Origin of the sequence: Clostridium sp., from assembly GCF_034179595.1 — a bacterium.
GTDB lineage: Bacteria > Bacillota > Clostridia > Clostridiales > Clostridiaceae > Clostridium.
Genome location: NZ_JAXFPT010000067.1, coordinates 57672 through 150285, shown reverse-complemented (window position 1 = coordinate 150285; position 92614 = coordinate 57672). Strand labels below are relative to the sequence as shown.

Here is a 92614-nt window from a genome sequence, read left to right as displayed (position 1 = left end):
ATAAATATCGGATAATCAGACATGGATTTTCTTATATTTATAATTATTCTTTCTATAATGCTGTTCTTTTTTTAGAACCTCCATAGGATTTTTCATACCAATTAATCACCTCTTATATTTTTAAAAAATCATTTAATGCGGTTGTTTATCAGTTATTATATTAATTTTATCCTATAAATAGTAAAATTAAAACAAATTTTACTATTTATTGCATATATTTATATTTTAATATTAAAATCCTTTATTAAAGATATCGAGTATATTATTTTTTACACTTATCATTTACGAGTATTTTATTTAGGAATATATATCTTAAATTTTATAATAAAAAAACAAGCAATACATTATTTTGCATTGCTTGTTTTTTTTGTTTTTGTGAATTTATCCATAAAGATAAATGATGTCATAATATATAATATTATTAAACAAATTGCTTGTATTGTTACTTTAACTGTATCTGAAGCAAACATACCAGTAGATATTCTATCTGTATTTAATGCTATTACAATCATTATTATTGATATTACAATCATAATAAGTTTCATACCTACATTATTTATAGATTTTTTTGAAATTAATTTTTCATATAATTTGCTTCCTCTCCATAATAAATCGAAAAGATAAAAGCACCCTGCTATTACCACTACATTTATTACGTTATTTATCATACTATCCATGTTAATTATTTAAGGATTCCTCCTTAACTTCCTCCTCTTTGTTTTTAAATAATTCAAGAATCTTTTCTGTATCTACATTTTCTTCAAGAATCTTGCATAATTTATCGTATTGATTTAATTTGTATTGTTTGTAATTTTCTTTTTCTTCTTTGCTATTTTCAATAACAACATTATATTTTTCTTTTAGATGATTTATAAGTTTTTTTCTAAACTCTTCTATTTCAAATATACCATGTAGATAAGTTCCAAATACATCTCCATTTTTATTGCAAAGGCCTGTTATGTTATTATCTTTATCTATCATAAAGACTTCTCCATCACCTTCTAGTATTTCATTATAACCATTTTGAACTTCATATCCATAAACTCTTATATTTGAAAGATCTTTTAATTCATTTTGTAGTGAACATATAATACCTTTTGAAATAACTGTTTTTCTTTCAAATGATATTTTAGTATCTATTGGAAGCATTTCAAATCCTGTTATACATTTTTCACTATTTGAATATATATCATTTACTATATTTCTACCTAACATCTGGAATCCTGCACAAATACCCATAATAGTTACACCTTGTTTTTGTAGCTCTATTATTTTATCATAAATTCCATTTGCTTTTATTTCATTTAAATCTTCCATTATGCTTTTGCTGCCTGGAAGGATTATTAAATTTGCACCATCTAATTCATTTGGTGATTTTACATATCTTATGTTAACATTCTTTTCAAGCTCTAATGGATAAAAGTCTGTGATATTAGCCATATGTGATAATTTTATTATACCTATATTTAATCCACTTCTTTTATTGTTTCTAAACTTTTCATTGATAACACTTTCATCTTCTATATTTAATTCTTCATAAGGAATTACACCTAGAACTGGAATATTTAATCTTTCTTCTAATTCTTTTATTCCATTTTCTAATTCTTCTCTATCGCCTTTGAATTTATTTATTATAATACCTTTTATAAGCTTTCTATCTTCTTCATTAAGAAGCATTACAGTTCCATAAAGTGATGCAAATACTCCACCTTTTTCGCTATCTCCAACTAATATAACATCTGAATTTGTAAGCTTTGCAGTATAAAGGTTAGCTAAATTTTCACTTTTAGCTCCTAATTCCATGCAGCTTCCTTCACCTTCTATAATAATATTTTCATGCTGATTTTCTAGCTTTTCAAAATCTTCTTTTATAAAGTCTCTTAAATCCTTATGTAGATCTTCAAATGAACAGTTTTCTTTATGACAATATGATCTTCCATTTACTATAATCATTGTCTTTTTATTTGCTGTAGGTTTTATTAAAATAGGATTCATTATACTCTCTGGCTTTAATTCACAGGCTTCTGCTTGTACTATTTGAGAATACCCAATCTCTTCATCATTTTCTACTTTTCCTGTTTTGCTAGTTGTATTTATTGCTTTAAAAGGTGCAACATCAAAACCTTTCTTTTTTAAAAATCTACATAAAGCTATTGCAATGGTACTTTTTCCAACTGAAGATGCAGTACCTAAAATCATTACATTCTTTTTCATAACCTTTCACCCCATAATATTATTTCTCAATTTTCACATGATTATAATTATTAACCTTAAATTTTTCACCTAATTTAAAGTTTATTTTATCTTTAAATATAGGTCCTCCATAAACAAAAGTATGATATTCTCCATTTTCTCCACATGGGTCTGCTCCTGCATTTTTTATCTTTGATACTATTTCTCTTGTTAAATCTTTACCTAAATATGTATCATCTAATTCAATATTATTACAGCACTTTATTAAAGCATTAAATCCAGCATCTATAAATTCATATGTTAAGCTTTCTCTATCCTCTTGCCATAATGGAAATTCTGCATCTATTGAAACATTTTTGCATCTATCTGTGCACCACTTTCTATGTGCTTCTATATCTATATCACCAAATGCACAAACCTTTGCACCTAGTTCTTTTGCTTTCTTAAGTGCCTCTTCAAATAATTTTTCATATTCTTCTCCATGGCAAATAACTTTTATTAAAGGAATATCTAATGATTTTGAAATTTCATCTAACATATCCTCTGGTATCTTATGAAACCATGATTCATTTTCGTCTTTATTTATTGTTACTATTAAGCAAGCAGGCTTTAAACCTTTTTTTATTAATCTATATAATGCTAAAGTGCTATCTTTTCCACAACTATATGATAAAACAAAATTTTTTTCCATAAAAACTTCTCCTTAATTTCATTTTTTGATACTTTATCCATAAATTATATATATTCAATAATAATTTTATCATTTTTTTCTTAAGTAGTAAAAGAAAAAGTATTTAATAACCCATTTTAAAACAAATAAGTATAAAAAAGTACCTTTAGAATATTCTAAAGATACTTTTTATGCTTATATTATCTAATAAGATATGCTATTTTATTTATGAAATATTATTTTATTCCTAAAAGATCTTTTGTATGCTTTTCTACCATTTCTGGAGTTATATCATCTCTCTTTGCAACTTTTGTTTCTATTGCAGCCTTTGCAACAAATGCTGCAACTTTCGGCGCTATTTTAAGATCTGTTGCATTTGGAATTACATAGTCTGGATTTAATTCGTCTTCACTAATTAGATTTGCTATTCCATAAGCTGCTGCTATTTTCATCTCTTCATTTATATCGGTTGCTCTAACGTCTAAAGCACCTCTAAATATTCCTGGGAATGCTAGAAGGTTATTAACTTGATTTGGATAGTCAGAACGCCCTGTTCCTGCAACTAATGCTCCACCTTCTTTAGCTTCATCTGGGAATATTTCAGGAATTGGATTTGCCATTGCAAATACTATAGAATCTTTAGCCATAGTAGATACCATTTCTTTTGTTAAAACCTTTGGCGCTGATACTCCAATAAACATATCAGCTCCTTTTATAGCATCTTCTAGCGTTCCTTTTAAGTGAGCTTTATTTGTTACTTTAGCCATTTCTCTTTGAGCATCATTCATCCAGTCTTCACTTTCTTCAAGTATTCCAAAACGATCTACCATAGTTATATTTCTTATTCCAGCACTCATAAGTAGTTTTGCTACTGATATTCCAGCCGAACCTGCTCCATTTACAACAACTTTTACATTTTCCATAGTTCTTTTAGTTAACTTTAAAGCGTTTATAACTGCCGCTAAAACAACTATAGCAGTACCATGTTGATCATCATGAAATACTGGAATATTCATCTCTTCTTTTAATCTTTTCTCTATTTCAAAGCATTCTGGTGCTTTTATATCTTCTAAGTTTATTCCACCAAAGCTTGGTTCCATTATCTTTACTGTATTTACTATTTCATCAACATTTTTGCTGTTTAAACATATTGGGAAAGCATCAACTCCTGCAAAAGCTTTAAATAAAACTGCTTTACCTTCCATAACTGGAAGCCCAGCTCCTGCTCCTATATCTCCAAGTCCAAGTACTGCTGTTCCGTTTGTTACAACTGCTACCATGTTTCCTTTTGAAGTATATTCATATATATCATCATAATTTTCTTTTATTTTTAAACAAGGTTCTGCAACCCCTGGTGTATAAGCTAAAGATAAATCTTCTTTAGTCTTTACAGGTACTTTAGATACTATTTCTAATTTCCCATGATTTTCTCTATGCAATTTTAATGCTTTTTCTTTTGTTGATAAATTTACACTCATAGTTTAAACCTCCTATACAAATAATTAATTATTCTATCTTTTGTATACTATTTATATTAATTATATCATCTTCTAATATTATTTCTAATAAATATCCTCTTCCGCAACTAGGTTGCCAATAAAACATATCTTTTTCATCATCATAAAATTGTTCTAAAATAGTTCCTATAGTTCCTCCATGACAAATTAATGCTACATCTTTTTTGTTTTCTTTTGATAATTTTCTTATAAACTTTTTAAATGTATCTTTAATTCTCTCTCTATATTCATTTTTTGATTCCCCATTTTTGATAATATAGGTTCCAGAAGTATCTTCTAACCAATCTATGTATTCTTTTTTGTGCTTTAATTCATCATATCCCTTCATTTCAAAGTCACCAAAGTTATATTCTTTAAACCCATCTTCAATTAAATAGAAATCAGAATCAAACAATATATTTAGTGTTTCATTTGTTCTTTTAAGCCCTGTTGTATAATAAAAGTCACATTTATTATATAAACCTTTTAATTTTTTAAGTTCTTCTACTCCAAGACTTGATAATGATAAATCAGTATGTCCACAATATAACTTTTTTTCATTGGCTTCTGTTTTTCCATGTCTTATTAAATATAAATTAATCTTCTTCATTTTTTAAAACCTTTTCTATTCCAAAAAATATTCTTATAACCTTTATGCAATTTAAAGATATGTACTGAATGCATTTTCCATGTATATCTCTCCATATTCTATCTCTCTTTTCAATTGGAACTATCCCCATTCCAATATCATCAGTTATAATTATTTTTCCTTCTAATTTTTCTATATTATTTTTTATGTACTCTAAAGGATCCTTATCATTTAAAATCATTTCTCTAACAAATATATGAAGACCACATATAACTTTTTTATCTAAATCTAAGTTATCTAAAGTGCAATAAAATATATCCTCTTCATCTATGTTATATTTTTCTTTAACATAAGATAATTTTCCATTATAAGCTCCACCAAAAACTAAAATCATATCAAATTCTCCTTAAAATAATGCTAAAACTAAAAGACCAATACATTCTCCAACTATTAGTCCATAACCTGCTACATCTCCATTTATTCCACCAAGTTCTTTTATATTAATATTTGTCTTATAAAGCATAAATAAGCACATAATAGCCATAAATACAGCATATATTGCTCCTAACTTTAAAAATAAACTTAGAAAAATTATTATAAGTATAATTATTTGTAATACTCTATCTATTAAGCTAGTACCATCTTTAAATATCTTTACTAAAGTGCTTTCTTTTATTTCAGGCTTTATTAATATCATAAGTGCCATAAAGCTTCTACTTATTATTGGTATAAATAATAAAAATAATATGTTTTTCTTATATTCTACTATTGAATAAATAGAGGCATATTCAATTATCATTAAAACACCAAAACAAATAACTGAAAATGCACCACTACATGAATCTTTAAGTATTTTTAATTTTGTTTCTCTATCTCTTCTTGAAAACACTGCATCACATATGTCCATAAAACCATCTAAATGAAGCATTCCAGTAATAAATATAGGAAAAACTAATAGTATTGCACTAATTAATATATTATTTACCTTAAGTAAATTTAATATATTATAAACTAACACCCATAATGCTCCTATTATTAACCCAACCACAGGATAAAATTTAAGAATATTTTTTGTATTTTCTTTTTCCCATTTGTAGTTTGGTGTAGGTATAATTGAAAACATAGATAATGCCATAAAAAAGCTTCTAATATATCTCATTTATCAATTTTCTCCCTTCTTCTTCTCCTTTAAAAAATTCAATATTATTATAATTACACTCAATCACAACATCAAAATCGTTTGCTAAAAGTCTATTTAAATATGCTAATTCTTTTCTATATTCATCTGTAAAATTATCATATATAATTGAGTCGCTAAAGATATAATCGGTTACAACCACTATATTTTTGCAATTATTACTTACCTTAATAATGTTTTCTGCTATCTTTTTATATACATTTTTATTTATTTTATCTTTATCAAACATTTCATTATTTAATAACATAGTAGCGCTATCTAAAAGTACAGTATCTAGCTTATTTAGTTTATCTATAACATTATCCACATCTTTAAATGCATCTAAAGTTACAAATTTTGTATTTTTTCTTCTTTCTAAATGGCCTTCTATTCTCTTTAAATTTTCCTCACAATCTGGCTTCATAGTAGCTAAATACTTTATATTATCTAAAATATTTATCCTTTTAGAAATCTCTTCTGCAATAAAAGATTTACTGCTTCTTGTTCCTCCTATTACTATTATCTTCATACTTTAACTCCTAAATCTATAAAATCTATTTATAACACTCTTCATCTCGTATTTTATCTAAATATTCACAGTCTATTCCTGATTCTTCAAAAGTTGCCATATCTCTTAATATAGCATTTGCTGTATCTATTATAGTAAATGCTATAGGACATCCACTTCCTTCTCCAAGTCTCATATCTAAATTAAGCATAGGATCAAGACCTAATTTTTTTATAGCAACTCTATATCCAATCTCTTGTGATAGATGAGATGAAAATAAATAATCTTTTACATCTTCATTTAATTTTGTTGCAACTAAAGCTGCTACAACTGATATAAATCCATCTATAACTATTGGAATTTTATAAAAACTTGCACCTAAAAACGCCCCTGTCATAGCTGCAATATCAAATCCGCCAACCTTTGTAAGTACATCTATAGGATCATTTTTATCTGGCTTATTTATCTCTAATGCTTGTCTTATTATATCCTTCTTTTTATTAAATGCATCATTAGTTAAACCTGCACCTTTTCCAACTGCTTCTTCTATACTGCAATCTAATAAAGATATTAAAACAGCACTGCTTGTAGTAGTATTTGCTATTCCCATTTCTCCAACACCTAAGATTTCATATCCATTTTCTACAGCTTCTTTAACAGATTCTATTCCTATTAAAATAGCATCTATACATTCTTCTTTTGTCATAGCAGGGCCTTTTAAAATATTAGAAGTTGATTTTCTTATTTTCTTATCTATCACTCCAGGAATTTTTAAACTGCTATTTATACCAACATCAATTACCATAAGGTCGCTTCCATTTTGTTTTGCTATTACTCCAACCCCTGATAGACCTTTAGTAAAGTTAATTGTTTGAGCAATTGTAACATATTGTGGTGTGCTTGCTATGCCTTCTTTATACACTCCATTATCTGAACAAAAAATCAATACACATTTCTTTTTAAAAGAATTTTTTATATTTCCTGTTATCCCTGTAACTTTAATTGCAATATCTTCAAGTTTCCCAAGGCTTCCTAAAGGTTTTGCTAAAGAATCAATTCTTTTTTTTGCTTTTCTTTGAATTTCTTTATCTGCATAACTTATATTATCTATTATATTATAAAGCTTTAAATTTTTATTTTTCATATATATCGCCCCTTAAGATATCAGTATTTTTATAATTATATTCTATCATAAATTAGCTGAATACATATTATATGCATTCAGCTAATTTATTTTATTCCTTTGTAACTTTACTTATAAGACATAAGAACATAAATGTTAAAAGTATAGCTATTGGTATTATAAATATTGCATATCTTATACCAAAGTTATCAGACATAACCCCTACTAATAAATTTGTGCTAGTATTTACAATACTTGCAAATGCTATTACTATTCCTGTGATATAAGAAGTATTTTTCTTAAATGTATTACTTACAATAAGAATAACTGTTGGGAACATTATTGAAAAGAAAAATCCTGAAACTGATATTAAATATAAACCTTTTTCTCCAAGTACAAGCCCAATTATAAATAAGCATCCACCAATTAATGAGAATAATTTTACAGATCTCATAGCTCCAATTTTTTCAACTATAAATCCACCAACTAATCTACCTATAGTAAGTAATAAGAAGAATATTGATAAATATGATGCTATTTGTGATTCTGTAATATTTTGATAAGTTGATTTTATGTATGTTGGAAGCCATCTTCCTGTTCCTTGTTCTGCTATTATATAAAATCCTAATCCTATAAAGAAGAACCAAATTAATTTATCCTTTAATACTATAGATAAAGATAGTTTCTCTTCTTTTTCCTCTTCTTTTGCTTCTGGAAGTTTTATAAATAAAAATATTATTAATACTATAAATGTAATTATAGCAGAACCTACATAGATGCTTCTCCAATTAAATCCATCAGTCATAAGCATACCTGAAACTTTCTGTGATGCTGAAAGACCTACTCCATAAGCAAAATGAGTTAGATTCATAGCTATAGCTTGCCCTGTTATCCAAATCACAGGTATTATTGTGTTTGCTGAAATAGATATTAAACCTGTAAAAGCTTGAATCAATGCAAATCCAATAATAAAAATTATAAAATTTGGAGACCATGCTTGAATTAAATTAGTTAATCCAGCACCTAGTATACCTATTAAAAATAATTTTTTTTGCCCTATCTTTTCGCATAAAGCACCACCTAAATAATTACATATTAAATATGCTATTGTACCACATGTAAACATAAGTGATAATTTTGTATCATTAATTGAAAAATCTCTTTTTACAGGTACTGAAAATATATTTATAAGACCTTCTGCTATAGCAGTTACTGCCATAACTAAATATATCAAAGCAGTTGATATTATCCTTTGTTTTTTCTCCATACTTTTCCTCCTTAATTTATTTATACAAAACAAAAGTTATTATAGCATATTTTTTAAATATTGATAAAGTAAAAACTAGAAGTTACTTAATAACCTCTAGTTTTTGAATTTTAAACATTAATTTCAGTTTTAATTTCTATTGCTTCTTTATTTTTATCTATAATAGGATTTACATATTCATCAATAAATTCAACTACTTGACTTGGTGCTCTTCCAACGAATTTATTTGGATCTATTATATCTTTAATCTCTTCTTCTGAAAGATTAAAACTAGAATCATCTATTATTCTCTTTATTAAATCATTATCAAGGCCTTCTCCCTTAACTCTTTGAGCTGCTGCCATTGAATGAAGTCTTATCTTTTCGTGAAGTTCTTGTCTATCTCCACCTTTTTTAACTGATTCCATCATTATATTTTCTGTTGCCATAAATGGTAATTCACTATCTACATGAGCTTTTATTACTTTATCATATACAACCATATTTTCAGCTATATTTATATATAAATTTAAAACTCCATCTAAAGCTAAGAAGCCTTCTGCAATTGAAAGTCTTTTATTTGCTGAATCATCTAATGTTCTTTCAAACCATTGAGTAGAAGCTGTTATAGCTGGATTTAATGAGTCTACAATTACATATCTTGCAAGTGCACTCATTCTTTCACTTCTCATAGGATTTCTCTTATATGCCATAGCTGATGATCCTATTTGATTTTTTTCAAATGGTTCTTCTACTTCTTTCATGCTTTGAAGTAATCTTAAGTCATTACTAAACTTATAGCAACTTTGTGCTACTTCTGATAATGTATTTAAAACTATTGAATCTAATTTTCTTGGATATGTTTGTCCTGTAACTCCATAGCTTTTTTCAAAGCCCATCTTTTCTGCAACCTTTTTATCTAATGATTTTACCTTTTCTTCGTCATTTTCAAAAAGATTCATAAAACTTGCTTGTGTTCCAGTTGTTCCTTTAACTCCTCTTAGTTTTAAAGTGCTTAAAACAAAATCTATATTTTCTATATCCATAACTAAATCTTGCATCCATAAAGTAGCTCTCTTACCTACTGTCGTAAGTTGTGCAGGTTGAAAATGAGTAAAACCTAATGTTGGCATATCTTTATAATCTAATGCAAACTTGCTTAATCTATGTAATACAGTAACTATTTTTTTCTTTATAAGCATTAATGCATCTCTCATGATTATTATGTCTGTATTATCTCCTACATAACAACTAGTTGCACCAAGGTGTATTATACCCTTTGCATTTTTGCATTGCAGACCATATGCATATACATGGCTCATAACATCATGTCTTACTTCTTTTTCTCTTCTTATAGCATCATCATAATTTATATCATTTACATGTTCTCTTAATTCTTCTATTTGTTCTTCTGTTATATTTAAACCTAATTCCTTTTCACTCTCTGCAAGCGCAAGCCATAACTTTCTCCAAGTTGTAAACTTCATATCATCTGAAAAAATAAAGCTCATCTCTTTTGATGCATATCTTGAATTTAATGGTGTACTATATAAATCTCTCATGAATTACCTCCATACGAATATATTTTTATTTCTTATTAATATAGTTCGTATTATATCATACTTTTTTATATTTTTCATCTGTTTACAGAAAATTTTTACAGTCATTATTAATATTTTTCCTTCATATACATTATATATACTTAAAAAATTTTAAAAGGAGATTTTATATGTGTAAATTAAACTTATTAGATAAGTTATCTTTTCTATTAGTTATAATAGGCGCTATTAATTGGGGATTAATTGGATTATTAAACTTTAATCTAGTTACATTATTTAGTTTTGGAACTACATTAATTCCTAGATTAATTTATGTTATTATAGCTATTTCAGGAATTAACTTAATAACATTACTATTTAGATGCAAGATAATATCATTTAAGTAATAAGAATATGTAACTCTTATTTTATATACATAAATTCTTATTAAAAGAAAAAGGTTCCTAGAAAATCTAGGAACCTTTAATATTAATTAATCTTCTAAGTTTTCGATTAATTTTGAAATTTCTTCTACAGCTAAAGCTTCGTCATCTCCTGAAGCAATAACGTTTACTACTGAGTTAGCAGTAACAGCTAATGAAAGAACTCCGATTAAGCTTTTAGCGTTAGCCTTCTTTCCATTGAATTCTAGGCTTATGTCTGACTTAAATGATGAAGCCTTCTTAACTAATAAAGTTGCTGGTCTAGCGTGTAAACCAGTTGCATTTTTAACTAAAACCTCTTTAGATACCATGAAATACACCTCTTTACTTTACTTAATTTAATATTTAATAAACTAATATTTCTATTAATGATTTAATTATAAATTGTTTTTCTGAAAATTTCAACTATTACATAACTTAATTTACAAAAAAAATTACCTTTACTTACAAAATAATTATGTTTTTTATAAATAATACATATTTGTTCTATTTATTTTGGTTGTACTATAAATTTAATAGCTGTTCTTTCTTCTCCATTTATAACTATATCTGTAAATGCTGGTATGCATATTATATCTTTACCACTTGGTGCTAAAAATCCTCTTGCTATAGCAATAGCTTTAACTCCTTGATTTATAGCACCTGCTCCTACAGCTTGTACTTCCACTATATTTTTTTCTTTTATTATTGCAGCTAATGCCCCTGCTACTGAATTTGGGTTTGATTTTGTTGAAACTTTTAATATTTCCACTTTTATTTCTCCTCCTATACCATTTATTAATCGTTTACATAAGTGATGTAAAACTATTAAATTTATATACATATTTTATATATTCTATATTTATTTTAAAATACCTTTATTTTATATAAATATATAAAAAATACATTTTGCTTTAGGCAAAATGTATTTTTTTATTAAAAGCTTATTTAGCAAAATCAATTGCTCTAGTTTCCCTAATAACACTGATTTTTATTTGACCTGGATATTCTAATTGTTCTTCTATATCTTTTGCAAGATTTCTCGCAAGTTCAACTGATCCAGCATCATCAATTTGATCTGGTTTAACCATAATTCTAATCTCTCTACCAGCTTGAATGGCATATGATTTTTCTACACCTTCATATGAATTAGAAATTTCTTCTAATTTCTCTAATCTCTTTATATATGCCTCCAATGTTTCTCTTCTTGCTCCTGGTCTTGCTGCTGATATTGCATCTGCTGCTTGAACCAATACTGCTTCTAAAGATTGCATTTCAACATCTCCATGATGGGCTCCTATAGCATTTACTACTAATTTAGATTCGCCATATTTCTTAGCAAGATCTGCTCCAATCATTGCATGTGGTCCTTCTTGCTCTTGGTCTACAGCTTTTCCTATATCATGTAATAAACCGGCTCTTCTAGCTAGAGCAACATCTAAACCTAATTCTGAAGCCATCAAACCAGCTAAGTATGAAACTTCTATGGAATGCTTTAATACATTTTGACCATAACTTGTTCTATACTTTAATCTACCAAGCAATCTTGTAAGCTCTGGGTGAAGTCCATGAACAGCTGTTTCTAATGTTGCTTGTTCTCCTTCTTCCTTGATGTCATTTTCAACATCTTTACGAGCTTTTTCTACCATCTCTTCGATTCTTGCTGGATGTATTCTACCATCCACTATTAACTTTTCTAGTGCTATTCTAGCAACTTCTCTCCTAATTGGATCGAAGCTTGATAAAATTACTGCCTCTGGAGTATCATCTATAATTAAGTCAACTCCTGTTAATGTTTCTAGGGTTCTAATGTTTCTTCCTTCTCTACCTATTATTCTACCCTTCATCTCATCATTAGGTAACGTAACAACATGAACGGTTGTTTCTGAAACATGATCTGCAGCACATCTTTGTATTGCAGTTGTAACAATTTCTCTCGCCTTTTTGTCGGCTTCTTCTTTGGCCTTACTTTCGATTTCTTTAACCATTATAGCAGACTCATGAGAAACTTCCTTCTTAACTTCATCTAAAATTAATTGACGAGCTTCTTCACTAGATAAGTTAGCAACTCTTTCAAGTTCCTCTCTTCTCTTTTCATGAAGATCATTAGCTTCTTTTTCTAACTGTTTAATGTCGTTCATTCTACCATTAATAGTTTCTTCTTTCTTTTCAAGAAAATCACTCTTTTTATCAAGAGATTCTTCTCTTTGTAAAACTCTTCTTTCAAGCCTTTGGATTTCATTTCTTCTCTCACGAGAATCTTTTTCTAAATCATTTCTTAATTTATGAACCTCTTCTTTTGCTTCAAGTATAGCTTCCTTCTTCATAGCTTCTGCATCTTTTTTTGCATCTTCTACAAGCTTTTCAGCTTCTCTTTCAAGAGACTCTATCTTATTTTTTGATGTACTTTGTATCGTTTTATAAAGTACTATTCCTAATATTAACAGCACAATTATATCAATTATAACCATTGTTATAATATGTGTCATATCAACACCCCCTCGCTTATTTTAAGTGAAAGCGTAGTGATATCATACTGTTTTCTCACTGTTATCTTTGGAATATGATAAACCAGTATTTGTTATTATTGTATAGTAAAAATAAAATTATGTCAAGTTAGCTATAATACAGTATTATTAACTTACTTTCCTTTAATTTTCTCTAAAATTCACTTATTTTCTATATAATCTTTATACTTTATAAGTATAAAAAGTAAATATTTAACTAGTATTTTTTACATTAAAAATGGTAAGATACATCACTAGATTATCTTACCATAAAGTTTTAGAAATTATTCTAATTAACTATTATTTTTCTTTATCAGTTTTAGCTTCTTCTTTAACACCTTTGTTAAGTGGAAGATTATGTTTTTCTCTGATTTTATTTTCTATCTCTAAAGCTACTTCTGGGTTTTCTTTTAAATAAGCTTTTGCATTTTCTCTACCTTGACCTAATCTTATATCTCCGTATGAGAACCAAGCACCGCTTTTTTGAACTATTTCTTCTTTAACCCCAACATCAATGATATTTCCTTCTCTTGAAATACCTTCATTATACATTATGTCAAATTCTGCTTGTCTAAATGGTGGTGCAACTTTATTTTTTATTATCTTAATTCTTGTTCTATTACCTACTATATTTTCACCTTGTTTTATTGAGTCAATTCTTCTAACATCCATTCTAACTGATGCGTAGAATTTTAATGCTCTTCCTCCTGGAGTTGTTTCAGGATTACCAAACATTACACCAACTTTTTCTCTAAGTTGGTTTATAAATATAGCTACACAGTTTGTTTTATTTATTGTACCTGCAAGCTTTCTTAATGCTTGAGACATAAGTCTTGCTTGAAGACCAACGTGAGAATCTCCCATTTCTCCTTCAATTTCTGCTCTTGGAACAAGTGCTGCAACTGAGTCTACAACTATAACATCAATAGCTCCTGAACGTACTAAAGCTTCTGCTATTTCAAGACCTTGTTCTCCTGTATCTGGTTGAGAAACTATTAAGTTTTCAGTATCTACTCCGATTTTTCTAGCATATGCAGGATCTAAGGCATGTTCTGCGTCTATAAATCCAACCGCTCCACCTAATTTTTGTGCTTCTGCAACAATATGAAGTGCAACTGTAGTTTTACCAGAACTTTCTGGCCCATATATTTCAACAATTCTTCCCTTTGGTACTCCACCGATTCCAAGCCCTATATCTAAATCTAAACATCCTGTTGGAATTGAATCAACATCTAAAACTGATTCTTCTCCAAGCTTCATAACTGAACCTTTACCAAATTGCTTTTCTATTTGACCCATTGCAGCTTCAATTGCTTTTAATTTATTTACATCTATATTACTCATTAATACACCATCCTCTCACCGAACTTATGTTCTATACATAATTATATAGAACTACTTAAGCATAGTCAACTATAAATATAAATAAAAGTCCCAACTTATTTAGTAGGAACTTTTATTATTATTTACATATTTTATATTTTATAAACCTATTATTTATTAACTGTTATTATACCCTTATTTTTTCTAAAATAGTCATATCCTGATATTATAGTTATAACAACTGATATATCTAGCATTATACCTGGGACATATTTAAAGAAATTAGTTAAAAAACTACTATTTATAACTACGCTATATAAGCTTGCAGTTTCGCTTATATTTACTTGTATTAATAATAATATTATAGCTATTATTTGTATAACAGTTTTAATTTTGCCCCACCAACTAGCTGCAATAACCTTTCCTTCAGATGCAGCTAATGTTCTAAGGCCTGAAACTGCAAATTCTCTTGCAATAATTATTATAGCAGCCCAACTTGGAACAATACTATATTCTACAAGAGTAATTAATGCAGTTGTAACTAATAGCTTATCTGCTAAAGGATCCATGAACTTCCCAAAATTAGTAATCTGATTTCTACTTCTTGCAATATATCCATCAAGTTTATCTGTTATTGATGCTATAATAAATATGAATGTTGCAATAAAAGTGCCATAAGGTATCTCCTTAACAACTATAAATATTAAAAAAATTGGTACTAACAGTATTCTAAGTAATGTTAGTTTATTTGCAAGATTCACACATACCAACTCCTATTAAATCATACTCTGTGTTTTCTTCTATCTTAACTTTAACTATCTCTCCATTATAAGAACCACAATGTTTTTTCTTAAAGAATACATTACCATCTATTTCAGGAGCCATTTCATAGTTTCTTCCATAATAGTATTCACCATTAAATCCTTCAACAAGAACATCATATGTTTTACCTATCTTTAGGCTATTTATTTCATTTGAGATCTCACTTTGAAGTAGCATAAGTTCTTTTTCTCTTGCTTCTTTTGTCTCTTCATCTATTTGTCCACCCATTATAGCAGCTGGTGTACCTTCTTCTCTTGAATATTTAAATACTCCAACCTTTTCAAGCTTATATTCTTTTAAGAATTCTTTAAGTTCATTAAAATCTTCTTCTGTCTCATTTGGGAAACCTACTATTAATGAAGTTCTAAGTGCTATTTCTGGTATTTCTCTTCTTAATTTTTCTATTTTGTTTATTATATCTTCTTTTGTTGTTTTTCTTCCCATAAGCTTTAATATCTTGCTGCTTATATGTTGTATTGGTAAATCTAAATATTTTAATACTTTGTCATTTGTAGCCATTTCACTTATAAGCTCATCATATATTTCTTCTGGGTAGCAGTATAATACCCTAATCCACTCAATGCCTTCAATCTTTGATAACTTATTTAAAAGCACATGAAGACTTTTCTTGCCATATAGATCGCTTCCATAAAGAGTAGTATCTTGTGCTATTAGTATTAATTCTTTAACACCCTTTTTAGCTAAGCCTTCTGCTTCTTTTAATATGCTTTCCATTTCTCTACTTCTAAATTTACCTCTTATCTTAGGGATTATACAATAAGTACAGAAATTATTACAACCTTCTGCAATTCTTAAATATGCAGTACTATTATCCGTTGTAAGTACTCTTTCACCTTCATTTATATTTTCATCTGAATAGTTTACTTCTGCAAACTTATCTTGCATATTTTCTTTTAATATAAATTCTCTAATTAACTTATCTATTTTAGTATAGTCATTTACTCCAAGCATTATATCTATTTCAGGCATTAATTCTTGAAGTTCTTTTCCATATCTTTGAGTTAAACAACCTGTTGCAATTAATAATTTGCAATTATGTTTAGTTTTATAGTTTGCCATTTCTAATATAGTATCAATTGATTCTTGCTTTGCCTTTTCAATAAATCCACAAGTATTAACTATAATTATATCTGCTTCTTTTGGGTTATTAGTTATTTCATATTCTTTATTCATAACTCCAAGCATTATTTCTGAATCTACTCTATTTTTATCGCAACCTAAGCTAACCATTCCTACCTTATATTTTGCCAAAACTTTTTCCTCCTACGTTTTAAAAAAATATTTTATACTTAACTATTTTATAACTGTTTTTATCCTATTACAAGATAAAAATTGGCTATAGTCTACAAATCTTACTCATCTTCACACTTTGCTTCTACTAAATCAGTTTTAGATACTAGAACTTGTCTTGGTCTGCTTCCATCTTTAGGAGATATTATTTTTCTAGCTTCTAACTCATCCATTATTCTAGATGCTCTATTAAAACCAATTCTAAGCCTTCTTTGTAAAAATGATGTTGAAGCTTGTCCATAATCAACAACTATATCTATAGCATCTTTTAATAATTCATCTTCCTCTTCTTCTTGAACATTTGTATTTGACGATTTTGCTTCATTATTTATATGCTCTATTATTTCTTCTTTATAGACAACATCATTTTCAGATCCCTTTACAAAATCAACTACCTTTTCAACTTCTTCTTCTGATATAAAGCATCCTTGTACTCTAAGTGGTTTACTTTCTCCAACTGGATAATAAAGCATATCCCCTCTTCCTAAAAGTTTTTCTGCTCCACCGCTATCTAATATTGTTCTTGAATCTATTTGTGATGAAACAGCAAATGAAATTCTAGATGGTATATTAGCTTTAATTACACCAGTTATTACATCTACTGATGGTCTTTGAGTTGCTATTACTAAATGCATACCTGCAGCTCTTGCCATTTGTGCTAATCTTCCAATATAATCTTCAACATCATTTGGACATACCATCATAAGGTCTGCAAGTTCATCTACTATTATAACTATATAAGGAAGCTTTTCTTCAATTATTCCTTTATCATAAAGTGCATTGTAAGAATCAATATTTCTTGCTCCTGAATCTGCAAATAATTTGTATCTTCTAGTCATTTCATTTACAGCCCAATTTAATGCTCCAGCTGCTTTTTTAGGATCTGTAACAACTGGTATTAATAAATGAGGTATACCATTATATACACTTAATTCAACAACCTTTGGGTCAACCATTAGAAGTTTAACTTCATCTGGAGAATATTTATAAAGCAAGCTTATTATTAATGTATTTATACATACACTTTTCCCTGAACCTGTTGCCCCTGCAATTAGAGTATGCGGCATTTTGCTTAAATCTCCAACTACACATTGTCCTCCTATGTCTTTACCTAATGAAAATGCTAACTTTTTATTTGTATTTAAGAATTCTTCTGATTCTAATACTTCTCTTAAAAATACTGGTGTTTGCTCTTTATTTGGAACTTCTATTCCAATTGCTGATTTTCCTGGAATAGGAGCTTCTATTCTAACTCCAGATGCTGCAAGACCTAATGCTATATCATCTGCTAGGTTTACAATTTTACTTACCTTTACCCCCGGACTTGGCTGAAGCTCAAATCTAGTAACAGAAGGTCCCTTTGTTACTTGAGTTACTTTAGCATCAACTCCAAAGCTACCTAATATTTCAGATAATTTATTTGCACTTTCAATAAGTTCTTGCTTATCATTACTATTTAATTTAGTAGCATTATTTATATTAAGTAAGCTTGTGCTTGGGCAAATATATTCTTCTTTTTCCCCATCAACTTTATTAAGGCTTGTCTCAATTTCATCATGCATTACATTTTTAACTTCATTATCTAACTTGCCTTTTTTATAGCTATTATCTGTCTTGTTTGAATTTTTTAGAAAATCATCTATCTTTTCTTCATGATTTTTAGAATCTAATCTTTTTTCTACTTCTTTTTTATTCATATATGTAGTGTTTTCATATAATGGATCTTCATCCTCTTTAAAAGACGAATTTTTCATAAAATCTAATATCTTAATTTTATTTCCTATACCATCTAATAAATCTTTTTTATCTTTAATTTTTTCTTCATCTTCTAAACTTCTATCAACTATATTTATAAATGTATCATCTATAACATCTTCAGATTTATTTTTAGAAGATTTATTTCTAGGATTCTTTTCATTTATAATATTAGCATTTTTAATAGCCTTGCTCTTACTTTTTAAAGTTGTTATAACATCATATAATGTAATATCAAATATAAGTATAGTTGCTATTATAACAAGTGCTGTATATATGATATATGATCCTAAAGTTCCTACAAATTTAAATAAAGGATATGATATTAAAAATCCTAAAACTCCTCCATTTAAAATAGAATTAGTGTATATTACTCTTTCTATACCTTCTCCAAAGGAGCTTATATAATCTGAATTTTGAAGATATACAGTTGAAAATATCAATATAAGTATAATCACGTAAATAGTTATCCCATAGAAATTTTTATTAAGCTTTATATTTCCTTTAGACCTTATATATTCAAATCCTAAATATAATAAATAAATAGGTATTATATATGATCCAATTCCAACTAAAAAATGAAATAGACTTTGAGATATTGACGATAGTATACCTATAAGGTCTGTATATATTGCAATAGATAAAAGTATTCCTATAGAAATATATATTATTCCAAGTATATCTGTATTTTTGCTATTTTTCTTGCTACTTTTATTATTTCTACTTGTTTTTTTAGTTTTGCCCAAAAATAATCACCTCGCTTTATTATTTTTCTACATATATAATAAAATTCCTTTTACAAACATAATAAAATCAGCTATAAAATATTTACAGCTGATATTTAATAATTTACTCATTTTCATCTATCAATGCATTTAACTTAGAAATAGCTTCTTTTAATCCACCAACTTCATTTATCAAACCACATTCAACTGCTTGATTACCGATTAATATAGTTCCTACATCATTTAATAAATCACCTTGTTGTCTTAGAAGGTTTTCTAATTGTGCTTTATCTATATTAGATGTTCTAACTATAAAATCATTAATTCTTTCTTGCATCTTCTTTAGATATTCAAACGTTTGAGATATTCCAATTATAAATCCGTTCATTCTAATAGGGTGTACTATCATTGTTGCAGATGGTGTTATAAATGAATGTTGTGCTGATGTTGCAAGTGGTACTCCTATAGAATGGCCACCTCCTATAACTATAGAAACAGTTGGCTTTGATAAAGAATTTATCATCTCTGCAATTCCAAGTCCAGCTTCTACATCTCCTCCAACAGTATTTAATACAATTAAAACACCTTTAACATTTTCATTTTGCTCAATTTCAATAAGCTGAGGTATAATATGTTCATACTTTGTCGCCTTATTTTGAGCAGGAGAAACTATATGTCCTTCTACTTGCCCAATGATTGGTAATACCCTTATTCTTTCATTAGGATTTACTGTACCTGTATTTCCAAACTCTTTTATAGCTTCGCTGTTTTTATCTAATTTTTCTTTTTCATTATTATTATCATCTTCACTTTTTAAAAAATCCATATTCATAAACATTCCTCCTATACATTTTTATTTTGTACAAGAGGAAAGTTTTTATACTTAATATTGTTTTTTAAAATTTATTATGATAATTCAAATGATTTATGTAGTGCATTTATAGCTTCAGATACATTATCAGAATGTATTAAGCACCATATAGTCATATGAGAATCTGCAGTCTGTAAAACTTCAATATTATTTTCATTTAATGATTTAACTATTTTTGCAATAACTCCAGGTATTCCTGTCATTCTTGAACCAACTATAGCTAATTGACTACAATTTTCTGTTAATGAATATTTTATGTTTATAGCATTTAATATATTTTCAAGTTCTTGTTTCTTTTCTTCTCCAATTGTAAAGACTTGTTGTTCTGGGAATATATTTATTAAATCTAAGCTTATCTTATTTGCTGCAAGTAAGCTTAATAAATCTTTATATTTTGGATTATTTATATTTTCTTTTGCTTTTATTTTAACCTGAATTCTATTATTTTGATGAGTAATACCTGTTATTATTTTATTATTTGTAAGGTCTCCATTATTATTTATTAATGTTCCTTTTGCATCACTCATTGTATTTTTAATAAATAATGGTACATTGCTCTTCATAGCTATATCAACAGCTCTTGGATGAATAACTTTAGCTCCTTGTTCTGCAAGTTGGAATACTTCATTATAACTTATAACATTTATTAATGATGCATCTTTTACTATTCTTGGATCAGCCGTCATTATTCCATCTACATCAGTATAAATTTCTATTTGTTCAGCTTGTAATGCAACTCCTAATATAGCGGCACTAGTATCACTTCCACCTCTACCTAAAGTTGTAAAGAATCCATCTTCAGTCATTCCTTGGAATCCAGTAATAACTGGCACTCTTCCTTTTGCTACAAAATCTAATATTTGTTTTGGATCAACATTTAAATGCTTTGCATTAGTAAATACATTATCTGTTTTAATTCCTGCCTGTCCTCCAGTTAATGGCACAGCATCAATTCCAGCATCAAATAATTCATTGCTCATAACTACAGAACTTATAATTTCTCCACAACACATTAAAAGGTCTGTTGCTAATTTATTTGAATTTTTAAATTTATCTCCAACTAATGATAAAAGTGTATCAGTTGCATAAGGATCTCCACTTCTTCCCATAGCTGAAACAACAACTATAGGTGAAAAACCTTCATCAATAGCATTTTTAATCTTTTTAACTACTTTTTCTCTTCTTTCCTTTGTAGATACGGATGTGCCACCAAACTTTTGTACTACAATCTTCATATTTATCCCCCTTAAGTTATATCTTTGCTCGCTTTATACTGTTTTCATCAGCATCTAATATTATTGTTTTAGCTCCAACTTTTTGTACTGAGCTCCAATCAATTTCTAATATCTCTCTAGAGCCACCAAAAATACTAAATTTAGAAGAAGATGCATCTATTAAAAGATATTTTATATTACCTTCATCATCAATAACTAAGTCATTATTTTGAAGATAATCATATTTTTCTCCATCATTAATATTTATAAGCTCATATTTTTCAAGTTCACTAAGATATCTTATATTTTTATCACCTTGTACATACATATATGTAAGTCCCTCCCTAACATTTATAAATAAATATATGAGTCAGGGAAGAAATATATTACCTATAATATTATAGCTCACTTTTAGTTGATTTACTAGAATTATCATAAGCTTCTTTTGATTTATATATAAAAGAATCTAAGTAATCTTTATCTATTTCACTTCCTACATAAGCAGTATTTACAATGCCTTTTCCAAAACAATTCTTTAAAACATAATCTATATCTTCTTTACTTATATTATCTATTTTTTCAATAACTTCTTCTTCTGTTCTTATACTATTTCTAAGTAATAATGATTTAGCATTTGAGAACATCTTTGAACTTGTGCTTTCTAAACCTAATATATAGTTTGCTTTTATCTTTTCTTTATTAATTTTTAGCTGTTCTTCAGTTATTCCTTCTTCTACAAACTTTTCAAGTTCTCTTTTTATAACCTGTAATGCTTTATCTGCATACTCTTTACTTAGTCCTACATATATATTTATTAAACCAGCTTCTTGGAATTGTTGTGTATAAGAATATATAACATAACAAAGGCCTAACTCTTCACGCACCTTTTGGAATAAAATAGATGATGCTCCTCCACCTAATATATTGTTAAGAAGAACTAAAGCATAGCTTCTATCATCTCCAAATGGTAATCCTTGAAGTCCTAAATCAATATGAAGCTGTTCAATTTCTTTTTTTAAGTATACTGAATCTTTCTTAATTTCAGTTCCTTCATAAACAGGTTTATATACTTTTTTACTTTCCCATTGTCCAAAGAATTTTTCTATTAAATTTATAACTTCATCTTCATCAAATTTACCACAGATAGATATAACGGAATTATAAGGAGTATATTTTTCATCTATAAATTTTATTATATCTTCTCTTTTTAAATTTCTAATCTTTTCTATGGTTCCAAGTATAGGATAAGAAAGAGAATTGTCTCCATATGAAGCTTTTGAATGAATATTATCTAGAACATCTTCTGGGTTATCTTCACTCATATTTATTTCTTCTATTACTACGCCTTTTTCTTTTTCGATTTCTTCTTCATCAAATTTTGAATTTAAAAGCATATCTGATAAAACATCTAGTGAAAGATCTAAATGAGTACTTAAAGTTTTTATATAGTAACAAGTAGTTTCTTTGCTAGTAAATGCGTTTATCTGTCCACCAACATTTTCGATTTCTTCAGCTATTTGTTTAGCAGTTCTTTTATTTGTTCCTTTAAAGAACATATGTTCTATAAAATGTGATATACCATTTAGCTCTTCACTTTCATTTCTTGAACCATTTTGAATCATTACTCCAACACTAACTGAATTAACCCCGTCTAACTTTTCAGTTACAACTCTAAGACCGTTTTTTAATGTAAAAATCTTATGCATAAAAACCTCCTTGTAGTAAAAAAAAGGCAATACCATTGCCCTTTTAGTCTTGTTTATCTTATTTATCTTCTTTTTGTTCTTCGTTATCTTGTAGTGCATCTTTTCTTGAAAGATTTATTCTACCTTGATTATCGATTTCTGTTACTTTAACAAGAATTTCGTCTCCAACTGAAACTACATCTTCAACCTTATTAACTCTATTCTTATCAAGCTTTGAAATATGAACTAATCCTTCTTTATTAGGAAGAATTTCTACAAATGCTCCAAATGCAGCAATCTTAGTTACTTTTCCTAAATAAACTTCACCAGTCTTAACTTCTTTTGTTAACCCTTCGATTATCTTTAATGCTTGATTAACACCATCATGATCTACAGAAGATACAAATACAGTTCCATCTTCTTTTATATCTATCTTAACACCAGTATCTTCGATTATTTTATTAATAACCTTTCCACCTGCTCCTATAACATCTCTAATCTTTTCTGGATCAATTTTAATTATTGATGTCTTTGGTGCATATTTTGAAACATCTTTTCTTGCTTCTGGTATGCATTCATGTATCTTTTCTAAGATAACCATTCTAGCTTTTCTTGCATTTTTTATTGCAGTATTAACAACATTAAAGCTTAATCCTTTAAGTTTTGTATCAACTTGTATTGAAGTTATACCTTTTTCAGTACCTGCAACCTTAAAGTCCATATCTCCAAAGAAATCTTCTATTCCTTGAATATCTGTTAATACTTCTTCTTCAGTTAAGTCTTCTGAAGTTATAAGTCCCATTGCAATACCTGCAGCTGGTCTTTTTATTGGAACCCCTGCATCTAATAATGCTAAAGTTGATCCACAAACTGAAGCTTGTGATGTTGATCCATTTGAACTTAAAACTTCTGATACTAATCTAATAGTATATGGGAATTCTTCTTCTGAAGGTATTAATGGTTCAAGTGCTCTTTCTGCAAGTGCACCGTGACCTATTTCTCTTCTTCCTGGACCTCTAAGTGGTCTAACTTCACCAACGCTATATGCTGGGAAGTTATAATGATGCATATATCTCTTTGATTGTGCTTCGTCTATTCCATCTAATATTTGAATATCTCCAACTGAACCTAAAGTTGCAACAGTCATTACTTGAGTTAATCCTCTTGTAAATATTCCTGTACCATGAGTTCTTGGAAGTATTCCAACTTCACATGAAAGTGGTCTTATTTCATCAAATGCTCTTCCATCAGGTCTTCTCTTATCTTTTAAAAGCATATGTCTTACAACTGATTTTTGCATTGCGTAAAGAACTTCTTTTATGTCGCCTTCTTTACCTTCGTATTTTTCTTCAAATTCAGCAAATACTTTTTTATTCACTTCATCCATAGCAATGTTTCTTTCATCTTTATCCATGATATACATTGCTTCTTTTACCATTTCACTTGCAAAGTCTTTAACATCTTTTTCTAGTTCTTCATCAACTTTGAATAAAACAGGTTCTTCTTTAACTTTACCAAACTTTTTCATAGCTTCTTCTTGGAATGCTATTATTTGTTTACATGAATTAAATCCAAATTCAATGGCAGATATCATAGTATCTTCTGGTATTTCATTACCACCAGCTTCAATCATCATAACCTTTTCGTTTGTAGCACAAACTGTAAGATCTAATGTACTCTTTTCTCTTTGTTCTGAAGTTGGATTTAAGATAAATTCTCCATCTATTAATCCTATTTTAACTCCTGCAACCGGAATAGTGTAAGGTATGCTTGATAAACATAATGCCATTGAAGCTGCATTTATTGCTAATATTTCTGGTAAATTATCTTTTTCAACTGAAACAACTGTACAAACAACTTGAACATCATTTCTATATCCTTTTGGGAATAATGGTCTTATTGTTCTATCAACAGCTCTTCCATGAAGAATTGCATTTTCTGATGGTCTTCCTTCTCTTTTTATGAATCCTCCTGGTATCTTACCAACAGCATATAATCTTTCTTCGTATTCTACGCTTAAAGGGAAGAAGTCAATCCCATCTCTTGGTTCTTCTGATCTATTTACATTAGTTAGTATTACAGTATCTCCATAGCTCATTAATACAGCTGCATTTGATAACATACCAAAGCCACCAAATTCAACTTTCATTTCTCTTCCAGCTACTACTGTACTAAGTGTGTTCCTCATAAAGGGACCTCCCTTCGTTTTCTTTTACAAATTTTTCTTATAATTTTAAAATAATAGAGCGGCTAAAACCGCTCTAACCTATCTTCTTAAACCTAATTTTTTAACTATAGCTCTGTATCTTTCGATATCTTGCTTTGCTAAGTAATTTAAAAGACCTCTTCTTTGTCCAACCATCATTAATAGTCCTCTTCTTGAGTGGTGGTCTTTCTTGTGAACTTTTAAGTGTTCAGTTAATTCATTGATTCTTTCGCTTAATAATGCTACTTGAACTTCTGCTGATCCTGTATCATGTTCACTTCTTCCAAATTCTTTAATTATTTCTTGCTTTCTTGCCTTATCCATAAGTGCACCTCCATAAAATATCCCCTTAGTTCCATGTAATAAGATGGCACCTTATAACATAGGACTAGGTTTCCGCTATCATTATAACAAAACAATTTAATATTGTAAACAACAATTATATAATAACAGCTAATTCTTTTAATTTTGCATATTCTTCATCTTTATTTAATTGTTTTTTTAAACAATCAATAGAATCAAATCTTTTTTCATCTCTAATCTTTTCTATGAAATAAACTACTATATCATCACCATAAATATCATGATTAAAATCTAATATAAATGTTTCAATAGTTAATTTTGTTCCATTTACAGTTGGGTTGCTTCCAACAGAAGTTATTCCTTTATAAATATTATTTTTCCATTTAACGTTTGTGTAATAAACACCTTTAGCTGGAATAACTTTATCTTCTTCAAATTTTAAATTTGCAGTTGGAAATCCAATAGTTCTTCCAATTTGTTTTCCATGTTCAACAATTCCACTTAATCTATACTCTCTAGTTAACATCTTATTAGCTTCAACTATTTCTCCATGTTTTATAGCATTTCTAATTCTTGTGCTGCTTATAATTTCATCTTTATATAATAAAGGCTCTATTATTTCTAGTCTAAAATTATATTTTTTTGATAATTTCTTTAAAAGATCAGTATCTCCTAAATTTTTATATCCAAATTTATAATTAAATCCTACAACTATACCTTTAATATTATAATCACTACAAAGCCTTTCTATAAATCCTTCTGGTGATAGCTCCATAAATTCCTTATTAAATTTTTTAAGAACAACTTTGTCTATCCCCACTTTTTGTAAAATATCTACTTTCTCTATATTATTCATCAAATATTCGATTTTTATACTAGGATTTATAATTGTTCTTGGATGATTACTAAATGTAAATACCATACTTTTACATCTATCCTTTTCTGCAAGCTCTATACATTTATTAATAAGTGATAAATGTCCCATATGTAGTCCATCAAAACTTCCAAGTGCTACATAATATCCATCATCTTTTTTATTAGTTATTTGTCCATTAGCCACCTTCATCGTTTTAGTCTTCTCCTAAGCTACATTAATAACTTTTCTAACTTAAATCCATTTTCATCTTTAATTCCAAGACCAATGAAAATGTCATCTTCATCATAAACTCTATATAATACGTTTTTTTCAATATTATCTTTTAATAATCTTCTATCATAAACTTTTGCTCCATTTATAAGAAGATTTCTAAATCTATTATTAATAACTGTTTTAGGATAGCCTTCTAAAGCTTTTTCAATAGGTATTAAATAATCACTAATATTTTCTTCAGTTAGTAAATCTATATTTACACTATCTTCTTCCTTAAAAATTGAAGTAGCTGTTCTTCTAAGCTTTACCATAGTTCCATATACATTAAGCTTTTCTCCAATGTCATAACATAAACTTCTTATATATGTTCCTTTTGAGCAAGTAACTGTCATCGTAATTTCTGGAAGATTAATATCTATATCTTTTATATCAAATATAGTTATATCTCTTCCTTCTCTTTCAACTTCAATTCCTTGTCTTGCTAGATCATAAAGCCTAACGCCATCTTTTTTTAATGCTGAATACATAGGTGGTATCTGATTATATGTACCCTTAAATGAATTTATAGCATCTAAAATTTCTTCTTCTTTAAGATGAGAAATATCTTTTCTATCTAATACTTCCCCTTCTAAATCATATGTGGTAGTTTTAAATCCTAATGAAAATACAACTTTATAAGTTTTAGGTGCTATCATTATATAATCTATTATTTTAGTTGCTTTTCCTAGACATACCGGAAGCACTCCAAATGCTTCCGGATCTAGTGTTCCAGTATGCCCAACCTTTTTTTCATGAGCAATTTTTTTAACTTTTCTAACTACATCAAAAGATGTCATTCCAGAGTTTTTAAAAATATTTATTACTCCTTGCATAAATCTATCTCTCTTTCAATAGCTTTTAAAATATTATCTTTTGCAATTTGAAGCATTACTCCTTTTTGCATAAGACCTGAGGCCTTTGTGTGTCCACCTCCACCAAACATTTCAGCAATTTTTCTAACATCAAAATCATATTTTGATCTAAGACTTGCCTTAACGCCTTCTTCAACCTCTTTTAAAAGAACTGCAACTTCAACTGTTTTTATGCTTAAAAGATTTCCGATAATATCAGATGTATCTTCTTTTTCAGCATTAAACTTACTAAGAGAATCGCTATCTAATACCGTAACTACAACTTTACCATCAAAATATAGCTTAGCATTTTGGAAAGCATATCCCATAAGATTTAACTTATTTATACTTCTATTATCAAACAGTTTATTATATATCATTGAATTGTTTACTCCAACACCAATTAATATACCTGCAATTTCATGTGTTCTTTTTGTAACATTAGAATGTCTAAAAGATCCAGTATCTGTAACTAGTGAAGTGTATAAACATCTTCCTATTCTTTCTAATATTTCTTCCTTAACTGAAAATTCATATCCGATTTCCTTTAATAGTAGAAATACTATCTCAGCTGTAGCAGCAGCTTCTGTATCAACGTAATTTATAAACCCATAATTATCATTTGATAAATGGTGATCTATATTTATCACCATTCCAGAATAATCTAAAAGATTTGCTGAAATTCTTTCAACATTACCACAATCTAGTACTATTACTAAATCAGTACCTTCTTTAGGTTCTGTTGTTTCTCCATTTATTTCTTCTGAATATGGCAAAAACATAAGATTTTCTGGAATACTATCTTTTGAAATTATATATACATCTTTTCCAACTTCTCTTAATCCATTTAAAAGTCCTAATGCACTTCCTATTGCATCCCCATCTGGTGATGTATGAAATGTAATTCCAATTTTGTTGGCCTCAATGATAATTTTCTTTATATCTTTAAGTGCCATTTTATTGCTCCTTAGCTTTCTTGATTAAACCATCAATCTTCATTCCATAATCGATTGATTCATCTAATTCAAATATTATTTGAGGAGTAACTCTTAATTTAACTTTACGTCCTACTTCTCTTCTAATAAAGCCACTTGCACTTTTTAATGCTTTTAAATTATTTTCTTTTTCTTCTTCATTACTTGCAAATATACTTACAAATACTTTTGCATAACTTAAATCTCTAGTAACTTCAACCCCTGTTACAGAAATCATAGCAGTTAATCTTGGGTCTTTTATTTCATTTTGAATTAAAGTGCTAACTACTTTTTTAACTTCTTCGTTTATTCTTCCACCTCTATAATTAGCCATATATTTATCACCTCTTAAAAATTAAAGTTCTTTTCTTACAATGGCTTCCATAGTGTATGCTTCTATGATATCTCCTTCTTTAAGGTCGTTAAACTTCTCAACGCTTAATCCACATTCATATCCGCTTCTAACTTCTTTAGCATCATCTTTAAATCTCTTTAATGAACCTAAAGTTGATTCAAATACTACAATACCATCTCTAATTACTCTTATGTCTGCATTTCTTGTAATCTTTCCATCTAATACATAACATCCAGCTATTGTTCCTACGTTTGAAATCTTATAAGTTTCTCTAACTTCAGCCTTACCTAAAACAACTTCTTTATATTCAGGTTCAAGCATTCCTATCATAGCTGATTTAACATCTTCTATTGCATCGTAGATTATTCTATAAGTTTTAACATCTACTCCATCTCTTTCAGCAGCTGATACCGCATTTGAGTCAGGTCTTACATTAAATCCTATTACTATAGCATTTGATGCAGTTGCAAGTGATATATCTGTTTCTGTTATAGCACCAACAGCACCATGTATTACTCTTACTTTAACATCATCTGTTGATAATTTTTCAAGTGATTGTCTTATAGCTTCAACTGATCCTTGAACGTCTGCTTTTACAACAATATCAAGTTCTTTTACAGAACCTTCTTTTATTTGACTATATAAGTCTTCAAGAGAAACTCTATGTCTAGCATTTAAGCTATCATTTTTAAGTTTTTCTTTTCTAACTTCAGCCATATTTCTTGCAGTTTTTTCATCTTTAACTTGATTGAATCTATCACCTGCAGCTGGAACTTCTGAAAGTCCTAATATTTCAACTGGTATTGATGGACCAGCTGATTTTATCTTTTTACCTGTATCATCAAACATAGCTCTTATTCTTCCATATGTTGATCCAACTAATATTGAATCTCCAACATGTAATGTACCATTTTGAACAAGTAAACTTGCAACTGAACCTCTACCTTTATCAAGCTTAGCTTCTATTACTGTTCCTTTTGCTTTTCTGTTAGGGTTAGCTTTTAATTCTAACATTTCTGCTGTTAAAAGAACCATTTCAAGTAATGTGTCTATTCCTTGACCTTGTTTTGCTGAAACTGGAACACATACAGTATCTCCACCCCAGTCTTCTGCAATTAGTCCATGTTCTGTTAATTCTTGTTTAACTCTATCTACATTTGCATTTGGTCTATCAATCTTGTTTATTGCAACAACCATAGGAACTCCTGCAGCTTTACAGTGGCTTATAGCTTCTTTTGTTTGTGGCATTATACCATCATCTGCAGCAACTACTAATATAACTACGTCTGTTATTTGTGCTCCTCTAGCTCTCATAGCTGTGAAAGCTTCGTGTCCTGGAGTATCTAAGAAAGTAATTTCTTCTCCATTTACATCAACAGTATAAGCACCTATATGTTGAGTTATACCACCAGCTTCAGTTGCAGTAACCTTAGCTTTTCTTATAGCATCTAATAAAGACGTCTTACCATGGTCAACGTGTCCCATTACAGTTATAATTGGTGGTCTCTTTTGAAGGTTTTCTTCGCTATCTTCTTCAATTTCAATTGCATCAAGTTCAGCTGTTTCTTCTTTCTTTTCTATTAAAACTTCATACTTTTCACAAACTTTTTCAGCAGTTTCAAAATCTATTTCTTGGTTTATACCTGCCATAACACCTGTAAATATAAGAGTTTTAATAACTTCAGCTGTTGGCTTATTTAACTTTTCTGCAAGCTCTTTAACTGTTATTGTATCACCAATTTCAATTAACTTTGTTTCTTCTTCTGTTTCTTCTTTTTTAGCCTTATCTTCTTTTTTAACTTTTTTCTTTTTCTTAGGTCCCTTATTAACTTCTTCGTCTGCAATCTTTTCATATTCTTCTACTACATTTCCTGCAGGTGCTACATTACCTAGAAGTTCTTTTATAAGTTCAGCATCTTCATCTTCTATTACGCTCATATGATTTTTAACTTCTATATTAAATTCATCCATTAATAAATCTATTAATTCCTTTGAACTTATGCCTAATTCTTTTGCTAATTCATGTACTCTAATTTTTGACATACAGTCACCCCCGATTAATTTTTACATATATTTTCCTCCTCATAAAGAGACAATAATTTTTTAGCCATATTTTTATCTAAAACAGCTAAAATTTTGATTTCATCTTTTCCAATACTTATTCCTAAATCTTCTTTAGAGAAATCTTCAATATATGCTATTTGTTTTTCATTACAATGCTTTATAAATTTATTTTTTGTTGATTCTGATGCATCTTTTGAAATAATAAATAAGTGCATTCTTTTTTTATTTCTTAATTCATCACATTTACTATAACCTTCAACTAGGTTACCTGATCTTTTTGCTAAGCCTAGAAAATTGAAAAATTTATTGTTCATCATCCATCTCTTCCCTTAGTCTATCATATATTTCTTCGCTTATTTGAACATCAAGATTTCTGCTTAATCTTTTTGTTTTAAAAGATTTTTCTAAACAATCTTTTGATTTACAAACATAAGCTCCTCTTCCTGATTTTTTCCCTGTTAAATCAACAGATACATCTCCTTCTTTTGATCTAACAACTCTTATAAGCTCTTTTTTTGGCTTCATCTCCATGCATCCAGTACACATTCTTAAAGGTATCTTTTTAGTTTTCATAAAAACACCTCTCTTATTCTGATACTTCTTGTGAATCTACATTTTCTACTATTTCTTCTTTTGATATAGCTTCTTCCTCTTCTTGTAATGCTTGTGATTTACTCTTTATATCAATTTTCCAATTAGTAAGCTTTGCTGCTAATCTAACATTTTGTCCTTCTTTACCTATTGCAAGTGATAATTGATTGTCATCTACAACAACTTTAGCTGACTTTTCTTCTTCATTAACTGTAACACTTAAAACTCTTGCAGGACTTAAAGAATTTGCTATAAATTCAGCTGGGTCTTTGCTCCATTTTATTATATCTATCTTTTCATTTTTAAGTTCATTTACTATGTTTTGAACTCTTACACCCTTAGGACCTACGCAAGCACCCATAGCATCTACAGATTCATCATTTGAGTAAACTGCTATTTTACTTCTTGAACCTGCTTCTCTTGAAATGCTCTTTATTTCAACTACTCCTTCATATATTTCAGGAACTTCAAGTTCAAATAATCTCTTAACTAATCCTGGATGTGTTCTTGAAACATGAATTTGAGCTCCCTTTGAAGCATTTTTAACTTCAACTATATATAATTTTAACTTTTCATTGAAGTTATATTCTTCACCTTTTATTTGTTCATTAGGTCCTATAACACCTTCTAGTTTTCCAAGGTTAACAAAAACTAATCCTTTATCTTTTCTAAGAACTGTACCAGTTATTATATCAAATTCTTTTTCCTTATATTCATTATAAACTATGTTTCTTTCAGCTTCTTTAATTCTTTGTGTAACTACTTGTTTTGCAAGTTGTGCTGCTACTCTTCCAAAGTTTTTAGGTGTAACTTCCATATCAACAACATCGTCTACTTCATACTTAGGATTTATTTCCTTAGCTTCTTCTAAACTTATTTCTGTTACGTCATCATAAACTTCATCTACAACAACTTTTTGTGCATATACTCCAATTTCTCCACTTTCTCTGTTAATTGTAACTTTAACATTTTGTGCAGTAGTATATTGGTTTGCATAATTTTTCTTATATGCTGCAACCATTGCATCTTCAATTGTTGTAAATATTAAATCTTCACTTATTCCTTTTTCTTTTACTATCTCTTTAAGAGCACCTATAAACTCTTGGTTCATATCTTTATCCTCCCTCTTTGAAACCTTTATTCTAAGTTTGCCTTTTTTATTTTTTCTACTGGTACTTTAACTAATTCTTCATCTTCAGTTTCAACTTCTATAAATCCATCTTCATAAGATTTTAATATACCTTTTACGTTTTTACGTCCATTTAATGAACCTGTAAATCTTACAAATATTTCTTTTCCTATTACTTTCTTAAAGTGATCTTCTTTAAATAGACCTCTGTTTATTCCTGGTGAAGATACTTCTAAGTAGTATGATACAGAAATTGGATCTTCTTCATCTAACATTTCACTAACTCTTCTTGAAACCTTTTCGCAATCATCAAGTGAAATTCCTTCTTCATTATCTATATATATTCTTAAATAATTTTCCCCATCTTCTTTTACAAATTCTACATGATATAATTCGTAATCTAATTCATCAGTAATTGGCATAACTAATTTTTCTAGTCTTTCTATTAATGCATCTTTTTTCATATGTTTACCTCCTTTAATATTCAATTTTTATAGATTTATTACCTAAATATAACTAAAAACTTTTTTAATTAAAAACGCAACTAAGAAGTTGCGCTTTAAACAGAAAGAGCGGGCAAAAATTTTTCCCACTCCTTTAATCTAGCTATTAGTAATAATCATCAATTTAAATTCTAGCATATAAGATATTTTTTTTCAAGTACATTTAAATAAATTAGATATCTATGCATTATTTTTAAAATAATGATAATTGATTAGTTTCAGACATTCCTTCTAAGCATCCATGATTATTTAATGTTTCAATTGCTGTTTTTGTAACTTTAGCTCTAAGTCTTAAATCTTCCTTTGATATAAATTCTCCATCTTTTCTAGCTTCAACAATTGCTTTAGCAGCATTATCTCCAACTCCTTGAAGAGCATTTATAGGAGGTCTAAGACCATCTTCTTCAATTATAAATCTAGTAGCTTCTGATTTATAAAGGTCTACTCTTAAAAATTTAAAACCTCTCTTATACATTTCAAACGCCATTTCAAGTGAAGTTATCATTCCTTTTTCTTTTGCACTAACTGAATTTCCAAGATTATAAAGTTCATGAAGTTTTTCATAAACTGCACCTTCACCTTTACATATAAGGTCTGCATCAAAATCATCAGCTCTTACTGAAAAATATGTTGCATAATACGCCTCTGGATAATACACCTTATAATAGGCAATTCTTACTGCCATCATTACATATGCAACTGCATGGCCTTTAGGGAACATGTATTTTATTCTTTTACAAGATTCAATATACCAATCTGGAACATTGTTTTCTCTCATTAATTTTTCATCTTCTTCTGAAAGTCCTTTACCTTTTCTTACCTTTTCCATTATTGTAAACGAAGTCTTTGGTGGTACACCCTGATACATTAAGTAAACCATTATATCGTCTCTTGTTGCTATACAATCTTTAAGTGTAGTATATCCTTCTTTTATAAAATACTGTGCATTATTAAGCCATACATCAGTACCATGAGAAAGACCTGATATTCTAACTAAATCTGCAAAACTCTTTGGTTGTGTATCAACTAGCATTTGTCGAACAAACTTTGTACCAAATTCAGGCAATCCATAACTTCCAACTTCACATTCTAATTCTTCTTTTGTAACTCCAAGTGCATCAGGTTTAGTAAATAAACTAAGTACCTTTTCATCATTAAGTGGTATTGTTTTTGGATCAAGACCTGTTAAATCTTGAAGCATTCTAAGAACAGTAGGATCATCATGACCTAGTATATCAAGCTTTAAAAGTCTTCCACTTATTGAATGATAATCAAAGTGAGTTGTTATTATATCAGTATCATTATCATCAGCTGGATGTTGTATTGGAGTAAAATTATATATTTCATTATCATTTGGAACAACCATTATACCACCTGGATGTTGACCTGTTGTTCTTTTTATTCCAGTACATCCAATTGTTAATCTTTCAATCTCTGCACTTGAAGCTCTTATGCCTCTTTCATCTAGATATTTTCTAACATATCCATATGCAGTTTTTTCTGCTACTGTACCTATTGTTCCAGCTTTAAATACATATCCTTTACCAAAAAGTACTTCGCAGTATTTATGAACAACTCCTTGATATTCTCCAGAGAAGTTAAGGTCTATATCTGGTTCTTTATCTCCTTCAAATCCTAAGAAAGTTTCAAAAGGAATATCATGACCATCTCTTATATAATCTGCTCCACATTCTGGACATTTTTTAGATGGTAAATCAGCTCCAGAGCTTATTGATCCATCTAGGAAAAATTCTGACTTTTTGCAATTTGGACAAACATAATGCGGTGGAAGTCCATTAACTTCTGTTATATCTGACATTGTTGCAACAAAAGAAGAACCAACCGAACCTCTAGATCCAACAAGATATCCATCTTCAAGTGATTTTGCAACAAGTTTTTGTGCTATAAGATAAAGTACAGCATATCCATTATTTATTATAGAATTTAATTCTTTATCTAATCTTTTTTGAATAACTTCTGGTAAATTTTCTCCATAGATTGAATGAACCTTATTCATAACCATATCTCTTATCTCTTCTTCAGCACCTTCAATCTTAGGTGGAAACGTCTCATCTGGTATTGGCTTTATAGCTTCAACCTCATCTGCTATCTTACTAGGATTTAATATTACAACTTCTTTTGCTATATCTTCACCTAAATAAGAAAATTCTTTTAGCATTTCATTTGTTGTTTTTAGATATAATGGAGGTTGTTTATCTGCATCTTTAAATCCCTTACCTGCCATTATTATTCTTCTAAATGCCTCATCTTGAGGTTCTAAAAAGTGAACATCACCAGTTGCAACTACAGGTTTATTAAGTTTTTTTCCTATATTATATATCTTTTTATTTATTTCTCTTAATTCATCTTCATCTTTAACATTTCCTTTTTCGATTAAGAAATTATTATTAGCTATTGGTTGAATTTCTAAATAATCATAAAATTCACAAATCTTCATAACTTCTTCATCGCTTTTACCATCTAATATAGCTCTATAAACTTCACCAGCTTCACAAGCTGAACCTATTATAAGACCATCTCTTAATTCTTGTAATCTACTTTTCTTAGTTCTTGCACTTTTAAAGAAATTATCAAGATGAGCTTCTGAAACTAATTTATATAAATTTTTAAGCCCATTTTGAGTTTTAGCTAAAATTATTATGTGATATGATGGTTGCTTTTTAATATCTATATTTGATAAGAATTCGTTATTTAAATCTTTTAATGTATATATTTCTTTTTCTTCTTTTAGCTTTTTAAAGCATACAAGTAGTATATCAGCTGTTGCCTTTGCATCATCTACAGCTCTATGATGATTTTCAAGAGATATCCCAAGATGTTTTGCAACTATATTAAGCTTAACCTTTTTAAGTTCAGGATATAAAAATCTTGCTAAAGGAACAGTATCAACTACTGTAAAATCAAAATCTAAATTAAGTCTTCTGCAATTATTTTTTATAAACCCTGTATCAAATGCTGCATTATGAGCAACTAATACACTTCCCTTACAAAATTCTAAGAAATTAGGTAATATATTTTCAATAGTTTCACTATCTTTTACCATATCATCTGATATGCCAGTAAGTTCTGTAATTTTATAAGGTATATTTCTTTCTGGATTTACAAATTCACTAAATCTATCAACTATTTTCCCATTTTGAATTTTAACAGCACCAATTTCTATTATCTTATCATTCTTTGATGAAAATCCTGTTGTTTCTAAGTCAAAAACAACATATGAATCATCTAAAGATTCTCCTCTTTCATTAAGTGCCACTAAAGTTCCATCATCAACTAAATATCCTTCAACTCCATAAATAACCTTTACTCCAAATTTCTTTGAAGCACTTTGAGCATCTGGAAAGGCTTGAACTACTCCATGATCTGTTATAGCAATAGCTTTATGTCCCCATTTAGCAGCTCTTTCAATTAATTTACTTGCAGAAACCATACCATCCATAGTGCTCATATTAGTATGTAAGTGTAACTCAACTCTCTTTTCTTCTGCATCATCCATTCTTTCTCTTTTTTTCTTTTTAACTATATCTCTACCCATTATTACTACTTCTCTAGCATAAGTATCATATATAGCTTCCCCTCTTACTTTGCAATAAAGACCTTTTTTAACATTATCTAAAACTTCATCTTTATCCTTCTCTTTTAAGAAGCACTTTACTGTAATTGAACTTGTGTAATCAGTTATATAGAAAGTAAGTATGCTTTTTCCTGTTCTAGTTTCAATTATTTCAGTTTTAAATACTTCACCAGTTATAGCAACATACCCAGAAGTTTCGTCAATATCACATATTTTTATAGATTCTTGACTTATATTTCTCCCTAAAATAGTATTTTCATCTTTAGGCTCTTTTTTATATTTTTGATATCCTTCATTTTGTTGTTTTCTAGGTTGTTCTTTTCTTTCTTTCTTTTGCTTTTTAGAAGAATTATCTTCTAAAGAAGCTTCACTAATTATTCTACCTTTTAAAACATCATCTATAATTTTCTTGTTTTCTTTTGCTTTATTTTCTTCATAATTTGAATCCTCTAAAGAATCATCATATTTTAATTCTATTTTTATCTTTCTTCCAAATATATCATGTATTTGACTAGATACTTTTTTCTCAACATCTTTCTTTTTAAGATGATTTATAATAGCTTCACTTCCATATCTAATAGTTACTCTATTTTCTTTAACATTTTTATGCTTTGAATATAATACATTTTTTGATAATGGATTTTTTCTAACTATATCTAATACAACATCTGACCAATATTTTGTTAAAATATCATCTATACTAGCATCTTTTACATCTTTATAAACTAATAACTCTACTGTTATATTTAATCCTAGATTTGTAGCTATAAGTTTCTTTATCCATTCTTCTTCACTTGGAACTAAATCATCCTTGCACTTCATTATAACTTTCAAAATATTGCTTTTTCTGAAAAATTGAAATCTATTTAATTCTATTTTTTTATCTTCTAATTCATCATTTTTATTTATCTCTTTGTTAATCTTTTTAATGAACTCTTCGCTCAAAGGATTACCTCCATCTTAAAATATTTACCCCCAAAACAAATTTAATTTTGGGGGTATTTAATACTTAAATCTTATAAAGATTCTATCTCCTTTATAAGTTCACTAACTAAATCTTCTTCTTTTACTTTTTTAACTATTTGGCCTTTTTTAAATATTATACCAAATCCTTTTCCACCTGCAATACCAATATCAGCTTCTCTTGCTTCTCCTGGTCCATTAACCACACATCCCATTACAGCAACCTTTATGTTTTTATTAGTATTTTTAAGCTTTTCTTCTACTTCTTCTGCTATCTTTATCAAGTTTATTTCAGTTCTTCCACAAGTAGGACATGAAACAAATTCTATACCTTCTTTTGTATAATCTAGTGCTCTTAATATTTCTTTAGCAACTTTTATTTCTTCAATTGGATCTGATGTTAGTGATACTCTCATTGTATTTCCAATTCCTTCTGCTAATAGCGTTCCAATACCTATACTTGATTTTATTGTTCCTTTAAATACTGTACCTGATTCTGTAACCCCTAAATGCAGTGGATAATTACATTTTTCACTCATAAGTCTATAGCTTTCTATCATCATAGGAACATTTGAAGATTTTATTGAAATAACTATATCATAAAAATTTAAATCTTCTAGTATTTTAACATGTCTTAATGCACTTTCAACTAGTCCTTTAGCGGTTGGTCTTCCATCTCTTTCTAAGATATCTTTTTCTAAAGAACCTGAATTAACTCCAATTCTTATAGGAATGTTTTTTTCTTTTGCCTTTTCAACTACTGCTTTAACTCTTTCAATACTTCCTATATTTCCAGGATTTATTCTAAGCTTTGCAACTCCATTATCAATTGCTTTAAGTGCTAATCTATAATCAAAATGAATATCTGCAACTATTGGAACTTTTGACTTTTCTGTTATTTCTTTTAACGCTTCACAAGCTTCCATATCAGGAACTGCACATCTTACGATTTGACATCCAGCGTCTACTAATTTATCTATTTGTTCTAATGTCTTTTTAACATCTCTTGTATCTGTATTTGTCATTGATTGGATAACAACTGGTTCTTCTCCACCAATTTTTATTCCTCCAACATTAACAATTCTTGTAATCTTTCTATTCATTGTTTTCTTCTCTCCTAAAGATTTATTGGAAATAATATATCCTTAACTGTAACTAAAACCATAAGTCCCATAAGTAATGCAAAACCTACAAAATTTAATGCACCTACAACCTTATCTGGAACTTTTCTTCTTGTAATAAGTTCAATTAAAAGCAGTACAGTCCACCCTCCATCAAGTGCAGGGAATGGTAATAGATTAAACACAGCAAGGTTTATACTTATAAATGCTGTAAAATATAATAAATTCCATATACCAGCTTTTGCAGTTGCCGCTGAAAGTTTTATTATAGTTACAGGACCACCTACATCTGTCTTTAAATCTGCTTTTCCAGTAAATATCATTTTTAATCCTTTAAATGTTTGATTTATTAATGATGCTGTTTGATTAAAGCTTTCTTTAAAACTATCTATTACTGATGGATTTTTAACTACTTCAAAGCTAAATCCTATCATATCCCTTTTTTCTTGTTTATTATACTCTGGCTTTACTTTAAAGTTAAGTATTTCACCATTTCTATCAACTTCTAAATCTACTGGGTTACCTTTTGCAAGTCCTATTCCAATTGTTATATCATCTGGTGAAAATATTTTTTGTCCATCAATTTTCTTAAATGTATCTCCAGGCTTTATCCCTACTTCATAAGCTGGAGTATTATCAATTACTGAATTAACTTTTGGCGTTGTATAACCAAAATGATGTAAGTATACAGTAAATATAACGATAGCAAGAATTAAGTTCATCATAGCACCAGCTAAAATAATCGTGATTCTTCTTAAAGGCGATTTAGATGAAAAACTCCTTTCATCTTCAACCTCTTCTTCCTCACCTAACATTTTTACATATCCACCTATAGGCAATATACCTAATGAATATTTAGTTTCTTTTCCGTCTATAGAAAATATCTTAGGTCCCATACCTATTGAGAATTCTTCTACTTTTACTCCATTTATCTTTGCAAGTATAAAGTGACCAAATTCATGAACTAGTATAAGTACTCCAAATGCTATTATAGCATATACAATATACATTAACTCCCCTCCTAATTATAATTTTTTCTAACATACTCCTTAACCTTTTTATCTAATAAAATTACATTATCTAATGTAACTTCCCTCATCCCCTCTTCTTTAAAATATTCCATACAATGCTCTATTATATCTCCAATTTGAAGATAAGAAATCTTTCCATATAAGAATAATTCTACAACAGCTTCATTTGCACCATTTAAAATAGTTGGCATAAGCTTTCCTTGTTTTCCTGCTTCAAAAGCAAGCTTTAAGCATTTAAAAGTTTCCATGTCTGGCTTTTCAAACGTAAGCTTTTGAATTTCATAAAAATCTATTCCATTAGCTACTGCTTCTTTTCTATTTGGATAATTAAGAGCATATTGTATAGGAAGTCTCATATCAGCAGAACCTAATTGAGCTATTATGCTATTATCTGTGTATTCAACCATTGAGTGTATTATACTTTGTGGATGAACTAACACTTGTATATCATCATAATCACAATCAAATAGCCAATGTGCTTCTATAACTTCAAGACCTTTATTCATTAAAGTTGATGAATCTATAGTTATCTTTTTTCCCATGCTCCAATTTGGGTGATTTAAAGCTTCTTCTATTGATGTATTAAGTAAATCTTCTTTTTTCTTTCCTCTAAAAGGACCACCTGAAGCAGTTAAAATTATCTTCTTTAATGTTTTTAAATCATTTCCTCTTAAACTTTGGAATATTGCACTATGTTCTGAATCTACTGGAAGTATCTTTACTCCATATTTTTTAGCCTCATTCATAACAAGTTCACCTGCAACAACTAATGTTTCTTTGTTTGCAAGTGCAATATCTTTTTTATTTCTTATAGCTTCTATTGTAGGTTCAAGCCCAATCATACCAACAACTGATGTCACTACTGTATCAATTTCGTCAAGAGAAGCTATTTTTTTAAGACCTTCCATACCAAATAAAACTTCTATATCTAATCCTTTTTCTTTTACATAATTATCGATTTTCTCTTTTGATGATTTATCCATCATTCCAACATATTTAGGGTAAAATTCATCTATTATTTCCTTTACCATATCTACAGAAGTATTTGCTGTTATACCTATTAAATTTATATCGTTAGATTTTCTAATTACATCTAAAGTTTGTGTACCTATAGAACCTGTAGCACCTAATATTGAAATATTTTTCATTTTCTTTTCCTCCGTATCTAACCTTCGCAAAAAATATCTTTAACCATAATACTATATAAAGGTCCTACAAAAATCCCTATCATTCCAAAGACCTTTATACCAATATATATAGAAAGAAATATTATCAAAGGATGTATATCTAATTTATTACTCATTAATTTTGCTTCTAGTATTTCTCTTATAACTTGAACTAATATATAAAGACATATTAGTCCAAAAGCTATAATATAGTTTTTTACTATAATATTGTATATTATAATTGGTATAAATACAATTATTGTTCCTACATATGGAAGTAAATCTAAAATACCACAAACTATTCCTAAAATAATTGGATTGCTTATCCTAAATATAATAAATCCTATAATTATTATAATTGTAGATATTAAAATAAGAACCATTTGTATAGCTATAATGCTTCTTACATTTTTTTCACTACTAGATATTCTTTTTATAAAACTTCTAGGAATAATCATTTTTATGTATCCTATTATTTTTTCTCTATCTATTAATATAAAAAATGTACATACATTACCTATAAAATAACTTACTATTCCTTCTCCTGTTGTTAGAGCACCTACTGTTAGCATTTTAGGGCGAAATAGATTCATGATTTCACCTGTTATATCTATATTTCCAAATACCCCTTCTAACATTGTATTAAACTCAACTACAAGACTATTTATAATGCTTATATTGCTCATATAAATATTATTAACTATATTAAATATATTTCTCCCTAAATAATATATTATTAGCAATATAGATATATTTAATAATAATATTGTTAATGTAGCTGATATTTTTTTATTTATATTTAACATAATAAAAAGATCATATAAAGGTGTACTTAATATAAATATTATAACAATCCAAATAAACGGCTTAAAATAACTTTTAATTAGTATTATTGATATGCATATTACTAAAAATAAAATAAGTGCTTCTAGAAGCTTTCTATGTTCTTTTCTTAATTTCAAACCTTAACCCTCCCTTATTTTATATTTATATGCATAAAAAAAAACCTTAGAATTTTCTAATATCTTTAAAAGTTAAGTTAATATATTATTTTTTATATAGTAAAAGAGTTCTAAAAGTTTTTCTTTTAGAACTCTTTTACTATATATGAACTATAAAAGTTAAATAATAAAAAATTACAAGACCTGAGAATAAAATACTATCAAATCTATCTAATATTCCACCATGTCCAGGTATTAAATTGCTGTAATCTTTTATACCAACATATCTTTTTATTGAAGATGCAACTAAGTCTCCAAATTGGCTAAATATTCCACATAATGCACCTATTATAAAGTAATTAAATATAGGCATTATATACATATATTTAGATACTATAATTCCAAATATTCCAGATACTATTGTTACTCCGACTATACCACCAATTGAACCTTCAATAGTCTTTTTAGGACTAACCTTAGGGCATAATTTATGTTTTCCTAAAAATCTTCCTGCATAATAAGCACATGTGTCAGTTACCCATGATCCTATAAATATAAGCCAAACTAAATATTGACCACCAACTTTAATATTTATAAGATGTATAAAACTAAATAGTATTCCTACATATAAAAATCCAAGTAATGTTAAGGAAACATCTATAAAAGTATACTTTAAATTTATAATAGGAATCATTAAAAGTATAAACATAGCAAACACAACTAAATATACTAAAGATTCTATATTATTGTTTAAAAGATAATATGCAACTAATAATAAGTAACCTACAATAGATATAGGATTAAACTCTTTTTGCTTTAATGCATTATAAAATTCATATAAACCTAAAATTGATAAAACAAATGTAAATCCTTGTAGCCATATTCCACCTAAAAATATAAATATAATAAAAGGAGCAATAAACAAAGCACCAAGATATCTATTATTTGATTTCACTTTAAGCCCTCCTTATCTATATTTTTATTTTACGCCACCAAATCTTCTATCTCTTTTTTGAAAATCATAAATAGCCTTATGAAGATCTGCTTCTTTAAAATCTGGCCAACAAATATCTGAATACCAAAACTCTGAATAAGCACATTGCCATAATAAAAAGTTGCTTAATCTTTGTTCTCCTGAAGGTCTAATTATTATGTCTGGATCTGGTATTCCTTTTGTATATAAATAGTTTTCAAAAGTATTTTGGTCAATTTCTGAAGATTTTATTACACCTTTTTCTATATCATCAGAAATTAATTTTACAGCTCTTAAGATTTCATCTCTTCCACCATAATTTAAGGCTATATTCATAACTATCCCTTGATTGTTTTGTGTTTTAGTAACTGCTTTATCAATCTCTTCTTGACACTCTTTAGGTAATCTTGAAATGTCACCTAATACATTTATCTTAACCCCATTTTTATGAAGTTCATTAATCTCTTGTCTTAAATATTGTACTAATAATTTCATTAATGCACTTACTTCATCTTTAGGTCTTTTCCAGTTTTCAGTTGAAAAAGCATAAAGAGTCATATACTTAACTCCAAGCTTATCTGCTTCTTTTAAAACTCTACGAATTGTTTCAACTCCTGCTTTATGTCCCATAGTTCTTGGAAGCTTTCTTTTTTTTGCCCATCTTCCATTACCATCCATTATAATTGCAATATGTTTAGGAATATTGTCCATATCAAGGCTGATTTCTTCATTTTCTACAACACTTTCGCCTTTAAAAAATTTAATCATAAGTCTTCCTCCCATTTTTTATATAAAAAACCTGCTAAAGAGCAGGTTTTTTGGGTTTAACTAGATTGACATTATCTCTTTTTCTTTTGCTTCTATTAATTTATCTATTTCTTTGACAAATTTATCTGTAACCTTTTGGATGTTGTCTTCAGCTTTTTTAACTTCGTCTTCGCTAAGTTCTCCATCTTTCTTTAAGGCCTTTATCTTATCATTAGCATCTCTTCTAATTGATCTTAAAGCAACTTTAGAATCTTCTCCAGCTTTTTTAACATTTTTAACTAAGTTTCTTCTAGTTTCTTCTGTTAATTCTGGTATAACTAATCTAATAACTGTTCCATCATTTGAAGGGTTTAATCCTAAATCTGAAGTAAGGATTGCCTTTTCTATATCCTTTAATATTGTTTGTTCCCAAGGAGTTATTTGTAAAACTCTTGGTTCTGGAGCTGATACATTAGCTACTTGTGTTATTGGACACATACTTCCATAATACTCAACTTGCACTCTATCAAGCATTGTAGGATTAGCTCTACCAGCTTTCATAGTTGATAAATCAACTTGTAAAACACTTATTGTTTTTGTCATTTTTTCTTCGGCATTTTTAATAATGTTTTTCATTAATATCCTCCTTCTACTTTGAAACTAATGTACCTATTTCTTCACCTGAAATAGCTTTTTGAATATTTCCTGGTTCATCTAAACCAAATACTAATATAGGAATATTGTTATCCATGCATAAAGAAGTTGCAGTTGAATCCATTACTTGTAATCCTTGTTCTAAAACTTCTATATATGATAGTTTATCGTATTTCTTTGCATCTGAATACTTATGAGGATCTTTATCATAAACGCCATCAACTTTTTTAGCTAAAAGAATTACATCAGCTTCTATTTCTGCTGCTCTTAAAGCTGCTGTTGTATCAGTTGAGAAGTATGGGTTTCCTGTTCCAGCTGCAAAAATAACAACTCTTCCTTTTTCTAAATGTCTCATAGCTCTTCTTCTTATGAATGGTTCTGCAATTTCCTTCATTTCAATAGCAGTTAAAACTCTAGTGTCTACTCCTACTTGTTCTAGTGAATCTTGAAGTGCTAATGCATTAATACATGTAGCCATCATACCCATATAGTCTGCAGTAGTTCTGTCCATACCTTCACCACTTCTGCCTCTCCAGATGTTTCCGCCACCTACTACGCATCCAACTTCAACACCTGCATCAACTAATTGCTTTATTTCTAAAGCTATTCTTTTTGCAACATTAAAATCTAAACCAAATCCGTTAGTTCCAGCAAGTGCTTCACCAGATAATTTTAGTATCACTCTATTATATTTACAATCTGCCATTATAATCCCTCCAAATATTCATATTATTTTTTAAAAAAAGAGAACACAAAGTGTTCTCTCTCTTAGTTGAAAACTATTTACCCATTTGTGCAGCAACTTCAGCAGCAAAGTCTACTTTTTCAACTTCGATTCCTTCTCCTCTTTCATATCTAACAAACTTTGTTATAGTGATTGGAGCACCTGCTTCTTTTGACTTTTCTTCTAATAACTTAGTTATTGTCTTATCTCCATCTTTAACCCATACTTGGTCAACTAAGCAAACTTCTTTGAAGTACTTTTGGATTCTTCCCATAACCATTTTTTCAACGATATTTTCTGGCTTTCCTTCATTTAAAGCTTGAACTCTGTAGATTTCTTTTTCTTTTTCTAAAGCTTCTTGATCTACTGATTCTCTGTTTAAGAATAATGGATTTGCAGCAGCAACTTGCATACAAACTTCTTTAGCTACTTCTTTAGCTACGTTTGAATCTCCTTCAGTTGAAACTTCAACTAAAACTCCGATTCTTCCGCCACCGTGGATGTAGCTTTCGATAGCACCGTTTTCTACTGATAATTTTTCGAATCTTCTAACTGTCATGTTTTCTCCAAGCTTAGCAACTAAAGCAGTAAGAGTTTCTTGTACAGTAGCATCTCCTAATTTTTCTTTTAATAATTCTTCTACAGTATTAACTGAAGTGTTAGCAGCTAATTCTGCTACTTTTTCAGCAAAGTTTACGAATTCTTCGTTAGCAGCAACGAAATCTGTTTCACAGTTTACTTCTACTATTGAAGCGTTCTTTCCATCTTCTGATACGAAAGTTTTAACTATACCTTCAGCAGCTGTTCTTCCAGCTTTTTTAGCAGCAGCAGCTAATCCTTTTTCTCTTAATACTTCGATAGCCTTTTCTACATCTCCGTTAGTTTCTGTTAAGGCTTTCTTGCAGTCCATCATACCTGCGCCAGTCTTATCTCTTAATTCTTTAACTGATTTTGCAGTAATCATTTAAATTCCTCCTTATTTTTAAACGTAACCCTTACCATTTAGGGTAAAAGGTAAATGAAGAAAATCTTCACCTACCTTTTATACTCTTTCTTCTGAAATTATTCAGCTATTTGTTCACCTTGTCTTCCTTCGATAACAGCATCAGCCATCTTAGCAGCTATTAATTTAACCGCTCTTATAGCATCGTCGTTACCTGGGATTACGTAATCAACTTCTTCTGGGTCACAGTTAGTATCTACGATAGCTACTACTGGAATTCCTAATATTTTAGCTTCTGAAATAGCGTTCTTTTCTTTTCTTGGGTCAACTACGAACATAGCTCCGATGTTTCTTGAATCTAAGTTCTTGATTCCGCCAAGGTTCTTTTCAAGCTTTTCCATTTCGCCTTTTAACTTGATAACTTCTTTCTTAGGAAGAACGTCGAATGTTCCATCTTCTTGCATTCTTTCTAAGTCTTCTAATCTCTTAATTCTTGTTTTGATAGTTTTGAAGTTTGTTAACATTCCACCTAACCATCTATTGTTAACGAAGTGCATGTTTGATCTTATTGCTTCTTCTTTGATAGCTTCTTGAGCTTGCTTCTTAGTTCCAACGAAAAGTATTTCTTTTCCTTCTTCTGAAACTTCTCTTAAGAAGTTGTAAGCTTCTTCAGCCTTTTTAACTGTTTTTTGTAAATCTATTATATAGATTCCGTTTCTTTCTGTGAAGATGTAAGGAGCCATCTTAGGGTTCCATCTTCTAGTTTGGTGTCCGAAGTGTACACCAGCTTCTAATAATTGTTTCATTGATATAACTGACATTTTGTTACCTCCTGGTTTTTCCTCCACTATCGTTATAATTACAAAAAACCTTACAATAAAAGGCACCTATCTTGCAATCTCGATAATGTGTGTATTTTATTACCTAAGATAGTATAACATAAGCTTTTTTTTCTATCAACAAAAATTTAATTTTTTTTATGATTATACAAAAAAATGAGTGGATGAAACCCTCATCCACTCTATTATTTGTTATTTTATTTTTTTTAATTCATCTAATAATTTCTCATTTAATATTCTAATATAAGTACCTTTCATTCCTAATGATCTTGACTCAATAACTCCAGCACTTTCAAATTTTCTTAATGCATTTACAATAACACTTCTTGTTATTCCAACTTTATCTGCAATTTTTGATGCTACAAGTAATCCTTCGCTACCTCCAAGTTCATTAAAAATATGTTCTACAGCTTCTAATTCTGAATATGAAAGAGTTCCTATCGCTAATTGAACAACAGCTTTTTTTCTTGTTTCTTCAGCTAATTCCTCTTGCTTAGCTCTTAACATTTCCATTCCGACAATTGTTGCACTATATTCGCAAAGCACTAAATCATCATCTGTAAAGCTATCCCCAAATCTAGCTAAAAGAAGAGTTCCAAGTCTTTCTCTATTTCCTATTATAGGAACAATAGTTGAAAGCTTGTCCGACATTTCACACTTTCCTATTCCATCAAATACACATACCCCTCTATTAGGTAAATTTGATAATGTTTCAGTCACTCTTAATAATTTTTCATTATAATCACTTGGGAATCTTTTTTCCCAAATTACTTTTTCTTTCATTATTTCACATTCGAAATTTTCTGAGAAGCTATATCCTATAACCTTACCTTTTTTACTTATTATGTAAACGTTACAAGCCAATACGTCACTTAATAGTTCGCAAATATCTTCAAATGCTACTGGTTCAGTACCTGATTTTTGTAGTATTTTATTTAATTTTCTTGCTTTATTAAGTAATGATGACATTAAAAATCCTCCTTTATATAATGAATTTCAGATTCATATTGCCATTTGTTAGTTCTTCAAAATACCTTTAATTTATTAACAAATTCGTAATACCAATACAGTTTATCATACTAAATACTCTATTTCAACAACATTATTATTCTAAAAAGAGGAGATTTAATGTACCATATATATTTTATTATTTATTTTCTTGATCATCGTTTTTTAATTCTTCTTTATATTTACATTCATTATTTGAACATTGAATATAATCGCCTGATTTTTTTGAATATTTTTTAACCATGTAAGATCCACATTCTGGGCATTTCTTCTCAACTGGCTCATTCCAACTTACAAAATCACATTCTGGATATCCTGAGCATCCATAAAATCTTTTTCCAGTCTTACTTCTCTTTGCTAATACCTTTCTTCCACATTTAGGACAAGGAGCCTTTATCTCTTCTACTATAGGTTTAGCATTTTTACATTCTGGATAGCCTGGGCATGCTAAGAACTTACCATATCTTCCTCTTTTTATAACCATCATTCTACCACATTTATCACATGGCACATCACTTACTTCATCTTCTATTACAACCTTTGCCATTTCACTTTCTGCTTTTTCTAGTGAATGCTTAAGTGGCTCGAAAAATTCACCTACAACTGTCTTCCATTGAATTTCTCCTTCTTCAATGTGATCTAGGTTCTTTTCCATGTTTGCAGTAAATTCCACATCTGCTATTTGTTTAAAATACTCACAAATTATATTATTTACTATGAATCCTAGTTCTGTTGGTATTAAAACCTTTTTTTCTCTATTTACATAATCTCTACTCAATAATGTAGAAATTGTAGGAACATAAGTACTTGGTCTACCAATGCCTTTTTCTTCTAGAAGCTTAACAAAAGATGCCTCTGTATATCTTGCAGGTGGTTGAGTAAAATGTTGCTTTCCTTCAAGTAAAGAAGCTTTTAAAACTTCTCCTTCTTCAAGTTCTGGTAATGAATTATCATCCTCTTCACTTATTGCATATTCGTATATTTTCATGAACCCATCAAATTTAATTGTAGATCCAGTTGCCTTAAATTTATAATCTCCATTCATTATGTCAATAGAATTAGTATTTAAGACACATGATTCCATTTGAGATGCTACAAATCTTTTCCATATAAGTGTATAAAGCTTATATTGTTCAGTTGTTAAATTTGCTTTAGCAATCTCTGGAGTTATATTTATATTACTTGGTCTTATAGCTTCATGAGCATCTTGAATATTTTTCTTTCCTTTATATACTTTAGCTTCTTTTGGAAGGTATTCTTCTCCATAATTGTCTAGTATAAAGCTTTTTGCACTTTCTTGTGCTTCTTTTGATATTCTAACAGAATCTGTTCTCATGTAAGTTATAAGCCCTACTGTTCCAAATCCTTTAATTTCTACACCTTCATATAGCCCTTGAGCTACTGACATTGTTTTCTTTGTCATAAAATTAAGCTTCTTACTTGCTTCTTGTTGAAGTGTACTAGTTGTAAAAGGTGCCATAGGATTTTTAAGCTTAGTTCCTTTTTTTATTGACTTAATAACAAAATTATCTTTATCTATTTCGCCTATAACTTTATTTGCTTCAGCTTCATTTTTCAGTTCTATCTTTTTATTTTTATAAGTTGATAACTTTACCTCGAATTTTTTTCTTCCTTTTTTTAACTCACAATCTACAGTCCAGTATTCTTCTGGAATAAACTTTTTTATCTCTTCTTCTCTATCACATATAAGTTTAAGTGCTGCTGATTGAACTCTACCTGCACTTAAGCCCCATTTTACATTTTTCCAAAGTATTGGACTTATTTCATAACCAACTAATCTATCTAATATTCTTCTAGCTTGCTGAGCATCAACTAGATTTTGATTTATTTTTCTAGCATTTTTTATTGAGTTTTTAACTGCTGTTTTTGTTATTTCATTAAATACTATTCTGCATTCATCATCTTGTTCTATATTTAAAAGATTTGCTAAATGCCAAGATATAGCTTCTCCTTCACGGTCAGGGTCAGTTGCAAGATAAACTTTATCTGCCTTTTTAGCAGCTTTTCTTAATGTTTTAAGAAGCTCTCCCTTACCTCTTATTGTTATATATTTTGGTTCAAAATCATTATCTATATCAACACCTAGCTTACTTTTAGGTAAATCCCTTATATGTCCCATAGATGCTTCTACAACATAGTTTTTACCTAAATATTTCCCTATTGTCTTTGCTTTTGCTGGTGATTCTACTATTACTAACTTTTGGCCCATAATTAACTCCATTAATTATATTGGAGTTATTCACCCCCTTAAACTTATCTTACCCTAGCATAATACTCGCCGGGTAAACTTACTATTTCATTTTTAATTTGCAGTTCAAATAATAAACCATATAAAGTCTTTCTGTCAACCTGTGACTTTATAAATATTTCATCAATATGTGTAGGCTTATCATTTATAAATTTTAAAATTTCATTATCTATTAAATCACATTTTTCTTCTTTTTTATCTATATTTTTAATCTTTTCAATCTCTAAAAGCAAATAAAGATCATCAATAGATGTATAAATATGTGCACCATCTCTTATTAAAATGTTAGCTCCATATCCAGTTTTCGAAAAGATAGATTGTGGAACAACTATAACTTCTTTTCCTTGTTCTAATGCATATGTAACAGTAATTAAAGATCCACTCTTTTCTGCTGCTTCTGTAACAACTACTAATTCTGATAATCCACTAATTATTCTGTTCCTTCTTGGGAAATTATATGCATAAGGTTTTGTACCAGGTAAAAATTCTGAAATAATAAGATTATCTTTTCTAATCCTATTAAATAAATTTCTATTTTCAACTGGATAACAAACATCTATTCCACAACCTAGTACAGCTATAGTATTTCCGCCAAATCTTAAACATGTATCATGAACTATAGAATCAATACCTTTAGCGCCACCACTTACAACACATATATCATTTCTAACTAATTCTTTAACTATCTCTCTAGTAGAATTTTCCCCATAAGAACTGTTTTTTCTAGCACCTACAATTCCAACTTTTCTTTTATTTAATAATGCTATATCTCCTACATAAAATAATACATATGGTGGCTCTTTTATATTTCTTAAACTTTCAGGATAACTTGGATCATTTATGGTTATAAAATTTATATTTTTATATTTTAAATCTTCTTTAATAAGTATAGCCTTTTCTAGTTCTTCTTCCCTATTATAATTTACAAAATTTTCATAACCTTTTAAATAAGTTTTTATTATATAGTCAAACTTATCATATATTTCCTTTTCATCAGAAAAATTTCTCATTAATTTTATTTTTTGTAAATTTGTACATTCTAACATTATTAACCATAATATATATTTTTCCATTTGTCCACCTCTTCTTATATAAATTCTCCATTTATATCCTTTCTATATCCTATAGCTTCAATTATATGTTCTCTTTTTATTGTTTTTTGAAGTTCTAAATCAGCTATAGTTTGAGCTACCTTTATAACTTTTCCATAACCTCTTAATGATGGATTATTCATTTTAAAATAATTTTCTAAAACTTCTTTTCCTTCCTTAGATACATTACACAAATTAAAAATATCTTTTCCTTTTATTTCTGCATTTAATTTATAAGGAGTTCCCTTTAATCTATCTTTTTGTATTTTTCTAGCCTCTAAAACTCTTTCTTTAATAGCTTTAGTTTCACCTTTATTATCTTTATTTTTTAATTGATCAAATTTTAATGAAGGAACATAATGAAATATATCTATTCTATCTTTTAATGGCTTTGATAATCTTTTTTGGTATCTTTTAACTTCAATATCACTGCATTCACAATTATCATCTTCTCCATAAATTATAGATCTTTTACCACATGGACATGGGTTAAAAGATCCTATAAGCTGAAAATTGCTTGGCATCTCAACTCTTTCATTTAATCTATCTACTCTAATAATCCCTTCTTCTAAAGGTAGTCTTAATACTTCTAATACTTCTTTTTTAAACTCTAAAATCTCATCTAAATAAAGAACTCCATTATGAGCTAAAGTAATTTCTCCAGGTTTAATATTTCTTCCTCCACCAACTAATGCAATCTTTGAAATAGTATGATGTGGCTCTCTAAAAGGTATTTTTATACTCTTATAATTATCAATCATTCCACATATAGAATAAATTTTTGCAATTTCTATTCTTTCTTCTTCTGTAAGTTTCGGAAGAATTGAAGTAAAAGCTTTCGCAAGCATAGTTTTACCTGATCCTGGATTACCATATAATAAAATATTATGTCTACCAGCTGCTGCAATTTCAAGTGCTCTCTTTGATGAATATTGTCCAATTACAGAGTCAAAATCATTTTCTATTTCCTCATCATAATCATATGTATATTCATTAAAATCTAATGGCAAAATATCTTCACAAATTATATAATCAACGACTTCTTTTAAAGAATTCATACAATATATATTTCCCTTAGATACTTCAAAAGCTTCAAATTCATTTTCTTTTGGTATTATAAAGTTATTAATCTTATCTTCAATTCCGTTAAGTATTATAGGAATTATCCCCTTAGTTTTTTTAAGTTCTCCATTTAATGATAATTCACCTATTATTAAATATTTATCTAAATCTTCCTTTTTAATCTGATTTGATTCTATAAGTATTCCTATAGCAATAGGCAAATCTAATAATGTCCCTATTTTCCTTATATCTGCAGGAGCTAAGTTTATAACTATCCTACCTAAAGGAAACTCAAAACCAGAGTTAATGATAGCTGCTCTAACTCTTTCTTTAGCCTCCTTAACAGATGCATCTGCAAGTCCTACTATATTAAATGAAGGAAGTCCTTTTGATATATCAACTTCAACATTTATCGTAAAACTATTTATCCCAATATTAGTGGCACTTTTTATATTTATAGCCATTTGCCTCACCTCATACATGAGTATTAACACATAGAAATTTTTTAATCATCTATTTTTTGATAATAATCTATGCATATTGGCAATACTTCTCATTAAAGAGGTGTTTTTATGAAAGAATATAATAAAGATGTAGGCTACTACGGAGAAGATATAGCTTCAGATTATTTATATAATAAAGGTTACAAAATCTTAAAGAGAAATTATTCTAATAGATTTGGAGAGATAGATATAATATGTATTAAAAATGATATATTATGCTTTGTAGAAGTAAAAAGTCGGTACAATACTAACTATGGATATGCTATAGAATCTATCAATAAAAATAAAATCAATAATATAAAAAAATTAACAAATTATTTTCTACTTAATAATAAATTTAATGATTATTTTATAAGATTTGATGTAATAGAAGTCTATTTAAATTATAAAGATGATAATAGTAAAGTAATTCATATTAAAGATGCTTTTAGATAAAATAAAAAAGTAGTAATAGTTTTTTTACCATTACTACTTTAAAAATATTTATAATATATTTCTTAAAAAGCTCATTCTATGAATAGGTGTTGCACCATGCTCTTTTATTGCTTCAACATGCTTTGAAGCTCCATAACCTACATTATGTTCAAATCCGTATTCTGGGTAAACTTTTGCCATTTCTTTCATTATATTATCTCTATATACTTTAGCTATAATAGAAGCTGCGGCAATTGATGCACTTTTAGTATCACCTTTTATAACTGATTTATTTTCTCTATCTATTCCCTTAATAGAATATCCATCAGATAAAACAATGCTAGCTTCTTTATGTAATCCATGCACAGCATCAAGAAAAACTTGATTATTACATACTCCTACACCTTTTTCATCTATCTCATCATTTGAACATTCAGAGATATAATAAGCTACTGCTTTTTCTTTTATTGTAATTGCAAGTTCTTCTCTTTTTTTCTCTGATAATTTTTTTGAATCGTTTAAATAAAGAATCATATCATCATCTAATATATCTAAATCTAATATAACAGCTGCTGATACTATAGGTCCTGCAAGAGGCCCTCTTCCAACTTCGTCAACTCCAGCTAAAAGCCTTCCCTTTGCAAAGCCTCTATCAAAGTCATACATCTTTTTTACTCTGATTTTTTCACCTTCAAGTTTCTTTTTTTCCTTAAATATCTTATTTCCAAGACTATTAACATTTTTTCTGCTATCATTTAAAAACTTTTCACCTAAAGATAAAATATCATCATTTGTAAAATCTAAATCAAGATTTTCAAACTCTTCTTTTATGCTTTTATAGCTCATAGTGCTTAAATCACTATTTAGAAGTTTCATAAAATCACTCCATTTAATATACTAAGGTCTTTCTAATGAAATATTACCTATTTTTCCACCTCTAAATTCATCTAGTATTATAACTGATATTCTATTATAATCTATCTCTCTACCTTTCATTATAGCACCTCTTTTTATTGCTATAGCGTCCATTGTTTCAAGTGGATTATCATATACAGTATCTATCTTATATCTTTCAATTAAATTATCAGGATAAAACTCTTGTAATCTTTCAATAAGTCTATATGCTAAATCTTCTATATCCATTATTTCATCTTTTATAGCACCTGTAAATGCAAGATTTAAAGCCGTTTCGTCATCTTTAAATTTAGGCCATAAAACACCTGGAGTATCTAGCATTTCTATATCCATAGATGTCTTTATCCATCTCTTACTCTTTGTTACACCTGGTCTATCACCAGTTTGAGCTATATTATTTCTAGCCATCTTATTTATAAATGTAGATTTGCCTACGTTAGGTATACCAACAACCATAACTCTTGTCATGATTACTTTTAATCCCTTACCTCTAAGTCTTTCGTGTTTTTCTTTTAATAACTCATTAAGTGCTGGCTTTATCTTTTGTAGCCCGCTTCCTTTTAAGCAATTTACTTCAATAGCCATAACATTTTCTTTAGTTAAATGTTTTATCCACTCTTTAGTTACTTTAGGTTCTGTTAAATCACTCTTATTTAACAAAATAAGTCTTGGTTTATTTCCTACTAATTTATCTATATCTGGATTTGCAGAACTTGCTGGAATTCTAGCATCTCTAATTTCTATAACAGCATCTACAAGTTTTAAGTTTTCTTTTATCTCTCTTTGAGTTTTTTTCATATGCCCTGGAAACCAGTTAATTGCCATAAATATTCCTCCTTATATAAACTTAATTATTTTTATCTATAAAAAAAGAGACTTAATTCTAAGTCTCTTCTTTATGGTTAACTATTTTAATAATTCTTTAACCTTAGCAGCCTTACCTACTCTGTCTCTTAAGTAGAATAACTTAGCTCTTCTTACTTTACCTCTTCTTGTAACTTCGATCTTTTGGATCATTGGAGCGTTTATTGGGAAAGTCTTTTCAACACCTGTTCCGTAAGCTAATCTTCTTACAGTGAAAGTTTCTCTTAAACCACCATTTTGTTTCTTTATAACAGTTCCTTCAAATACTTGAATTCTTTCTCTGTTACCTTCTTTGATTAATTGGTGAACTTTTACGTTATCCCCAACGTTGAAGCTTGGTAAGTCTGTTCTTATTTGTTCTTGTTCGATTGCTCTTAAAATTTCGTTCATTGTGCATTCCCTCCTAAATAATTAATTCTGACGTTCTTTCCGGAGCTATAATCCAAAAGAGGAACGCCCGTACTAGCACAAAAGCTATTCTATCATAAATTGTTAGCTATTGCAATAATTTATCTATTATCCTCTTTTAATAATTTTTTATCTTCTTTTGTAAGCTCTATTTTTTCAAATAAATCTTTTCTTCTTTCTTTTGTTATAATTAGAGATTGTTTTCTTCTCCATTTTCTTATATTTTCATGATGGCCTGATAATAAAACTTCTGGAACCTTTACTCCTTCAAATTCTTCTGGTCTTGTATATTGAGGATATTCTAAAAGTCCGTCTGAAAATGATTCATCCATAAAGCTTTCTTCTTTTCCTAACACACCTGGTTTTAATCTTAAAATAGAATCTATAACTGGTATTGCAGCCATTTCTCCACCTGTTAATATAAAATCTCCAAGTGATATTTCCATGTCTATATGTTCATATACTCTTTCATCAATACCTTCATAGTGTCCACATATAAATATTAAATTATCTTCCTTCGCAAGTGTCTTTGAAAGTTCATGATTAAATTTTTTCCCTCTAGGTCCTAAGAATACAACTTTTCCTGAATTATTCTTTTTACATTCTCTTATAGCATCTACAATAGGTTGTGGTGACATAACCATGCCCGCACCACCCCCATAAGGATAATCATCAACTTTTTTATTTTTATGCTTAGTATAATCTCTTATATTAAGACATTCAATATCTATTAACCCCTTTTCCTTAGCTTTACCTATTATACTATGGTTAAATATAGAAAACATCTCGGGGAAAAGAGTTAAAATACTAATCTTCATCTTGCCATTCTCCTACTGGTCTTATAACGATCTTTTCATTATCTAAATCTATATCTAAAACTATTGTCTTAAGAACAGGAATTAATAACTCTTTTGGTTCTCTTATCCAATATACATCATTATTTTTTGTTTCTATAACATCGTATATAGGTCCAAGATCCTTACCTTCAGTATCAAATACATGTATACCTATAAGATCTGCAACATAATAAGTATCTTCTGGAAGTTCTGGTTCTCTATCTCTTGGAACTTCTATTATTTTATTTTTATATGTTTCAGCTTCATCAATTGAATTTATTCCTTCTATTTTTAATATAACTCTATCTTTTTGGAATTTTACACCTTCAATTGCTCTTTCAACTCCATTTATAAAGATAGTTCCATATCTTTTAAAATTATTTACGTCAGAAGTTGATGGCATAACTTTAACTTCGCCTTTTAATCCATGAGTATTTACTATTTTACCTACTCTAAAAAATTCTCCCATTAAATTTCACCTCTTTTTTATAATTATCAAAATAATAAAAATTTATCCTTATATTATACAAAAAAGAGTTAGGACAAGGCCTAACTCTTTTAAATTATTTCAACTACTACTCTTTTTTCTTCTTTTATTGCTGCAGCCTTTACTACGGTTCTAATAGCTTTTGCTATTCTTCCCTGTTTTCCAATAACCTTGCCCATATCTTCTGGTGCAACCTTAAGTTCTATAGTAACAGAGTTATCATTTATAATCTCATTTACTTTAACTTCATTAGGCTTATCCACAAGAGACTTAGCTATTATTTCAACTAATTCCTTCATAAGTGCTCTGCATATAGTATATGTACTAGGTGCAGTATTCACCTCCTAAAATTACTTGTTTAGGCCTGCTTTAACGAAAAGCTTCTTAACTACATCTGTTGGTTGAGCACCATTTTGTAACCATTTGTTAGCTTTTTCTTCGTTGATTTTGATTTGAGCTGGTTCTGAAACTGGATTGTAGTATCCGATTTCTTCGATGAATCTACCATCTCTTGGGCTTCTTGAGTCAGCAACTACTACTCTGTAGAAAGGTGCTTTCTTAGCTCCCATTCTTCTTAATCTTATCTTTACTGCCATGTTAATTTCACCTCCTTTAAAGAATATTTATATATTTTAACTCATAAAAGGTAATTTACTTAAGAGACCTTTTTTAGCTCCCTTTTGAAGTGACTTCATTTGCTTCATTTGCTTTTTCATCATTTCAAATCCCTTAATAAGTTTATTAACTTCTTGTATTGTTGAACCTGATCCATTTGCAATTCTCTTTTTTCTTGAAGAACTGCCAATTACAAGTGATGGATTTCTTCTTTCTTTTAAAGTCATTGAAAGAATTATAGCTCTAACTTTTTCCATTTGTTTTTGACCTTGATCAAAATCAATACCTTGTAATTCTTTTGTATTAACCCCTGGAATCATTTCTATTAACTTATTTAATGGTCCAAGCTTTTTCATTTGTTCCATTGCAGTTAAATAATCTTCAAAGTTAATACCTTGGTTCATCATTTTCTTTGTAAAATCTGCTGCTTCTTCTTCATCTATAGCAGATTGAGCTTTTTCTATTAATGATAGAACATCTCCCATGCCAAGAATTCTTGATGCCATTCTATCTGGATGGAAAACTTCAAAATCATTCATCTTTTCACCAACACCAATAAACTTTATTGGCTTTTCAGTTATAGATCTTATTGAAAGAGCAGCTCCACCTCTAGTATCACCATCAAGTTTTGTTAATATAACTCCTGATAAATCAAGTTCATCATTAAAAGTTTCTGCAACATTTACAGCATCTTGACCTGTCATTGAATCTACTACAAGTAAGATTTCTGAAGGGTTTACAGCTTCTTTTACGTCTTTTAATTCTTGCATTAAGCCTTCATCTATATGTAATCTTCCGGCTGTATCTATAATAACTACGTTATTTCCATTATCTTTTGCATATTGTATACCAGCTTTAGCAATATTTACTGCTTTCTCTTTATCGCCCATAGAAAATACAGGAATATCTATTTGTTTTCCTACAACTTCTAATTGCTTTATAGCAGCTGGTCTATAAATATCACATGCTACAAGAAGCGGCTTTTTATTATTCTTTCTAAGGTTTAATGCTAATTTACCACACATTGTAGTCTTACCAGCACCTTGAAGTCCTACAAGCATTATTACTGTAGTCCCACTACTTGAATAATTTATTTTACTTTCGCTTCCTCCCATAAGTTCAGTAAGTTCATCGTTAACTATTTTAATAACTTGTTGTCCTGGTGTCAAGCTTTCTAATACATTACTACCAACACATTTTTCACTAACACTTTTAACAAACTTTTTTACTACTTTATAGTTAACGTCTGCTTCTAATAAAGCAAGCTTTACTTCCCTCATAGCTTCTTTAATATCTTTTTCACTAAGTTTTCCTTTACCCTTTAATTTTTTAAAGGTATTTTGAAGCTTTTCTGATAATCCCTCAAAAGCCATATTAAACCTCCTAATTTTATAAATCTTCTAGTTCTTCCTTTAGCATATCATATTCTTTATCAGAAATAGAATACTTTTCTTTAAAGTTTTTTAGAAGTTTTATAATTTTTTCTTCCCGATTCATACTCTTTTGAAGTAAGCTTAATTTATCTTCATAGGTTAAAAGTTGTTTATAACATCTTTTTAACAAATCATGGATTGCTTGACGACTTGTGTTGTTTAATTCAGCAATTTCAGCTAAGGATAGGTCATCTTCGAAATATAGTTCCATGATATTTTTTTGCTTCTCAGTTAATAATGGTTTATAACAATCCATCAATAATGAGATCTCAACCCTATCTTCCATCATATAATCACCTTACCCACAAAAGAGATAATAACAGATATATTTAAAGGTGTCAAGTATTTTTACTTAACACCTTTAAATTTTAAAATAATGCTTCAGCAAAACTCTTTGCATCAAATTTTTGTAAGTCATCAATACCTTCTCCAACACCAATATATTTAACTGGTATATTAAGAGAATGCTTTATAGAAATAACTACTCCACCTTTTGCAGTTCCATCTAATTTAGTTAATATTATTCCGTCAATAGGACATACCTCCATAAATTGTTTTGCTTGAATTACAGCATTTTGTCCTGTTGTACCATCTAAAACAAGAAGAGTTTGTTTTTTAGCTTCCCCATATTCTCTATCTATAATTCTATTTATCTTTGAAAGCTCATTCATTAAATTCTTCTTATTATGAAGTCTTCCTGCTGTATCACAAATTAAAAGATCTACATTTCTAGCTTTAGCTGCTTGAACTGCATCAAAAACAACAGCTGCAGGATCTGATCCTTCACTTTGTTTAACTATATCAACACCTGCTCTATTACTCCAAACTTCTAATTGATCAATAGCTGCTGCTCTAAAAGTATCAGCTGCTGCTAATAACACCTTTTTACCTTCTTCTTTGTTTTTAGCTGCAAGTTTTCCAATAGATGTAGTTTTACCAACTCCATTAACTCCAATTACAAGTAAAACTTCTTTTTCTTTATCAAGGTTATATTCCTCTTCATCTGTAGCTCCTTCAAGAAGCATTTCTGTTATAACTTCTTTAAGTGCTGGCTTTACCATTTGAGGATCATTTATCTTTTCTTTTCTTATTTTAGCTTTTAATCTATCTATAATTTCTACAGTTGTATCCATACCTATATCTGAAATTATTAATATTTCTTCTAATTCTTCATATAAATCATCATCAATAGTTACAGCTAAATGTAATGCTTCATTAATTTTATCTTGTAACCCGTCTCTAGTTTTTGTTAATCCTGTTTTTAACTTGTCAAATAACTTTCCAAACATTTTATAATTCCTCCAAAATTTATATTTATTTAGTTAAATCAACTGATACTACCTTTGAAACACCTTTTTCCTCCATTGTAATACCATACATAATATCACTTACTTCCATAGTTCCTTTTCTATGAGTAATAACTATAAATTGAATGCCTTTTTTTGAAAATCTCTCTAAAAACTCTGCATATCTATATACATTTGCATCATCTAATGCAGCCTCAATTTCATCTAATATACAAAATGGAGTTGGTTTCATTTTAAGTATACCAAAAAGCAAAGCTATTGCTGATAATACTTTTTCTCCCCCTGACATTAGATTAATATTTTGAAGCTTTTTACCAGGTGGCATAACATTTATTTCTATATTTGCTGTAAGTTCATCGCCTTCTCCTAAAATTAGTTCAGCTGTTCCACCTTTAAATAACTCTTTAAATGTTTCATCAAACTTTTGATTTAATATTTTAAAATTCTCTTTAAAAATCCCTTTCATTTTCAAAGTCATTTCTTCTATAACTGAAATAAGTTCTTCTTTTGCCTTCTCTAAATCCTGTTCTTGGGTAAACATAAATTCATATTTTTCTTTAACTTCTTCATATTCTTCTATAGCTTTAAGATTTACAGTTCCTAAAGAAGATATTTTTCTTTTAATTGAATTTATACTTTCTTTAAATTTTGCTATATCATCTATAGGCTTTGAAATTTCAGTAGCTTCAGCATAAGTTAAATTCATTTCTTCGTTAAGCTTTTTTAAGTGATTTTCTATTTGCATTTCACTTTTAACTTTTAAAATCTCTCTTTTATTAAATTCTCCCTCTTCTTTAGTTATTATTTCTCTTATTTCACTAATTAAACTATCAAGCTTTCTAAATTCTTCCTTAAGTGAAGATTTCTCCACTTCATCTTCTTTAAATATTTCTTCTAATTCTTCTAATCTTTTTGTATGTTCTTTTATTAAATTTAAGCTTATTTTAATTTGTTCTTTAGCATTTTTTATTTCTTCTAAAGAACTTTTATTTTCTTTTTGAATTTCTATAATTTCATAATTGCTTTCTTTTAATTCACTATCTTTTCTTGATATATCATTTACTTTAGTTTGAATTAATTCATTAATAGAAGCATTATTTATTCTAAATTCTATAAGTTTTTCATTAATATTTTTAATGTATGACTTTTCTTTATTTAAGATTTCTTCAAGCTTAGCTTCTCTTTCTTTATTTAAAGAATTTTCACTTGCTAATTTTTTAAGTTTTAATTCAAATTCATTTAGTTTTTCATTTAAGGAAGAGATTTCTAAATTAATAGTATTTTCTTCACTTTTATAAGATATAGATGCATCTTTTAGTTTTTTAATGGTATTTTCTAAATTAGATAATTCATTTCTATCTGTAGCTATTTCTACTTTTATTCCATGTATTTTATCTGTATTATTTAAAATATATTCATCTATAGCTTTTCTTTCATCATTTATTTTCTCTATTTCTTTTGTTAAATCTTCTACTTTTCTTTTTTCTACTATGATTTTTTCTTGAATTTCTTCAATTTCTCTTCTTCTACTTAAAATATTAGAATTTCTTCCCTTTATACTTCCTCCAGTTAATGCTCCTCCTGAATTTAAAACTTCTCCTTCTAAAGTTACAATTTTATATTTATAACCTGTCTGTTTTGCTATATCAAAAGCACTATCCATATCAGAACAAACAAGCGTTCTCCCAAGAATATAATCAATAATCTTAGTATATTTATCGTTAAACTTAATTATCTCTGATGCTATTCCTAAATATCCATCTATATTTTTTATTTTATCATCAACATTAATCTTTTTACCATTTATTATGTTAAGTGGTAAGAAAGTAAGCCTTCCTAACTTATTGTCCTTTAAATATCTAATTAAATCTTTAGCAACTTGTTCTGTTTCTGTAATAACATTTGAAATAGAAGCTCCAAGTGCTATTTCTATTGCTTGTTCATATCCTTTTGGTACATCAAAAATCTCTCCTAATACATTTATATTCTTAGTATGTGGAGTAAGATTTTTATTTACCCTATCCATTAAATTTTTAAGAGATTTATTATATCCTTCATATTGATTTTCAAAATCTTCAAGCATTGATTTATTAGCTTCAAGTTTACTTATAATTATACTAACTTTTTTATATTCATTTTCTTTCTTAGATAAATTACTATTTAATTTAAATAAAGTTTGCTTATTTAAAGAAATCTCATCTTTTAAGATTTTAAATTCTCTTTCTTTTGATTCTATGTTTAAAGATAAAGCATTTATACTAGCTTTATTTATATTTATATCATTATTATTGCTTTCAAGAAAATTAACTATAGTTTCTCTTCTCTCTAGTTTATTTTTTATTTGTGCATTTATTTCTGTTATCCTATTTTTTAAAGAAGAATTCCCCTTAATTAATTCTAATTCGCTATCTTTTAAGCTTTTAAATTCTTCTTCAAATTTACTTATCTTTAAATTAAGTTCTTTATTTTCTTTTTCTAAATTTAAGATTTCTTGTTCTATTTCTTTTTGTTCTACCCTTTTTATAGAAAGCTCTTTTTCTAATATTTCCTTTTCTTTATGTATATCTTTTATTTTATTATTAAGTCCATATTCTTGAAATTTATTTTTTTCAATGACCTTATCTAAATTACTTATTCTTTCATTAAATAACTCAACATTACTATTAATTCTTGTTATATCTTCTTTTTTAGTAAAATACTCAAGCTTTTTATCAGTAGTCTTTCTTTCAAGTTTTTCAATGTTTTCTTCTATATCTTTTAATTGTTCTTTTTTATTTTTTAACTCTTCTCTTTTTAAATTTAAATCTGTTTTTCTTTTTTGTAATTCTTCATTAAAAATCCTTAATTCATCTTCTATAAGTTTTATTTTATTTACAATTAAAGATACTTCTTTTTCTTTAAGTTCATTAGATAAATCATTAAATTTTAAAGCTTTTTCTCTGTCTATTTTTAAAGGCTCTAATCTTTCTTCATAAGTTGATATAATATCTCTTATTCTAACTAGGTTTTCATCTGTATTAGATAATTTTTTTTCAGCTTCACCTTTTCTTGACTTATATTTAACAATTCCAGCTGCTTCTTCAATAAGTGCTCTTCTCTCTTCTGGTCTTCCACTTAAAATAGATTCTATCTTACCTTGTCCTATAAGTGAATAACCTTCTTTACCAATACCAGTGTCCATAAAAAGATTTGTTATATCTTTAAGCCTACATTTATTATTATTTATAAGATATTCGCTTTCTCCTGATCTAAATATCCTTCTAGTTACAGTTACTTCATTATAAGGAGTTAAAAGTACTTTATCTGAATTATCTAATGTAAGTGAAACCTGTGCAAGTCCAACTGGTTTTCTATACTGAGTCCCTGCAAATATAACATCTTCCATCTTTCCGCCTCTAAGCGTTTTAATACTTTGTTCTCCAAGAACCCACCTTACAGCATCAGAAACATTACTTTTACCACTTCCATTAGGTCCTACTATAGCTGTAACTCCATTTTTAAAATTAAATTCTGTTTTATCAGCAAAGGATTTAAATCCTCTAACTTCTAAAGATTTTAAAAACAATCATTCCACTCCCTATGTTATATAAATATCGGTACTAAAGATATTAAAAATACTAAAACTAAAAAAACTGCAAGTGCAATTTGCATTTTTTCTCTTGTCTTTTTTTTCAATTACTTCACCTCTAACTTTTAATTTTCTAATTATTTAACAAAACGAGAGTTTCCTCTCGCTTTATTAAATAGTTATTTTCTTTTCTGTTTTATCTTTAATAATTATAGTACCTCTTTTAACTTCATCAGTTATCTTTACATTAGCACTATATCCATCTTCTTTTAATTTATTAAAGTATACTTTTTTATTAGCATAAAGTTTACTTACATCTTTACTATTTACTAATAGTTCAAAATTCTTACTACTTACATTCTCTTTGATTTTATCTAAAATTAAGCTACTTTCAACAAGTTCTCTAAATGCAGGGTGGAAAGGTCCAGCTATTATATCTCCGCCTTCATTTATTGTTTCTGTAGGTTGAAGTCCTATTCTTATAACATTTATTCCTTTTTCATTAAACATGTTATATATTTTTTTACTAACTTCTACTGCCATATCTAATGTATATGGAGAATAATCTCCTCTTTTATACATAATCTCCATAGGTGTATCTTTAATTACAAGAGATGGATATATTCTAACTATATCAGGTTCCATCTTTATTGAATCAATTGCACTTTTTATATCTTTTTCTGGAGTTGACTTTGGAAGTCCTGGCATTAATTGATGTCCTAGAGTTATTCCATACTTTTTAATAAGCTTTGACGCATTAATTACATCTGAAACACTATGACCTCTTCCAGCTGCTAAAAGTACTTCTTCATCTAATGACTGAATCCCAAGTTCTATTATATCAACACTATAATCTTTTAAATAAGTTAATATATAATCATTTATATAGTCAGGTCTTGTAGACATTCTAATCTTTTGTACTACTCCAAGATCTTTATATTTTTTAGCAACTTCAAGAAGTTCCTTTTGTTTTTCTTCTCTTATAGCTGTAAATGTTCCACCAAAGAAAGATACTTCTATAGTTGCTTCCTTATTTTCTATAGTTTCATAATATTCTTCAATAATATTTTTAACCTTTTCTGCATCAACTCTATCCTTAACCCCTGTTATTCTATCTTGATTGCAGAATACACAGTTATGAGGACATCCTTCATGTGGTACAAATATTGGTATAATATAATAATTTTTACTCATTTATTACTCCCATCTTTTTTAAGGCTTGTTTTGCAGAGGCTTGTTCTGCTTCTTTTTTAGAGAATCCTTCACCTTCTCCCATGCACTCACCATTTATAAGCACTTTAGTGAAGAATTTTCTTCTATGAGGTGGTCCTTCAAACTTTACTAATTCATATGTTATGTTTACCTCACCATTTTTTTGAAGGTGTTCTTGAAGCTTAGTTTTAAAATCTAATATGATTTTATTTTCTATAGCCTTTTCTATTATATCTGAGAACTTATCTAATATAAATTCTCTAGTAAATTCTAATCCTTTATCTAAATATATAGCTGCTAAAACAGCTTCTACAGCATCTGCTTGTATTGAAGTTCTATTTCTTCCTCCTGTAAGTTCTTCTCCCTTACTCATCCTTATATAGTTACCTAAATTAAGACTTTTAGCTATTTCAAATAAAGAATTTTCACATACTATAAGGCTTCTTATTTTTGTTAATTCACCTTCTGCCTTATCTACATAATTTTTAAATAAATACTCTGTTATACATAATTGAAGTACAGAATCTCCTAAAAATTCTAATCTTTCATTATATTCTGTATCTTTAAATTGATTTGCAAAGGAACTATGTGTAAGTGCCTTTTTTAAATAACTTAGATTTGTAAACTGAACACCAAGTGTGTCTTGAAATTCTTTCAACTTTAATTTATTCATAATCTACACTCCTCTAAGTTTATTCTTCAGTTTGCTCAAAAAATAACAAATTCAAGAATAAACTACCATACTTTTAAAATTAAAAATCCCGCATTTTGGCGGGATTTTATTATTCTTCAACGTGGTTTTTCACGTATTCTACAACATCTCCAACTGTTTTGAATCCCTCAACATCTTCATCTGGCATTTCCATGTCTAATTCATCTTCTAATGCCATTACTAATTCTACGATATCTAGTGAATCTGCATTAAGGTCATCTACAAATGATGATTCTAATGTAATTTGATCAGCATCTATACTTAATTTTTCTGCTATGATTTCTTGAATTTTTTCAAACATATTATCACCTCCCGAAATCCTTTCACTTAGATAATATTATATATTAAATATACAGTCAATATTCTACCAAAAATAAATTTTAATTATTTTGTCCTAATTCACTTTTTATTTTATCAATTACTTTACCTTCATGGAATATTCTTGTTTGTCTTATAGCATTTTTAAATGCTTTTCCATCTGAGCTTCCATGTGCTTTAATACATATTCCATCTACCCCTAAAAACGGAGCTCCACCAACCTCTTTATAATCGAATTTTACCATAAGATTTTTAAACACAGGTTTAAGTAGCATTGCACCAAACTTAGGTAACATAGAAGATGACATAATATGATCTTTAATAATACCAAGTAAATTCATAGCTGCACCTTCGTAAAGTTTAAGAGCAGTATTTCCCACAAACCCATCGCAAACTAATACATTTACATCTCCTGTTGGGATATCTCTTGGTTCAACATTTCCTACAAAATTCATATCTTCCTCTTTAAGAAGTTTATAAGTAGCTTTTGTAAGATCATTTCCCTTTTCTTCTTCAGCTCCAATATTTATTAGTCCAACTGATGGATTTTTCTTTTTAAAGACGTTTTCATAATATATCTTTCCCATCTTAGCAAATTGAACAAGGTAGTTTGGTTTACAGTCAACATTAGCACCTGCATCTACTATCATAAAACTACCTCTTCTACCTGGCATTATAGGTGCAAGAGCTGGTCTTTCTACGCCTTTTATTCTTCCTACTATAAGAGTACAACCTGCTAAAAACGCTCCAGTACTTCCAGCTGATATAATTCCTTCACATTCTCCAGATTTAACTAAATTTAAAGCTTTTACTATACTTGAATCTTTTTTTCTTCTAAGTGCCATAACAGGATGTTCATTTGTGCTTATAACTTCAGTTGCATCTATTATTTTAACTTTATCTTTTGGATAAGTGTATTTATTAAATTCAGCTTCAATTTTATCTTTTGGGCCTGTTATATAGATTTCCATATCATTATATTCTTTTAGAGCCTCTACAACTCCTTCAACAACAGCCATAGGTGCATTATCTCCACCCATTCCATCTATTGCTATTTTCATCTAATTCACCCCTTTTTTTCTTATATATAAAGAAAAGAAAGTCATATGACTTTCTTTTTTTATTCTGCTGAAGACATTACTTCTTTACTCTTATAATATCCACAGTTCTTGCATACTCTGTGAGCAAGCTTCATTTCGTGGCATTGTGGACATTCAACTATTCCTGGTAAGCTCGCCTTGAAAGTTTGAGCTCTTCTTGAATCTCTCTTTGCTCTATAAGTTTTTCTTGCTGGATTTCCCATGCTTACACCTCCTTATTGTCAAGCAGTGCTTTAAGACCTGCTAATCTTACATCAATATCCTGACTATTGCAAGTACATTCTTCGATGTTAAGATTTTTACCACAAGTGTGGCAAAGGCCTTTGCATTTGTCACTACAAAGTCTTTTGATCGGTAAGGTTGAAATTATTTCTCTTTCAACAAAATCTGTGATATCTAATTCATCACTTTTTACAAATATTATATCATCATTATCTGATTCGTCAACATTTGTAAACCTTTCTTCTATTTCAAAATCTATTGGATAGATAAAGGTATCTAAACATCTTGAACAAGCAATCTTAAGCTTTGTTCTAACATGCAGGCTAACTACAAGCTCTCTTTCTTTTGAAGATACTACTCCTTCAACAGAAACTTTAGAAACTGGTTCAATTAGTTCACCATCAAAGTGAAACTTATCCATTTCAAATTCGTAGTTAATACTTTTTTCTCTTTCTCTTCTTGAGTAAAGGTTAGAAAATTGTAAAATCATAATCTTCATGCTCTGGAAAAATCCTCGTACACTAAAGTACATTATGTCGATTTATATCAACATAGCTCGAGCGAAAGCGCTTTTTTTCACCCCTTAGCTTAAAATATTTACTGAACAAACACAATTTATTATATAAAGTGATGAAAAAAAAGTCAAGAAAATTTATTTATATTTACTATTTTATTAATTCTAAAGTTTCTTGAGCGATCATTAACTCTTCGTTAGTAGGTATTACAAATAGCTTAACTTTTGATTCTGGTGTAGAAATTTCCATACCATCGCCTACATTTTGGTTATCATTTTTAGCTGCATCTATGTTAATTCCTAAAAATTCCATATCAGTTAGTGCTCTTATTCTTACTTCTGGAGCATGTTCTCCGATTCCTGCTGTAAATACTATTGCATCTAATCCGCCCATTGCTGCAGCATATGCACCAATTTGTTTCTTTATTTGGTATCCATAGATATCCATAGTTAAGAATGCTCTTTCATCATTTTTTGCAGCAGCTGCTCTTATATCTCTAAAGTCTGTTCCTATTCCTGAAACTCCTAAAACTCCGCTCTTTTTGTTTAAGATTTCATTAACTTCATCTACTGAATATCCTTTTTCTTTTTGTAAGAATGTTACTATAGCAGGGTCAATACTTCCGCTTCTTGATCCCATTATTATTCCATCAAGTGGAGTGAATCCCATTGTAGTATCTACTGATACCCCTCCATCTACAGCTGTAACACTTACTCCGTTACCTAAGTGGCAAGTTATTATCTTAAGATCTTTAATATCTTTCTTCATCCATTTAGCAACTTCACCTGCAACATATTTATGAGAAGTTCCGTGGAATCCATATCTTCTTACATGGTCTTCTTCATAGAACTTATATGGTACTGGGTATATGAATGCTTTTGCAGGCATTGTTTGGTGGAATGCTGTATCAAATACAACAACCATTGGAGTATTTGGCATAAGTGCTTGACATGCTTTAATACCTATAATGTTTGCTGGGTTGTGAAGTGGTGCAAGTTTAACTAAATCTTCAAGATTTTCTAATACTTCATCGTTAACTAATACAGATTTTGAATATTTTTCTCCTCCGTGAACAACTCTGTGTCCAACTGCTGAGATTTCATCCATTGATTTTATAACACCTTGTTTTTCATCAACTAAAGTCTTTAAAACTAAGTCGATAGCTACTTGGTGATCTTTAAGGTCAGTTTCAACAACGTATTTATCTCTTCCTTCAACCTTTTGAGTTAAGATTCCATCTATTCCTATTCTTTCAACTAATCCTTGTGCTAATACTGCTTCATTAGCCATATCTATTAATTGATATTTTAATGAAGAACTTCCGCAATTTATTACTAAAATTTTCATCCTAAAAACTCCTTTCTAAAAACACTATTAATATTTATTAATACTATTTTTAGTTAATATTACTTTATAGCTTGTGCTTGAACTGCTGTTAAAGCAACAACATTAACTATATCTTCTGTGCTACATCCTCTTGATAAATCATTTATTGGTTTTGCAAATCCTTGACAAACTGGTCCTATTGCTTCTGCATTTGCAAATCTTTGAACTAGTTTATATCCTATATTACCAGATTGTAAATCTGGGAATACTAATACATTTGCCTTACCTGCAACGTTACTATTTGGAGCTTTTTGGCTAGCTACTTTAGGTACTATAGCAGCATCTAATTGAAGTTCTCCATCTATATCTAAATCAGGTCTTAATTCTTTTGCTCTTTCAGTTGCAACTCTAACCTTATCAACAAGTTCGTGATCTGCACTTCCCATTGTTGAGAATGAAAGCATAGCTACTTTTGGATCCATTTTGCAAAGGTTCTTTGCAGTTTCAGCTGTAGCTATTGCAATTGATGCTAATTGTTCTGCTGTTGGGTTTGGGTTAACCGCACAGTCTGAGAATAGAAGCATTCCTTGTTCTCCGTATGATGATCCAGGTACAAGCATTATAAAGAAACTTGATACTACTGAAACTCCTGGTGCAGTTTTTATTATTTGAAGACCTGGTCTTAAAAGATCTCCTGTAGTATGAACAGCTCCTGAAACCATACCATCAGCATCATCTAATTTTACCATCATAGTAGCAAAATAAAGAGGATCTTTAACTATCTTTTCAGCTTTTTCCATTGTCATACCTTTATTTTTTCTTAATTCATAAAAAGCTTCTATATATTCATTAAGCTTAGGTGAAACTTCTGGATCTATTATTTCTACTCCTTTAAGTTCAACACCTTGTTCTTTACCAGCTTTTAATATTTCTTCTTTATTTCCAATTAATATTGGCATAGCTAATCCTTCATCAGCTATTTTTTGAGCTGCAACTACTGTTCTAGCTTCGCTTCCTTCTGGAAGAACTATCTTCTTTTTATCAGCTTTAGCAGACTCCCATATCTTTTTCATAAGTTCCATGTTCATTTCTCCTTTCAAAGATCCGTATGTATCTCCACATACTACTATACTCCTAATTAACTGATATTTTCAACCTTTAACACCTATTTTTTTTGCCTTAATTAGAATTCTTTAAATTTATAATACTAAGAATTTTCTGAATATTAACCTTCCTCCCTTTAAATGTGCCACTTTCATTTTTTTATGTTATACTTATGAATATCTTTATTTTTAGGAGGATTATTTTATGAATTTAACAGGAATTATTACAGAATATAATCCATTTCATTTAGGACATAAATATCATTTAGAAAAAGCAATTCAAGATACAAAATCTGATGGAATAATTTCTGTAATGAGTGGTAATTTTATGCAGAGAGGTAATCCTGCAATAATAGATAAATACACTAGAGCTAAGATGGCTGTTTTAAATGGAGTTGATCTTGTGTTAGAACTTCCACTAATATATTCATTATCTTCAGCAGAAGATTTTGCTTATGGAGGTGTTAAATTATTAAACTCTTTAAATTGTATAAATAATATATACTTCGGAAGCGAAAGTGGAAAAATAGATGAACTAATAAAGATTGCTCAAATTTTAAATAACGAACCTAACGATTATAAAATTAAATTAAAAGCTGAATTAGATAAAGGTCTACCATTTCATACATCTAGAGTTAATGCTTTAAGCTCTATATTATCTTGTCCAAATACTTCAGAAATATTATCAAATTCTAATAATATTTTAGCTATAGAATACATAAAAGCAATACTTAAATTAGATAGTAAAATAAAACCTTTTACTTTAAAAAGAGAAGGAAATAATTATAATGACACTAACTTAGGCACTAAGTTTTCTTCTGCAACTTCAATTAGGGAAAGCTTTAAAAATAATTTAAATATAGATGATATAAAAAACTCAATTACAAGAGAAAGCTTAGATATGATAATAGATCTTAAAAAAAATAATTATGACTTTGTTTTTGAAGATTCTTTATTTTTATTTTTAAAATATAAACTTTTAACAAACGGGGATGCTCTTAAACATATAACTGATATATCTGAAGGGCTTGATAATAAGATTTTAAAGGAAATAGTTAATTGCAATTCATTAGATGAACTTATATTAAAATCAAAAAGTAAAAGATATACTTATACTAGAATATCAAGAATACTTTCAAAATTCTTTATAGGATTTGAAAATTTCCCTATAGAAGACATAAAAAATTCTGATATAACATATATAAGACCACTTGCTTTTAATAAAAAAGGATCTAAGATATTAAAATTAATCAAAGAAAGTTCTGAAATAAATATATTAAATAAAATTCCTAAACATACATCTAATAAAATGCTTCAATTAGATCTTCAAGGTACAAAAGCATATTCGCTTTTAAACAAATCTATATCACCTGTAGAAGATTATATTAAAAGTCCGTTTATATATAAGAATTTAACTTAATTTTACGCATATAAATACTATTGATGGGAGTGGTTTCATGAATAGTATTTTTATTTTATGGATTTTAATTTTTGTTTTAATATTTACACTTATTAAATTACTTAAAGTAAAGAAAAATTCTATATTTTGTTTTTTAATAACTATAGTTATTATTTTATTTGTAATTAATATTGATTCTTCTATTAAAGCCTCTATAGAAGGGTGTAAACTCTGTTTTAAAGCTATTATTCCAACTGTTTTTAGCTTTTCTTTAATTTGCAATTTACTTATTTTATATGATTGTATATCACTATATTCTAAGCTTTTAGGACCTTTTATATGTAAGCCACTTAAACTTTCACCTGATTGTTCCTTTCCTATAGTTGCAAGTATGTTATCTGGATATCCTTTAGGTGCTAAATATAGTTCAGATATTTATGAGTTAAATTATATTGATAAAAAAGAATATTTTAGACTTGTAAATATCGCCTCAAATGTAGGACCTATATTTTTGTTAGGTGCTGTAGGTACTGCTTTATTAGGTAATGTTAAATACGGATATTTTCTTCTCATAAGTAATTATTTATCAATTTTCTTTATTGCAATCTTAACAATAAAAAAATCTTCTTATAATAAAAATTATAAGAAGAAGAGAATTCAAAACTCAAATATAAATTTTGGAATTGCTATTGATAGTGCTATTAAAAATGCTATTAATACCACACTTTCCGTATGTGGTTATGTTATAGCATTTTCCGTTATAATATCACTAATTAAAAATCAAAAGTTAATAACTGATGTATTTTTTAACATAGAACAATCTCTTAATATACCTAAAAACGCTTTATATGGGACTTTCCTTGGAAGCATTGAAATAACAAATGGCTGTAATATAATAGCTTCAAGTAATCTCTCAATACATCTTAAATTAGCTATAATAAGTTTTTTTGCATCATTTTCCGGATTGTCAGCTATTGCTCAAACCTCATCATTTATGAGCAAAAATAACGTTAATATGATTAAATATACATCCTTAAAATTTATACAAGGTATATTTAGTTTTGTAGTAAGTTTTTCTTTATCTAAACTTATTTTTAAGACTGCTCAAACATCATCACTTATAGTTAAAGATAGCTCATATAAAAGCTTATATATCTATATAGTGTCATTATTAATACTTATGGCAATCCCTCTAATTTTAAAATTTTTTAAGAAAATATTATTGTATTTCTCTTAATTCTCTAATATTTTCTTTTACAACTGAGCATGCTTTTGTAAGATTTTCATCAATCTCTTTTGCTGTATCTTCAAAACTTACTTGGAGCGATTTTATAAGCTCCATTTTTCTTTTTTCTAATTCCCTATCAAGTTCTGATAATATTTCATCAGCATAATTTCTAGCGCCAATTCTCATATTTTTAGCTTCTCTATTTGCTGCTGCTAGAATTTCTTGTCCTCTAATCTTTGCTTCCTTTGAAAAATCATGATTTTCTAAATTTTGTCTTGCAATTTCTAGTGCCTCTTCTTTTAATGATTGAGCTTCTTTTTTAGCTTCTGCAATTATTCTATCGCTTTCTTTCATTACCCATGTAGATTTTTTAAATTGGTCTGGCAAATTATTTATTATATCATCTAAAATATCCATAAATTCTCTTTTATCCACCATAACTTTTCCACTCATAGGTACCTTAGGTGAATCTTCTAAACGCTCTTGTAGATATTCTAAAATCTCAATAACATTAGTTTCTTGTCTATTCATTTTAAAACACCCCTATCTTCCCTACTTAATTTTCATTTCAATATCTTTAATAATGCTATTTGGAACTAACCCTTCAATACTTCCTCCAAATTTAGCTATCTGCTTAACTGCTGATGAACTTATAAATGAATTCTCAGTAGAAGTTGTCATAAATAAAGTTTCTATATTTTTGTCTAATTTATTATTCATAAGGGCCATTTGTAATTCATACTCAAAATCTATAGTTGATCTTAAACCTTTAAGTATTACATTAGTTCCTTTTTCATTAACTAAATCTATAAGTAACCCTTCAAAGCTTACAACTTCAACATTTCCAATATCTTCAGTAACTCTTTTTATAAGCTCAACACGTTCTTTTATATCAAATAATCCTTTTTTCTCTACATTTATAAGGACAGCAACTATAATTTTATCAAATACTTTAGCTCCCCTTTTTATAATATCTAAATGTCCATTAGTTATAGGATCAAAACTTCCTGGATATATCGCAGATTTCATTATTCTTCTCCTTGAATTCTATAGAAACAAACTGTTGTATTTCCATATTTTTTGCTTCTTGTAAGTTTAATATCTTCATATCCTTCGTATATCTCTTCTATAGAATCTATTTTTGTAACTATTATACCATCTTCATCTAGTAAATTATTATCTTTTATTATCTTTATTGCTTCTGGGATCATTTCCTTACAATAAGGCGGATCTATAAAAATCACATCAAATTGTTTTCCTTTACTTGCAAGCATCTTAAGGCCTACATATGCATCTGTCTTTAGTGGATAACAAAAATCTGTAAATTTAAGATTTTCAACATTTTGTTTTAATAGTGGGAAAGTTACTTCACTTTTATCAAATAAATAACACTCCTTAGCGCCTCTACTTGCTGCTTCTAGCCCTAAACTTCCTGTTCCTGCAAAAACATCTATAACTCTTGCATCTGGTATATATCCTTGAATCATACTAAACATGGCTTCTTTTACTCTATCTAAAGTTGGTCTTGTTTCATATGTCGCTGGTGATAATATTTTACGACCTCTTGCTTTTCCTGCTATTATTCTCACTATCTTTATCCTCCTTAGTGCTATATCTATCTTATTCTATCATAATCAACTTTTTTATACAATTTATAATTAGTTAAAACATATATATCTGCTACTTTTTTCTAGATTACTTTTTATTTCTTTTATAAGCAACTTATTTTCTTCACTTAGACTTGTTAAAACATTGTTTGCTTCTTCTCTAGCCTTTATAAGTATTTTCATATCATTATATAAATTAGCTAGTAATAACCCTTCATCTCCACTTTGTCTTACTCCAAACATCTCTCCTGAACCTCTAAGCTTTAAATCTTGCTCTGCTATATAAAAACCATCTGTAGACTCTGTAAGTATCTCCATTCTTTTTCTAGTATTTTCACTTTTAGCCTTTGCAATTAATATACAATAAGACTCATATTCTCCTCTTCCAACTCTACCTCTCAATTGATGAAGTTGTGCTAATCCAAATCTTTCAGCATTTTCAACTATCATAACTGATGCATTTGGAACATTTACTCCAACTTCTATGACAGTAGTTGATATCAAGACTTTAGTAGTTCCATCTTTAAATCTATTTATAATTTCATCTTTCTTTTCTGCTTTCATTTTTCCATGTAAATATTCAATTTTGATATCTTTAAATATTCCATTATTTAATTTTTCGTATACACTTTGAACTGAATTTAATTGTGCTTTTTCATCTTCTTCTATAAGAGGACATACTATATATATCTGTCTTCCTTTATTTATTTCACTTAATGCTAATATATAAGCATTATCTCTCTCATCATCTTTAAAGAATCTAGTATCTATTTTCTTTCTTCCAGGTGGAAGTTCATCTATAGCTGAAACATCTAAATCTGAATAAACATAAAGTGCTAAAGTTCTTGGAATTGGAGTTGCTGTCATAACTAATACATCTGCTCTTTTTCCTTTATTTATAAGCTTACTTCTTTGTTCAACTCCAAATCTATGTTGTTCATCAGTTATAACAAGGCCTAATTTATTAAATTCAACATCTTCCTGAATTAATGCATGAGTTCCTATCAAAACTAAAGGTTCATTTTCTTTTATCCTCTCTTTTATTCTTCTCTTTTCTTTAATTGGTGTACTTCCAGTTAGAAGTTCAATATCAATATTAAATCCTTCAAAAATCTTTTTAGCCTCTTTGTAATGTTGATTTGCAAGAATTTCTGTAGGAGCCATAAATGCTGACTTATATCCATTTTTATAAGCATTAAATATAGCAATTAAAGCTACTATGGTTTTTCCAGACCCAACATCCCCTTGAACTAATCTATTCATTGGATATAAAGACTTTTGATCTTTTAATATAGCTCTTACAACCTTAGCTTGGGCATTTGTTAAACTAAAAGGAAGAGATTCTCTTAAATCATTAAGCTCATCAGACCAATTATAACCTATACCATTTTTTATTCTTGATTTTTGTTTAAGCATAAGTAACTTCATTGAATAAGTAAATAATTCTTGAAACTTTAATCTTTCTATAGCTTTTTCTAAATTGCCTTTTCCTTTCGGAAAATGAATTTCTCTCATAGCCTCATCTAATGAAATCAAATTATACTTTTTAACTATATCTAATGGTAAATTTTCAGATAAAGTTATAGCGTCTAAAACTTGACCTATTATCTTAACTAAAAAATTATTAGTAAGTTCTCCTTTTAAAGAATATTTAGGTAGTATCTTACCTTCAAGTGCTTCATTAGAACTAATTTGAGGATTAGTAACTTCAAGTATATTTCCAACACGCTTATACTTACCTAATAAATTATAAACTTCACCTTTTCTAAATTTAGTTTTTATGTATGGTTGATTAAACCACTTTCCTACTACAACCTTTCCATTGTAGTTAAATTCTATGTTGGTTATTATTTTCCCTGTTTTTGTTCTAAAATCACCTTTTGATTTTACCATAACACAAGATAATATCTGTCTACTATCTTCATCTATTTCTTTTAAATCACTATTTCCATTTACAAAATCATAATCCCTTGGAAAATACAAAAGAAGATCAAATATACTAAATATACCTACTTTATTTAGCCTTTCTGCCATCTTTGGCCCAACACCTTTTATATTACCGACTTCGGTATAAATGTTCATATATTTCCACCCTTTCTTTAAAAATATAAAAAGCACCTTACGGTGCTTTTTAAAATCAATATATTTACTCTACTGACATTAAGAAATAATATAAAGGTTGATCTCCTTTATACAATTGTATATCACAATCTTCATACTTTTCTTCTAATTCACTTATAAATTCATTTGCTTCATTTTCTGAAACATCTTTTCCATAAAATACAGTTATAAGTTCACTGTCATCATCAATCATATCTTCAAGTACTCTAGAAGCAACATCAAATTTATCTTCTCCAACTTCTTTGATCTTTCCTTCTATTAGTCCAAGCATATTACCTTCTTCGATATTTATTCCATCAATTTCAGTATCTCTAACAGCATATGTTACTGAACCTGTTTTAACAGATTGCATTAATTCTTTTAATTCTTCTTCATTTTCTTCTGGTTCTGCATCTCTATTAAACATTGATACACAAGTTATACCTTGTGGAATAGTTGTAGTTGGTATTACAATTACATTCTTTTCTGATATTTCTTGTGCTTGTGTTGCAGCCATAATTATATTCTTATTGTTTGGTAATATAAATATATTTTCTGCATTAACTTTTTCTATACAATCTAATATATCTTGAGTTGAAGGGTTCATAGTTTGACCACCTTCAATTACATAATCCACACCTAAATCTTTGAATATGTTTGTGATTCCTTCTCCCATTGCAACTGTAACAAAACCATACTTTTTAGCTTCTTCTTGTCTTGCTTTTTCTTCTCTCATCTCAGCTGCTAAAACTTCTCTATGTTCTTCTCTCATGTTATCAATCTTGATTTTTGAAAGTTCACCAATTTTTACAGCCTTTGATAAAACAAGTCCAGGATCGTTTGTGTGAATATGAACTTTTATAACATCATCATATCCAACAACTATCATTGAGTCTCCTAAAGGTTCAATTTCATTTTGTAATTCTGTAGCATATTTTGAATCGCCTAATATTATAAATTCAGTACAATAACCAAATTTAATATCTACATCAGCAGTTGATTTAGCTCCAGTAGCTTCTGTGCCACCTTCACTAATTTTAACATCTTTAACTTCTGCAATTATACCTTCTTTTAATGCTTCAAGCATACCTTGAAGGATTATATAAAGACCCATACCACCAGAGTCTACAACCTTAGCTTTTTTAAGTGCTGGTAATAATTCAGGTGTTTTATCAAGCATTACCTTTGCAGCAACTACAACTTCTTCTAAAAGTTCTTTTACATTATGCTCATGTGACTCCATTCCAGCTTCAGCAGCTGCTCTTATAACTGAAAGTATAGTTCCTTCAGTTGGTCTCATAACTGCTTTATATGCTGAATTTGATCCTTCTTGTAATGCATTTGCAAAATCCTTAGCTGAAACTTCTTCAAAGTCAGCTAATCCTTTTGAAATTCCTCTTAAAATTTGTGAAAGGATAACTCCTGAGTTACCTCTTGCACCCATTAATGCACCTTTCGCAAGCTTTTTTGAAACTTCTGCTATAGAATCTGAGTCTATATTTTCTATTTCTTTTACAGCAGCTTTAAAAGTCATTGACATGTTAGTTCCTGTATCTCCATCTGGTACTGGGAATACATTTAATGCATTAACATAATCACTTTTTTCAGCTAGTCTGTTGCTTGCATTTACTACCATGTTATAAAAATCACGGCCGTTTATCTTATTAAATTCCATTAGTCGTTTACCTCCTAGACTCTTACCGCTTGAACGTTTACCGAAATTGATGATACCTTTAATCCAGTAAAGTTTTCTACATTATAACGTACTTTTTGAATTATGTTGTTTGCTATAACAGATATTTTTGTTCCATATTCAACCATAACAAATAATTCAATATCTAATTTATCTTCATCGTTAATACTTATCTTAACCCCTTTGTTAAAATGCTCTATTCCAATTAGTTCCCAAAGACCTTCTGTAGCATTCTTTGAAACCATTCCTACTACACCATAACATTCCATTGTTGATAAACCAACAATTTTAGCTAAGACTTCATCTGAGTAATGAACTTTTCCATTTTCTTTTGAAAATCCTACCATTAGTATTCCTCCTCATACTATATCATAATTATACTTATGCTATATCATATTTATATTTTATCTTAGAACTTCCCATTATTCAAGATTTATATAAGAATATAAAAAATAATATATATTTTTTTAAAATAACTACTTGCAAAATTATATAATGTTATGTTACAATGAATTCTGTCCTATTGAAGAGAAATATATCTTCACTTAACAAGGAGGTGTTTTCAGATGGCAAGAAGATGCGAAATTTGTAACAAAGGTGTTGTTGCAGGTGTTCAATATAGCCATTCACATCGTCAATCAAAGAGAACTTGGGCTCCTAACATAAAGAAAGTAAAAGCTTTAGTTAACGGAACTCCAAAGAAAGTTCATGTTTGTACAAGATGTCTTAGATCTGGTAAGGTTGAAAGAGCAATATAGTTCAAATAAAAAAAATGCATTGCATAAGCAACTGCATTTTTTTTATTTTCTAAATTCTTATGTATATTCTATTTTTTTCTTCTAAAAAATTTTATTATACTTGATATACATTTAGGTAATTTTATAGCAATTATTTTCATATGTCCCCCCAAAATAATAATTAATAAAAAAGAACCAACATCTCCTTTTTACATTATATGCAAAAAAGTATGATATCAGTTCTTATTTTATATATTTTTTTCTTTAATCTATAGAATACATTACTAAAATTATTCCTGAATCAAAAGATATTTCTATATCATCATCTAAAAATTCATTACAGATGGCTCTTGGCTTTAAAATCGTCATATCATAATTAGTTAAGTTATATTTTGCATTCTTTATTGTAAATTTTTTTACAACATCGCTTAATGCATGAAATGATATAACCTTTCCCTCTTCTTTTTTAATAACAGAATTTTTATTAACTAAATATATTCTATTATTATCATCTATAATCTCCATCTTTATATTATCTTTAAGAGCTTTAAATAATATTCCAATATTGCCTAAAGTATGATCTATTCTTGAACCTGTTGCTCCAAATAGTAAAATTTCATCTGCATTAAATATTTCTTTAGCTTTTCTGTAACCTAAATCAGTATCTGTATAATCTTTTTCTGGTTTATACTTTTCTATAGTAACATCACTTTTTTTAAAATAATCTAATACTTCTTTTTTTATTGAATCAAAGTCACCTAATATTAAATCTGGTTTTATATTATAATCAAATAGCGAATTGCATCCTTTATCAATTCCAATTATAATATCTTCATGATTTATATATGATTTTAATAGTTTTTCTGATGGCTTATTTCCACCACTTACTATTATAGCTCTCATTTTATGAATTCCTCTTAAGTTCTTCTATGTTTTTAATAACTTCGCCATTTTTATATACAGAAGAACCTGCAACAGCAACATCTACACCAGCTTCTCTAACCTTTTTAATATTGTCTACTCCAATTCCGCCATCTATTTCTATTATTAGATCCTTATTATATTTTTTTCTCATCTCATCTACTTCTTTAACTTTTTCTATAGAATAGTCTATAAAACTTTGTCCTCCAAAGCCTGGATTAACACTCATTATTAAAACCATATCTAGTTTAGAAATTAAATCCTTGATTAATATAGTTGGAGTGCCTGGATTTAATACAACCCCCGCCTTTACACCTTTTGATTTTATATATTGAATTGCTCTATCTATATGTTTTTCAGCTTCATAATGGATAGTTATAATATCTGCCCCTGCATCTACAAAATCATCTATATATCTAGATGGTGATTCAACCATAAGATGTACATCAAATATCTTATTAGTTCTATTTCTAATAGATTTAATTATTGGAGCTCCAAGAGTTATATTTGGTACAAATAAACCATCCATAACATCTATATGTATAAAATCTGCATCACTTTTGTCTAAAAGTTCTATTTCCTCCCCTAGTCTTGAAAAATCTGATGATAAAATTGATGGTGCTATTTTTATCATATTAATACTTCCTCCCCTTTAATATCTCTTCTAATGTCCTTATATAAAATTCATATCTATATTTATTAATTTTTCCTTCTTCTACAGCTTCTTTAACTGCACACCCAGGTTCTTTGTAGTGAAGACACCCTCTATATTTACATTCATTATTGTAATGATCAAAATCTGGGAAACAATATCTTAACTCTTCTTTATCTATAAATGTTACATCTAAAGTTGAAAAACCTGGAGTATCAACAATATAACCATCTGATACTTCTATGAGCTCACTATGTCTTGTAGTATGTCTTCCTCTACCAATTTTTTCACTAACTTCTCCTGTTTCCATATGTAGTCTATCTGTAAGAGTATTTATAAGTGTTGACTTTCCTGCTCCTGAAGGGCCACATAAAACCGTTACATTTCCTTGCAACCTATTTTTTAAATCATCTACACCTATACCTTCTTTGGCATTTATAAATAATACTTCATAACCTATAGCATTGATTTTTTCTTTTAATTCTCTTTTTTCTTCTTCACTTACTAAATCGATTTTATTTAAAGCTACTATTGCTTTTATATTGTTACTCTCACAAAGCACTAAAAATCTATTTAATAAATCAAAATTTAAATCTGGATTTTTTATAGCAAAGACTACAAATGCTTGTGTTACATTTGCAACTGTAGGTCTTATAAGTTCTGAAGTTCTCTCTTCTATTTTTTCGATAGTTCCCTTTCCATTTTCTATTAAAATCTCTACATTATCTCCAACCATAGGTTTAAGTAATTTATGCCTAAACTTTCCTCTAGCTTTACATTCTATTATCCCATTATCTGTTTTTATATAATAGAATCCACCTATGCCTTTAATTATTTTTCCCTTCATATTTCCTCCAAAATTTTTTCTTTCTTACTTATTATATAAACACTTTTCAATATTTTTTGCAACAATAATTCTCATAAAAATCAAGCTAAAATAAAAAGAGGCTTAATGCCTCTTTTTTATAAATATTATTTTGATTTTGATTTAGATTTACTCTTTGAATTATCGTTATTTGTTTGATCTTTATCTTGAGCATCTGTTTGAGGTTTTTTATCAGGTTTAGTTGTTTGACTAACTTCATCTTTATCCTTATCACTAGCTCCATTATTTCCAGAAGCATCACTTGAAGTAGGAGGTTTTTGCTCAGGTTTAGTTGCTTGATTATCATCCTCTTTATCCTTATCACTAGTTCCACCATTTACAGAACCATTATTATCTTCAGAAGCATTACCATTTCCTGAATTATCATTATTTCCTGAATTATTATTTGTATTGTTATCAGGAGTTACTTGTTCTTCCTTTTTAGTATCTGTTTTTAATACTACTGAACCACCAGGTTTAACACTTGATGGATATGAACTAACAACACTTCCATTTTCGCTATAACCATCTGCAATACTTGCACTTATGTTATTTTTTGATAATTCATTAACAGCATCTCTGTAACTCATTCCACTAATCTTATCCATTATACTTATACTTTCTGGTTCATAGCTTCCAATTATTAAAGTTACTGTTGAACCTGCTGCTACTCCTTCTCCAGAAGAAGGTGTTGTATCTATTACTTTACCATCTGATGATTTATCTGTTGTCTTACCAGTTTTAACATTTGCACTCAAGCCAAGATTATTTAATTTATTTCTAGCTGCTGTTTCACTTAAACCACCTAATTCAGGTACAGTTATATATTTCTTTCCTAAACTTACAACTAAAGTTACCTTAGTATCTTTAGAAATTTCTTGATTTTGTGATGGATCTTGAGAAATTACTTTTCCTTCTGATATGCTATCGCTATAATCTTGTTTAACTTCTACATTAGTTATACCAATACTTTGTAACTTAGTTTTTGCATCATTTAATTCATCTTCAACTACATTTGGCATATATATCTTTTCTTCGCCACTAACAGTAACATTTATAGTTGAACCTTTACTTACCATTTCTCCAGCCTTTGGATCTGTTTCTAATACTTCTCCAGCTTTTTTGTCACTCTTAACTTCTTTTATCTTTACAAGTTTTAAGCCAGAATCTTCTGCTTGTTTTTTAGCTTCATCAAATGTCATACCAACAAAATTAGGAACTTTTATTTTTTTAGCAGAACCTCCACTTCCAAATGCAAAATATCCACCAACACCTAAAAGTGCAATGATAACTACAGATATTATTCCTATTATAATGCCTTTATTATTTTTTTTCTTCTTAAACTTATCTTCGTTATAATCTTCATCATAGTCATCATATTCATCATCTTCTGGTTCTACATAATTTTCTTCTTCATATTCAGGTTCATCTTCATCATCATAGTAATCTTCATCTTCATCATCTAAATTTTCGTTACCTAAAACATCATCTTTTAAGTCTTCATCATTAGTAATAATAGGTGCTTTTATAGCATCCATTATAATAGTATGTTGAGCCGTTACATCACCTAAATTCGAATTATCAGTTCCACCGATTATATAATTAGGATCTTCTTTTATTTTTTCAAGATCAGCTAACAATCCTTTAACATCTTGATATCTATTATTAGCATCTTTTTCCATACACTTTAATATAACTTTATTTAAGCTTTCTGGAATTTTACTATTTATCTCCTTTGGTGGAACCACCTTTTCTTGAAGATGCTTTAGTGCTATTGTAACAGGTGAATCTGCTTCAAATGGAACTTTTCCTGTTACCATTTCATACATAACTATTCCTAATGAATAGATGTCTGTTCTATTATCAATAAAGCTTCCTCTTGCCTGTTCAGGCGAAAAGTAATGTGCTGACCCTAATATAGTACTTGTATTTGTTAAAGTTGCAGAATCAGAGGATTTAGCAATTCCAAAATCAGTTACTTTAACTACTCCATCTTCAGTAACCATTATATTTTGAGGTTTTATATCTCTATGAATTATATTATTTTTATGTGCACAGTCTAAAGCCTTTGCAACCTGAATTGCAATATTTAAAGCAGTCTCATATTTTACTTTTCCAAATTCTGATATAACTTCCTTAAGTGTTTTTCCATTTATAAGTTCCATTACAATATAATTAGTATTTTCTTGAGTCCCTACATCTAGTACATTAACTATATTGTTATCAGATAATTTAGCTATCGCAGTTGCTTCTTTTTTAAACTTACGAACTATCTCTTCATTATCTGAATACTCAGCTTTTAGAATTTTAACTGCTACAAATCTATTTAACTTATTGTCTCTTGCTTTATAAACAATAGCCATTCCACCTTCGCCGATCTGCTCAAGCAATTCATATCTATCGCCTAATATTTCCCCGATCATCTTCTCTCTCCTCCAAACAACATTACTGTAATATTATCTCTGCCTCCATTTTTATTAGCTTCCTCTACTAAATATTCGCAGGCAAGTTCATTATTTTTTTCTCTTTTTAATATATTGTTCATTTCATCAATTGTAACTTCATTAGTTAATCCATCTGAACACAATAAATATCTATCGTATTCTTTTGCTTTAAATCTAAATATATCAACCTCAACATCTTTACTAGTGCCTACAGCTCTTGTAATTATGTTTTTATTTGGGTGATTCATAGCTTCGTCTTCTGATATGCTACCTGCATCTAAAAGTTGTTGAACTAAAGAATGATCTTTTGTAAGTTTATGCATATTATCATTTTTAATTCCAAAGCAAGAGCTATCGCCTACATTTGCAACAATCACCATACCATTATAACACAAGCATGAAGTTATAGTAGTTCCCATTCCCTTTAATTTTTCATCACTCATAGAATACTCATATATACTAGAGTTCACTTCTTTTATTGCTTTTTCAAGAATATCTTCTTGAAATTTATAAATATTTTCTTTTACAAACTTTATGACATCTCTAACTGCCATATTGCTTGCTACTTCTCCTGCATTATGACCTCCCATGCCATCTGCAACTACATATATTTTATAAAACTCATTTTCAAAATAGCCAAAACTATCTTCATTAAATTTTCGTTTTATTCCAACATCACTTTTATATCCTATCATACATAACCTCCCCCTAACTATGGGACTTTATATAACTTCTTCTTAGTTGTCCACAAGCTGCGTTAATATCACTACCCATTTCCCTTCTAACAGTTGCTTCAATTCCCTTATCTTTAAGAATTTCTGCAAAAGTTTCAATTGTTTTATCAGAAGATCTTTTAAATGAATTTTCTTTTACTTCATTTACTGGTATTAAATTAACGTGGCAAAGCATTCCTTTTAATAATTGTCCAAGTGCTTTAGCATCTTCCTTGCTATCATTAACATCTTTTACTAGTGAATATTCAAATGTAACTCTTCTATTAGTTTTTTCAATATAATATTCACATGCATCTAAAATTTCTTTAATTGAGTACTTATTTGCTATTGGCATTATTTCTCTTCTCTTTGTATCATTAAATGCATGTAGTGAAATTGCAAGAGTTATTGTCATTCCTTCATCTGCTAATTCATAAATTTTAGGCACTAATCCACATGTTGATAATGTTATATGTCTTTGACCTATATTAAACCCATATTCAGCATTTACTTCTCTTAAGAATTTTATAACATTGTCATAATTATCAAGTGGTTCTCCACTTCCCATTAAAACAATATTTGAAATTCTCTCTCCTAGTTCTTTTTGAGCTACCATTATTTGTGATAATATTTCACCTGAAGTTAAGTTTCTTACTCTACCATCTATTGTTGAAGCACAGAATTTACAACCCATTCTGCATCCTACTTGTGTAGAAATACATATTGTGTTTCCATGCTTATATTGCATGATTACACATTCTATTAGATTTCCGTCGTTAAGAGCTAATAATAATTTTCTTGTATTATCATCTGATGATTTAAAAGATTCAACAATTTCAGGAATTAAAATATCAAAGTTTTCATTTAATTTTTCTTTTAATGATTTAGGTATGTTTTTCATACCATCAAAATTCCATACACCTTTATATATCCATGAAAATACTTGCTTTGCTCTAAATGCACTTTCACCATTTTCCTTTAACCAAACTCCAAGTTCGTCTAAAGTGTAATCTAATAAATTTTTCATAAAACTTCTCCTACTAAATTTTCTTAAGTTTAGCTATAAAGAAACCATCCATATATTCATTTGGAAGAACTGTTAACATTCCATTTTCATATCTTAAGTTATCTCCATTTCCTATGAATACTTTCTCTAAAGTACAATTTTTATGTTTATTTAAAAACCATTCAATATTTTGTTCGTTTTCTTCCTTATTTAAAGTACAAGTTGAATAAACCATAGTTCCACCTTGTTTTAGATATTGCCATGCATTTTCCATTATCTCTCTTTGTACTTTAACTATTTCTTTAAGTTCTTCACGATTTTTATTCCACTTTATTTCTGGTTTTCTTTTTATTATTCCAAGTCCAGAACATGGAACATCTAAAAGTATTTTATCTCCAGCACCTATAAGATTAACATCTATCTTTGTAGCGTCCATTTGTTTTAATTCTACATTTTTTATTCCAAGTCTTTTGCAATTTTCTTCTATTAGACCTAATTTATTTTTGTGTAAATCAAATGCTAAGACTTTTCCTGTATTTTCAAGAAGTTCTGCTATATGAGTAGTTTTACCTCCAGGTGCACTACATAAATCTAGTACAATTTCATCATGAGCTATATCTAAAAGAGGAGCAACTAACATAGCACTTTCATCTTGAACTGTTATCTTTCCTTCATTAAATACTTTATTATCTTCTACGCTCTTTCCACCTTTTATTGAAATAGCTTCTGGACATATATAGCCTTCTTCTACATTATAACCAAATTCTTCAAGTTCTTCAAATACTTCATCAAAATCACCCTTTAATGAATTAACTCTAACTGTAACTTTTGGTGTTAAATTTAGTCCATTTAAAATTCTTATAGCATCTTCTTCTCCATACTGCTTAATAAATAGTCTTATAAGCCATGGCTCAAATGAATAAGTATAAGCTAATTCATATATTTTATTTTTAAATACTAATCCTGATTCACCTTTTTTTCCATAACTTCTTAATATACCATTAACTAATTTACTTGAGCTTATAGATATCTTTTTAGCCTGTTCTACAGCTTCATTACAAGCAGCATAACTTGGAACTTTATCTAAAAACTTTAATTGATACATAGCTATTCTTAAGATATTTAAAACTCTCTTATCCATCATTTTTATATCTCTAACAAATGAAGCTATAAGAGTATCTAGACTATTTTTTCTTCTTATTGTTCCATATACTATTTCTGTTACTAATGCCTTATCTTTATCATTAAGGTTTGAATTATTTAATTCGCTTGATAATACTAAATTTGAATAAGCCCCTTCATTAAATACTCTATTTAATATCTTTAAAGCTATGCTTCTACTATTCATAAAACACCTCTTCTTTCAGTTTTTTCATAATTTAAAAGATTTTTAATCGTTTCTTTTGCTAATTGCAATTAATCTTAATAATTGTGAAATTGCCATAAGTGCAGATGCAACATATGTCATAGCTGCAGCCCCTAGAACTTTTCTAGCATCACTTACTTCATTTCCATATAATATACCTCTTTTATCTAGTATATTAAGAGCTCTACTTGATGCATTAAACTCAACTGGAAGTGTAACTAATTGAAATACTACGACTCCTGAGAATAATATAATCCCTAAATTAACAAGTAGATTATTTCCCATAAATAACCCAATCACAAATAAAACCCATGAAATACTTGATCCAAAATTAACAACTGGAACAATTGAGTTTCTAAGTATAAGTGGCTTATACGATTCTTTATGTTGAATTGCATGGCCAACTTCATGAGCTGCAATACCTGCAGCTGCAATTGAAGTTCCACCATACACTTCAGGAGATAATCTTAAAACTTTACTAGTTGGATCATAATGATCTCCAAGTCTTGTATTTACCATTTCAATATTTACAAAAGAAAGCCCAGCTTCATTTAACATCATTCTTGCTACCTGCTCGCCTGTATAACCATTTAAGGTTTTTACATTTTTATACTTATTATAAGTTGAGTTAATTTTTGATTGAGCCCAAAAACTAATTAAAAGTGCAGGTAATAATATAAGCATTGTTCTATCGAAATAAAATGGATAATACATAATCTAATCTCTCCTATCTACCCAATATAAATTCTTTATTAACCTCATGACCATTTATATATTGTTCTACCATTAAAGGCTTAGAATTTGGGAATTGTACCTTTTTAATTAAAAGAACACCTTCTCCAGTTGAAACTTCTATTCCTTTTTTAGAAACATCTATTATCTTTCCACATTCTGCTTTACTTTCTTTATTTAATACTTCACTTTCAAATATTTTCATAGTGTTTCCATTATATAAAGTATGTGCAACAGGCCAAGGATTTAATCCTCTAATCATATTATGGATTTCCTTAGCACTCTTAGTCCAATCAATTTCAGCCATGCCTTTATTTAACATTTTAGCATAGAAAGTTTCATCACTTTGCTTTTCTGGCACTATAGTTTTATTAATTAATCCTTCTATAGTATCAATTAAAAGTTTTCCGCCTCTATCTTTAAGGATGTCGTAAAGTTCTCCAGCTGTCATATCATCTGGTATTTCAACTTCATCTTTTAAAAGCATATCTCCAGTATCAAGTCCAACATCCATAAGCATAGTAGTATTTCCTGATACCTTTTCTCCATTCATAATTGCCCAGTTTATAGGAGCTGCTCCTCTATACATAGGAAGTATTGAACCATGTAGATTTATGCAACCATACTTTGGTATATCTAAAACTTCCTTAGTAAGTATTTGACCAAATGCTACAACTATTATAAAGTCTGGCTTCATTTCTTTTAGCATTTCTATCATTTCTGGTTCATTTTTTAATTTTTCTGGTTGGTATACTTTAATATCATGTTTTAAAGCTTCTTCTTTAACTGGTGAAAAAGCTAACTTTTTCCCTCTTCCCTTTGGTCTATCAGGCTGAGTAAATACAGCTTCTACTCCATATTTATCTATTAATTCCTTTAAAGATGGAACCGCAAAATCTGGTGTTCCCATAAATACTATCTTCAAAAGTATCACTCCTTTTTAATTAATAAATTACTCTGCTTTATCTACAAATAAAACTCCATCTAAATGATCATTTTCATGTAAAACTGCTCTTGCAAGTAATCCTTCTCCTTCTAATATAAATTCTTCACCTTTTTCATTTAATGCTTTTACCTTTACATAATTTGGTCTTTCTACATTTTCAAATTCTCCAGGTATACTAAGACATCCTTCTTCTCCTGTTTGACTTCCTGAAGTTTCAAGAATTTCTGGATTTATAAATATTCTAATACCTTCTCCATCATAAACATCTATAACAAATATTCTTTTAAGTATTCCAACTTGTGGTGCTGCAAGACCAACTCCATCTGCTTCATACATAGTATCTATCATATCTTGTATTAAAGTTAAAGTTCTCTTATCTATCTTATCAACAACCTTACTAGTCTTTCTTAATACTTCATCACCTTTAAGTCTTATCTTTCTAATTGCCATAAAAAATTCCTCCTATAATAAACTATTTGGGTTTATATCAATATTCATTCTTATTTCATTATATACACTCTTATTCATTTCATAAAGTGTATCTTTAATTTTTTTAGATAGTTCATCTGTAATTTTACCTTTAATAAGTATTTGCCACCTATATTTATCCTTAATTTTTCCAACTATACATTGAGTTGGTCCTAATAATGTTGCTTCTTCATTTAATAACTTATTAATTTCATTAGCTACAGATTTCATAAATTCTTTTAGTTTTTTTTCATCTTTAGAAATACCTCTTATAAGTAATATTGTTCCAAAAGGTGGATACATCATACTTTTTCTTATAGCTATCTCTTCTTTAAACATTCCTATATAATCATTATTTGCAGCATATCTTAAACTTGGATGATTTGGAGTATATGATTGAATTATCACTTTTCCTTCTTTATCTCCTCTTCCAGCTCTTCCTGCAACTTGAGTTATCAACTGAAATGTTCTCTCTCCTGCTCTATAATCTGGTATATTAAGCGATATATCAGCTGCTAATACCCCAACTAAGGTTACTCCTTTAAAATCTAATCCTTTAGTTATCATTTGAGTACCTATTAATATATCAGCCTCTCCTTTTTTAAAAGCATTATATATTTTTTCATAAGAATCCTTAGTTCTTGTTGTATCTGCATCCATTCTAAGAATTCTAGCATCTTTAAAATATTTCCTAACTTCATTTTCTACTTTCTCTGTACCAGCACCAAAGAACTTAACATATTTACTTTTACATTTTGGGCATATCTTAACTTGCTTTTCTGTTTTGCCACAATAATGACAAACTAAATATCCATTTTTATGATAAGTCATAGCTATATCACATTTATCACATTTAAATACATATCCACAGCTTCTACAGGAAATAAATGTAGAAAATCCTCTTCTATTTAAAAATAATATGATTTGTTCTTTTCTCTCTAATGCATCTTTAATTTCTTTATATAATTTCCTTGAAAACATTGAAAGATTTTTAACTTTAAGTTCTTCTCTCATATCAACTATTTCCATAATAGGAAGAGGTTTATTATCAACTCTATTATTAAGTTCTATAAGCTCTATCTTTGAAACTAAAGCATCTGCAAAACTTTCAATAGATGGTGTTGCAGATCCTAAAATGTATTTACATCCCTTTATAACACTTATAAACTGTGCTACTTCTTTAGTATTATATTTAGGATTATGTTCAGATTTGTAGCTTCCTTCATGTTCTTCATCAATAATTATTAAACCTAGATTATTTACTGGAAGAAATAATGCACTCCTTGCTCCAACAACAAGTCTACATCTTCCTGATTTAATTCTATACCACTCATCAAATTTTTCTCCATCTGAAAGTCTGCTATGAAATAATGCTACATCTTCTCCAAATCTTCCTTTAAATCTTTCTATCATCTGTGGAGTTAATGCTATTTCTGGAACTAAAACTATAGCCCCTTGACCCCTATTTAGTGCTTTTTCTACTAAATTCATATAGATTTCGGTTTTTCCTGAGCCTGTTACTCCCTTTAGAAGTATTCCATTTTTATTTGTATTTTTAATCTTTAATATAGCTTGCTTTTGTTCCTCTGTAAGAACATTTATTTTATCTTCTTCGTAAATTCTTCTATTAAATCTTTCTACTACTGTTTCCTCAACACATAAATAGCCTTTTTCTATTGCCTTATTTATTGTATATATAGAAAAACTATATTGCTTTGTTAATTCTGCCTTAGAATATAAAGAATCATTATTTTTTACAAAAGATATAAGCTCTTTATATTTTTCTTTATTTCTAATATCTTCATTAAAATCTTTTACAAATTTTATAACGTTTTTCTTTTTGCTTTTAATCCCCTTTATAAGTCCTGGTGGTATCATTACCCTTATAGCATCTATATATTTGCAAAGTGTTCTCTTTACTAAAAATTCTACAATAAGTAAATCATCTCTTGTAAGAATAGGTTCTTCATCACATAGCTTTATTATCTCTTTAATTTTATATGTATCATTAAACTCAGTTGAAAGGCTCATAACAAAACCTTCTACATGTTTACTTTTAACTCCAAATGGAACTTTAACTCTATGACCTACACTTATTAAAGAAGCTAAGTCATCTTTAACTTTATAAGTAAATGTTCTATCTATTTCTACTGCATCACTATTTATTATTACTTCAGCATATAGTTCCATCTATAAGTTCACCCTTTCAAAATTCTCCTAATAAGAGAAGAAAGCGCATACTTAGCGCTTTCCTTCAAAAATATCAAACAAATTACTAGCTACTTCTCTTTTACTCATAACATCAAATTCATCTATAGAATTATCTTTTGATATTACAAAAACCTTATTTTTATCACTACCAAAGCCAGTTTCTTTTGATGTAATATCATTTGCTACGATGTAATCAAGATTTTTCTTCTTTAATTTGCCCTTTGCATTTTCTATTAAATTATTGCTTTCAGCAGCAAAACCAACCAATACCTGATTTTTTTTCTTCTCGCCAAGTTCCATTAAAATATCATTATCTCTAGTAAATTCTATATTTAAGTTTCCATCACCTTTTTTAATCTTTTCATTGCTATATTCTTTTGGTTTATAATCAGCAACAGCTGCTGACTTTATAACAATATCAGATGAATCATAATGATTTAATACAACTTCTCTCATTTCAGAGTTTGTATCTACTTCGATAACTTCCATTCCATGTGGTTTTTTTATGTTCTTAGCTCCTGTTACAAGGACAACTTCAGCGCCTCTATCTCTTGCTTCTTCTGCAATAGCATATCCCATTTTTCCTGTTGAGTTATTTGTTAAAAATCTAACTGGATCTATATTTGCCTTAGTAGGCCCTGCTGTTACAAGAACTTTCTTTCCTTTTAAGTTTTTAACTGGATAAAGTTCAGTTAAAACATGTTCAAATATGACTTCTGGCTTTGGGAATTTACCCTTGCCTATATCTCCACATGCAAGTCTTCCTGAATCTGGTTCTATAAATTCATATCCAAGTTCTTTAAGCTTTTTAATATTGGCTTGAACAATTGGATTTTCATACATACCTGTATTCATTGCTGGTGCAAATATAACTTTAGCTTTAGTTGCCATAATAGTTGTTGATAACATATCATCTGCTATCCCATTTGCAACTTTACCTATTATGTTTGCTGTAGCCGGCGCAACAAGCATTACATCTGCCTTTTGAGCTAAACTAATATGCTGAATTTCCCATGCTTTTGGTTCTGCAAACATATCAGTTATAACCATATTTTGACTAATAGATTGAAATGTTAGTGGTGTAACAAATTCAGTAGCTGATTTAGTCATTATAACTCTAACTTCTACATTTTTTTTACGAAGTGCACTTACAATATCTAAAGCCTTATAAACTGCAATTCCTCCACAAACCCCTAATACAACACATTTATCCTTATACATTTTTTATTAATTATCCTCTGTTGTTTGTTCTGCAGGTATA

At 28.7% G+C, this 92614-nt stretch carries 91 protein-coding genes (1 of these 91 running past the window's edge); 5 read left to right on the top strand and 86 right to left on the bottom strand.

Annotation, left to right across the window (positions count from 1 at the left end; all coding sequences use genetic code 11):
* Nucleotides 1–344 precede the first annotated feature (344 nt).
* The 11 genes from SPJ33_RS08570 to purB all read right to left on the bottom strand — a co-directional run bounded on the left by SPJ33_RS08570 (nucleotide 345) and on the right by purB (nucleotide 10564).
* A complete protein-coding gene (locus tag SPJ33_RS08570) occupies nucleotides 345–677 on the bottom strand; it encodes a hypothetical protein (RefSeq protein WP_321117549.1) in 333 nt (110 codons plus the stop codon).
* Between the two features lies 1 nt (nucleotide 678).
* Nucleotides 679–2214, bottom strand: coding sequence for a cobyric acid synthase (locus SPJ33_RS08565; RefSeq protein WP_321117548.1), 1536 nt, complete (start codon nucleotides 2212–2214; stop codon nucleotides 679–681).
* A gap of 19 nt (nucleotides 2215–2233) precedes the next feature.
* On the bottom strand, nucleotides 2234–2884 hold the full coding sequence (locus SPJ33_RS08560; RefSeq protein WP_321117547.1) for a diphthine--ammonia ligase: 651 nt from the start codon (nucleotides 2882–2884) through the stop codon (nucleotides 2234–2236).
* 215 nt (nucleotides 2885–3099) lie between these two features.
* Complete coding sequence (locus tag SPJ33_RS08555; RefSeq protein ID WP_321117546.1) at nucleotides 3100–4341, bottom strand: NADP-dependent malic enzyme; 1242 nt, start codon at nucleotides 4339–4341, stop codon at nucleotides 3100–3102.
* A gap of 28 nt (nucleotides 4342–4369) precedes the next feature.
* Nucleotides 4370–4969 (bottom strand): histidine phosphatase family protein, encoded by a 600-nt coding sequence (locus tag SPJ33_RS08550; RefSeq protein ID WP_321117545.1) that lies wholly within the window; start codon nucleotides 4967–4969, stop codon nucleotides 4370–4372.
* On the bottom strand, nucleotides 4956–5342 hold the full coding sequence (locus SPJ33_RS08545; RefSeq protein ID WP_321117544.1) for a bifunctional adenosylcobinamide kinase/adenosylcobinamide-phosphate guanylyltransferase: 387 nt from the start codon (nucleotides 5340–5342) through the stop codon (nucleotides 4956–4958). Before SPJ33_RS08545 ends, SPJ33_RS08550 begins: the two co-directional genes overlap by 14 nt.
* A gap of 12 nt (nucleotides 5343–5354) precedes the next feature.
* On the bottom strand, nucleotides 5355–6107 hold the full coding sequence (locus tag SPJ33_RS08540; RefSeq protein WP_321117543.1) for an adenosylcobinamide-GDP ribazoletransferase: 753 nt from the start codon (nucleotides 6105–6107) through the stop codon (nucleotides 5355–5357).
* Nucleotides 6094–6654: a bifunctional adenosylcobinamide kinase/adenosylcobinamide-phosphate guanylyltransferase gene (locus tag SPJ33_RS08535; protein ID WP_321117542.1), complete on the bottom strand. Its 561-nt coding sequence runs from the start codon at nucleotides 6652–6654 to the stop codon at nucleotides 6094–6096. The genes SPJ33_RS08540 and SPJ33_RS08535 overlap by 14 nt, the downstream gene beginning before the upstream one ends.
* A 25-nt stretch (nucleotides 6655–6679) precedes the next feature.
* On the bottom strand, nucleotides 6680–7777 hold the full coding sequence (cobT, locus tag SPJ33_RS08530) for a nicotinate-nucleotide--dimethylbenzimidazole phosphoribosyltransferase (RefSeq protein ID WP_321117541.1): 1098 nt from the start codon (nucleotides 7775–7777) through the stop codon (nucleotides 6680–6682).
* 91 nt (nucleotides 7778–7868) lie between these two features.
* Complete coding sequence (locus SPJ33_RS08525; protein WP_321117540.1) at nucleotides 7869–9023, bottom strand: MFS transporter; 1155 nt, start codon at nucleotides 9021–9023, stop codon at nucleotides 7869–7871.
* 110 nt (nucleotides 9024–9133) lie between these two features.
* Nucleotides 9134–10564 carry an adenylosuccinate lyase gene (gene purB / locus SPJ33_RS08520; protein WP_321117539.1) on the bottom strand — a complete coding sequence of 477 codons (1431 nt, stop codon included), beginning with the start codon at nucleotides 10562–10564 and terminating at the stop codon, nucleotides 9134–9136.
* A gap of 167 nt (nucleotides 10565–10731) precedes the next feature.
* Here purB and SPJ33_RS08515 point away from each other — a divergent pair, with 167 nt between their 5' ends.
* Nucleotides 10732–10947 (top strand): DUF378 domain-containing protein, encoded by a 216-nt coding sequence (locus SPJ33_RS08515; RefSeq protein WP_321117538.1) that lies wholly within the window; start codon nucleotides 10732–10734, stop codon nucleotides 10945–10947.
* A gap of 86 nt (nucleotides 10948–11033) precedes the next feature.
* On the opposite strand, the gene SPJ33_RS08510 is transcribed toward SPJ33_RS08515, so the two are convergent.
* From SPJ33_RS08510 to SPJ33_RS08330, 37 genes are all read right to left on the bottom strand, one after another.
* Nucleotides 11034–11294, bottom strand: coding sequence for an HPr family phosphocarrier protein (locus SPJ33_RS08510; protein WP_321117537.1), 261 nt, complete (start codon nucleotides 11292–11294; stop codon nucleotides 11034–11036).
* Between the two features lie 179 nt (nucleotides 11295–11473).
* Nucleotides 11474–11734: a stage V sporulation protein S gene (locus SPJ33_RS08505; RefSeq protein WP_321117536.1), complete on the bottom strand. Its 261-nt coding sequence runs from the start codon at nucleotides 11732–11734 to the stop codon at nucleotides 11474–11476.
* A 172-nt stretch (nucleotides 11735–11906) separates the two neighbouring features.
* Nucleotides 11907–13451 carry a ribonuclease Y gene (gene rny / locus SPJ33_RS08500; RefSeq protein ID WP_414627220.1) on the bottom strand — a complete coding sequence of 515 codons (1545 nt, stop codon included), beginning with the start codon at nucleotides 13449–13451 and terminating at the stop codon, nucleotides 11907–11909.
* Nucleotides 13452–13769: 318 nt separating this feature from the next.
* Complete coding sequence (recA, locus tag SPJ33_RS08495) at nucleotides 13770–14813, bottom strand: recombinase RecA (protein WP_321117535.1); 1044 nt, start codon at nucleotides 14811–14813, stop codon at nucleotides 13770–13772.
* Between the two features lie 149 nt (nucleotides 14814–14962).
* Nucleotides 14963–15553, bottom strand: coding sequence for a CDP-diacylglycerol--glycerol-3-phosphate 3-phosphatidyltransferase (gene pgsA / locus SPJ33_RS08490; RefSeq protein WP_321117534.1), 591 nt, complete (start codon nucleotides 15551–15553; stop codon nucleotides 14963–14965).
* Nucleotides 15537–16886 (bottom strand): 30S ribosomal protein S12 methylthiotransferase RimO, encoded by a 1350-nt coding sequence (rimO, locus tag SPJ33_RS08485; RefSeq protein WP_321117533.1) that lies wholly within the window; start codon nucleotides 16884–16886, stop codon nucleotides 15537–15539. The genes pgsA and rimO overlap by 17 nt, the downstream gene beginning before the upstream one ends.
* 101 nt (nucleotides 16887–16987) lie before the next feature.
* A complete protein-coding gene (locus tag SPJ33_RS08480; protein WP_321117532.1) occupies nucleotides 16988–19426 on the bottom strand; it encodes a DNA translocase FtsK in 2439 nt (812 codons plus the stop codon).
* Nucleotides 19427–19529: 103 nt separating this feature from the next.
* Nucleotides 19530–20237 carry a ClpP family protease gene (locus tag SPJ33_RS08475; protein ID WP_414627219.1) on the bottom strand — a complete coding sequence of 236 codons (708 nt, stop codon included), beginning with the start codon at nucleotides 20235–20237 and terminating at the stop codon, nucleotides 19530–19532.
* Nucleotides 20238–20311: 74 nt separating this feature from the next.
* A complete protein-coding gene (gene dapG / locus SPJ33_RS08470) occupies nucleotides 20312–21511 on the bottom strand; it encodes an aspartate kinase (RefSeq protein WP_321117530.1) in 1200 nt (399 codons plus the stop codon).
* A gap of 16 nt (nucleotides 21512–21527) precedes the next feature.
* Entirely contained in the window at nucleotides 21528–21818 is a 291-nt protein-coding gene (locus SPJ33_RS08465) for a YlmC/YmxH family sporulation protein (RefSeq protein ID WP_321117529.1), read from the bottom strand.
* A 70-nt stretch (nucleotides 21819–21888) separates the two neighbouring features.
* Nucleotides 21889–23196, bottom strand: coding sequence for a pitrilysin family protein (locus SPJ33_RS08460; RefSeq protein ID WP_321117528.1), 1308 nt, complete (start codon nucleotides 23194–23196; stop codon nucleotides 21889–21891).
* 58 nt (nucleotides 23197–23254) lie between these two features.
* A complete protein-coding gene (locus SPJ33_RS08455; protein ID WP_321117527.1) occupies nucleotides 23255–25363 on the bottom strand; it encodes a polyribonucleotide nucleotidyltransferase in 2109 nt (702 codons plus the stop codon).
* A 78-nt stretch (nucleotides 25364–25441) separates the two neighbouring features.
* Nucleotides 25442–25705, bottom strand: coding sequence for a 30S ribosomal protein S15 (gene rpsO / locus SPJ33_RS08450; protein WP_321117526.1), 264 nt, complete (start codon nucleotides 25703–25705; stop codon nucleotides 25442–25444).
* Nucleotides 25706–25820: 115 nt separating this feature from the next.
* Nucleotides 25821–26750: a bifunctional riboflavin kinase/FAD synthetase gene (locus SPJ33_RS08445; RefSeq protein WP_321117525.1), complete on the bottom strand. Its 930-nt coding sequence runs from the start codon at nucleotides 26748–26750 to the stop codon at nucleotides 25821–25823.
* Nucleotides 26751–26770: 20 nt separating this feature from the next.
* On the bottom strand, nucleotides 26771–27646 hold the full coding sequence (truB, locus tag SPJ33_RS08440) for a tRNA pseudouridine(55) synthase TruB (protein WP_321117524.1): 876 nt from the start codon (nucleotides 27644–27646) through the stop codon (nucleotides 26771–26773).
* Nucleotides 27634–28620 carry a bifunctional oligoribonuclease/PAP phosphatase NrnA gene (locus SPJ33_RS08435; protein ID WP_321117523.1) on the bottom strand — a complete coding sequence of 329 codons (987 nt, stop codon included), beginning with the start codon at nucleotides 28618–28620 and terminating at the stop codon, nucleotides 27634–27636. The genes truB and SPJ33_RS08435 overlap by 13 nt, the downstream gene beginning before the upstream one ends.
* Nucleotide 28621: 1 nt before the next feature.
* Entirely contained in the window at nucleotides 28622–28972 is a 351-nt protein-coding gene (gene rbfA, locus SPJ33_RS08430; protein ID WP_321117522.1) for a 30S ribosome-binding factor RbfA, read from the bottom strand.
* Between the two features lie 21 nt (nucleotides 28973–28993).
* The gene (gene infB / locus SPJ33_RS08425; protein ID WP_321117521.1) at nucleotides 28994–31036 is read right to left on the bottom strand and encodes a translation initiation factor IF-2; all 2043 of its coding nucleotides are present in this window, start codon (nucleotides 31034–31036) and stop codon (nucleotides 28994–28996) included.
* Between the two features lie 14 nt (nucleotides 31037–31050).
* A complete protein-coding gene (locus SPJ33_RS08420; RefSeq protein ID WP_321117552.1) occupies nucleotides 31051–31371 on the bottom strand; it encodes a ribosomal L7Ae/L30e/S12e/Gadd45 family protein in 321 nt (106 codons plus the stop codon).
* Complete coding sequence (gene rnpM, locus SPJ33_RS08415) at nucleotides 31361–31630, bottom strand: RNase P modulator RnpM (protein WP_321117520.1); 270 nt, start codon at nucleotides 31628–31630, stop codon at nucleotides 31361–31363. Before rnpM ends, SPJ33_RS08420 begins: the two co-directional genes overlap by 11 nt.
* Before the next feature lie 13 nt (nucleotides 31631–31643).
* Nucleotides 31644–32759, bottom strand: a complete 1116-nt coding sequence (nusA, locus tag SPJ33_RS08410; RefSeq protein WP_321117519.1) for a transcription termination factor NusA — start codon at nucleotides 32757–32759, stop codon at nucleotides 31644–31646.
* 26 nt (nucleotides 32760–32785) lie between these two features.
* Complete coding sequence (gene rimP / locus SPJ33_RS08405) at nucleotides 32786–33241, bottom strand: ribosome maturation factor RimP (RefSeq protein WP_321117518.1); 456 nt, start codon at nucleotides 33239–33241, stop codon at nucleotides 32786–32788.
* Nucleotides 33242–33473: 232 nt separating this feature from the next.
* Nucleotides 33474–37820, bottom strand: a complete 4347-nt coding sequence (locus SPJ33_RS08400; protein ID WP_321117517.1) for a PolC-type DNA polymerase III — start codon at nucleotides 37818–37820, stop codon at nucleotides 33474–33476.
* Nucleotides 37821–37891: 71 nt separating this feature from the next.
* On the bottom strand, nucleotides 37892–38941 hold the full coding sequence (ispG, locus tag SPJ33_RS08395; protein ID WP_321117516.1) for a flavodoxin-dependent (E)-4-hydroxy-3-methylbut-2-enyl-diphosphate synthase: 1050 nt from the start codon (nucleotides 38939–38941) through the stop codon (nucleotides 37892–37894).
* A gap of 14 nt (nucleotides 38942–38955) precedes the next feature.
* Nucleotides 38956–39969: an RIP metalloprotease RseP gene (gene rseP, locus SPJ33_RS08390; RefSeq protein ID WP_321117515.1), complete on the bottom strand. Its 1014-nt coding sequence runs from the start codon at nucleotides 39967–39969 to the stop codon at nucleotides 38956–38958.
* 11 nt (nucleotides 39970–39980) lie between these two features.
* Nucleotides 39981–41138 (bottom strand): 1-deoxy-D-xylulose-5-phosphate reductoisomerase, encoded by a 1158-nt coding sequence (gene dxr / locus SPJ33_RS08385; RefSeq protein WP_321117514.1) that lies wholly within the window; start codon nucleotides 41136–41138, stop codon nucleotides 39981–39983.
* 17 nt (nucleotides 41139–41155) lie between these two features.
* Nucleotides 41156–42118 (bottom strand): AI-2E family transporter, encoded by a 963-nt coding sequence (locus SPJ33_RS08380; protein ID WP_321117513.1) that lies wholly within the window; start codon nucleotides 42116–42118, stop codon nucleotides 41156–41158.
* A gap of 139 nt (nucleotides 42119–42257) precedes the next feature.
* Nucleotides 42258–43052 (bottom strand): phosphatidate cytidylyltransferase, encoded by a 795-nt coding sequence (locus SPJ33_RS08375; RefSeq protein WP_321117512.1) that lies wholly within the window; start codon nucleotides 43050–43052, stop codon nucleotides 42258–42260.
* Between the two features lie 24 nt (nucleotides 43053–43076).
* Nucleotides 43077–43838: an isoprenyl transferase gene (locus tag SPJ33_RS08370; RefSeq protein WP_321117511.1), complete on the bottom strand. Its 762-nt coding sequence runs from the start codon at nucleotides 43836–43838 to the stop codon at nucleotides 43077–43079.
* 60 nt (nucleotides 43839–43898) lie between these two features.
* Entirely contained in the window at nucleotides 43899–44453 is a 555-nt protein-coding gene (gene frr / locus SPJ33_RS08365) for a ribosome recycling factor (RefSeq protein WP_321117510.1), read from the bottom strand.
* 13 nt (nucleotides 44454–44466) lie between these two features.
* Complete coding sequence (gene pyrH, locus SPJ33_RS08360; RefSeq protein ID WP_321117509.1) at nucleotides 44467–45177, bottom strand: UMP kinase; 711 nt, start codon at nucleotides 45175–45177, stop codon at nucleotides 44467–44469.
* Nucleotides 45178–45250: 73 nt separating this feature from the next.
* Nucleotides 45251–46159, bottom strand: a complete 909-nt coding sequence (gene tsf, locus SPJ33_RS08355; RefSeq protein WP_321117508.1) for a translation elongation factor Ts — start codon at nucleotides 46157–46159, stop codon at nucleotides 45251–45253.
* A 98-nt stretch (nucleotides 46160–46257) separates the two neighbouring features.
* Nucleotides 46258–46959 carry a 30S ribosomal protein S2 gene (rpsB, locus tag SPJ33_RS08350; protein ID WP_321117507.1) on the bottom strand — a complete coding sequence of 234 codons (702 nt, stop codon included), beginning with the start codon at nucleotides 46957–46959 and terminating at the stop codon, nucleotides 46258–46260.
* 210 nt (nucleotides 46960–47169) lie between these two features.
* Nucleotides 47170–47946 (bottom strand): GTP-sensing pleiotropic transcriptional regulator CodY, encoded by a 777-nt coding sequence (codY, locus tag SPJ33_RS08345; RefSeq protein WP_321117506.1) that lies wholly within the window; start codon nucleotides 47944–47946, stop codon nucleotides 47170–47172.
* A gap of 178 nt (nucleotides 47947–48124) precedes the next feature.
* A complete protein-coding gene (gene topA, locus SPJ33_RS08340) occupies nucleotides 48125–50215 on the bottom strand; it encodes a type I DNA topoisomerase (protein ID WP_321117505.1) in 2091 nt (696 codons plus the stop codon).
* A 44-nt stretch (nucleotides 50216–50259) separates the two neighbouring features.
* Nucleotides 50260–51327: a DNA-processing protein DprA gene (dprA, locus tag SPJ33_RS08335; protein ID WP_321117504.1), complete on the bottom strand. Its 1068-nt coding sequence runs from the start codon at nucleotides 51325–51327 to the stop codon at nucleotides 50260–50262.
* Between the two features lie 14 nt (nucleotides 51328–51341).
* Nucleotides 51342–52871, bottom strand: a complete 1530-nt coding sequence (locus SPJ33_RS08330; RefSeq protein ID WP_321117503.1) for a YifB family Mg chelatase-like AAA ATPase — start codon at nucleotides 52869–52871, stop codon at nucleotides 51342–51344.
* A gap of 108 nt (nucleotides 52872–52979) precedes the next feature.
* Here SPJ33_RS08330 and SPJ33_RS08325 point away from each other — a divergent pair, with 108 nt between their 5' ends.
* A complete protein-coding gene (locus SPJ33_RS08325; RefSeq protein ID WP_321117502.1) occupies nucleotides 52980–53345 on the top strand; it encodes a YraN family protein in 366 nt (121 codons plus the stop codon).
* Nucleotides 53346–53393: 48 nt separating this feature from the next.
* Here SPJ33_RS08325 and SPJ33_RS08320 read toward each other — a convergent pair whose 3' ends face one another.
* The 19 genes from SPJ33_RS08320 to pta form a co-directional block, all read right to left on the bottom strand.
* Complete coding sequence (locus SPJ33_RS08320; protein WP_321117501.1) at nucleotides 53394–54200, bottom strand: ribonuclease HII; 807 nt, start codon at nucleotides 54198–54200, stop codon at nucleotides 53394–53396.
* Between the two features lie 21 nt (nucleotides 54201–54221).
* Entirely contained in the window at nucleotides 54222–55064 is an 843-nt protein-coding gene (ylqF, locus tag SPJ33_RS08315) for a ribosome biogenesis GTPase YlqF (RefSeq protein WP_321117500.1), read from the bottom strand.
* Between the two features lie 81 nt (nucleotides 55065–55145).
* Nucleotides 55146–55493, bottom strand: a complete 348-nt coding sequence (gene rplS / locus SPJ33_RS08310; protein WP_321117499.1) for a 50S ribosomal protein L19 — start codon at nucleotides 55491–55493, stop codon at nucleotides 55146–55148.
* Between the two features lie 119 nt (nucleotides 55494–55612).
* Nucleotides 55613–56329 (bottom strand): tRNA (guanosine(37)-N1)-methyltransferase TrmD, encoded by a 717-nt coding sequence (trmD, locus tag SPJ33_RS08305; protein WP_321117498.1) that lies wholly within the window; start codon nucleotides 56327–56329, stop codon nucleotides 55613–55615.
* Entirely contained in the window at nucleotides 56319–56816 is a 498-nt protein-coding gene (gene rimM, locus SPJ33_RS08300; protein ID WP_321117497.1) for a ribosome maturation factor RimM, read from the bottom strand. The genes trmD and rimM overlap by 11 nt, the downstream gene beginning before the upstream one ends.
* Nucleotides 56817–56905: 89 nt before the next feature.
* On the bottom strand, nucleotides 56906–57133 hold the full coding sequence (locus SPJ33_RS08295) for a KH domain-containing protein (RefSeq protein WP_321117496.1): 228 nt from the start codon (nucleotides 57131–57133) through the stop codon (nucleotides 56906–56908).
* A 51-nt stretch (nucleotides 57134–57184) separates the two neighbouring features.
* A complete protein-coding gene (gene rpsP, locus SPJ33_RS08290; protein WP_321117495.1) occupies nucleotides 57185–57430 on the bottom strand; it encodes a 30S ribosomal protein S16 in 246 nt (81 codons plus the stop codon).
* A gap of 36 nt (nucleotides 57431–57466) precedes the next feature.
* Nucleotides 57467–58822, bottom strand: coding sequence for a signal recognition particle protein (ffh, locus tag SPJ33_RS08285; protein WP_321117494.1), 1356 nt, complete (start codon nucleotides 58820–58822; stop codon nucleotides 57467–57469).
* Nucleotides 58823–58838: 16 nt separating this feature from the next.
* A complete protein-coding gene (locus SPJ33_RS08280; RefSeq protein ID WP_321117493.1) occupies nucleotides 58839–59168 on the bottom strand; it encodes a putative DNA-binding protein in 330 nt (109 codons plus the stop codon).
* A gap of 82 nt (nucleotides 59169–59250) precedes the next feature.
* Nucleotides 59251–60171 (bottom strand): signal recognition particle-docking protein FtsY, encoded by a 921-nt coding sequence (gene ftsY / locus SPJ33_RS08275; protein ID WP_321117492.1) that lies wholly within the window; start codon nucleotides 60169–60171, stop codon nucleotides 59251–59253.
* Nucleotides 60172–60196: 25 nt separating this feature from the next.
* Complete coding sequence (smc, locus tag SPJ33_RS08270) at nucleotides 60197–63754, bottom strand: chromosome segregation protein SMC (RefSeq protein ID WP_321117491.1); 3558 nt, start codon at nucleotides 63752–63754, stop codon at nucleotides 60197–60199.
* A gap of 174 nt (nucleotides 63755–63928) precedes the next feature.
* The gene (locus SPJ33_RS08265; RefSeq protein ID WP_321117490.1) at nucleotides 63929–64951 is read right to left on the bottom strand and encodes an elongator complex protein 3; all 1023 of its coding nucleotides are present in this window, start codon (nucleotides 64949–64951) and stop codon (nucleotides 63929–63931) included.
* Nucleotides 64944–65642: a ribonuclease III gene (rnc, locus tag SPJ33_RS08260; protein ID WP_321117489.1), complete on the bottom strand. Its 699-nt coding sequence runs from the start codon at nucleotides 65640–65642 to the stop codon at nucleotides 64944–64946. Before rnc ends, SPJ33_RS08265 begins: the two co-directional genes overlap by 8 nt.
* A 109-nt stretch (nucleotides 65643–65751) precedes the next feature.
* A complete protein-coding gene (acpP, locus tag SPJ33_RS08255; protein WP_321117488.1) occupies nucleotides 65752–65982 on the bottom strand; it encodes an acyl carrier protein in 231 nt (76 codons plus the stop codon).
* 79 nt (nucleotides 65983–66061) lie between these two features.
* Nucleotides 66062–67060, bottom strand: coding sequence for a phosphate acyltransferase PlsX (plsX, locus tag SPJ33_RS08250; RefSeq protein WP_321117487.1), 999 nt, complete (start codon nucleotides 67058–67060; stop codon nucleotides 66062–66064).
* Between the two features lie 59 nt (nucleotides 67061–67119).
* Nucleotides 67120–67302 (bottom strand): 50S ribosomal protein L32, encoded by a 183-nt coding sequence (gene rpmF / locus SPJ33_RS08245; RefSeq protein ID WP_321117486.1) that lies wholly within the window; start codon nucleotides 67300–67302, stop codon nucleotides 67120–67122.
* A gap of 2 nt (nucleotides 67303–67304) precedes the next feature.
* Nucleotides 67305–67820: a DUF177 domain-containing protein gene (locus tag SPJ33_RS08240; RefSeq protein WP_321117485.1), complete on the bottom strand. Its 516-nt coding sequence runs from the start codon at nucleotides 67818–67820 to the stop codon at nucleotides 67305–67307.
* Between the two features lie 166 nt (nucleotides 67821–67986).
* Nucleotides 67987–69183 (bottom strand): acetate kinase, encoded by a 1197-nt coding sequence (locus SPJ33_RS08235; protein WP_321117484.1) that lies wholly within the window; start codon nucleotides 69181–69183, stop codon nucleotides 67987–67989.
* Between the two features lie 59 nt (nucleotides 69184–69242).
* Nucleotides 69243–70244, bottom strand: a complete 1002-nt coding sequence (gene pta, locus SPJ33_RS08230; RefSeq protein ID WP_321117483.1) for a phosphate acetyltransferase — start codon at nucleotides 70242–70244, stop codon at nucleotides 69243–69245.
* Between the two features lie 226 nt (nucleotides 70245–70470).
* Here pta and SPJ33_RS08225 point away from each other — a divergent pair, with 226 nt between their 5' ends.
* Complete coding sequence (locus SPJ33_RS08225) at nucleotides 70471–71685, top strand: nucleotidyltransferase (protein ID WP_321117482.1); 1215 nt, start codon at nucleotides 70471–70473, stop codon at nucleotides 71683–71685.
* Nucleotides 71686–71722: 37 nt separating this feature from the next.
* A complete protein-coding gene (ylbJ, locus tag SPJ33_RS08220) occupies nucleotides 71723–72901 on the top strand; it encodes a sporulation integral membrane protein YlbJ (RefSeq protein WP_321117481.1) in 1179 nt (392 codons plus the stop codon).
* Here the strand turns inward: ylbJ and SPJ33_RS08215 are convergent.
* The 6 genes from SPJ33_RS08215 to SPJ33_RS08190 form a co-directional block, all read right to left on the bottom strand.
* Nucleotides 72884–73423 carry an ATPase gene (locus SPJ33_RS08215; protein ID WP_321117480.1) on the bottom strand — a complete coding sequence of 180 codons (540 nt, stop codon included), beginning with the start codon at nucleotides 73421–73423 and terminating at the stop codon, nucleotides 72884–72886. The two genes, ylbJ and SPJ33_RS08215, sit on opposite strands and share 18 nt — an antisense overlap.
* A gap of 21 nt (nucleotides 73424–73444) precedes the next feature.
* Nucleotides 73445–73921 (bottom strand): pantetheine-phosphate adenylyltransferase, encoded by a 477-nt coding sequence (gene coaD, locus SPJ33_RS08210; protein ID WP_321117479.1) that lies wholly within the window; start codon nucleotides 73919–73921, stop codon nucleotides 73445–73447.
* On the bottom strand, nucleotides 73921–74481 hold the full coding sequence (gene rsmD / locus SPJ33_RS08205; RefSeq protein WP_321117478.1) for a 16S rRNA (guanine(966)-N(2))-methyltransferase RsmD: 561 nt from the start codon (nucleotides 74479–74481) through the stop codon (nucleotides 73921–73923). Before rsmD ends, coaD begins: the two co-directional genes overlap by 1 nt.
* A 69-nt stretch (nucleotides 74482–74550) precedes the next feature.
* Nucleotides 74551–76581, bottom strand: a complete 2031-nt coding sequence (gene recG, locus SPJ33_RS08200; protein ID WP_321117477.1) for an ATP-dependent DNA helicase RecG — start codon at nucleotides 76579–76581, stop codon at nucleotides 74551–74553.
* Nucleotides 76582–76645: 64 nt separating this feature from the next.
* Nucleotides 76646–78274, bottom strand: a complete 1629-nt coding sequence (locus SPJ33_RS08195; protein ID WP_321117476.1) for a DAK2 domain-containing protein — start codon at nucleotides 78272–78274, stop codon at nucleotides 76646–76648.
* A gap of 14 nt (nucleotides 78275–78288) precedes the next feature.
* Complete coding sequence (locus SPJ33_RS08190; RefSeq protein WP_321117475.1) at nucleotides 78289–78639, bottom strand: Asp23/Gls24 family envelope stress response protein; 351 nt, start codon at nucleotides 78637–78639, stop codon at nucleotides 78289–78291.
* A gap of 219 nt (nucleotides 78640–78858) precedes the next feature.
* On the opposite strand from SPJ33_RS08190, the gene rpmB reads away from it, so the two are divergent.
* Nucleotides 78859–79050, top strand: a complete 192-nt coding sequence (gene rpmB, locus SPJ33_RS08185; RefSeq protein WP_039316116.1) for a 50S ribosomal protein L28 — start codon at nucleotides 78859–78861, stop codon at nucleotides 79048–79050.
* A gap of 243 nt (nucleotides 79051–79293) precedes the next feature.
* Here rpmB and SPJ33_RS08180 read toward each other — a convergent pair whose 3' ends face one another.
* The 13 genes from SPJ33_RS08180 to rpoZ form a co-directional block, all read right to left on the bottom strand.
* Entirely contained in the window at nucleotides 79294–79932 is a 639-nt protein-coding gene (locus tag SPJ33_RS08180; protein WP_321117474.1) for a thiamine diphosphokinase, read from the bottom strand.
* Between the two features lies 1 nt (nucleotide 79933).
* Complete coding sequence (gene rpe, locus SPJ33_RS08175) at nucleotides 79934–80584, bottom strand: ribulose-phosphate 3-epimerase (RefSeq protein WP_321117473.1); 651 nt, start codon at nucleotides 80582–80584, stop codon at nucleotides 79934–79936.
* Between the two features lies 1 nt (nucleotide 80585).
* On the bottom strand, nucleotides 80586–81449 hold the full coding sequence (gene rsgA / locus SPJ33_RS08170; protein ID WP_321117472.1) for a ribosome small subunit-dependent GTPase A: 864 nt from the start codon (nucleotides 81447–81449) through the stop codon (nucleotides 80586–80588).
* A 125-nt stretch (nucleotides 81450–81574) separates the two neighbouring features.
* Nucleotides 81575–83890: a Stk1 family PASTA domain-containing Ser/Thr kinase gene (gene pknB / locus SPJ33_RS08165; RefSeq protein WP_321117471.1), complete on the bottom strand. Its 2316-nt coding sequence runs from the start codon at nucleotides 83888–83890 to the stop codon at nucleotides 81575–81577.
* A complete protein-coding gene (locus SPJ33_RS08160; protein WP_321117470.1) occupies nucleotides 83887–84606 on the bottom strand; it encodes a Stp1/IreP family PP2C-type Ser/Thr phosphatase in 720 nt (239 codons plus the stop codon). Before SPJ33_RS08160 ends, pknB begins: the two co-directional genes overlap by 4 nt.
* A 13-nt stretch (nucleotides 84607–84619) precedes the next feature.
* A complete protein-coding gene (rlmN, locus tag SPJ33_RS08155) occupies nucleotides 84620–85651 on the bottom strand; it encodes a 23S rRNA (adenine(2503)-C(2))-methyltransferase RlmN (protein WP_321117469.1) in 1032 nt (343 codons plus the stop codon).
* A 13-nt stretch (nucleotides 85652–85664) separates the two neighbouring features.
* Complete coding sequence (gene rsmB, locus SPJ33_RS08150) at nucleotides 85665–86978, bottom strand: 16S rRNA (cytosine(967)-C(5))-methyltransferase RsmB (RefSeq protein WP_321117468.1); 1314 nt, start codon at nucleotides 86976–86978, stop codon at nucleotides 85665–85667.
* A 42-nt stretch (nucleotides 86979–87020) separates the two neighbouring features.
* Nucleotides 87021–87710: a zinc metallopeptidase gene (locus SPJ33_RS08145; RefSeq protein WP_321117467.1), complete on the bottom strand. Its 690-nt coding sequence runs from the start codon at nucleotides 87708–87710 to the stop codon at nucleotides 87021–87023.
* Nucleotides 87711–87723: 13 nt separating this feature from the next.
* Complete coding sequence (fmt, locus tag SPJ33_RS08140) at nucleotides 87724–88653, bottom strand: methionyl-tRNA formyltransferase (RefSeq protein WP_321117466.1); 930 nt, start codon at nucleotides 88651–88653, stop codon at nucleotides 87724–87726.
* Between the two features lie 27 nt (nucleotides 88654–88680).
* Nucleotides 88681–89124, bottom strand: coding sequence for a peptide deformylase (gene def, locus SPJ33_RS08135; RefSeq protein ID WP_321117465.1), 444 nt, complete (start codon nucleotides 89122–89124; stop codon nucleotides 88681–88683).
* A gap of 12 nt (nucleotides 89125–89136) precedes the next feature.
* Entirely contained in the window at nucleotides 89137–91332 is a 2196-nt protein-coding gene (gene priA / locus SPJ33_RS08130; protein ID WP_321117464.1) for a primosomal protein N', read from the bottom strand.
* A gap of 51 nt (nucleotides 91333–91383) precedes the next feature.
* Nucleotides 91384–92574: a bifunctional phosphopantothenoylcysteine decarboxylase/phosphopantothenate--cysteine ligase CoaBC gene (gene coaBC, locus SPJ33_RS08125; protein WP_321117463.1), complete on the bottom strand. Its 1191-nt coding sequence runs from the start codon at nucleotides 92572–92574 to the stop codon at nucleotides 91384–91386.
* Nucleotides 92575–92580: 6 nt separating this feature from the next.
* Nucleotides 92581–92614: the 3' end of a DNA-directed RNA polymerase subunit omega gene (gene rpoZ / locus SPJ33_RS08120; protein WP_321117462.1), read on the bottom strand. Its footprint extends 191 nt past the window's final position; 34 of the gene's 225 nt are visible here — the last part of the coding sequence; the start codon falls outside the window, past its right edge — the gene reads right to left on this strand; it ends in the stop codon at nucleotides 92581–92583.

What these genes read in the sequence shown, in the direction of transcription:
- SPJ33_RS08570 (WP_321117549.1), bottom strand. Translation starts at nt 677, where the DNA reads ATGGATAGTATGATAAATAACGTAATAAATGTAGTGGTAATAGCAGGG.
- SPJ33_RS08565 (WP_321117548.1), bottom strand. Translation starts at nt 2,214, where the DNA reads ATGAAAAAGAATGTAATGATTTTAGGTACTGCATCTTCAGTTGGAAAA.
- SPJ33_RS08560 (WP_321117547.1), bottom strand. Translation starts at nt 2,884, where the DNA reads ATGGAAAAAAATTTTGTTTTATCATATAGTTGTGGAAAAGATAGCACT.
- SPJ33_RS08555 (WP_321117546.1), bottom strand. Translation starts at nt 4,341, where the DNA reads ATGAGTGTAAATTTATCAACAAAAGAAAAAGCATTAAAATTGCATAGA.
- SPJ33_RS08550 (WP_321117545.1), bottom strand. Translation starts at nt 4,969, where the DNA reads ATGAAGAAGATTAATTTATATTTAATAAGACATGGAAAAACAGAAGCC.
- SPJ33_RS08545 (WP_321117544.1), bottom strand. Translation starts at nt 5,342, where the DNA reads ATGATTTTAGTTTTTGGTGGAGCTTATAATGGAAAATTATCTTATGTT.
- SPJ33_RS08540 (WP_321117543.1), bottom strand. Translation starts at nt 6,107, where the DNA reads ATGAGATATATTAGAAGCTTTTTTATGGCATTATCTATGTTTTCAATT.
- SPJ33_RS08535 (WP_321117542.1), bottom strand. Translation starts at nt 6,654, where the DNA reads ATGAAGATAATAGTAATAGGAGGAACAAGAAGCAGTAAATCTTTTATT.
- cobT (WP_321117541.1), bottom strand. Translation starts at nt 7,777, where the DNA reads ATGAAAAATAAAAATTTAAAGCTTTATAATATAATAGATAATATAAGT.
- SPJ33_RS08525 (WP_321117540.1), bottom strand. Translation starts at nt 9,023, where the DNA reads ATGGAGAAAAAACAAAGGATAATATCAACTGCTTTGATATATTTAGTT.
- purB (WP_321117539.1), bottom strand. Translation starts at nt 10,564, where the DNA reads ATGAGAGATTTATATAGTACACCATTAAATTCAAGATATGCATCAAAA.
- SPJ33_RS08515 (WP_321117538.1), top strand. Translation starts at nt 10,732, where the DNA reads ATGTGTAAATTAAACTTATTAGATAAGTTATCTTTTCTATTAGTTATA.
- SPJ33_RS08510 (WP_321117537.1), bottom strand. Translation starts at nt 11,294, where the DNA reads ATGGTATCTAAAGAGGTTTTAGTTAAAAATGCAACTGGTTTACACGCT.
- rny (WP_414627220.1), bottom strand. Translation starts at nt 13,451, where the DNA reads ATGACACATATTATAACAATGGTTATAATTGATATAATTGTGCTGTTA.
- recA (WP_321117535.1), bottom strand. Translation starts at nt 14,813, where the DNA reads ATGAGTAATATAGATGTAAATAAATTAAAAGCAATTGAAGCTGCAATG.
- SPJ33_RS08475 (WP_414627219.1), bottom strand. Translation starts at nt 20,237, where the DNA reads ATGAATATGGATTTTTTAAAAAGTGAAGATGATAATAATAATGAAAAA.
- dapG (WP_321117530.1), bottom strand. Translation starts at nt 21,511, where the DNA reads ATGAAGATTGTAGTACAAAAGTTTGGTGGCACATCCGTATCTACAAAG.
- SPJ33_RS08465 (WP_321117529.1), bottom strand. Translation starts at nt 21,818, where the DNA reads ATGTATGTACAAGGTGATAAAAATATAAGATATCTTAGTGAACTTGAA.
- SPJ33_RS08460 (WP_321117528.1), bottom strand. Translation starts at nt 23,196, where the DNA reads ATGCATAAGATTTTTACATTAAAAAACGGTCTTAGAGTTGTAACTGAA.
- SPJ33_RS08455 (WP_321117527.1), bottom strand. Translation starts at nt 25,363, where the DNA reads ATGAGGAACACACTTAGTACAGTAGTAGCTGGAAGAGAAATGAAAGTT.
- rpsO (WP_321117526.1), bottom strand. Translation starts at nt 25,705, where the DNA reads ATGGATAAGGCAAGAAAGCAAGAAATAATTAAAGAATTTGGAAGAAGT.
- SPJ33_RS08445 (WP_321117525.1), bottom strand. Translation starts at nt 26,750, where the DNA reads ATGAAGGTGGCTAATGGACAAATAACTAATAAAAAAGATGATGGATAT.
- truB (WP_321117524.1), bottom strand. Translation starts at nt 27,646, where the DNA reads ATGCAAGGAGTAATAAATATTTTTAAAAACTCTGGAATGACATCTTTT.
- SPJ33_RS08435 (WP_321117523.1), bottom strand. Translation starts at nt 28,620, where the DNA reads ATGGCACTTAAAGATATAAAGAAAATTATCATTGAGGCCAACAAAATT.
- rbfA (WP_321117522.1), bottom strand. Translation starts at nt 28,972, where the DNA reads ATGGCTAATTATAGAGGTGGAAGAATAAACGAAGAAGTTAAAAAAGTA.
- infB (WP_321117521.1), bottom strand. Translation starts at nt 31,036, where the DNA reads ATGTCAAAAATTAGAGTACATGAATTAGCAAAAGAATTAGGCATAAGT.
- SPJ33_RS08420 (WP_321117552.1), bottom strand. Translation starts at nt 31,371, where the DNA reads ATGAACAATAAATTTTTCAATTTTCTAGGCTTAGCAAAAAGATCAGGT.
- rnpM (WP_321117520.1), bottom strand. Translation starts at nt 31,630, where the DNA reads ATGAAAACTAAAAAGATACCTTTAAGAATGTGTACTGGATGCATGGAG.
- nusA (WP_321117519.1), bottom strand. Translation starts at nt 32,759, where the DNA reads ATGAACCAAGAGTTTATAGGTGCTCTTAAAGAGATAGTAAAAGAAAAA.
- rimP (WP_321117518.1), bottom strand. Translation starts at nt 33,241, where the DNA reads ATGAAAAAAGATGCATTAATAGAAAGACTAGAAAAATTAGTTATGCCA.
- ispG (WP_321117516.1), bottom strand. Translation starts at nt 38,941, where the DNA reads ATGAATAGAAAGATTACAAGAATTGTTAATGTTGGAGGAATAAAAATT.
- rseP (WP_321117515.1), bottom strand. Translation starts at nt 39,969, where the DNA reads ATGTATATTGTATATGCTATAATAGCATTTGGAGTACTTATACTAGTT.
- dxr (WP_321117514.1), bottom strand. Translation starts at nt 41,138, where the DNA reads ATGAAAAATATTTCAATATTAGGTGCTACAGGTTCTATAGGTACACAA.
- SPJ33_RS08370 (WP_321117511.1), bottom strand. Translation starts at nt 43,838, where the DNA reads ATGATTAAATTTTTTAAAGGCGAAAGTGTTGTAGAAAATGAAGAAATC.
- frr (WP_321117510.1), bottom strand. Translation starts at nt 44,453, where the DNA reads ATGAAAAACATTATTAAAAATGCCGAAGAAAAAATGACAAAAACAATA.
- pyrH (WP_321117509.1), bottom strand. Translation starts at nt 45,177, where the DNA reads ATGGCAGATTGTAAATATAATAGAGTGATACTAAAATTATCTGGTGAA.
- tsf (WP_321117508.1), bottom strand. Translation starts at nt 46,159, where the DNA reads ATGATTACTGCAAAATCAGTTAAAGAATTAAGAGATAAGACTGGCGCA.
- rpsB (WP_321117507.1), bottom strand. Translation starts at nt 46,959, where the DNA reads ATGTCAGTTATATCAATGAAACAATTATTAGAAGCTGGTGTACACTTC.
- codY (WP_321117506.1), bottom strand. Translation starts at nt 47,946, where the DNA reads ATGTCATCATTACTTAATAAAGCAAGAAAATTAAATAAAATACTACAA.
- topA (WP_321117505.1), bottom strand. Translation starts at nt 50,215, where the DNA reads ATGGGCCAAAAGTTAGTAATAGTAGAATCACCAGCAAAAGCAAAGACA.
- dprA (WP_321117504.1), bottom strand. Translation starts at nt 51,327, where the DNA reads ATGGAAAAATATATATTATGGTTAATAATGTTAGAATGTACAAATTTA.
- SPJ33_RS08330 (WP_321117503.1), bottom strand. Translation starts at nt 52,871, where the DNA reads ATGGCTATAAATATAAAAAGTGCCACTAATATTGGGATAAATAGTTTT.
- SPJ33_RS08325 (WP_321117502.1), top strand. Translation starts at nt 52,980, where the DNA reads ATGAAAGAATATAATAAAGATGTAGGCTACTACGGAGAAGATATAGCT.
- SPJ33_RS08320 (WP_321117501.1), bottom strand. Translation starts at nt 54,200, where the DNA reads ATGAAACTTCTAAATAGTGATTTAAGCACTATGAGCTATAAAAGCATA.
- ylqF (WP_321117500.1), bottom strand. Translation starts at nt 55,064, where the DNA reads ATGGCAATTAACTGGTTTCCAGGGCATATGAAAAAAACTCAAAGAGAG.
- rplS (WP_321117499.1), bottom strand. Translation starts at nt 55,493, where the DNA reads ATGAACGAAATTTTAAGAGCAATCGAACAAGAACAAATAAGAACAGAC.
- trmD (WP_321117498.1), bottom strand. Translation starts at nt 56,329, where the DNA reads ATGAAGATTAGTATTTTAACTCTTTTCCCCGAGATGTTTTCTATATTT.
- rimM (WP_321117497.1), bottom strand. Translation starts at nt 56,816, where the DNA reads ATGGGAGAATTTTTTAGAGTAGGTAAAATAGTAAATACTCATGGATTA.
- SPJ33_RS08295 (WP_321117496.1), bottom strand. Translation starts at nt 57,133, where the DNA reads ATGAAGGAATTAGTTGAAATAATAGCTAAGTCTCTTGTGGATAAGCCT.
- rpsP (WP_321117495.1), bottom strand. Translation starts at nt 57,430, where the DNA reads ATGGCAGTAAAGATAAGATTAAGAAGAATGGGAGCTAAGAAAGCACCT.
- ffh (WP_321117494.1), bottom strand. Translation starts at nt 58,822, where the DNA reads ATGGCTTTTGAGGGATTATCAGAAAAGCTTCAAAATACCTTTAAAAAA.
- SPJ33_RS08280 (WP_321117493.1), bottom strand. Translation starts at nt 59,168, where the DNA reads ATGGAAGATAGGGTTGAGATCTCATTATTGATGGATTGTTATAAACCA.
- ftsY (WP_321117492.1), bottom strand. Translation starts at nt 60,171, where the DNA reads ATGTTTGGAAAGTTATTTGACAAGTTAAAAACAGGATTAACAAAAACT.
- SPJ33_RS08265 (WP_321117490.1), bottom strand. Translation starts at nt 64,951, where the DNA reads ATGAGTAAAAATTATTATATTATACCAATATTTGTACCACATGAAGGA.
- rnc (WP_321117489.1), bottom strand. Translation starts at nt 65,642, where the DNA reads ATGAATAAATTAAAGTTGAAAGAATTTCAAGACACACTTGGTGTTCAG.
- acpP (WP_321117488.1), bottom strand. Translation starts at nt 65,982, where the DNA reads ATGTTTGAAAAAATTCAAGAAATCATAGCAGAAAAATTAAGTATAGAT.
- plsX (WP_321117487.1), bottom strand. Translation starts at nt 67,060, where the DNA reads ATGAAAATAGCAATAGATGGAATGGGTGGAGATAATGCACCTATGGCT.
- rpmF (WP_321117486.1), bottom strand. Translation starts at nt 67,302, where the DNA reads ATGGGAAATCCAGCAAGAAAAACTTATAGAGCAAAGAGAGATTCAAGA.
- SPJ33_RS08240 (WP_321117485.1), bottom strand. Translation starts at nt 67,820, where the DNA reads ATGAAGATTATGATTTTACAATTTTCTAACCTTTACTCAAGAAGAGAA.
- SPJ33_RS08235 (WP_321117484.1), bottom strand. Translation starts at nt 69,183, where the DNA reads ATGAAAATTTTAGTAATAAATTGCGGAAGTTCTTCATTAAAATATCAA.
- pta (WP_321117483.1), bottom strand. Translation starts at nt 70,244, where the DNA reads ATGGAACTTATGAAAAAGATATGGGAGTCTGCTAAAGCTGATAAAAAG.
- SPJ33_RS08225 (WP_321117482.1), top strand. Translation starts at nt 70,471, where the DNA reads ATGAATTTAACAGGAATTATTACAGAATATAATCCATTTCATTTAGGA.
- ylbJ (WP_321117481.1), top strand. Translation starts at nt 71,723, where the DNA reads ATGAATAGTATTTTTATTTTATGGATTTTAATTTTTGTTTTAATATTT.
- SPJ33_RS08215 (WP_321117480.1), bottom strand. Translation starts at nt 73,423, where the DNA reads ATGAATAGACAAGAAACTAATGTTATTGAGATTTTAGAATATCTACAA.
- coaD (WP_321117479.1), bottom strand. Translation starts at nt 73,921, where the DNA reads ATGAAATCTGCGATATATCCAGGAAGTTTTGATCCTATAACTAATGGA.
- recG (WP_321117477.1), bottom strand. Translation starts at nt 76,581, where the DNA reads ATGAACATTTATACCGAAGTCGGTAATATAAAAGGTGTTGGGCCAAAG.
- SPJ33_RS08195 (WP_321117476.1), bottom strand. Translation starts at nt 78,274, where the DNA reads ATGGAATTTAATAAGATAAACGGCCGTGATTTTTATAACATGGTAGTA.
- SPJ33_RS08190 (WP_321117475.1), bottom strand. Translation starts at nt 78,639, where the DNA reads ATGGTAGGATTTTCAAAAGAAAATGGAAAAGTTCATTACTCAGATGAA.
- rpmB (WP_039316116.1), top strand. Translation starts at nt 78,859, where the DNA reads ATGGCAAGAAGATGCGAAATTTGTAACAAAGGTGTTGTTGCAGGTGTT.
- SPJ33_RS08180 (WP_321117474.1), bottom strand. Translation starts at nt 79,932, where the DNA reads ATGAGAGCTATAATAGTAAGTGGTGGAAATAAGCCATCAGAAAAACTA.
- rpe (WP_321117473.1), bottom strand. Translation starts at nt 80,584, where the DNA reads ATGATAAAAATAGCACCATCAATTTTATCATCAGATTTTTCAAGACTA.
- rsgA (WP_321117472.1), bottom strand. Translation starts at nt 81,449, where the DNA reads ATGAAGGGAAAAATAATTAAAGGCATAGGTGGATTCTATTATATAAAA.
- pknB (WP_321117471.1), bottom strand. Translation starts at nt 83,890, where the DNA reads ATGATCGGGGAAATATTAGGCGATAGATATGAATTGCTTGAGCAGATC.
- SPJ33_RS08160 (WP_321117470.1), bottom strand. Translation starts at nt 84,606, where the DNA reads ATGATAGGATATAAAAGTGATGTTGGAATAAAACGAAAATTTAATGAA.
- rlmN (WP_321117469.1), bottom strand. Translation starts at nt 85,651, where the DNA reads ATGAAAAATTTATTAGATTACACTTTAGACGAACTTGGAGTTTGGTTA.
- rsmB (WP_321117468.1), bottom strand. Translation starts at nt 86,978, where the DNA reads ATGAATAGTAGAAGCATAGCTTTAAAGATATTAAATAGAGTATTTAAT.
- SPJ33_RS08145 (WP_321117467.1), bottom strand. Translation starts at nt 87,710, where the DNA reads ATGTATTATCCATTTTATTTCGATAGAACAATGCTTATATTATTACCT.
- def (WP_321117465.1), bottom strand. Translation starts at nt 89,124, where the DNA reads ATGGCAATTAGAAAGATAAGACTTAAAGGTGATGAAGTATTAAGAAAG.
- priA (WP_321117464.1), bottom strand. Translation starts at nt 91,332, where the DNA reads ATGGAACTATATGCTGAAGTAATAATAAATAGTGATGCAGTAGAAATA.
- coaBC (WP_321117463.1), bottom strand. Translation starts at nt 92,574, where the DNA reads ATGTATAAGGATAAATGTGTTGTATTAGGGGTTTGTGGAGGAATTGCA.